This window comes from uncultured Selenomonas sp. (assembly GCA_905372355.1).
Lineage (GTDB): Bacteria > Bacillota > Negativicutes > Selenomonadales > Selenomonadaceae > Selenomonas.
On the sequence record CAJPOT010000006.1, the window covers coordinates 56,012 to 156,971 of the forward strand.

Sequence of the window (100,960 nt, forward strand, 5' to 3'; positions counted from 1 at the left end):
ATTATTCCAGACGAGCCGCATAGGGGAGGCTCGTTTTTGGCATAGGAGGCTCGTTCTTCAAGCAGGGAGGCTCGGTTTTGCAGTGAAGCTTTGATATTGCTGGATTGGAGACAGTAATCACACGTTGCAACGTTAAGGAATATTTTTCTCCCCCCACGCTTTAAGTTCCAACAGAATAGGAATGACCGAGCGGCAGCGATCCGTTAGCTCGTACTCCACTCGCACGGGCATTTCCATATACTGTTTCCGTAGCACCATACCATCGTTCTCCAGTTCGTGAAGGGAGTTTGCCAGCATGGTGTTGGTTATGCCATCAACCTTTCGCTTCAGCTCGTTGTACCGCATAACGCCAACCTCGTCTATGGAGCAAATGATAAGGATTTTCCATTTGCCGCCGAGAATGCCCAATGTCTTCCGTAGTCCGCAAGTTGCTGAGGCTATCCCATTTTCTTTTTCCACGAAATCGTCCTCCAATCTTTTGCTCAGGTTTTTCGTATCTGGTAAATAAAATCTGCGTACTTGATAAGTTTTTTATATCATGTATAATACACTTATCGACAGAAAGTTGCAAGCAGATATGGACAGAGAGTGAGGATGCGAAATGAAAAACTATTCCTTTCAGCCCCAAGGCGTATGCACTCGCCAGATAACCTTTGGCATCGATGATGAGGGTAAGCTCCGCAATGTGCGTTTTGCAGGTGGGTGCCCCGGCAATCTTTTGGCTATCGGCAAACTGGTGGAGGGAGCCGATCCTAAAAATGTGGCAAGCATTCTGAAAGGCAATGATTGCGGAGGGCGCGGCACGTCTTGCGCCGACCAGCTTTCCATTGCACTGACAACAGCCATTGAAAAGGCAAATGTAGCATAAGGGAGAACGATAATATGGTGAATAATTTTGATAACGAGAAATTCCAAGCCACTGCAAAGGCAATTGCAGCCGACCCTCAAACCGGAGTTTTGCCCTTTCACGCAAAACTCGCGTGAAAGGACGGTCTCATGGGCAACGTGAACATCCGTGACTTTGCGCCCTTGACGTTGGATGAGCCGCAGGAACTTGGTGGGATGAACAAAGGGCCCAACCCCGTGGAATATCTTATGACTGGCATTGCCGGATGTTTTTCCATCGGCATCGTCATCGGGGCAAGCCTTGAAGGAGTAACAATTCAGGATTTGAAAACAGAGGTAGACGCCAATCTGGACATGGGAGTGTTCTTTGGTGCCGTACATGGTGGCAGGCATGGCATTGGTGACGTTGCCATAAAATTATATATCAAATCGGATGCATCTAAGGAACAGTTGGATGCGATAGTGCATCATTCCTTGGAGTATTCTCCGGTGCTGAACAGCCTGAATATCACCGTGAAAGCAATTGTTGTACAAGAGTAAAAGGAGAATTTACGTTGCAAAAGATAGCGATTATCTATGACAGTAAGACGGGAACAACTGCAAAAGCTGCGGAATATGTTTCCAAGGGTATCAAAGAAATCTGCGAGGTAAGGACTTTTTCGTTGGCAGATGTGGACACGGATTATGTAAAAACTTGCGATGGAGTTATCTTGGGATCTCCGACATATTTTGCCTCGCTCACTGCCAACATGAAAACATGGATGGAGACGGAGGCTCCCAAGTTGGGTTTAGCCGGGAAACTGGGCGGAGCCTATGCAACGGAGCAGTATATTCACGGCGGCGCAGAAAACGCAATACAAATCATGTTGACTCATGAAATGGTCCTGGGCATGATGGTATACTCGGGAGGAGGTTCTCACGGAACGCCGGTGATACATATCGGACCGGTTGGAATGAGCCAGAATATAGAAGATTTCCGGGACTTGTTTGTGGCCTATGGCAAGCGATTTGCCATGCAGGTAATGTCGATTGCGGGGAAAGACAATTAACAGAGAACGCACTATATCATCAACAATGAAGTGGTAAACTAAAACTGGACACAGAGGGGGTACAAATCAGACGCCGTTTGTAGTATTCTGTACACAGGATAACAAGCGGTGGACAATTTAGCTCTCTGATGCGCACAGGAGGTTGCCACATGAAGTACACGAAAGAGCAAAGATTGGACATAGGCCGTCGGATTTACGACGGCGAACTCACAAGGTATGAAGCAGCAGAAGAATATGAGATCAGCGACGAAACGGCGCGGAATTACATGCGGCAGTACCGAAATGCCAACCGACTCCCTCCGAAACGAGGAACAAAGAGTAACTGCGGTCTTGCCAATATGAAATTCAAGCCGACGCCCGCAGGACTGGAAGACCTCCAATCCATGACGAAAGAAGAGCTGATCGACGCCCTTGTGATGGCTAGGATTACGGAAGCGCGCTTAAAAAAAGGCTATCTGGTGGAAGGAGTTGGTGCGGAAAAGAAGTTCATTCCTATCGGCAAGAAGAATACCAAGTAATCGTGGAGCTTTCTGGGGATTTCCCCATCCAGCTGCTTTGCAAAAAGATGGGCATTCCACGCAGCAGTTTCTACAATTGGAAGAAGAGCGTTGAAAATCCATCGGAACAGAAGAAACAGCTTGCTAAGAGCATCGAGTTGTTTCAGCAATACCATAGCCGCTTTCCTTCTCACGGGTATCGTTGGTTGAATGCCAAGATCAGGTTGGACAAGGGAATCGTCCTTTCCGATCCCTATGCACATAAATGCTGCAAGATTGCTGGAATCAAGAGCGTTTCCAAGCATTACAAGTACAAGAAGCCCGGGGATTCGTTCAAGACGTACCCGAATCTGTTGCTCGCAGGAATCAATATTGCCGGTCCGATGGAATGCGTGGTGAGTGACATGACTGCCTTTTATGTGAGGGGCATCTATTATGAGCTCACGTTGTATATGGATTTATGGAATGATGAGCTGATTGCACATGCGCTTTCGTCCAAGCGCGGCGATCGTATGACCTATCTCAATGGTTTGCGGGATGTCATCGAGTTCAAGAAGCAATATCCGAAACAGGAGCTTGTCCTTCATAGTGACCGAGGCTCTGTATACGCTTCCAAAAGCTACAACGAACTCCTGCCCATGTATAACATCACTAGATCCATGTCTAGAGCCGGCACGCCAACGGACAATGCCGCCATGGAAGCCATCAACGGATGGGTAAAGGCCGAGTTGTTTACAGATTTGCACATCACATCTGCAGACGATGTCCCTGGGCAGGTCGCCGAATATATTCGATTCTTCAACGAAGAGCGTCCCGCATACGCCCTTGGATACCCTACTCCAAAGCAGTATCGGGAACGGTTCGCGCCCAAGCGCGGAAGAGCCGACACTTGATAAGCGGTCATTGTGAATAGATTTCGTAGACATCCAAACCAGCATAAAAATCTCGGTCTTCAACGGTTGTCTAACGCTTCGATAAGGTTTGTCTGACGTTCAGATTTTCATGACTATTTTTGGAATTTTTGTGTCCCGTTTTTGTTGACAAGTGCATATTCAATTGCCCAATCCTTATAATGCTCAAAGGCAAGCAAAAGATCGTCATCAATGCGAAGAGAGTCAAAGGATTCTCCATTCGTATAATAAACCGTGGCCAAACTTTCCTGTATGACCTGATTATCGCCGTCAGCACGCAGGAGATCGTTGATGGTCTGATTGACCGTCGTGCAAAGAAGCCCGAGGCGATTCTCATGTTTCACAGCTTCAAAGGAAGGAATCAGATATTCCGTCGTTCCTTCGATGTGCAGAGGCTTGCAGACATAAATATTCGCCGTAAGCGGATTCATACTGCCGCTCCATAGCCCCAGATAATCCGCAGCCGTATCGTAGGCGAGGATGCAGAGCGCATCCTTCAAGAGATCGCGCAGATAATCGTTGTAGGTGTATATGCTGCTCATCGGACTGTTCCTTTCCGATCCCGCCATTTGTGTCAACGGCTGAAGCCGCGGCTTTCCCCATCCTCGCGAGCCTGACGCTCCTGCGCTTTCTTTAATGATGGAAGCAGCATCTGATTCAGGCGCATGGCGAGGGATTTCTTCATATAGGTTTTGGAAATATCGGTCATTCCTTCTGTCGCGTCAATCAGCGCATCGATGCGCGGTGCAGCGAGCTTGATTCTTGGAACGATCTCCAAAATTGATCGATGCAGGTCATCAGGAGGCGTTTTCAAGATTTCATGGTAGAATACTCTCTTCCCATTCTGGCGATAAATTGAGCAAAGGTTATACTCGTTAGATTTGAGCAAGCTATCATTCGTAAGCAAATGAGCTTTTTCCTCGTCTGATGTCAACGGCGCTAAAGAGGATCCGCAGTCATATACCGGTGCAGGCTTTATTCTGCCCGTTGAATCTTCCAGTAATCCCCAGTTATCCAAATGGCGATCAACATTCCCGATTAAGGCATCAACAACAAACATGTCCCAAAAACGTTTTTTTATGGCGAGCTTGTTCACGGGAAAATCGAAACGCTCAATGATTTCGTAAACATCCTCAAATGTTGTAGTATATGTCTTGTCACTTCCCGTATCGTGATGCCCAATCTTACTGAACTCCAAAAGGCGACTGCCGTCCTGACAAAAATCTTCACAAGCAACGACGATTTTTTCTTTGTTGGTGATGGGTTCGCAATATTTTGCTAAGAATGTATTTTGTGCGGGAATCTGCAAAATTTGAAAGATTTGGCAACCGATATGTTCGGAAAACTGATTGCCAGTGTAGCTGACAAATACCTTCTTGGAACGAGGCAATTCGGGAAATTTTACCATATAGATTTTCCCATCAAAAAGAAGTGTCCTCTTTTTCTCTGAACCACCATAACGATTCGGACGCCATGTGGCATGAGTAAGATCAAACATCTGGTGTCAACTCCTCATAATAGTCGAGGATTTCTTCCCGTTCTTGCGAGGACAGAAAATGCTCCTTTACTGCTTGCTTTGTGTCAGCGTACATACGCCGCCAAGTACTTCGCATGAGAAAAGCATCTCCCGCCTGCATCGCTTCGGCGAAAAGCGTCATGCTTTCTTCCAGATAGTCGACGTAATCCTTCGGATTGTATTTGATTCGCTGCTCCATTTTGCCGCTCCTTTCTTCGCGTAGTTCTCTTTTTCTTATTATACCACAGACAACGAGCAACAAAACAGCAGCATCATTTGAACGGCACGAATCGGGAAGTTGTAAAATAAATTGACGCAAAGTTTCCCCTTGAAAAAAATCTTCATATCGTTGATAATGAGGAAGACACTTTTTAGGAAGCGCTGAATCTGTCCGCAAAGTTTACGCGAAGGATGATTCCCTTATGAAAAAAGAATTTTATGAAGGAATTAAATCTATATTGGCATCCGCCAGAAATAAAGTATATCAAACAGCTAATTTTGCAATGGTGGAAGCATATTGGCAGATTGGAAAATCCATTATTGATGAACAAGACGGTGAAAAAAAGGCGGAATATGGCGTAGGTCTGCTGAAAGAACTTTCCAAACGTATGACGGCAGATTTTGGGAAAGGCTTCACTGTGGCGAATCTGAAGAATATGCGTCAATTTTATTTGACATTTCCAAATGGCTACGCATTGCGTAGCGAATTAAGTTGGACGCATTATCGCTTGCTTATGAGAGTAGAAAATGTAGCAGCACGTCAATTCTACTTAGAAGAGACTGTGAAAGCACAGTGGAGTACGAGACAACTGGAAAGGCAGATTCATACATTTTTTTATGAGCGTTTGCTTTCCAGCAAAAATAGAAATGCCGTTTCAAAAGAAATCCTTGATACAGCACCAGAAAAAATGCCTGAGGATGTTATTCGTGATCCTTATGTACTGGAATTTCTAGGTCTTTCGCCGAATGATGATTTTTATGAAAACGACTTGGAACAAGCACTTATCACCCATCTGCAGAAATTCTTGCTGGAACTTGGAAGAGGTTTTTCTTTTGTAGCAAGACAAAAACGTTTCTCTTTTGATGGACGTCATTTTAGAATTGATTTAGTGTTTTATAATTATATCCTGAAGTGCTTTGTATTGATTGATTTGAAGGTTGGTGATTTAACTCATCAAGATTTAGGTCAAATGCAGATGTATGTGCACTACTATGAGCGTGAATTGATGAACGAAGGGGATAATCCTCCAATCGGCATTGTTCTTTGTGCAGATAAAAGTGATGCAGTTGTGCGATATACTCTTCCGGAGAATGAAGCACAAATTTTTGCGGCCAGATATAAATTATATCTTCCCAGCGAAGAGGAATTGCTTAAAGAGATTCGTCAAGAATATCGAGCATTGGAGTCTGCAAAAACAGATCTTTGTGATTAAAAAACGACGCCTCTTTGGCCGTAGGTGACTTTCGTCAGCAGGCTGATGGGCTAGGCTTCTGTAACCGCAAAGTTTCCCCTTGAAAAAAATCTTCATATCGTTGATAATGAGGAAGACACTTTTTAGGAAGCGCTGAATCTGTCCGCGCTTCTTTTATGTGAAGGGAGAATCATGATGTCTGGACAAGAACCGATCAAGCATACCTGCAGCTTCTGCAAGCGCAAAGTCACGGTGCACGATCAGTACGATATGCCGATCTTTGACCCGAACACGGGATTTGCCATCTGCAAGGACTGCGTCAAGGACATATACAATTTCATCGAGGAGCACGAGGCGGCGAGCGTCGAGAAGGAGAAGCTCGACTTCGCCGGTCAGCTCGACGAGATCCTGAAGAAGAACAAGCCGCATATCATCAAGGCGTATCTCGACGAGTACATCATCAATCAGGACCGCGCGAAGAAGATCCTCTCCGTCGCCGTCTACAACCATTACAAACGCATGAAGTACGGCTACATGAACGAGGACGGCACGGACATCGAGAAGTCGAACGTCATCATGCTCGGCCCCTCGGGCTGCGGCAAGACGGCGCTCCTCTCGCACCTGTCGCGCCTCCTCGATATTCCGTTTGCCGTGACGGACGCGTCGAGCCTCACGGAAGCAGGCTTCGTCGGCGCGGATGTCGAGGTCGCCGTTCGCAACCTCTACTATGCGGCGGAAAAGGACATCGAGAAGGCGGAGCACGGCATCATCTATCTCGACGAGTTCGACAAGATCGCGAGAAAGTCGGGCGCGAACAACTCGATCACCGCCGATCCCGGGCACGAGGGCGTGCAGCAGGCGCTCCTCAAGATGCTCGAAGGCTCTGTCGTCGAGTTCACGGCGCGCGGACAGAGGAAGCACCCCGAAGCGCCGACGATCAAGGTCGATACAAAGAACATTCTCTTCATCGTCGGCGGTGCCTTCGTCGGTATCGAGGACGTCATAGCCAAGCGCATTAAGAAGGACGTAGCGGGCATCGGCTTCGGCGCGGAAGTCGAGGGCAAGGAGAAGGACGCGGCGAAGCGCTTCGACGAGCTCATTCACAAGGTGCGTCCCGAAGACCTCATGCAGTACGGCATCATTCCCGAGATCATCGGCCGTCTGCCCGTCATCTGCACGCTTGAAACGCTCTCCGAGGACGACCTCCTGCGCATTCTGACCGAGCCGAAGGACGCGCCTGTCAAGCAGTACGAAAAGCTGCTCGCGATGGACAATGTCGAGCTGATCTTCGAAGAGGATGCCCTCCGCGCCGTCGCCAAGAAGGCAATCGAGCGAAAGACGGGCGCGAGAAGCCTCAAGGGCATCATCGAGGACACGATGCTCGATGTGATGTTTGAGATCCCCAAGTCCGAAGAAAAGCGCCGCGTGACGATCACGAAGGAATGTCTGGAAGAAGGAAAAGAGCCGAAGATCGAAGTGATTGGATAAAACGATGAGGTTGTTTGTTTTTCCTCGTTGAACTTATCGAGGTTGAGAAATTTAGCCATCTTGAATCGCTTGCACACATATAATGAGTATGCTATACTGAACATGGCAGGAATGAAAGAGCAACTTCCATAACATGTACACGAAAATCCCCCCAAGTCACCACCTTGGGGGGATTTTCTATCCCTTTTTTGCGAGCTGGGATTACGGCTCAGGCTTGTTGCCTTTTTCTCTCTCGTCAAGCCATTTGCTGATATAATTGGCGATTATGCCAGCCAAGACGGAGAGAAGGAATGAAAGAGCAATATCTTCCATAGCATATACACCTCCTTCCTTTGCCAGTCTGGAGGAGGCAACGGACAAAGTATAGCATATCCCTACGCAAAAGAGAAGATGCCGAAAGAGGCGTAAAAAATAAATAAAAATTGCATAGGAAATATGAGAATCAAGCAGGAAAATCCGTCGGGGGGGAATTATATACTCATAGAATATACATTACTCAACAAAGGAGATGTTGTATCATGGGTACGGTTGCAAAAGGTTGTTTAGGAGCAATTTTAGGTCTGATCGCGATCGTCATTATCGGTGTGATGATTGCCTCGTGTGCCGGGGGTTCGAAAGATCAAGGTGGTAAATCGGCGCCTTCTTCGTCATCGAGTGCGAAGCAGGAACAGGCGAGAACTTATGCGGATGCTGACATCAATGTGCTTATTCGGGAAGCGAAGACGAATGCAGCGGCAGCCAACAAGAACTATAAGGGGAAAGATGTAAAGATCGTTGGCGGTATTCTGGAAAATATCGACTCTGATTTAAAATATATAACGATAAATGGAACAGATCGGAATTATTCCTTCCTCCATGTACGTTGCTCTATCAAGTCAAAGAATAAAGAGCTGCAGGATGCCGTCCTCAAGCTGCAAAAAGGACAGGCTGTAACGGTATATGGTCGTATTACTGACGTAGGTGATGTGATGGGATATTATTTGGATCTTGATAAGGTCGAAACAGCCAAATAAAGGATAACATAAGAAAATTCCCCTTGCCATTTCGGCAAGGGGAATTTTCTTATGTTATCCTTAAGGACGGCGCACAATGTCCACAAAGTGGACGTTTATGCGATTTCCGTGCGCTTTTTTGCGCCGCGATACGATTCGGCGAGAATCTGGATCGGGTGGTAGACGACCTGCGGCATGTTATTTTGGACGACGCCGTCCGTGATGTGCATGCGGCAGCTCGGGCAGCTCGTCGCCACGAGGTCTGCGCCCGTCGCCTTGATGTTGTTGCACTTGCGGTCGTTGATCTCACGGCTCATCTCATAGTGCGCCATGCAGAAGGAGCCGCCGGAGCCGCAGCAGCGGTCATGCTCTTTCATCTCAACGAACTCCAAGCCTGGAATGGCCTTCAAGACTTCGCGCGGCTGTTCCGTGATGCCAAGGCCGCGAACCATGTGGCACGGATCGTGCATCGTGACCTTCTTGTTGACCGGCGAGAGGTTGTCGGTGCGGAAGCCTTTCTCGATGAGCAGTTCGCTGATCTCTCGTACCTTCGCCGCCATCTTCTCGGCGCGAGGACGCCATTCGGGATCGTCTTTCAGCCATTCGGGATAGTGCTTCAAGGCTTCGACGCAAGAACCGCAGGCGCCGACGATGTAGTCGACGTCGAGAGCTTCGAAGACGCGGATCGTATTGCGTGCGAGCTGGTTCGCGAGGTCGAAGGCGCCCGATACATGAATCGGCGTGCCGCAGCAGTGCTGCTTGGACGGCAGAACGACCTCGATGTCGTTCGCCTTGAGAACGTCGATGACGGCATCGCCCATGTCCGTGTACATGTAGTTGATCGTGCAGCCCGTGAAGAAGGCGACGCGGAACTTGGGGTTCGCCACCTTGATGACCTCGGGATATTGGCTGCGCAGTGGGCGCGAGGCCAAGGGCGGGGTCGCGCGGTTCGGATCCATGCCCGGCATAGGCAGACGCGACTTCACAGCATTTTTGCCCGGCACTTCCTTGAAGGACATCCAGCCGAACATGCCGCCGAGCTTCAGCGCTGCATCGAAGAGTGGGCGGTTCTGCAGGAGACGGAAGACATTCTTCTTGATCGGGTGCAGGCCGCGCGCCTTGACAGCGGCGTTCCTGCCGCGCAGGATCAGCTCGTCAGCCGCGACGCCGCACGGACAGTTCGCCGCGCAGCTCTTGCAGTTCAGGCACATCGCCATGATGTGGTCAAATTCCGCCGAGATGGGAATCTTGCCCGAAAGATATCCCTGCATCAGAGAGATCTTGCCGCGCGCGACCATCTGCTCTTTTTTCGTCTCGCGGTAGATCGGACAGACGGCTTGGCAGTTGCCGCATTTCATGCAGTTCGCCAACGCGTCCTCGATGTCCGCGAGGAGCGATGTGTCCTGCTTGTTCAGGTCTGCCGCCGTAAACTTTTTCGTTTCTTCAGCCATAGGTCAGCACTCTCCAATCAATTTGCCCGGGTTCAGAATGAGGTTCGGGTCGAGTGCGCGCTTGATCTGGCGCATGGCCTCCATGCCTTCCTTGCCGTGCTGCAGCTCCATCCAGGGCAGCTTGCCGAGGCCGATGCCGTGCTCGCCCGAGAGCGTGCCGCCGAGCTCGACCGCACCGCGGAAGATGTCGTCCATCGCCTCGTGGACGCGCTTCGTCTCCTCCTCGTCGCGCAGGTCGCAGACGATCGTCGGGTGCATGTTGCCGTCGCCTGCATGACCGAACGTGCCGATCGTGACGTTGTGATCCTTTGCCGCCTTCTTGACGATGGCGAGGAATGCCGGAATCTTGCTTCTCGGCACGGTCGCATCTTCGACGAACGTCGTCGGACGCAGCTTCGCAAGGCACGGAAGCGCCATGCGGCGAGCCGTCCAGAGCTGTTCCTTGTGCTTCGCGTCGCGGGCAAGCGTGACCTCGCGTGCGTTGTTTTCCTTCAGAACCTTCATGACCTTGTCCGCCTCGTCCTCGACGACCACAGGATGACCGTCGACCTCGATGAGGAGGATCGCGTCAGCGTCCGTCGGCAGACCGACGTGCATGAAGTCCTCGACCGTGCGGATCGTCGCGTTGTCAAGGATTTCGAGCGTCGCAGGGATGATCTTCGCGGCGATGATGCCCGAGACGGCGCGTCCCGCATCCTCGATCGTATCGAAGATCGCGACCATGCTCTTCGTCTTCTCCGGCGCAGGAACGAGCTTCAAGAGAGCCTTCGTGACGACGCCGAGCGTGCCTTCCGAACCCGTGAAGAGCTTCGTCATGTCGTAGCCCGAGACGTCCTTGACGTTCTTGCCGCCCGTATGCAGCACATCGCCGTTCGCGAGGACGACTTCGAGACCCTGTACATAGTTCTTCGTGATGCCGTATTTCAATCCACGCAGGCCGCCCGAGTTTTCTGCGATCGTGCCGCCGAGGCTCGCCGTCTTGACCGTGCCCGGATCGGGAGGGTAGATGAGGCCGAACTGCGCGATATGTTCGTTGATGTCCTGCACGACGACGCCCGTCTCGACCTCGGCGATGAGGTTTTCGAGATCGACGTCGATGATCTTATTGAAGCGGAGCATCGAGAGGACGATGCCGCCCTTCAAAGGCGCCGTGCCCGCCGAGAGATTTGTGCCGGAGCCGCGCGTGTAGACGGGGATCTTGTGCTCGTTCGCGAACTTCAAGACCTTCGAGACTTCCTCCGTCGTGCCGGGGCTGACGACGACGTCCGGCATGTAGATATGGCCGGGCGTAGCATCATAGGCGTAGGAGTAAAGTTCCTCTTCCTTCGACTGAACATTCTCCGCGCCGACGATTTTCGTCATTTCTTCTACCAGCTGCTGCTTTTCCATTTAGTGTGCACCTCTTTCATGATGGTGTTAGTCATAGATAAAAACTATAGGGAGATAAACCTCCTATAATCTAAGTATCGCACATTTTTCGTATTTGTCAATGGAAAATTGCGACTTTTTTCGATAATTCCGATGGTTTTTCTATGAGAATCCAAGAGGTCAAGCTCAAAGGGAAGAGAGCGATTAGTTTTTTCATATAAGGGCGGCGCATAATATCCATGAAGTGGACTTTTGTGCGTGTAGTTTTCTATGCCACAGGTCGTAATCCCTGTGAATATTGGGCTTGCGGCCTGTCGTACATGTCCCATCGCTGCTTCCTAGAGGAGCGGCGTCATATACATGGGCAGGAGAAAGACATCGTGATCTTTCTGCAGATCTTTCGTATAAATCAGATACTTCTTGGCGATTTGCGCGGAATATTTTTTGCAGAACGCATCCAACGAAGCATGGCTCTTATAGCCGGAGGATTTCACTTCGATCGGGCAGATTTTATTGCCTTGTGCGATGAGAAAATCGACCTCGTAATTCGCTGTTCGCGATGGGTTGGGAAAGGTATGATAGTATAATCCATAGCCGTTGGCCGTCAGCATTTGAGCTGCCATATTCTCATATAGGTATCCGAGATTCGCTGAAAGTTTGTCGCTGAGCAATTTTCGGTAAAGCTCATTCTCGGTGAAGTTTTTGCTTTTGAACATCAGCGTGGTGAAAAGCCCCGTATCGGAAAGGAAAAGCTTGAAACGGGTCAAATCTTTATAGGAAGCCATTTCAGCGGAAGGCAGGCTCGTATGATATGCTGCCAAAACTGCTCGGGAATCGATCAGTTCTGCGATCAGGTTCAGGGAATTTCCAGGGCGCATATGGGGAAGGATATTTGAGACTACATAGCGCGAACTGTTCTTGTTCAGCTGTGCGGGAATTGCGTCGAACAACTGAGACAAACGCCCCGTCGCATCGATTTTATAAAAGTCGTCCTCATAAAGGCGCAAAATATCGCGCTTGACTTGATCGACGGTTTCGAGATCATTGCTTTCCAAGTAGACGGCGACGGCCTGCGGCATTCCGCCGATCAACATGTACAGGCGAAGGAGGCGCATGAGCCGTCGATGTGCGCCGTCCCCTGCGGGCCGCTGTTTCTGCAGTAAAATTTTAAGCGAGGGAATTGTCGCCTGATCGCCCAATGTCCAGAGGAATTCTTCGAAGTCCATCGGATGCATGAGGACGCGCTGCTCTTCACTCGGAATCAGGATATCCTTGACATTTTTTCGAATGGAGATCAAGGAGCCTGTTTCTATATAGTCATAACGGTGGTCTTTAACAAGAGATTTGATTGCTTGTCTGGCAAGGGGAAAGAGCTGCACCTCATCAAAGATGATCAAGGAACTGCGTTCGACAAGGTGAACGCCAGTTAGGAGCTGCAACTGCAGGAAGAAGTAATCGAGGTCAGAAATATCCCGAAACAGATCGCGGATCTCTTGTGAGCAAGTCGAAAAGTCAAGGAGGATATAGCTTTCGTATTCCTGTTTGCCGAATTCCTCGACAACCGTTGACTTGCCGACACGCCGTTGCCCCTCGACAAGCAGAGCAGTACGACCATCCTGCTCCGTTTTCCATTTTTTGATCTTTTCATAGATCTTGCGCTGAAACATAAGGATGCTCCTTTCCAGTGCTCGTCCGTCCGGACTGAACAAGGTGATTGTTCCTGCCTACAGCCGATTTTTTGCTACTACATCAAAATAGACAAATTTATTTTAACAAATCTATGCAAAATAGACAAATTTATTTTATATGTTTCATACAAAATAGACGATTCTCTATTGATCCAGCTGTATGCGAAGACGAATTCGGAAGGTATTCTGTCGAAATCCTAGCTGTGTGCCCCTCATATTTCTGCATTTACAAATGGAGGTGCATGGTATATATTTAAGTCATGAATTTATTGACTTGAGCAAGGAAGCAGTATGAAGGATTCGGAGTTGAAACGTTCCCCCCGCGCGTCATGATGGACAGTAAGTCAAGACGGGCACGCTTGAAGCTATCATGAAACAAGCTGGATTGAAATGAAGAGGAGGTGGTGTCATGCGTCATCATGGCGACAAGATTGCGTACTTTCTCATCGCCTTTGCCGTCTGCCTCATCCTCATGGCGCTGTCGACGTACAAGACAACGCGCATGGCGAACACGATCCTCTACACTTCCGTCGCTATCTCGCTTCTTGCGGAGAACGTCCCGAAGGTCGTGGAGATTCCGCTCCATTACGCATATCCCGTGAAGTGCATCGAGTACTTCATGTTCTTCCTCGCCGTCCTCTGTTTCATCACGGTTCTCCTGCGTCATCTTCATCTGTTTTAGGCAGAAGAGTCGATTCATCCATAAGGCTTTATGGAACAATCTGCTGAGGTATGCTATACTTTATGCGTTGCCGCCCCTAGACATGGCAATGGAAAGGGGGTGTGCTGGTGTCCATAATAACGTTTCTTCTCTCCATCATGACTGGCGTGATTGCCAATCGCATCAGTAAATGGCTCGATGAGAGGGAGCACGACGGCGACGAGCCTAGGGATTAAGCCCACCTGCTATAAGGGAATAGAAAACCCCCCAAGTTGCAGTCTTGGGGGGTTTTCGTGTACTGGTTTTGACCATAATAACGTTTGCCATCTATAGTATAGCATATTCGGTTGTCTGTGTGCAAGAGCACTTGTCAAAGTCAGCTTTGCCGTCCTTTCCCGGGACCGTCTGCGGCTACGGCGACGGCGGTTTCGGCGAAAGTCTTCATATCGTTTTCCATGTGGAGCGCGGCATCGACGAGGCGCATGCCGAGCGAGGCCGCGACGCCGCAGCTTGCAGGAAGGGCGAGCGCGAGATAGTCGGACTGAACGTGCAGGAGGTAAGGCTTGAGCGTGGGCGCGAGGGTTTCGGCGAGGTGCGCGACGCTTTCCGTCGCGGAATCGTCGAGGAGGACAAGGCAGCGGCTCTCAGCAGCGGCGCAGAGGGCGCCGAGGATGGCGGCGGCTTCTCTTTGGAGTGCGGGTGAAAGATTCTGCAGCAGGTTGAGGCTCTCTGTGCCCTCCTTTGCCGGACGGAATGCTTCGTCATAACGTGCAGCCTTCTCGCGTGCCGCCTCGTCCGTCTCCACAGCAAGCGCGAGCCCGAGGAGCGAGCCGTCTGCGGCAAGCTCCCGCGCGATCTTCTGGCCGAAGGCGAAGGCTTCGGCAGGCTTGCTGTCTCGGTCGAGCAGCGCGAGTGTCACGGGCGCTCCGGCGTGCGCGGCAAAGGTGGATATGAGCCGCTTCTGCCGCGCGGAAGGCTCTTTTGCTGCGAAGATGAGCAGCGCTCGCCGCGCACCAAGCGGCGGCCGCGCCTCGCCCGTGACGCCTGCGAGGCGCACGGCCAGTTCTTCGAGCCGTCCGAGGCTGTAGATGGGCTTGGCGAGACTGTCAATGCGCTTTTGGCAGGCGGCCATGGCGATAGTGTCGAGCGCGGGGAACGAAGGCAGAGCGAGGTAGTCGAGCGCATCATCTGCGTCATCGGACATGCTTTTCGACAGGAAGCGATACGGCATCGCCTTCATCTCGTCCTGCGCATCTTTTGCTTGCGCTGCATTCGCCGCAGCGTTTCGCTTCCAAACGTGCTCTCCCTTGCCGTCGCTTGCCGCCGCATCCTCTGCGAAGAGGCTTTTTGCAGCTTCGATCGCAGCATCGAGGAAGTCAGCGACGATGGACGATCCCGTCGCTTCGCCGAGGCGAAAGCGCATGTCCATATAAGGCATGAGGCCGAGCTTCTTGAGAATGGCGGCGTGCGCCGGCTCCGCTGCGAGGTGCGAGGGCAGGAGACAGCCGCAGGCGGCGGGCGCGAGTGCCTCGGCGATCAGTGCCGCCGCGCCCGTGTTGAAGCCGTCGAGGATGACGACGGCTCTTCTTCTTGCCGCACCGAGGATCAGTCCTGCGATGCAGCCAAGCTCGAAGCCGCCGACCTTCTGCAGCACGTCGATGCCGTCGCTCGCATCGGGGCGGTTGACGGCGAGGATTTGGCGCACGACTTCGATCTTCTTTTTCAGGCGTTCGTCGGAGATGTTCGTGCCGCGCCCCGTCGCCTGCTCGGGCGTAAGACGGCACAGGCAGGCGGCGATCGCTGCGCTCGCCGTCGTATTCGATATGCCCATTTCGCCCGGCAGGAAGCAGCGGCAGCCTTCGGCGGTGAAGTCTTCGGCGAGGCGGATGCCAACGGCGAGCGAGCGGAGCGCTTCCTCGCGCGTCATGGCGGCTCCTTTGGCGGAGTTCTTCGTGCCGTGCGCGATCTTGCGGTCGATGAGCGAAGGTAAGGGCGGCAACGGAGCCTTGATGCCGAGGTCGGCGACATGAAGATCACTTCGGGCGAAGTTTGCGAGTGCATTGGCGACCGCGCCCTTGGCGAGCAGGTAGTTCGCCGTCATCTGCGCCGTCGTCTCGGGCGGATAGGCGCTGACCTGCATTTCGGCGACGCCGTGATCGGCGCAGCAGATCAGCGTGCATTTCTTTGGCTTTTCGAGCGCTTTTGCCGCGCTCTTCGTCGCACGCGCATAGCGGTCAAGCAGGGCGGCGAGTGCGCCGAGACCGACGCCTTGCGGCAGTTTTTCCTGCAGGGTGCACTGCATATTCTCGCCTGCTCTATCGTCGGGCGGCTCGATGGCGCGAATGGTATCGTGCACGAGGCCGGCGTCGTCCGTCCGGCGCAGATCGCCTCCTAGGGGGGCGACAGTTCGCTTCATATCGCTGCCTCCTTCGGTACCTGCTTCAAGGAGAGGCCGATGCGGCCGCGCTCTTCGTCGACCTTGATGACCATGACGCTTAATATGTCGCCGACGGATACGACGTCGAGCGGATGTTTGACGCGCTTCTTGCTGAGTTCTGAGATGTGGATGAGCCCCGCCGTCTTGATGCCGATGTCGACGAATACGCCGAAGTCCGTGATGTTGCGCACCGTGCCGCGCATGACGGCGCCTACCTTGATGTCGGAGAGCTTGACGATGGACTGGCGCGTCAGGGGTGCGGGCAAGTCCTCGCGCGGGTCGCGCCCCGGCTTCTTGAGCGCGTCGATGATGTCGCGCATGGTCGGAGCGCCTGCTGCGAGTTCCTTGGCAAGCGTTTCGGCATCGGCGAGGCGGAGCTTTGCGCCGAGCGTATCGAGAGCCTTCTTGTTGCCGAGGTCGTCAAGCGAGAAGCCCAGGCGGTCGAGCAGCTTTTCGGCGAGCGCGTAGGATTCGGGATGGACGGGCGTGTTGTCGAGGGGGCTTTTGCCGCCTGCGATGCGCAAAAAGCCCGCGCACTGCGTGAAGGCGGCAGGGCCAAGGCGCGGCACCTTGAGGAGCTGGCGGCGGCTGGCGAAAACGCCGTTTTCGTCGCGCCAGTCGACGATATTCTTCGCGATCGCCTTCGTGACGCCCGCGATGTGAGAGAGAAGAGCCGCCGAAGCCGTGTTGAGGTTCACGCCGACATGGTTGACGGCGGATTCCACGACGGCGTCGAGTGCGGCGGCAAGCTCCTTTTGGTTCACATCGTGCTGGTACTGGCCGACGCCGATGGCCTGCGGGTCGATCTTCACGAGTTCGGCGAGGGGATCCTGCACGCGCCGCGCGATGGAGACGGCGCCGCGAATCGTCACGTCGTATTCGGGAAGCTCCTCTTTCGCGAGCTTTGAGGCCGAGTAGACGGACGCGCCCGCTTCGTTCGTGATCAGGTAGTGAACGGGCAATTTGTTCTCGCGAATGAGGTTGGCCGTGAATTCTTCCGTTTCGTAGGAAGCCGTGCCGTTGCCGATGGAGATGAGCGTCACGCCGTGCTTTTTGATGAGTGCGAGCACCTTTTTTGCCGCTTCGGCGCGTCGCTCTTCGCTCATCGTAAGGTAGAGAACGCCGTGGTCGACGACTTGCCCCGTGGGACTGACGACGGCCATCTTGCAGCCCGTGCGGTAGCCGGGATCGAGTCCCATGACCGTGTGGCCGGCGAGCGGCGCTTCCAAGAGGAGCTGCTTGAGGTTTGCACCGAAGACATGGATCGCCTGTTTTTCGGCGTTTTCTGTCAGAAGAGCGCGAAGCTCGCGCTCCATGGCGGGGAAGAGCAGACGTTTATAGCCGTCCTCGATCGCTGCCTTCAGCGATTCGCGGAAGATGGAATCGCTCTTTGCCAGCCCGTCGAAGATTTCCGCCGCAAGCTTCTCATGGTCGCATTGGAGCGTGACCTTGAGGCAGCCTTTCTTCTCGCCGCGGTTGATGGCGAGGATGCGATGCGAGGGCAGCGTGCGAAGCGGCTCCTTGTAGTCCTGATACATGAGGAAGGTCTGCGCGTCCTCGGCCTCTTCGTCGAGCGCAGTCACGAGTTCTGCCCGCTGCCAAAGCTCCTTGCGCATCTTCTGGCGCAGCGCAGCGCCCTCGGAAACGGTCTCGGCGACGATGTCCATCGCGCCGGAGAGTGCGTCCTCCGCTGTTTCTACGCCCTTTTCCGCATCGATGAACTGCGCGGCGTATTCTTCCGCCGTGCCGCTTTTCTCTTCCTGTGCGAGAATCGCGAGCGCCAGCGGCTCAAGCCCCTTTTCCCGCGCGACGCCCGCACGCGTGCGCCGCTTCTGCTTGAAGGGCAGGTAGATGTCTTCCAGCTCCTGCATCTTCAGCGCCCGGTCGAGCGCTTCCTTGATCTCGGGCGTGAGCTTTCCCTGCTCCTCGATGCTCTTTTCGATCTCCTGCTGGCGCTTCACGAGATTTCTGAGGCGCGAAAGCTCGCTCTCGACGGAGCGCACCTGCTCTTCGTCGAGTTCGCCCGTCGCCTCCTTGCGGTAGCGCGAGATGAAGGGCACGGTGTTTCCCTCGTCGAGGAGCGCGATCGTCGCCTCCGCCTGCTTCGCTCGGATGCCCAAAGCGCGCGCAATAGCCGCGCCGATGTTTTCTTCTTTCATGGCAATACCTCTTGTCTTTTAGCTTGTAGCATGATATTTTATTGGATTTACTGTTGTTTTAATTTTTCTGTGATTTGTTTAAAAAACTCCGCGTTCCATATATCGAGTGCGGAAGTATTATGGATAAACGGCTCCACGTCCTGTTTCGCCTGTGAAAAATTGATGGCGTCAAAGTGTTCGCGAAGCATTCTTTTTATATCATCCAGTGTACAGGTGTCTTCTTTGCGAATGTAACCGGAATCAATCAACCGTTCGTGCAGATGTGCAAGGTTGACGGCAGCATCGCGGGAAAGGTAGAAAACATAATCGTAGAGGTCTCTGCCCTTGATCCGGTTTCGCCACGCCCTTGCCAGAACGGCATGAATCTTTCCGGCGAATAGGGAAGGCATATCGTATAATTTGATCTCATAGGGGGAAGGCAAAAGACGATATTTGTGCTCGAATGCAGCGTATTTTGGAGGATCTACATCCACCTCGAATTTGATTTTTACAGCTTCCGTTTTCACAACACTTCCTGCAATCTGTTCATTTCCGTAGAACAAGAGCAGGTGTTCTTTTGTATTCCCTTTCAAAAAGGCGGAACGGATATGACTGTCGTTTGCTTTTACTTTTTCTGAAACAGTCATATTTAAACCGAAGGATCTCACTTCCTTTTCCAGAATAGGGAAATACTCTGACAAATCAAAAGCGGGATTTTTTGTTTCTAAGGAAAAGTCCAAATCCTCGGAGAACCGATCAAGTCCATAGAAAATACGCAGCGCCGTTCCCCCGTAAAAAGCAGCTTTTTTGAAAAAACCTGCGCGAGAGAGTCCGCAAAGAACAATCTCCTGCAAGATCTCTTTCATAGCATTTTTTCGATCATATAGATTTTCAACACTATATGCTTGCAGCATTTGTTCCAGTGAAGCGTTCATTTCATAGTCTCCTCAATAACGTACAGAGTTTCCTGATATTTGTTGCATGATATTTGTCACACAACTCGGCGATCGTTTTCAGGTTCATCTTCCGAAGCTCCGATTCATCGATTCGAAGGTCATCAAAAAGCAAGGAGGCAAGTTCTTTTGTATTTTTGGCCGGACGCATAATATATAGTTCATCGCACAATGCCTTTTCGAAGGATGCAATCCGATACCAGTAGTCTCCCTCATGGCGGATCTCAATGTATAGGGGGAATGCTGCAGAGGGGATATCTTGGTAGGTAAAAGTTCCGAAAGGCGTATCATACTTCTTCTTCTTTTTCTTTTCAAAAGTAGCACATGTGATGGTATAGACGGCTTCCGGGATCAATCCGTAATGAGAGAGAGCATATTCGAAGGAAATATAGGACGGACCATAGATGCTCCCGGCCAGAAGATGTGCAGATACATGTTGATTTGTTTCATAAAGACCCTTTCGGATCTGAAAGCATTCTCCTTTTTGAACCATTCGGGACAGTTTCGTTTTTGGGGAAGCATAATCGGATAATTTCGCTAAAAGCATTTCCGTTGTTTTTATCATAATTGCACCTCCCAGTACAATTATATGCAACTAATTGGAGAGAATCAAGTGTTTTGGAAGCATATACGCGCAGAATGCGTGAAAAATCATCCATGTCCTGCTATAATATAATAGAAGAGTTTCTGAATCGTTTAGGAATGAGAAAGGGCGCGTCACATTGGAGAAAATTCACCTGGCGGCGAATTGCATCAAGGGATATCTGCAGCCGCCGTGCCGCGCGTGTGAGGATGTCTGTCCCGTCGGCGCGTTCCGCTGGGGCGTGCCGCATCCCGATCTCTGTATCGACTGCGGCCTTTGCACGGCCGTCTGTCCGGCCGCCGCCGTCGAGACGCGGCTTGATTATGCGGCAAAGCTGACGGCTGTCGTGGCTGCCGATGCGCCAAGCGTGCGCCTCGCATGCGCGAAAAGCGCGCCGGATTCCATGCTTCCGTGCCTCGGCTTTCTCACGCGCGGCATCCTCTGGGCAATCGCCTCGCAGAAGGAAGTGCAACTCGACATAGGCTCTTGCCGCGCGTGTCTGCCTGCCGTCCACGCGCACCTCGCACGCGAGGCTGCCGCCGTCGATGCGGCTCTCGCGGCGGCGGGGCGAGCGCCTCTTCGCTTGCTTGATGCTGCGCCTGCCGCACGCGAGTACAGCCGCCGCGATTTCTTCCGCCGCTTTCGCGATGTGGCGAAGGAGAAGTTCGGGCAGGAAGATGCGGCAGGCGGTGCGGGGGGGAGTGCAGCAGGGGAGCACGACGTTGGGTTTGCCGAGCGTATGGCGTGCGGCACTGCAAGTGCGACGCATGCGGGCACAGCATCGGCAGAGGCGGGTGACGTTTTGCCGCCGGATGCAGCGGGAATGGGGCAAGACTCCATGCCCCCTGCACTCGCCGCGTTCTCCGCTCCCGCCTGGGCATTCGCTCAGGACGCTCAGCCCGCCGCCGTGCACGCCGATCTCGCGCTCTACAGCGGCTGCAATGCCTGCGGCTTCTGTGCCCGCCTGTGTCCGCACGGGGCGCTGCAAGCAAGCGTCGAGGCCGAGGACTTCGTGCTCACCTTCACGCCGCAGCTCTGCACTGCCTGCGGACTCTGCACCGCACGCTGCCCGAAGAGCGCCCTGCGACTCGCCGCCTCCCCCGCCGCCAAGCGCTGGCGTATCCCGCTGCCGCGCTGCGAATCCTGCGGCGCTCCGTTTCAGCCGATTGGCGCGAGCAAGGTCTGCCGCGCGTGCATGGAGGGATGAAGGCAAGGGTTTGACATGCGCATGAGATGTCGCTCCATGGTGGTCAAAAGTCTTCGGCATAAAGGGAAGATTGACTTTTGACACTGCGCCTGAGGTATGGTATTCTAAACGAAATATATGAAATCATCGTGAAGGAGTGTCGGTCTATGAAAAAACGCAACCTGCTCGCTTTGACTGCGGCGCTCGCGCTCAGCAGCAGCGCTGCGTTCGCCGCGTCGTCGGCGCAAGACGCTGCAGCGGAAGCGGCTTCGGCTGCGCCTGTCGCTGTGCAATCTGCTCCTACGCAGTCATATGCGCAACGCACGACTTCATCGAAGGATGAAAAGACAAAAGAGACGGCGGTAACTCCAAGCTACATTGAGGCGCCGGAAGAATTCGAGATTGCTTCCCTTGGGCGTCCGTCGACAGTGCAAAACTATCGGCTTTTCAAAGGGGATACGATGCGCATTTTGCCCATCGGCTTCACGGAAGACATAAAGGTTGAAGAGATTCCAGTTGGTGTCGATGGCTGCGTGCAGCTCCCTTATGTCGGCAGTGTCAAACTGGAAGGCATGACGCTGGATGAGGCGAAGGAAGCGCTTCTGGAAGCCTTCGGTGAGTACATGCGCATCCCCGATATCTCGATTTTCGTCACGACATATGGAAAGCGCAAGGTCTACGTCATGGGTGATGTGACAAAACCCGGCATTCAGGAGATGGACGCTGACAATATGAATGCCTATGCTGCCCTGGCAAGCGCTGGCAGTTGGACGGATCGCGGGCGCAGCACGCGCATCCAGGTGATTCGTGTGCGCGACAATGTGATGTACTACCGTACGCTTAATATGAAAGACTATACGAAGAAGCACGACCTCACGCAGAACGTCGTGCTGGAAGACGGCGACATCGTCTATGTGCCAGCATCGAACGGCATTAAATTTAATGAAGATATCCTGCCGTATATCAACGCTTGGGCAATGTATAAATCGCTGACGGATTGAGTCGTGGATAGGAGAGAAACGGCAATGGAACAAAATGAGGATACGATTGACCTCTCGAAGCTTTTTCATATCATGGCTGCGCGTTGGAAGGTCGTGACAACGATCGTGTTCGCGTGCACGGCGGTGGCGGTAGTGATTGCTTTTGTGTTGCCGAAGGAGTATGAATCTACCACGCTTGTGCAGACGCGTAATACTGGAAAGGTTGATGTTTCTGGTGCTGCCGCAGCGATGGCGATGTTTGGGGTAGGTGGCGGATCTGTATCGTCGCCGACGATGAATTACATTGAACTGATGAAATCACGTACGGTGCTTGAGCCCATTATCGATAGTATGGATTTTGAAAAGGAAAAGAAGCCAGATGCGAAAGCATTCGCAAAAAAGTACCTTGATATTAAAAACACTAAGGGAACGAATCTTATCGAGGTTACTGCACGAGGGAAAGATCCAGAAGAAGCGCAGATGATTTCGCAGACGGTCGTTGACAACTTCCTCCTCATGCAGACAGACATGAACCAGGAAACGCAGTCCTTGCTCGTGAAGTTTCTTGACAAGCGTATTGCGGAAAGTAAGCAGGAGTCGGAAGAGGCAGAGCAGAAGTTGGCAGCCTTCAGTAAGGAGCATAAAATATACAGCCCCGATGAACAGGTCAAGGCAGCGATTGAACAACTGGCTGTTTTTGACAAGGCGATCAGCGAAGCCGAGGTGCAGCAGAAGTCCGCACAAGCAGAATTTGATGCGGCCGAAGCGAAACTTGCGGAACAGAAGATGAGGAGCAGGGCATATAATATTTCTGATAACGCTGTCGTGCAGAAAATCCGAGATCAAATTATTGCGAAGCAGGTGGAACTCGTGGGTCTTGAGCAGCGCTATACCGACAAGCATCCAGACGTGCAGAAGGCGAAGAGCGAATTGCAGCAACTGCAAGGAAGCCTCAATGCGGAGGTTGTCGCGAGTGTCGACTCAAATGCCGCAACGCTCAATCCGACACAGTCAGAGCTTTTGAAAAGTCATGCTTTGGCGGCCGTGAAAGCTTCTGTCGCAGAGGCTGAGGCGAGTAAACTCAAGGAACTTCGCAGCAAAAAGGAAAAAAATATTGGAGATATGCCCAACGATGTTTTGGAATATATGACACTTGAACGTGATGTGAAGATTAAAGGAGAAGTCTATCTGAATCTTGTTAAGCAGAGCGAACAGAGCAAGATTCAAGAGGCGATGGACAGCATGGATATCCAGATTGTCGATCCAGCAAATTTGCCCGATGAGGATAAACCCGTTGCTCCACGAAAGAAATTGATCACGGCAGTCGGTTTCGTGGTCGGTGTACTTCTGTCTATGGGATATGGGTTGCTTCTTTATAGGAGAGATGTATAGATGGTTTTGATTGAGATAGTTTCTGTAAATTTTTAAGATATATATTCAGTCGATATACGGAGTACGAGAGGCTTTCAAGACTGTCTTTAGCGATGGGATCCTCAAAAAGCGTGCTGTGTATATATCTTTACATTACTAGAACTTAACTAGAATCTAGCTGATTAGTCTTTTATAATAAACGGCAAAATCATTTTGTATTTTGCGCTCGCTTTGCGTATTTGCTTGTGAGATTTAGTTTTTGCCGAAAGGAAGCGTAAATTCGTTATGATGTCGTTCATTCATGTGAAGGAAAAGTTTAAACTTATTTTCCTTGACTTTGTTATTTTAAGTGTCATGCCAGTGTTGGCTGTGCTCTTGCGATTTGAGGGTGCTTTACCGGAGTATGAGGCTACAGTCTTGCATGTATGGCTTCTTCCTTCCGCTGTTCTTGGCGTAGGTATTTTTTACCTTTTTGGCATGTATCATCGAATTTGGCATTATGCACGGATTCGGGATCTCAATGCGATTGTCGGAGCGGTCACATTGTCTTCGGCTGGAACATTTCTTCTTCTTTTCTTAGTTGGAAAAGATGTGCCGAAAAGTGTTTTTTTGATTTCATGGATGCTCGTTTTGGGTGGTATAGGTTTGAGTCGTTTGGCGTTTAAGATTAATTTGGATATGCTTTCCAACGCTCAAACAGGACAACGGGCAGTGTTGATTATTGGTGCTGGTGATGCTGGTGCTATGCTTGTGCGAGAAATCGAACAAAACGATGCGGCGAGTGTTCGTATTGTCGGTTTCGCAGATGATGACGTGAAGAAGATAGGCAATCGTTTGTCGGGATTTCCTGTCTTGGGATCGATTGATCAAGTCCCTGAAATCGTTGAGACGCAAAATGTAGAGGAGATTATCATTGCGACGCCTTCAGCAGAAGGTGATGAGATTCGCAGAATTACAGATATATGTCATCGCGTATCCTGTAAAGTCAAAACAATGCCTGGTCTTTATGAAACGATGGAAATGGGCAAGCGAAATATTGGTTTACAGCAGCTTCGTGAAATACGCTTGGAAGATCTCCTGCGGCGCGATCCGATCAAACTGGATTTCGATAAAATTACACATTATATCGCAGGGAAGACGGTTCTGATAACGGGAGCGGGTGGCTCAATCGGATCGGAACTTTCTCGTCAACTCAGTCATGCCGGAGCAAGGGAAATCTTGCTCTTGGGACGTGGGGAAAATAGTATTTATGAAATTTATCAAGAGTTGAAAGTAAAATTTCCAGAGCAATCCTATCGTACCGTTATCGCTAATATCACAGATAAAGCTCGTATGGAAGAGGTGTTTCGCAACTATAAGCCAGAGGTTGTCTTTCATGCAGCGGCGCATAAGCATGTTCCTCTGATGGAGATTCAACCAGTGGAGGCTGTTCAGAATAATGTGTTTGGAACGAAGAATGTAGCGGAGCTTGCAGATGCATATAAAAGTGAGATTTTCGTTCTGATTTCTACGGATAAGGCTGTCAATCCGACAAGCGTAATGGGGGCGACGAAGCGTGCAGCTGAACTCGTTTTGCAGGAAATTAATCAGCATAGCGAAACGAAGTTTGTTGCTGTCCGCTTCGGCAACGTCTTGGGCAGTCGTGGCAGTGTAGTGCCTCTTTTTGAACGCCAGATTGCGTCAGGTGGGCCTGTTACAGTCACAGACCCGGAGATGACACGCTTCTTTATGACTATACCTGAAGCAGTGCAGCTTGTTTTGCAAGCTGGAGGGTTGGCCGAAGGGGGTGAAGTGTTCCTGTTCGATATGGGGAAACCTGTAAAGATCAAAGACATGGCATGCGACTTGATCCGCCTTCATGGACGTATCCCAAATAAGGATATAAAGATCGTTTATACGGGATTACGTCCTGGAGAGAAGTTATACGAAGAGCTTCTGACGAATGAAGAGGGAACGACGAGCACAAAGCACAAGAAGATCTATAGGGCGAAGATTATACCTATGCAAAAAGGTGCTCTTCAGAAAAATTTGGGTGTGTTGAAAAGCACGAGAGACCGACTGACGATACTTAAAACATTAAAATGTATGATTCCTACATACAAAAGCAAGCAATTGGAAGACACTAGAGAAGGAGCATGAATAGCATGAAAGAGAGGAAAATCCCCTTTTCACCGCCGGATATTACGGAGGAGGAAATAGCAGAAGTCTCAAATGCCTTGCGTTCTGGCTGGATTACGACAGGACCGCGCACCAAGCAGTTGGAAAAAGAAGTGGCAGCCTTTTGCGAAAGTTCGAATGGAATGGCGGTGTGTTTGAATTCAGCCACGGCAGCCTTGGAACTTTCCTTGCGCGTCCTTGGTATTGGTGTGGGAGATGAGGTTATTACTTCGGCCTATACCTATACGGCGAGTGCTAGTGTCATTGACCATGTAGGCGCTAAGATTGTTTTGATCGATACGCAGCCCGGTTCATACGAGATGGATTATGACCAGTTGGAACAAGCGATTTCTACGCGGACAAAAGCCATTATTCCAGTGGATTTGGGTGGCGTCCCATGCGATTATGACCGTCTGTTTGGCATTGTGGAACGACAGCGTGAAAAGTTTTTCCCGCGTACGGAGATTCAACGCAAGATTGGGCGTGTGGCGATTGTGGCGGATGGTGCGCATGCATTTGGAGCTTCATACAAGGGGAAGAAGATCGGATCGGTTGCGGACTTTACGTCGTTCTCCTTCCATGCAGTCAAGAATTTTACAACGGCAGAAGGCGGTGCAGCACTTTGGAAGTCGATTCCAGGTGTGGATGATGCAGAGATTTATCATGAATATCAGTTGCTCTCCTTGCACGGACAGAACAAAGATGCGCTTGCCAAAACAAAGCTTGGAGCATGGGAATATGATATTAAGGGCACATACTACAAGTGTAATATGACCGATGTTTTGGCGGCAATTGGTCTCGTGCAAATGAAGCGCTATTCAGGGTTGCTGGTGCGGCGGCGTGAAATTATTGCACAGTACGATAAGGGGCTAAAGGATCTTCCTGTGGAGGTGCTGCCACATTTCACCGACGTTGCACAAGGAAGCGGACATCTATATCTCGTGCGGTTGTTGGATTTTGACGAAAAGAAACGCAATCTGTTTATTGAAAAGATGGCAGAAAAAGGTGTTGCGACAAATGTTCATTATAAGCCGCTTCCAATGCATACGGCATACAAGAATCTTGGCTTTGACGTCACTGCATATCCGAATGCGTACGCACAGTATGCAAATGAAGTCACCCTGCCGTTGCATACTTCTTTGACGGATGAGGATGTGGACTATGTCGTTTCAGTCTTTCGGGAAGTTTATCAAGAGATGAGGATATGATATTAAAAGAGTGGGAAGATCTTCCCGAGGATATGCAGCTTGAAGCAATCCGATCATATTATAATGTGTTGCATCATCGCAAGATTAGTTTATGTGTGCAATTCATAATAGATCGAGTATTGGCGTTCTTATTGTTGATTGTTTTATCGCCGGTATTCCTAATACTGGCGATATGGATAAAATTAGATTCGAATGGTGAAGTTTTTTTCCGACAAGAACGTGTCACACGATATGGGAAGGTATTCCGCATCTATAAGTTTCGGACCATGGTGAAGGACGCGGAGGCGATTGGTTCACAGGTGACGACGTTACATGATAGTCGAATTACAAAAGTGGGGAGGATGATACGTGCTTGCCGTTTGGATGAATTGCCACAATTAATAAATGTCCTTATAGGTGATATGGGGTTTGTCGGTACGCGTCCAGAAGTGAAAAAGTATGTGGATTGTTACACGGATGAAATGAAGGCAACGCTCTTGCTGCCTGCTGGAATTACCAGTGCGGCCAGTATCCAATATAAAGATGAAGATAGGTTGTTGCAAGATGCAAAGGACATAGATTGTGCCTATGTGTATGAGATTCTTCCCCAAAAGATGAAATGGAATCTTGATGCGTTAAAAAAAACAGGGGTGTTGTATAATTTTAAGATGATGTTTCTGACGGTTTGGAAAGTAGGGAGTTAGTATCGTGGATTATGATAAAGAACAACTAAAAGCCATACAGGAAAAAGCGCTAGAAATATTACTATACTTTAAAGAGATATGCGATCAACATGGAATACGTTTCTATGTTGGGAGTGGATGCTGCATTGGCGCTGTTCGGCATCATGGATTTATTCCTTGGGATGATGATATTGATGTGTTCCTGCTTCGGGAAGATTACGAGAGGCTTCCTAAGGTATGGAATTCGTTTGCAGACACGAAACGATATGCCTATTGCAGGACGACCGAAACAGAAAATTATCACGATGCAGGTGCATCGATTCGAGATAATAATACGACTTTCATTAATAAACACTGTGTAAATGATGATATCAATCAAGGTTTGCAAATTGATTTAATCCCCTTGGACCGTCGAGCTGACGGTATGCTTTCGCATAGCAAACAAGTCTTTTGGGCGATGGTGTATTCTCTGTTCAATGCACAGCGTCTGCCAGATAATCAAGGCGGCATGACTCGGCTATTGGCTAAAATTGCGTATGGGATTTTCTCCAATAAGCGTATACGAGATAAAATTTGGCGATATGCAGAACAGAAGATGCTTTTATCTCCGACAGATTCATGGACATATTATACAGAATTAGTGACAGGATTAAAGGGATTGACGCTAAAATATCCGAAAGATTTTTGGGATAAGCCGTGTTATCTTCCGTTTGAGGGGTATCAAATTCCTGTTCCTTCGCGTTATGAGGAATACTTGACAATGGTTTTTGGAGACTATATGAAACTTCCTCCCCAAGAAGATCAAGTACCTAAGCACAATACAGCTTATATCGATTTGAATCATTCATATAAAAATTATCGAGGGATTCATTATTTTCCACAGGGAAAGAATGAAAAAGTGGATAATGTGTTTTTACTTTAGGGGTGTATATATGGGAATGTATAGGGGGGGACAAATGAACATCGCCGTAATCTTTGCTGGCGGCACAGGAAAACGCATGAATACGCGATCGAAGCCGAAACAGTTTCTGGAGATGCATGGGAAGCCTGTTCTTATATATACGTTGGAGCATTTCGAACAACACGATGAAATTGATGGCATAGTCCTTGTTTGTATTGAATCGTGGATTGAGTACGCAAAAGATCTCTTGGTAGACTTTCGTATTCGAAAAGTACTGGAAGTGGTGTCGGGCGGAAATACAGGACAAGAATCTATCTTCCGAGGATTAGATGCTGCACTGAAATATGCGAAAGGTGCAGAGGATATTGTCTTGATTCACGATGGTGTCCGGCCTATGATTGATTCAGATACGATTTCATCATGTCTCGAGAGTGTGCAAAAATATGGAAGTGCCATTACGACGACACCTGCCATAGAGACGATATTCGTTCAACAAGGCGAACATGTGGGAAAGATATTTAATCGTTCGGATTGTGCAATGGCACGTGCCCCTCAATGCTTTTACTTGCAAGATATTTACAAAGCGCATATCAAGGCGCAGCAGGAAAAACGGACAGATTTTATAGACTCCGCAATGTTGATGCAGTATTATGGATTCTCGCTAAATACTGTGACGGGGCCTGTAGAAAATATAAAAATTACGACACCAACGGATTTTTATTTGTTTCGTGCCTTTCTTGACGCGCAAGAGAATATGCAAATTGTAGGATTGTGAGGGTAATGGATAACTTCATCGTATCAAGTTAACGCTAGTGTTGACTTGATACGATGCGTATTTTAATTGCACTGAAGCAGTATAGGGAGAGAGGAATTTCTATGTGGATTGAGAATCATGTATTTCATGAGGATATGGAATATGTCGCAAATGCTTCCTTCCTACCGTGGGGAGATTTGAAAGGAAAGAAAATCCTTATTACTGGAGCTACGGGATTATTAGGCTTTAATCTGATTTCTGCACTTTCCTATGTGGCACTGTATCGGAATATACCAATGCAAATTCTCGCATTGGTGCGCGATGAAAAGAAGGCGACGGAACGTTTTCGGGACCTTCTATCAGCGGGTGCCCCTCTTATCTTCCTTCGTGGCAATCTTGTGGATCTCCCACGAATTACATCCCCTATCGACTATATTGTTCATGGAGCAAGTCCTACGGCAAGTCGTTATTTTGCAGAACATCCAGTAGAGACCATATGTGAAAATTTTACGGGTGCGAGAATGCTTCTGGAACTTGCGCGTGTAAAGAAGTGCACGTCCTTTCTATTTCTCTCAAGTATGGAGATCTACGGTGCGCTTCGTCATAGAGAAAAAGTGAATGAAGAGAACGAAAGCCTTGTCAATACAATGCAGCCGCGTAGTTCTTATCCTGAGGCGAAGCGTATGATAGAGACTCTTTGCTCAGCCTATGCCTCGGAGTATTGCGTTCCAGCAAAGGCTATTCGCCTTGCGCAGACATTTGGTGCGGGGATACGTGATGATGAGAATCGCGTATTTGCACAGTTCATGCGATCGGCTTTGAGGGGAGAAGATATTATCCTCAAAACAAAGGGGGGAACAGAACACTCATATCTTTATACAGCGGATGCAATGACGGCAATATTGCTGGTTCTTCTTTGTGGTGAGAACAGTGAGGCATATAATGTGGCAAATGAAGAGACTTACTGTTCGATTCGTGAAATGGCAGAGTGTGTAGCTAATCTGCCATACATTCGAGAGAAATACGGTTCGTCTGTTCATGTTGTTATTCGTGAAGATGAAACTGGTGCCACTATTTATCCTCCAGAGCTTTATATGAACCTTGATACGAAAAAGATTCAGAATCTCGGTTGGCAACCTCGTTGGGGGCTAAGGGATATGTTTGAGAGAATGATTAAATCTTATTTATGAGTATTTTAACGGTGAGGGAGACTTATGGTAAGTCCATCGAATGTGTTGGTTGTTATAGATGCGGGTGCATATTATTTATTTAAAGATCTCTGTGAAGTGCCAATGATAAATAAATATATTATATCCACACCCACCAGCCCCTTTTTATCTATTGCATATAAGTTGCATACTAACAAGAAAATTGGGGAATATGTATGGCTTCCTTATCGCGATGTATGGTTTCATTATGAAGATATTGAGAGACTTCTGCCTTCTGATGGATATTTGCTTGTAAATAGCATGGCAATGTCATTGCCTACATTATCTTTTTGGAGAAAATTAAAATATAGTCATCCGAAAGTGAAGTTTGTTTTAATTTTAGTAGATTCGATGCATGGGCAGTCGAAACATATGCGAGAAGTAAAAAAGAGAATCCAATTTTTCCCGTGGGATATCATTTTATCCTACGATCAAAATGATTGTGTCGAGTATGGATATCGGTATATAGGTTTCTCTTATTACTCTCATTATGATAATATATGCCCTTCTGCTAGTTCATCCGATCTGTATTATATTTCTTCATTAAAGGGGCGTGAAAATATCTTAAGAGAAATAAGTAAAGCGTGTGATATTAACGGAGTAAACAATCTTTTTAAAATATATAGTATCTGGAAAAATATTGATTATGGTGAGACATTGAGAAAGCCATTACCATATACTACTGTTTTGGCAGATATTTTATCTACAAATTGTATTTTGGAAATTTTACCAGAGGGTCAGCGAGCACAGACGCTTCGATATTTAGAAGCAATTTGTTATAAGAAAAAACTTTTATCGAATAATCCTGATATAAAAAATCTTCCTTTATATGATGAGCGATATATGCATTTTTTTGATCGAATCGAAGATGTTGACTGGGAATGGGTCAAGCGGAAAGAGTCTGTGAACTATAAGAATACTCTTGACATATCTTCTGCTGATTTATTAAATTACTTATTTTAAGCTGACTATAGTTGTATATATTCTATTGAGGGAATCATGAAAAAAACACTAAATGTTTGTTTGATTATCTTTTTTTTATTGTATGCAGTAGGGCAGTTTTCTTCTGATATAAAAATGCTCAGTCGAGTATTTTATCTGCTTTTTATATTTTTATCTGTATTCCTAGTTAGCTTTAGAAAGAAAATATTAGTTCCGATAAAAGTCAATGATATTATCTTTTTTATATATTTGTCTTGGTCGACATTATATGGAATACATAATGGTTTTTATCCATATACCCTTGATGAAATGTTTGCCTTTGCTAGTTTGTGGTTGTCGTGGAAAATCGTCGTATTTTCGTATGAAAATAAATTGCTGTATGTAGCACTCATTCAGAAGTATTTATATTATGTGATGATACTTTGGTTTTCTGTCTATGTATTTACAGGGATTGGTGCTGTTTTAGGTTTTATACCAGACAGTGTCATTATAGCAGCGTTGTCTGAATGGGTAAAAAACAGAGGCCAGTCAATAGAGATGGTTAGCGATATTTTACAAGGAACAACGGGCTTTTTGGGGATGTTACCACGCTTATCGACGGGCTTGAATATAGTTCCGCTGATCATTTTGTTGTTACATAGTTACAAAAACAAGGGTATAAATCCTTTTGTCTGGTTTTTAGGTCTTTTATTTATTTTTATTGATTATGGAAGAGTGGATGTTTTTGTCTTTGTGATGGCTACGATGATTGCTATAATGCCTAGAATTAAAAAAGTATCGAATGTATACTGGGGAAGAATCTTATTGCCGGCTGCGATTGTTGTTGCTATCTTTTCTGTTCTTTTATTTGAAAGTGATGTATCGTATCTCTTTCAAAGCATATTTGTGAATGACCGGACATATGCATCTAATTTGGAACGTATACAACAGTATGATTCCTTGATGGATGGGGTTATAGAAAATCCATTCTGGGGATCTGGTATGGGAGCATATATCGTTAATAATATCAGAAATGAAGTTAATTTCTGGGAATACGAGTTGCAAATTTTAGCTTTTGTGTTTCAACTTGGTATTGTTGGATTTATTCTTATTGTTATAAATTTTATTGGAGACTACATATTGACAGTGTGGAAGTATACGAAAGGATGTCGTATAGGTGTATTTTTGATATATGTCATATGGATAGTTGCTTCGTGTATTCAAGGTGGAATTTTTTTTGACGGGAAAATAATTCTTCCAATTCTATTTTTTATGTCGATAAAATCAGAAGAGGTCAACTGAAAAAATGTTTGTATGAACAGAAGAACAATGTAAAAAATGAGATAGCTAGAAAGGGGCATGAAATCTTGTATCAACCGAAGATTACATTTATTACAGCTACATTTAATTCTGCAAGGACATTGGAGCAAACTATATCCAGCATACTTAATCAAACGTATCAAAATATAGAATATATCATCATAGATGGTGGCTCTACAGATGGGACGCTTGATATTCTCAAAAAATATGGAGATAGAATTCGCTGGATGAGTGAGCGCGATAATGGTATTTGTGATGCGGTAGGAAAAGGGATCGATTTTTCTACGGGGGATTATATTAACATTCTTGGTTCGGATGATTCTCTTTCAGATCCCTGCATTATTGATGCTGTAGTAAAGGAACTTCAAGATAAACCAGATTTCTTATCGTGTAGTAGATATGATGTAGATGAGAAAACGTTATTACAATATCCCTTTTGTAATACGCAGCGGATACGTAATGGGTTGACTTGCATTCCGACAGAAGGTGCATTTATTGGTCGCCATGTCCTAGAAAAATATCCTTTTGATCGGAACCTTAGGCTCATTAGTGATTACAAACTTTCTATACAGTGTCAGATGGATGAAAATATAAGGATTAAGTATAGTGATCTGTATACCGCGTTTTTTTCGACTTCTGGAGTCAGTTCGAATCAAGCTTTGGTTGAGGCTGAGGCTGTTGTAGTATACAAAAAATTGCATGTGAATCCACGAGACTATTATGGACCTGTTCCTCAAGGTGGAGCTTATGTAAAAAAAATTATACATGATAATTTACCATTGTCATTACTAATGTTAATTCTCTTAGTGAAGCAACAAGGATTAAGATATATATTTAAAGTCCTTCCGCTATCTGCATATCGTGCTTATATTCGTTTTAATCATCCAGATGCAGTAGAGCATATATGTAATAATAAGCTATGCAGGTGGTGTCATCGTGGTATATGATATAAAATAGTGTTGGATAAAAGAGGCTATCGGGGGTAAACAATGCGAGTAGCAAATGTATTACGCAACAGCATGTACTCCATGACATTGTATGTCGTGTTGGCTGTCCTCGGCATCTTGATACGGCAGGCGTTTACGCGCCATTTGCCTATAGAACTCTTAGGTCTTGAAGGATTGTTCACCAATGTGATTGCCCTTTTGTCCATTGCGGAACTGGGAATCAGTACTGTGATCAGCTATGGGCTTTATCGGGAAATTGCGAACAAGAACGAAGCTGAAGTCAATATACTGATGAACATCTATCGGTATATCTATCTCTTGATAGGCACGTTGGTTGCCCTGATCGGCATCGTTCTGTTTTTCTTGTTGCCGTGGATTGTGCGAGATGAAAGTATCTCATGGGGTTATGTCCAGTTTGTTTATGTGATTCAGATTTGTACAGTGCTCAGTACGTATTTCCTCGCATATAGACGCACATTGTTTGCGGCGGATCAGAAGGATTATATCTGTGTTCGCATCGATCTCGTCTGTACATTTGCCGCGAATCTTGTGAAGTTCGCTGCGATTGTTGTTTGGCAGAGTTATACGATGTATGCGCTCTCCGCGCTTGGATTCAACATATTGGCGAATCTGATCATCTCGCATCGGCTTGGCAAGGAATATCCATTCCTGCATACGGTCAAGGTCACGATACAGGATTTGCGACAACGAAAATTTTTCGTGGATGTAAAGAATTTCCTGATTCACAAATTATCCTATATTGTATATAGCGGGACGGATGCGATCATTATTTCCTCGATACTGGGACTGCGTACAGCTGGTCTTGTGGCAAATTATGTCCTTCTCTGTGATGGCGTTTACAAACTCTTGTACAAGATGCTGCAGGGAATCATCCCTTCTGTCGCGAACCTAGTTTATACGGATGATAGGGAAAAAAGTTATCGTGTTTATCGTATGCTGGATTTTGCTTACTTTTTGATCGGAGGGTATATCGCTTGCATCTATGTCACTGTGCTTCAACCATTTGTGGCGCTCTTCTTCGGGGCAGAATTCTTGCTTGAGGATGCCTATGTGAAGGCTTTGGCCGTCAATGTTTTTCTTGGCATGCAGTTTGAGAATGCATACAACTTCCGCAGTACGCATGGTGTGTTTGAAAATGATCGCGGCTATATGGTTCTATCTGCTGCAACAAATCTGATTTTATCAGTGATCTTGGCGCATTACCTCGGTGTTGTCGGTGTGATGATCGGCACGATTGCAGGTCTGTGGTTCATCGTCTATGGCCGCGTGCAGTTTGTCTTTCGTGTGATTTTTCGCCGAAGCATGAAGAAATATTGGTGGTGTCATGCGTGGTGGAGCATGGTCGTTCTTTTGGAAATCATGTTGATTAACGAGATATTGAGTGCGTCATTTTTCTCTTCAACGTATACGGGATTATTCGTCAAATGCCTATGTGCAGCATTGCTAATGTTAGGGATGCAGGTTCTTGTATTTCATCGGTGCGAGGAGTTCCGCAGCGTATGTTTGTATGCCGTTGAGGCGAAGGACGTTCTTATGAGTAAGATTCGGGGGAGGAAATTTCAATGAAGAAAGCGTTGATTACAGGGATCACAGGGCAGGACGGTTCGTATCTTACGGAACTCTTGCTGGAAAAAGGCTATGAGGTTCATGGAATCATTCGCAGGCAGAGCAGTCAGAATACGGAGAGAATCGACCATATCTTGAATGATTCGGCGTTTTCCAAGCGTGTTTTCCTGCATTATGGAGATTTGACGGACTCCAGCAATGCACATGCGCTGATTCGGGAAATTCAGCCGGATGAAGTCTATAATCTGGCAGCACAGTCGCATGTAGCCGTATCCTTTGAGGTGCCGGAGTATACGGCGGAGGCGACAGGTGTCGGTACGATTCGTCTGCTTGAGGCAGTACGCCAGAGCGGGCTGCCGATACGCTTTTATCAGGCATCGACTTCAGAACTTTTTGGTGGCTTGCCAGAGACGGCACCTCAGAGCGAGTCAACTCCATTTTATCCGAAGAGTCCTTATGGGGCGGCGAAACTCTACTCTTTCTGGATTACGAAGAACTATCGTGAATCCTATGGGATGTTTGCCTGCAATGGAATCCTCTTCAATCATGAGTCGCCGCGGCGCGGTGAGACTTTTGTGACGCGCAAAATAACGCTTGCAGTCACTCGAATTGCCAAGGGATTGCAGGAGAAGCTGACGCTAGGCAATCTTGAGGCAAAGCGCGACTGGGGCTTTGCGGGAGATTATGTAGAAGGCATGTGGCGCATACTCCAGCAGGATCAGCCCGAGGACTATGTACTTGCGACGAATGAAACGCATACGGTGCGTGAGTTTGTTGAGAAAGCTTTCGCTGAGACGGGCGTTCCGATTCGCTGGGAAGGTGAGGGGAGTAATGAGAAGGGCTATGACGCCAAGACAGGGAAGCTCCTTGTCGATGTGTCAGAGCAATTCTATCGCCCTGCAGAGGTTGAGCTTCTCTGGGGAGATTCGACCAAGGCGGAGCATGAGTTGGGATGGAGACGCAAGGTCGGATTTGACGAACTGGTCAAGATGATGGTTGCAGCGGACTTGGAAAAAATACACGCCTGAAAGGACGGGGATGAGATTGCCGAATGTACGAGATGCATTCTTTTCTGAAGTCTATCAGATGACGGAGAAAGGAGAAGATATTGTCATCGTATCTGCGGATTTAGGTGCGCCGAGTTTGGATGAGTTCCGGCGCAGATTTCCGCATCGCTTTGTTAATGTTGGTATTGCGGAGCAAAACCTTATCGCGGTTGCGTCTGGTCTTGCGCTAAGTGGGAAGCATGTGATTGCTTTCGGGTTGAATCCGTTTCCTGTGACGCGCGCATACGATCAGCTGCGCAACTTCTTGGGTGATCTCAAGATTCCTGTTACGGTTGCGGCATTGAATGCAGGGACGTGTGCGTCAGAATGTGGATATACGCATATGCCGTTCGAAGATTTTGCGATGGTTCGCATGATTCCTTCCATCAAGATGGTAAATCCGTCCGATACCGCCATTGCGAAAGTGGCGGCGCGTGACTTGGTGACGGCTTCGCAGCCGATGTATGTTCGATTTGATAAGTTTCTAATGGAAGAGCATTATCAAGAGCGTGAGGTGGATTTCCAAAAGGGATTTTTTGAGATGCAAGCATCAGAACGATTTGCCGTCATTACGACCGGGAATTTTTCTTCTATGCTGAAAAATAGCATCAACACGATTAAGATTCAGGGCGAATCTCCTAGCCTCTTTGATTGCTATGCGTTCCCTCTGGATACGGATTTGCTGGCAGAACGGTTGAAGCCGTTTTCATGTATAGTGACGCTTGAGGATCAGACGCCTTGCGCGGGGCTGGGTTCCCTGATTATGGAGACTCTTTCTGCATATGGAATAGTCAAACGGATTCGTGCTCTGGGTGTTGAACCGAAGCATTGGGAAGGGCGCATTATGAACCGCAGCGCGATTTATGATGAAATGGGATATGATATAAAATCGCTTGGAAAACGACTGCAAAAGACCTTTGAGGAGATGATGGATAATGACTGAAGCACGCGAATTTGAATCGTTGTATGCATTGTCCTATCAAATGCGGAAACGGTTTTTGGAAATTTTTACGCGATTGGGATTCGGTCATGTGACGAGTGCTTTTTCGGCAACGGAAATCTTAGTAACACTTTACAAAGAAGTTTTGCGTTACCAAGCAGACGATCCAGAATGGGGAGGCAGAGATCGCTTTGTTCTGAGCAAGGGACATGGGGCGGGAATGCTTTTTCCTATCTTCGAGGAGATTGGCTATCTGTCTCCTGAACAGACCGATGATATGATTCGCATTGGAGGCGACTACGAGTATATTCGGAGTCTGTTTCTGCCCGGTTACGATTTTTATGGCGGTTCTCTCGGTCACGGGTTGGGAATGTCGGCAGGATTAGCACTAGGCGCACGTTTGAATCGAGCGGATTGGCATACATATTGCCTCGTTGGCGATGCGGAGTGTTGCGAGGGCTCTATTTGGGAAGCAGCTATGTTTGCCGGTCATCAGGGGCTGAGTAATCTTGTTGTTATTGTGGATCGTAATGCGCTCGGTTGCTCAGATTTTACTGAACATATGCTACGCTTGGAGCCGTTTGTTGAGAAGTGGCGTGCTTGTAACTGGGATGTGCAGGAGGCGGATGGACATACGTATGAAGAGCTTGTCCCTGTGCTGAAAGCGAGTCGTTCGCCCCGCAGATCCAGACCGCTTTGCGTTATTGCTGATACCATCAAGGGGAAAGGGTTGGAGTATCTTTATGACAAGCCTTTGATGCACGGCTATATGCCCAATAAACCCGAGGATATCGAAAAAGCATTTAAGGAATTGAAGAGGTATTAGGGGGATTTGTACGTGGTGGATTATTCGAGGCTGACTAGGAGTTGTTTATGAAGAAGGATAGTAGGATCTACATAGCTGGACATACAGGTCAAATTGGCTATGGCTTGGCAAAAAAATTACAATCGGATGGTTATGAAAATGTAATTTTAAGAACACATGATTCGCTGGATTTGTTGGATCAAAAGAGCGTATGGGATTTTTTTGAAAAAGAAAAACCGGAGTACGTATTTTATTGTGCGGGTACTCTTGGTACTATTGATTATTTTGTACAGGAAAAAGCTGCGGTTATTTACAATAATCTTATGATGCAAGCTAATGTGATTAACTCTGCTGTCAAGAACAATGTAAAAAAATTACTCTATGTAGGCAGTGGGGCTGTTTACGGCAGCCATACTTCTTCACCGTTTCAAGAGACAGCGGCGATAGACTCTATACAACAGGGCGGAATGGAGGCATACGCTGTTGCCAAGATCGCAGGGCTTGAATTGTGCAAACAATATCATGGCATTGCTGGGGGTAAATGTATCTCTGTTTTACCTACGCATGTGTATGGAACGAAGAATATTTCTCGTATCAAGAACACTCTGGTTGAAGAGTTGCTGCAAAAAATGCACCAGGCGAAGCTGGAAGGCGCAAAAGAACTTGCGTTAGATATATGGGGAACGGGGAAGAAGTGTATTCGGCAGTTTATCTATTTGGACGATTTGGTGGATGCGCTTATCTATATAATGGACAACTATGATGAGGTTTTGCCGGTTAATATTGCATCAGAGGAGGCTGTTTCTCTGGATGAATTGGCTCATATCATTCGAGAAATTGTCGGTTATACAGGTACGCTGCATTATCAGGAAGATAAGCCTGAAAAGACGGATGATCGCCTTATGTCGGTAGCATATTTGCGAGAACAGGGTTGGAAACCTCATTATACATTGCGAGAAGGAATCCAATCTTTCTATACATGGTATCTTGATGAACTTCGGGAAAAAGGATAATAGGTGTCGTGAAATAAAATTTTCGGGAGGTAGGCAAGTGGAAATTTCGGATAGGATTTACGTTGCCGGGCATACAGGGATGGTGGGTTCGGCTATTGTGCGCCATCTGCAAAAGAATGGATACCAAAATCTGCTGTTGAGAACGCATCGTGAACTTGATTTGACAGATCAGCAGTCGACAAAGAGTTTTTTTGAGCAGGAGCGCCCTGACTATGTATTTATCGCTGCGGCGAAGGTTGGTGGAATACAGGCAAACAGTACGTTTCCTGCGGATTTTTTGTATGTAAATCTGATGATTAATGCGAATATCATCCATGCAGCGCATGAAGTCGGCGTCAAAAAGCTTTTGGCTTTGGGGAGTTCCTGCATTTATCCGAAATTTGCTGACCAGCCGCTTCGTGAAGAGGCCTTTTTGGATGGCAAGCCCGAGCCTACGAATGAAGGCTATGCTATTGCAAAGATTTCGGCGCTGGAGTTGGTGAAGTTCTTCCATCGTCAGTACGGTGACCCGTTTATCAGTTGTATGCCGACGAATATTTATGGGGAAAATGACAACTTCGATTTGCAGGGTTCACATGTCATCCCTGCGATGATTCGCAAGTTTCATGCGGCAAAAATGGAGGGGGCGGATTCCGTTACTCTTTGGGGGACGGGAAGCCCGAAACGCGAGTTCCTCTATGTGGATGATCTTGCAGATGCGTGTGTCTTTCTTATGGATCATTATGATGAAGAAGGGCATATCAATATAGGCAGCGGCGAAGAAGTTTCCATGAAGGAATTGGCAGAAGAGATTGCGTCTGTTGTAGACTTTCATGGAGAGTTGATATATGATACAGAGAAGCCCGATGGCGCTCCGCGCCGTTTGGTCGATTCTACGCGTATTCATGAACTTGGCTGGCAGCATAAGGTGGCATTACGCGAGGGCGTTGAGCGCTCGTATCAGTATTTTATAGAAACCTTGGCAAAACTGTAACTGCCAAGAATGAGCTAGGGCGTTTAGGTTTTGTTATTGAATATCATTAAATATGAAAGAAAAGGAGTGTTGACATATGGGGAATATACCTAACCTTAATAAAGACGCTTTGGAGCAAGAAATTTATGAGAAGCGTAAAGAAGTACGGTATGATACTCGTGAAATGACATTGGAATTTATTTCGGAAAAGTTTCGGGAAAACTTGGTAGAAGAATCGTTAAAGAATGAGCATATGGGGCTTATTTATATTCCGGAATATCAGAGAGATTTTACATGGGATGAGGTACGCCAATCGAAACTTATTGAATCCATTGTTTTAGGATTACCGCTCCCCTCTCTTTTTATTGCTGAAACAGAAAGTGGAGCATGGGAGATTATTGATGGTTCACAGCGTATTAGAACCATACATGCGTTCTTGAAAAATGAATTATGTTTGCAAGGTCTTGAAAAGCTAGCAGGCCTAAATGGTTATAAATTTGCTGATTTAAAATCAAGTCGACAAAGGAAGTTATATAATACAGCGTTGCGAATTATCGTTTTGGATGAAGAAACGACGGATGAAGTAAAAAAAGATATGTTTGATCGAATTAATAGAGGAAGCGATCTTTTAAAACCCATGGAAAAACGCAAGGGGAGTTATCGTGGACGTTTCAGTGACTTCATATATTCGTATTGTAAAAGTAATAAGAATTTCCGAGAACTACTTAAGATTAATAAGTGGCTAGAAAAAAGACAGGAAAGAGAGGAGTTACTGTTACGATTCTTTGCGCTTTCGGAGGGAGACAAAATAAATATCCCAGGCACAGGGATTGCATCATTCTTGGATAAATACATGGAAAAGAAGAATAAGGAGTGGGCGGATATTGATGAGGGAGAATGGAAAAGAGTACAGGGAGAATATGAAGTAAAAATCAATGAGGTGAATGAGTTTGTAAAAGATCATTTCCCCTATGGATATCGTCATAGACATAACCCAGAGACTAAAAGATCGGTTTTCGAGGCGATTTCTTTGGGCGTATGGAAGGTATTACAATCCAAAAGCACCTTGTCATCAATAACGAAAGACGGCGTGAAAGAAGAACTTGCCTCGGATCAATTTCGAAAAGACACACAAATTGTCTATCAATTACATAAAAAAGAAAAGCTCGAAGGAAGAATCAACTTCATTTATGGATTGTTTGTGAAGAGATAAAGAAGTGAGGCTATGCTGTGATAAACGAGGATTTTCAGGAAAGGAAAAACGAGATTGTAAATATCTTATCATATCTAAAGTATATGGAAAAAGAAAGGAGTACAAACGATAGTATTGAAAAAAACATGGAGGTTGGAGATGTAGATTTTAATAAATTGCAAAAAACAATCAAAGCCTCTATACTTTTGATGCTGTACAATTTAGTGGAGTCTACCCTCACTAATTGTTTGAATGAGATTCATGATGCTATCACGGAATCTACGATACCCTATAACAAGCTGAATAATTCGATACAAACACTGTTTTTAGCATATCATATCGAATCGATGAAAAAAAAAGGAGGGCGCGATGATCAGGCTAGCATCATGCGAGATTTAATCTTTTTATTAAAAGAAGAAGGAAATATCAGTATTACCTATCCAGAACTTAATTCTGTTTATGGCTTGTACAGTGGGAATCTTGACGGAAAAAAGGTTCAAAGTGTACTGCGGCGGTATGGTGTAGAAGTTTCTTTGCATACTCAGCCGCTAGAAACAATCAAGTCTCTGAGAAATAAATTAACACATGGAGAATTGTCTTTTGAAGATGTTGGGAAGGATGCTCACTTGGGACAAATTGATGATTATGTTGATAAAACTATTAAACATATGGAAGATGTTATACGTTGTGTTGAAACTTTTATTCAAGCAAAAGATTATTGTAAGTCGCGATAGGAAAAATTCGTTTGCATATAAGACGAATATTGTCTGAATATAGTTTTCAGTATAATGATTTTAGCAGGAGAGTATGAGCATGGAAAAGATCGGCGTAGGATATGCGTATGTCAGTGATGCTGAGAAGCGTTATGTGAATGAGGCTTTGGATTCTGGGCGGCTTTCGCAAGGAAAGATGGTTCATAAGTTCGAAAAAGAGTTCGCACGACTTCATGACCAAAAGTATGGTGTTGCCTGCAATAGTGGAACGTCTGCCTTGCATGTTTGCTTGGAGGCAATGAAAGAAGTATATGGTTGGGAAGACGGCAGCGAAGTTCTTGTTCCGGCGATTACCTTCATTGCGACATCGAATGCGTGCATTCACGCGGGGCTGAAGCCGGTGTTTGTGGATGTGGATCCGATTTCTTATAACATGGATGCTTCTAAAATGGAAGAACGCATTACGGATCGGACGGTCGCAGCGATTCCGGTGCATACATTCGGACAGCCGTGTGAGATGGATGCAATCATGGCGGTGGCGGAAAAGCATGGTTTGCGTATTTTGGAAGACTGTGCAGAAGCACATTTTGCAACCTACAAGGGGAAAAAAATCGGCAGTTTCGGCGATATGGCAGCATTCAGTACGTATGTTGCTCATACGATCACGACGGGAATCGGCGGTGTCATCACGACGAATAATCTTACGTTGACGGAAATTTCCCGCTCGCTCATCGCACATGGACGTGCCTGCACTTGTGAGACTTGCTTGGCATCTGATCCCAGGCAGGTCTGCAAATTGCGCATGCAGACGGAAATGGATAAACGCTTCATGATGGTTCGTATGGGATACAGCTATCGCATTGGGGAACTGGAAGGCGCGTTGGGGCTTGGTCAGCTGGAAAATCGCGATCATATCATGAACACGCGCAAGGAGAACGCGCATTATCTCAGCGAGGGTTTACAGGGAACAGAGAAGTATCTGCAGCTTCCCGAATATCCGGATTATGTCGATCACTCGTTTATGATGTATCCGATTGTCATAAAGAAAGATGCTCCTTTCACGCGCGATGAGTTTACGCATTTCTTGGAGAAGAACAATATTGAGACTCGTCCGATGCTTCCGCTGCTGAACCAGCCGGTTTATAAAAAGTTGTTTGGTAATATCGAGGGAGAGTACCCTGTTGCTCAGTGGTTGGATCATTATGGTCTTTATGTGGGCTGTCATCATGGATTGAACAGGGAGCAGCTGGATAAGATTGTGGAGACAATTAAAGAGTTTTTGCAGGATAAGGGATAAATAAAATGAAGAATACGGGAAGCCTCTGTGAAGGTTTCCCGTATTTCAGCATATGAAAGCGAGGACAGATATGCAGATTGTCTTACTTTCTGGCGGAGCAGGCAAACGTTTGTGGCCGCTTTCGAATGATCTTTATTCTAAGCAATTTCTTCGTATTTTGAGACGCGAGGATGGGACGCTGGAATCGATGATTCAGCGTGTCTGTCGGCAGGTGCAGGGAGCTGCACCATGTACGCCCATCACTGTTGCGACGGGGCGGGAGCAGGTCTCATTGATTCGCCGTCAGCTTGGTTCTGGTGTGAACATTTCGGTGGAGCCATGCCGGCGCGATACGTTTCCTGCGATAGCGTTGGTCTCCGCCTATTTGCATGAGGTGCGCGGTGTTCCTCTCGATGAGGCTGTGGCGATTTGTCCTGCCGATCCTTATGTCGATGAGGGATATTTTCGTGCCGTTGTGCAGTTACTTCAGGAATCTGAGAGGGAAGGTTCTGCGAATCTCATTTTGATGGGAATCGAGCCGACGTATCCGAGCGAGAAGTATGGCTATATCATGCCTGTTTCGCAAGAGTCGCAGAGTATGGTGCAGTCGTTCAAAGAGAAGCCGGATAAAGAGAAGGCTGCAGAATACATCGAACAGGGCGCTTTGTGGAACAGCGGCATCTTCGCGTTCAAGCTTGGCTATGCGCTTGATAAGGCTCGTGAGTTGCTGGATTATACGGATTACGAGGATCTTTTCAACCGTTATGAGGAGCTTTCCAAGATCAGCTTTGATTATGCTGTGGTCGAGAAAGAGAAAAATATTGCAGTTCAGCGCTACAGTGGCACTTGGATTGACATAGGCACATGGAACACGCTTGCTGAGGTGATGCCAGAGCATATGATTGGGCGTGTCACGATGGATGAGACTTGTAGAAATGCTCATGTCGTGAATACGTTGCCCATACCCATCCTTTGTATGGGACTGAAGGATGTCGTGGTGGCAGCGAGCCCAGAAGGCATCCTCGTTTCGGACAAGGAGCGATCCAGCGCAATGAAACCCTATGCAGAGCGACTTCATACGCCGGTGATGTATACGGAAAAGTCATGGGGCGAGTTTCAGATCGTCGATGCGGAGACGGAAAGTTTGACCATCAAGATTACACTGAGTCCAGGACGTGCACTCACCTACCATCTGCATGAGCGACGTGATGAGACTTGGACGGTGATTGAAGGCCGTGGCTGGGTGAAACTCGACGGCAATGAGTTCGCTGTTGCTGAGGGGCAGACGGTGCGTATTCCTAGGGGGTCTTTTCATACGATACGGGCGGAGACGCTTTTGAAGGTGATGGAGATTCAGACGGGTGAGGATATTGATGCGGAGGATAAGATTGTGTGGGGGGACAAATCTAAGCCTTCGATAATATGAGAAAGATGTACATGGCAAGATCAGCTCTTCAGAAGCATAGGGGTGTTGGTCTCCGATCTTGAACGACAGTTTTTGATAAGTAAGGAATCAAGTCCATATTGTGAATGTTTTGGGAACGATCATTTCTCACAGAGGATTTTCAAAGGAAAGCATATATGGCACGAAATGGTATGGAGTAGACAGATTAATTTTGAATATGCTCTAGTCGAAAAAGGGGAGAGTATCATGTTAACTCAGATACGGGAAGAAGAAATACGGATAGAAGTGCGAAGGATATATGAACAGGCTAAGAAAAATTTGCATTTTAAAGAATTTGCTTTGAGTGAAAGCGCCCTGTCAGATACTATTCCTGGTTATCATGCATCGGAACTCCCTTTTGCTGCTTATGAAGAAGATAAATTTGCGGTGTTGTTTGTTGACATGAGAAAATCAACTCAAAGAGCCGAACGCTTGCGAGGAGAAAAAACTTTTTTGACCATGCATATATATTTGCCGACGGTTATAGCTGTAATTCGGGAGCATCATGGATACCCGATTGATATCATGGGCGATGGTGTAATGGCTTTGTTTGGAGGCAAGTATTCAAAGAGGGCGATTTCTATATGTGTGCAGGATGCTGGGTTATGTGGAGAAAGTTTATTGCAAGTCAGAGAATCTATTATTAATCATATACTGGAAGAAGAAAATATAGAAGCTATTGATTTTGGAGTTGGCATAGACTATGGACGTGTCATTGTAACTAAAATAGGTTTTAAGGATATTTTCGATGTTAAAGCCTTTGGAGACTGTATTAATAAAGCATCTAAATATTCTTCTGTGTTTAATGAGGTGAAAGTAGGAAAACGCATAAAACAGAAGTGGCCTAAAGGAAAAACTGGAAGGATAAGATTTGAAGGAACAGATAAAGATGGATATACAATGCAACGAATATAAGGCAGAAGATCTCATGTAAGGAGTTTTTATGAAGAGACGGAAGAATAAACAAGCTAGTGACCTTTTTATACTCAAGCAAACTTTTTTATCAAATGCGATAGCAGATATTTCATCGTATATTCGCTTGACGGATACAAAAGTCTCAATCGTAATGGGGACTACAGGAGTAATTATCTCTATGGCTGCTTTGTTTCATGATTTGATCTTTACGGCTTATACTAGTGTTGGACAGAATAATGCTCTTGAGATTATTATAGTTGTGCTTACCTTGGGTCTCTTTTTTAGTATTTTGGGAGTCTTTATCTTTGGAATGCGAACTATTCGGGGTCAGAGTTCTGCGTTGGAATATTCCTCGAAATGGTTTTGGAAGCAATCTCCGACAGATTATATTTTTGATATATATAAACGAGATGTTCAACAGATGAATACTCAGGATATTATTGATAATATGGCGGCCGAATTATATAAGCTCAATGATATTTTCCGAAAAAAACTGAAGATGAATCAGAGAACTTTAGACTGTTTTATCTTAAGCATAATTATAGCAACTATTGTTGTTAGTATACTGACGATTTCTGCTTTAAAATAAAGCAATCAAATGGTGTGTTTCTATAGTAGAATCCATGATTCGTTAGAAGGGGATTTGCTATACTCTGTCGTGGTCAAGCGTTTTTGTAACACGAGTGTTCAATCAACTTATGTCGAATATCTCGCTTCGAATGGCGTACGATATCCGTTATAAGAATGCGGTCGTACATGGTTGTATGTGGTATAAGCAAAATGTTCCACAGCGCGGTAGAGAGACTCCTCATCTTGATACTCGTGAAGATAAATTTCCAAACGTCGTAGCAGCCACCGAACACTAAACAGACCCCGATATTCGTCTATGAACCGATAGGCCTCTAATCGATTCTCTTTGCGAAGAATGCCGCCGCTTTTTAGGAAAAAATTTTCTTTTTTCGCTTCTGCAAGTTCTTCGCGCAAGCGGTGATTCTCCTTCATGAGCTCCAGATCATTCTGGGCGGTTGGGTTTTTTGAGACAGCTTTAGTTTACCACAATAGTTTTGTCATCGAGGGACTGCTCATCGAGAAGTATGTGGACGGTGCCTTGGTAGAAGGGAAATAGGCTCTGTACCTTGCCTGCAGGCATGATTCATGCTATACTTTGAATCATGAGAAATGTCTTAGGAGATTGCTGACAAACTGCACGCACGGACAGGAGAACAGCCATGGCGAAGATGATCGATGCGAGGCCTTCCTTTCGCGGGGAAGCGAGAGTCTGGGAGAGTTTGGAGCGGCTGCTGCCGGATTCTGTTGTGGTTTACAATAACCGTGAGGTCAATGGGCGCGAGTTTGATTTTTGCTTGTTGATCGAGGGTGTCGGCATCTTGGTCATCGAGGTCAAGGGGTGGTTGGCGGACAAGGTGCTTGTCGAAGGTGTTGATCGAATTCTCGTGGAGGGGCTTGATGCGCCGCAGAGGTCACCGAAGAAGCAGGCGCGTGCCTATCGTTTTGCCCTGGTGAATAAAATCAGCGAGAAGTATAACAGCAGTCCCTGTGTGTTTGATATGGTCTGCTATCCCTTCATCAGCAAGGCGGAGTATCTTTCTGTGCGTTTGGATGTTGTTTCGGAAGAGACGCTTACGATTTTTAAGGAGGATTTGGAGAGCCGCGAGGCACTGCTTGAGAAAATCCATGGAGCGTATGATTCGCTGCGTCATGTTCCTCATGCGGAGTTTTCGGCGGAGTTTCTTCTGCGGCTGCGGCGGGATTGGGAACCGAATCTGCCGGAGGCTGTCCGACCGACGGAGGCGGCTGCTCAGCCATATTCGCTTCTTTCGATCCATCCGGGTGCGCTTAGGCGAGCTGAGGCGGAGCGAATCGTATCGGAGTATTTCGCAGGAATCAAACGCATTGTCTTTTTGGGCGACCGCACGTCGTATGAGCAGCTTGCCGCCGCTTTCGATGCGGGCTTCAAGCGGCGCAATATTGAGCCGAGTGCGAACGGCTTGCAGATCGGCTATGCGCATGGGCTTGTTGTGGGGACGGATTCTTTTCGCACGTTCAACCTCGAGGTCTATTTCGCCGAGAATCTCATAGAGATTGCGGCGACGGATGTTGTGATCGAGGAGGGGGCGGCGGAGCGGGAGCTTTTAGAGAAGTTGTCGGCTGTTACGCTCTTCAATGCGCAGCAGTATCAGATCGAACATGCACCGGCAAATGCACATATCTTGGTTGAGGCGGGCGCGGGAACAGGAAAGACGTTTTCCATGGTTTCCCGCGTCGCTTTTTTGTGCGGCAAGAAGACGGCTGCTGTGACGAATCTCGCAGAAGAGATTGCGATGGTGACCTTCACCAACGATGCGGCGAACAATATGAAGGCGCGGCTGAAGCAGATGTTCGTCCATTCCTTCGTCTTGACGAAGCAGCCGCGTTTTTTGCTGCTGGTTGAGGAGGTGGATCGTGCTCATATTTCTACGATCCATCGCTTTGCCCTTGACATTTTGCGCGGGGAGGCGCTCTATACGGGTCTGGGGACGAATTTCCGCATTGCATCGGATGCGTATTTGCGCGGGAAAATCTACGACGATTGTTTGAACGATTTTCTCGCAAGGATGGAAGAGGAAAATCCGAATTTTCTGCAGGAGATTCCCGTGCCGCTCTATGAGCTGAAGAAGAAGCTCATGAGCATGGCGGATCGCCTGTTGGCGAAAAGCGTTGACTTAAAGCAGCTCAAGCGGTCGCAAATGGGCGTCGTGGACGATCAGCCGATCCCGTATTTCAACGATTTGATCGAAAAGGTCGTAGTCTTGGCAGAGGAAATCTATGGGCGGGAAATGCATGCCGCCAATGCGCTGGATTTGACCGAATGTCTGATCCTCCTGCAGCAGGTGTTGGATGAGTGCCCGGAAAAGCTCCGCTCGCTCAAGAGCCGATATTTGTTCATCGATGAGTTTCAGGATACGGACGACGTTCAGATTCAGGTCTTCCGCAAGCTGCAAAATAAGGTGGACGCGGACTGCCACTTGTTCGTCGTGGGGGATTTGAAGCAGAGCATTTATCGCTTCCGCGGGGCGAGGCTCAGTGCCTTTAAGCAACTGATGAGCGATGCGCACATGGTCTGGGCATCATATTCGCTCACGCGCAATTATCGAAGCGACCGGCGACTGTTGGAGCGGCTTCATGAAGTCTTTTGCCGCATGGGCAAGCAGCAGTATCTTCCCTATCGTGAGGAGGCTGACCGCCTTTTCGGCAGTGTGGAGACGGGCATTGCCGAAGGGGATTTGTTTGGATCAGTTCCGTGTCCGTCGAGGGCGGCGTTTTTCGATACGGTTATCGATGTTCTGCGTGCGCAGGAGGAGATCGCGGCCTCTCTCATGAAGGAGCGCGAGGAGCGGCGTCAGCAACCGCTTTCCAAGGCCGAGCGCACGATTGCCGTCCTGGTCAGAAGCAATTGGCAGGTAGAGAAGCTGACGGATGCGGCGAAGAAAAGGGGCGTCGAGCTTCACACGAAGTCCGGCGGCGAGCTCTATCAGCTGGAATCGACGCTCGACCTCTACAAGCTGCTGCTCGCTCTGGAAAACAGCGCGAATCCCGTTCATCTGGTCAACTTCATCGAGTCGAATTATACATGGCTGCGGCTCGATTATCAGAAGTATCGCGGCATGGAGTCTGCCGCCTGTCTTGCCGATTTGCGGCGCATTCTGGATGAGTTTTTTACGATTCACATGGAAAAGACGTGGCAAGAGGTTGTCAATGAGGCGCATGCACAGCCGATTCTTTTTGTCCTTCGTCACTTGTACGAAGCGCTGCAGCCATGGAAGAAGTACAGCTCGGAACAGGCCGAGCAAAGGTACTACATGGCGAACTACGAGTATCTGCTCGAACGCATTATTCGATTTTCTCGCGCGGATGCGCTGACGCTCCATCAGATGACGGAGTACTTGAAGGTCTCGATCTTGACCGAGCAGAAGCAGCCGGCGCGCGACATCGACTTTGATGACGAGGGGATTCAGCTCATCTGTACGACGGTGCACAAGGCGAAGGGGCTTGAGTATGGCACGGTCGTGCTGCCCTATACGGATGCGGACATGGGAGGCTTGAGCAAGGGCGGGCTTGATGCACATTATTCCGACGGCAAATTGGCGTATATTGTCTCGTTCGATAACGGGATCGAGGTTCGCAACTCTCACTATGATGAGAACATGGAGACGCGCGAGCAAATTGCCGAGGAATCGCGCATCCTCTATGTCGCCTTGACACGGGCGATTCGAAGCTGCGTGTGGATCTATCGTCCGAACCGCAATGCCGCTGTCACTTGGAGTGATTTGCTGGAGGTATGAGATGTCGATTGTCATATATACGTACAGCGATCCGTACAGATTGAAGGAAGAGCCGTATTGGGACGAGATCAAGGCGTGTCCCTACTTTTGTGCGGCGCAGACGCTGGTGAACGGGCTAAAATATCTGTATCGGGAAGACTTTGTCCAAGGGCGAGTGACCACGGTGAGGAATTTTATTGAGGCGCTTTTCCCCTACTGGCAGAGCACGGCTTGTCGAATCAAGCAGCACGCCGCGATCGACCGTTGGATCGCCGAGTGCGCACTCCCTGCTGCAGGGGCGGAGGAGCAGGCGCAGATGCGGGCGGCGCTCCTCGCAAATCGCGGCGAGGTGCTCGAAAGCATCCGCACGATGGTGGAGCTTGGCATCGACGCCGCAGAGCTTCGCGAGGAGGCGCTTACGCCGGCGCAGAAGATCGTCGTCGAGCTTTTTAGGCTGTCGTCGGCAGAACGCGGGCAGAGCTTCGCCTTTTCGAGCGATGTCGACGAGGCGGAAATGGACGAGGCGCTCTTGCACACGATGCAGGAGGCAGCTCACCAAACGCTTGACTGCAGCCGCATTCCACTGGATCGTATCGTCATTCATGGCGTTCATCAATTTACGCCGATCATGCTGCGCGCGATTGAAGCGGCCGCAAAGCATAAGAAGGTCATTCTGCTTTTCAACTATCAGCAGCAGTATCAAAATATTTATCAGACGTGGATTGATATTTATACGTCGTTCGACTGCCTGATGACGAACTTCGGCGGCGAAGAGTTTCGGCCGATCGGGCAAGATCCGATCAGCCGCGAAGGCAATCTTCTGGCAGACAAGATCGGGCGGCTGGTCGAGGGCGACGCCTCAGCTCCGGTGCAGACTGCGCCCTTTGAAATCCTTGAGTTTGACAATATGACGGAGTTCGCGGGCTACGCCGCCGATGTTTTTGAAAGCGCTGCACGCGTAAATCCTGCGAATCCGCTGGCGATGATGCGCGAGCAGATTTATGCCGCCGACAGCTCTGTCAATGAGATCTTGAAGATCTATTTCCCCGAACAGTTCGGCGAGCGTCAGTTCCTCCACTATCCTCTGGGACGCTTCTTCGTCGCTATAGCGAATATGTGGGATATTGCGTCAAACAAGATGGTGGTTCGTGATGCGCGAGATGTCCGGGAATGTCTTGATGCGGGAATCCTCAAAGAGGAGCATGCGGGACAGCTGTCGACGATCTGGGGCAGGATGGCCGTCTTGTTTGAAGGATGCGCTTCGATCGAGGAGATGCTTTCGCGTTTGCGTCGGCTGCGGAAGAATAAGCGATACATGACGGACGCGGAGAAAAAGGAATACGTGAGCCATCTCACATACTACAATGTCGCCCCCGATGAAATCGACCGGCTCGGAAAAGCGCTGGCGGAGCTGACGGAATTGGCGGCGTATTTCTATGAGGATTTTGAAAGGCAGCCGCATAATTTCAGCAGCTTCTATAAGAAGCTTAAGGCGTATTTGCAGCAGGATGTGCTCGATGCACATGTTTTGGACGAGGAGTTCAACGACATCCTCCGTCGCGTGCTTGTGCGTCTCGATGAGGTCGAGGACATTGAGGAGTCCGCTTCGTTTGCCTGTCTCAAGGCGACGATGTCGATCTACCTCGTGCAGGAAGCGAATCCCGTGCAAAGCGCACAGTGGATCGTGCGCAATTTCGAGCAGATCGACGGCGACATTTTGCGCAGTCTCAACGACAAGACGAACGGCGAGCCGACCATATATCACTTTGCTTGTCTGACGGATGAGGATCTCGCTGCGGCGGGGTGGGCGAAATTTCCGTGGCCGCTGACCGACTCCTTCTTTGAGGCGGCGCAGGATCCTGTCGATTGGAAGCATCAGGTCTATGTGAAGGCGCGCAGCGAGTATAAGAATTACAAACGGTATGCGCTGCTCTACGGGCTGGCGTTCAACCGTGCCGGGTTCAAGCTCAGCTACGTCAGGCGCGCGGGCGACAAGGAGCGTGAGCCGTACTACCTGCTGAAGATTCTCGGAGCGAAGAAACGCACCTTCGAGGACAGCCGCAGACATGCGTGGGTCGAGGACGTGTCGGCGATTCAGACGACGGGCGTACCCTTGAAAAAGTACGATAAGTACGATTACTTCCGTTACAGGATATGCAAATATAAATTTTTGTTGGAGTCGATCATCGAGAGCACGACGGTATATAAGGAGCCGTTCCTGCTGTTGAAATATTTCGAGGTCATACTGGAAAACCAGGCGATGGAGAAACTGGCGGGTCTGGTGCGCAGTGAAACCGCCCTCGTCGAGTGTTTGCATGAAACGTTTGAGGAGCTTAGACCGTACTTCCCCTTTGTTTCCCATATGAACCGCATGGACATTATGCGCAAGGTCAAGGGCCGCATGTCGAACGGCAAGGAGGCGAAGGTTTTTCCGCAGATCACAGCGAAGATGCGGCAGTACATGATGATTCGAGAATTGTTCATCCATAAGAAGCTGACCGATGGAAGAAATTCTCAAAATGATATTCTGCGCGGCAAGTTCGACGAGGTGTCCGACGATAAGATCACCGAGAGCTTGAACGAGGCCGCCCTGCAGAAGAAGTTTTGGAAAAGTCCCCATCTATGGTGCAGATACTGTGCCAATCAGGAGATTTGCACCGCCCATGCGGAGGGATGGAGAAGTGAGGGAATCGCCTATGCTGCAGGAAAAGATGTATGTGAGATGCCCCGCAGATCCGGAAAGTGAAACGGATCCGCGCGTATTCGTGTGCGGTCAGATCACGAAGGTGGATGATTTCAAACATACGGTTACGGTGAAAATTCATGATCCGTTCGGCTGGTCTCTGTTCTTTGAAAACGTGTCCAAGGGATTGATCGAGTGCCCGTTGGATTCGGTGGAGCATTGCGGATTGTTTATCGGCTCGGAAGTCGTATACAAGAGGAAGGTCTGCACGATTCTTTCGGGACAGAAGCTTGACGACGGCTTTTATGCGTACTATGTGCAGACAGCGGCGACTAAGGAAGTGCTTCGCGTGTCGGAAAAGGACATCGTCGTTCCGTTTACGCATGGCAAGGTCAGTCCAGTGAGCCAACTCTTGCACTATGAATTTCAAAATCCCTGTTGGTTCTTCGGTCATGCCGTAGTTTCGCGCAGCATGAATGTTTTGGACAATTCCATCTGCGGCTTTAAGGAGCTGGCGGGGGCGAAGATCTATCTTTTGCCGCATCAGGTCAATACGATCATGCGCTGCCTGCAGGAGCGCCCGTGCAGGTATATGCTCGCCGATGAAGTCGGCATGGGTAAGACGATCGAAGCGCTTTCCATCTTGAAAATCTATATGAAGGATTCTGCTAAAAAGAACGTTTTGCTCCTCGTTCCGGATCCGCTGAAGGAACAATGGAAGACGGAAATGCTGCTGAAGTTCAATATCGGTGTGGGGCTTGGCAAAGATGACAACCGTGTGGTTTTGCAGTCTTTCTCGGAGCTGAAGGAGGCGGATGCCGATGCGGCATGGGATTTCGTCGTCGTAGATGAAGTGCATCGCTGTCTTGCCGACAAGCGCCTTGCGCGGCTCTTGCATGGAATCAGTCGTGCAGCGGAAAATATCTTGCTTCTGAGCGCGACTCCCGTGCAGCAGCGCGAGGAAGAGTATCTCGACTTGCTGCGTCTTCTGTTGCCAAGCAAATACGATGCGTGCGATTTGGAGCACTTTCGCGCTCTCGTGGGCAAGCAGGGGAAGATCATTCAAAAGACGGCCTTGCTTTTGGATGATCTGGGCGACTATGAGGACGAGATTCGGGCGGCGGAAGATGATGGAGAGGATCCGCATGCGCTTGAAGATTGCGAGGAACTGTTCGAGGAAATTTTCGCGGATTTGGAGGCGATTTGCGATGAATTGGGGGACGATAAGCTTTCTCTTCTGTTGAAAAAGGTGGATTTTTCCGCAGAAGATCTCGGCATCTATGCGATGAAGGTCGTCATCTCCTATATCTGCGGCAACTACCAGGTCGAGAGCAACGTCATCCGCAGCCGCCGAAAAATCCTCGAGGAGAGCGACGACGGTACGCGCCTCTTGCCCACGCGCGAATTGCAGGAAGTTTCCTATGCGCTCGACAAGGATCGGAACACCTACGAGGCGATTTGCTATGGGCTCATCACCGAATGGATGACGGAGCAGGCGGCAGACCTCGACGTCGAGGGCGTACTTCGCCCGCTTTTGAGCGCGTTCTTCAGCTCGTCGTGGGCGTTTCGCGCGGAGCTTGAGCGCCTGGAAACGCGTGGGATTGAGCCGGATGGCCGCTTGATGGAACATGCGGCGCAATGGGTAAAAGAGGAGGAGCATATCCTGGCGAATTTGCCGGCGATTCTCGACGATCCGCATACGTATGAAGAGGATTACTGCACGCGCATGGTGTCGGTCATGAATCTTCTCTATGACGAGCTTTACGATCAAAAAATCGTTCTTTTCACCGATGAGCCGGCGACTTTTGCTGCCTATCAAAAGGCGTTGTCCTCTGTGTTTCCTGCAGAAGAGATCAGCTTCTTCGGGAAAGACATGCCTGCAGAAGAGATCGAGCTGCACGCCTATCGCTTTCAGAATGAAGCCGCGTGCCGCATGATGCTTTGCGATTTCACCGGCGGCGAGGGGCGAAATTTCCAATGTGCAGATTACCTCCTTCATATCGATCTTCCGTGGGATGTCAGCCGCATCGAGCAGCGCATCGGGCGTCTGGATCGTTTGGAGCGTGACCCGGCAAGGTCTGTCGTCACGTCCGTCGTCGTTCATACGGAAGAGTCGTTCGAGGCGGCGCTGTTTGATTTTTGGAGCAAGGGACTGAAGGTTTTCACGCAGTCTTTGAGCGGCATGGAAATCATCATGAAGGACATCAACGAGGAGATTGTCTCTGCGGTTCGGAAGGATTTTGCCTACGGTCTTTTTTCTGCCGTACCGAAGATCATTGCATCGGCGGAGCGTATGCGGGAAGCCGTGCGCAAGGAACAGAATTATGATGCCGCCGGCTTCCTGTTTCGCCCGATGTATAAGGAATTGCGGCGCTTGATCGATTATTATGCGCAGAATGAAAACGAGCTTTTCGCCGTGACCATGACGAAGTGGGCGAGTCTGGCAGGCTTTCACGGTTTCGGCGGCGAAGACGGCGTCTTCACCTATCGGGCGGAGTCGTTTTCGCCCAAATCGGCGATGAATTCGCAGCTGATTCCGCCGCGATGGAATGAATACCTGTCCTCGGAGCAGAACCGCTTCCTCCAAAGCGTTCAGGTGACATATGAAAAGAGTCGAGAAATTCGTTCAGAGGAGCGGGCAATCCGCGGCACGTTCAGCCGAAAGCAGGCGATCGAGAACGACTATCTGCACTTCTTCGCTCCCGGCGATGAAATTTTTGACTGCATCGTAAAGAATGCCGTGCATTCCTGCAAGGGGCGCGCCAGCGCTTTTGCCGTGCATGCCGATCTGCATTGGACGGGGCTGGTTTTCACTTGGTCGATGGCGCCCAATGAAGCGCATCTTCTCGCACATGGACTGTCGCCGTATGCTCTGGGAGCTTATCGAAACTACTTGATGTCAAAGCAGGTTGTCGTATCCGTCGACTTGGAAAATCCCGATGATCTTGCCGAAGGCGATGTCGTTCGGGAATACATGCGCATCATTCGCGCGGGATGGAACAAGAAGGAGACGATCCACCTCGGGCAGAGAGGGGGCGGCTGTGGCTATCTCAAGGAGGAAATTGCCGACAAGGCGAATATTGCCTGGTTCAAGCGCAAGTATCCCGAGGAGCGATGGCGGAAAATTGTCCGGCATGGATATAAAGCGGCCTATGAGAAAGCGTTGCATCAGTTCAAGTGCAGATCCAACCTGCGAGGGGTGCGCGAAGAAATGGAGCGCGCGTTGTCCGCCAGGGCGGCGGAACGCGCCTTTTACGGTGCGGATGATGCGGCGATGGAGGCCTTGAAAAAGGAGCAGGAGATCTTGTGGGAGGCCATGAGCAAACCGCGGATTATCCTTGAGTCTGCGGCTTTTGTTTGGATGGTGAAGAAAGGCGATGGAGAAGGCGAAGCTTAATGAAGCTGTTGAGCGGTATTTGAACGGGGCAGGCGATCCGCCGATCTTGGATTTTGCCGATGCGGCGGATGCGCACGAACGTTTTCTGCTCCATGCGGCGAAGCGTCTTTTGAAGAGCTTTGCGCCTGACCGACGGCAGGACGGCATGGAGGATTTTCTGCTGTCTTTGCGAAGCTACCTCCTCACGCTGCAGGGGGGCATCCGCGTGGATGACGTTCCGATTCCCGAGGACAATGCCTATGGGCTTGTGCGGGACGCTTCGGACGGCAAGTGGCATGCCGTCGCGCAGTTTCCCGACTATGTCAATCGCATGTTCGCGGAAACCGTGTTTTTGGCACAGCCGGCATCGCACAGGACGTCCTCCGGCGGCTTTTCCCTTCATACGGATCCGTTGATTCGCAGGCTCACGGGCTTTCGCCGCTTCAAATCCGTGGCGCAGAAGCTTGCCGTATATGGGGCGCTCCATCTGCCAGACGGCTATGCGGCGCTCATATCCCTGCCGACGGGCGGCGGCAAGAGCCTCATCACGCAGACGCTGGCGTATCAAAGGGAGGGCTTGACTATCGTCGTTGTGCCGACGGTGTCTTTGGCGATCGACCAAGTGCGCACGGCGAAAAAGATTGTACAGTCTGCCCATGTCGATGAAGAGATCTTCTTTTACAGCAGCGGCGTCGCCATCGCGCCGATCTTACAGGCGATCGAGAAGAAGACGGCGAAGATGCTCTTCATATCTCCCGAAGCGCTGCTCAAGAATGAGGGTTTCGCCGAGGCGATCAAGAAGGCGAATGCCACGCGCTACTTAAGAAACCTTGTGATCGATGAGGCGCATATCGTCGTCGACTGGGGCGCGTCCTTCCGCGTCGATTATCAGTGTCTGGAATCGTGGCGCAGGATGCTTCTGGAGAGCAATCCCGGCATTCGGACGGTTCTTCTGTCGGCGACGTTTGATGAGCCTTGCTGCACCGTTCTCAAAGACTTTTTTTCTGAAGGCGGCGAGAAATGGCTGGAAATACGCTGTGATGCTTTGCGGCATGAGCCGCGCTATATGCTCATCAAGGCGAAATCGTTTGCCGACAAGCAGCGAAAGATGCTCGAGCTCGTGCAAAAAATGCCGCACCCCATGATCGTCTATACGGCAAGACCTGTTGAGGCGGAAGACGTCGCTGACTTTCTCCGCGCGCATGGGATCCGCAATGTCGAGACCTTCACGGGCGAGACGACGGGCGCTGTGCGAAAGGAACGGATCGATGCCTGGGCGGACGATCAGTTTTCTGTCATGGCGGCGACATCCGCCTTCGGCGTCGGCGTTGACAAGGGCGATGTGCGGACGGTGCTTCATCTGTACGTTCCGCCCAATGCCAATGCCTATTACCAAGAGCTTGGGCGCGGCGGACGCGACGGCTTGCCGTGCCTGAGCATCATGCTGTGCACGGATGATGATGTACAGGCGGCCTTCCAGCGCATTTCCAAGCGGGTCATGACGACGGAGAAGATTGTCGGTCGCTGGAACAGCATGTATAAAAATCCTCATTCGAGGCGCATGAACAATCTCGTCTATCTCGACACGTCGATTTCTCCGCGCTATGCCGACCGTGATGTTTTCGATGATGCTCCGACCTCCGACGCTGATCGGAATTGGAATATCTACGTGCTCTTATTTCTGCGCCGATGCGGACTGATTAAAATCCGTGAGGTGATTCCCGATTCGTCGAAGTATGTATTTGTCGTTGAGATCACGGATGACGCGCTCCGTGCGGAGGAGGAAGAGCAGACGGAGCGGATCGGCGGCTATCGTGAACAGGAGTGGGCGTATTACGTCAAGGCTTTCGGCTCGATGCGAACGGCGATAAAAAATTGCGGGCGCGACTGTTGGTCAGAGATGTTTTACGAGACATACGACAGAGTTTCGGAGTTCTGTGCCGGCTGTGATGCACATGACGAGGTATGCGACGCTGATTTTTTGGACTACCCGCTCAAAGTTCCCGTGCAGCTGCCGACGAAACCATTTGCTGCGGACCAGCTCGCCTTGTTTGCCGGAGCGAAGAGCATCATCACGATTCCGAGGCCAGAGGAGCGGGCGGCTCTCATGGAAGCTCTTTGCCGCTATCGGCTTGCAGCCTATATTTCCTGCGATGACGCCCTGTCGGAGACCGTCTTGGAGAAAATCAACGCGCCGACGCACTTCATGATTCTTTACAAGAAGGATTTGCAGGAGTTGATCAAGAAGAAAGCATACTACTACATTTCCGGCATCATTGCCGTCGAGTACGGCGGCTCCGCGAAGGATGTATGGAACTTGCTGCAATACGTCGCCCAATATCTGAGCGAGCGTCAGGAAATCAGACTCGTCCATATTTTGCAGGAGAATACGTATTTTGAAGGACAGGACAAGTCTTTTGCCGATCTTGTGGACGGCGCTGTACTGCCTGTGAGCGCCATTCTTTAGGAGGTCACATGTTTCGAGAAAAGATGAAGACGCCCGCCATCCCCGAGCGCGTGTACACGCTGTGCAAGATCGTCGAGAAAAAGCCGCTGACAGTGCAAGAGCTGAAAAATAAGATGGAGCCTGATTACCTGCAGCAGTCGACATCGTATTTTGCCGATTACCGAGAGGCGGCGGAGGAGTTGGGACTGATCAGCGTCACGGATCAGAATGTCGAGCTTGCCGCATCCCCTTCGGCCGTGCGCTCGATGGCGGACATGCGGCGATATGTCAACGGCAGGCTGGAAGAGTTTGCTGACGGGCAGTTCTATCGGGTCACGAAGGCCTACTATGCGCGAGGGGCAAACGTGCTGCACGGGGAGCAGAATGTCGCCAATCTTGCGCCTTCGCTCGAAGAAGAGATCGGCCGTCCGCTCGATGCCAAAGCGATGCGTGCATGGCGCTTTTGGATCGTATACCTCGGCTTTGGGTATTTGCATGGGATGTTCCTCGTGCCCAATGCCGATGTTTTTCTGCACGATCTCATGGACGGCACGGATTTTGAAAAGCATCATACGTATTCATTTGGCGAATTTATCGAAAAGATTCTGCCGCGCGCCGGAATCGTCATCGACGCCGATCCGTCGAACCGACAGCTCAGCTACGGCGTTTCCAACGGGCTGCGCACGCTGCACGATGCCGGCGGCATTCGCATGGAGCACATTCTCGATCAGCAGGACATCTGGAGCTTGTACCCGCTGAAGGCGCATGACGTTGAGACTACGGTCACGAACGTCACGATTCTCGAATAGGAGGGCAGGACGTGGATGTAACGATTGCGAGAGAGCGGCTTGCCTCTGTCGTGAAGCCGGACTCGATCACGTATTCCCAAGGTGATTTTTTGGCGACCCATGTTGCCGTCAAACGCCTTCGTCTGATGAATAAGTTCGATATCACACCGTCTGACGGCAAGGAGTACTCTGAAGAGGAAATATACAAGGCGCTTATTCTCAACGAGGAGAACAAGCATCAATTTATCGCTGTATACGGGCAGAGCGGCACGGGGAAATCGCATCTGATTCGTTGGTTTGAAGCCAAGTATCGGCACAACAAGCCCGCGCAGGAGGTCGTGCTCTTCATTCGCAGGAGCGACAACACGCTGAAGGGTACGATCCGGCAGCTCCTGGATATGCCCGAGGTGCAGGAGATTGCCAACAAGGACGCCTATGACCGCTTGCTGAAAGCGGCGGCCTATGAGGATGAGAACAAGCTCAAGGGGCGGCTGTACCATGAAGTTCTGAACGAGGTGGAACACGACGAGGAAGATCGCTCGATTCATCTGAAAAATATCGAGAGGAAGCGTCTGATCGCCTTTTTGAACAACGAGGTGGTGCGCGTGCGCCTGGAAGCGGCGGACGGCCCGATCGAGCGCATTTATTCGAAGATCGCCGAAAATTCCCTCGTGGACAGGGATACGATCGCGCAGTTTACCGCGGAGGATTTCTTCATTTCGGCAGAACTCAGTGATCAGATCGAGCGCGCCGGCGTCGATCCCAAGGCGATGAAGATGGTGCGCGCCTTGATGGCGGATGAGGATGGCAGGGAAGAGGCGGAAAAGGTTGCCGCCTATCTGAACCAGTTTGTCAACGACGTCGTTCAGCGCTGCGCCGGCATTGCCGCCGGCGATTTTCGCGATATTTTCCGCGACATACGCAGGGAATTGTTTCGGCTCGGCAAGAGTCTGACGCTCTTCATCGAAGACGTCACATCCTTTACGGGCGTCGACGATGCGCTGCTCGACGCCCTGATCGTTGAGCATACGGGCATGAACGAGGGGGAGAAGCTCTGCCGCATCTCGTCGATCATCGGCACGACGGGCAACTACCTGCAGCACAACTTCCGCGACAATCATAAGGATCGCATCACGCAGTACGTCTACATTCCGAGCGACGCTTTCGATGAAGCGGGGCTGTTTGAATTCGTCGGACGCTACCTCAACGCGATGTCCGTGCCCGAATCTCGGATCGCCAACTGGCTGGAAAATGCAGCCGAGCCTGCGGACTATCCCGTGCATACGGTGAAAGAGGGAAAGAATTGGGAGTTTGTGTCGATCGAGTTTGACAAGAAGCTGTGCCTCTATCCGTTTACGAAAAACAGCATTCGTTATCTCTATCAGCACGCCTTGAAGCAGAATCAGCAGACGCCGCGCTACATCATCCGCGATGTGATCGAGCCTGTGGTCAATGATATTTTAAGCCATAAGGAAAAATTTCCCAGCATCCAATGGCCGCTTGTGCGGACGAATACGACGCTGAGCTACCGCATCGAGTCGCAGATTCGAGACGAGCAGGAGGCGGCGCGAGTCCTGCGCTTTTTGAGCATTTGGGGAGACGGCACGCCTGATCAATTCACGAAAGACGGCGTCGTCTATCAGGCGGGCGTCCGAAGCGACATCCTCGAAGAGCTTGCCATGCCGCCCCTGCGTCTGTCCGAAGTCGAGGCGCCCAAGACTGCAGCGGCCGCCGCTCCTGCCGCTGCCGCCGCTCACGCATCGGCCGCAGGGAAAAGCCCGGCGGCGAGCCTGGCAGAAACGCCCGTTGAGCCGCCCGTCGTTTCTGTAGGAAGGGTGGAAAAGGTCGAAAGGGCTGTCGCGGTTTTGAGCAAATGGGTCGAAGGACAGGCGATTGACGTTTCCTCAACAGGCGGCACGAGCGGCGCTCTGCGCGCTGCTCGCGACGACATCGCCAAATATTTGCTGTCGGCAATTCCGTGGCAGGCGGAGGGGATTTCCCTCGATCAGATGGGGAAGATCCAGGATTCCAGTGCGCCCCTCGTGGATTTTGAGAATCAAACGAGGGAGCGCACGCAGGGGCTTTATACGATGCCTGCCAGTCGCGAGTCCATGCACATCATCGCGGCCTTTTTGCGTTGGCGTGAATATGGCGGGCAGAGCTGGGCTTATCCTGAGTCAGATTTAGACGCGTACTTCATCACTTCGTGGACTTCGCGCATAAAAAGCGCTCTGCTCAAAGCCGTGCGCGAAAACGCGGATGCAGGCGTCGGCTATATCGAAGCCGCCATCTCCGCTGAAATCTACCGGCAGATTCTCTGCGGCGAGTTTCGCGAGAAGAGCTTGAAGAATTTGACGGCACGCCACTTGCTGGAAGAGAAGCCCGCCAAAACGGAGACGAAAAACCATGTGCAGGAATGGGGTGCGCTCTCTGCGCTGATTTCGCAAAGGGGAGCCGACGAGGTTAATAGGAAAACGGTTCGACAGTATTTTAACATCGCGCAGGGCGACGGCGGTTCCGTGATCGTTCTGGATGAGCCGAATCTGACGCGCACGCTGCGCAAAGTCAAGTCGAACCGGCTCTCTGTGCCGGAGACGGCCTTCGAGATGCAAGATCCCGTCAAGCGCAGGCGCGATGTGTTCGACCATTTGAAAAAGATCGTTGAGCGCGTCGGGAAGGTCGCCGATGCCGAGCAGGAGAAGGCACGGGGCATGATGGAAAAGATTCGCGCCTTTTGGGGGGCGGATGAGCTCGATGACGGCGAGGCGATGGAAGAGGACGATCTTCTGATGCTGGCGGAACGCGTCAAAGCCTTCTACGACGAGGCCAATCGCACACAGTTTTCCGTGGCGTTCTTTTCGACCGATCTGGTGAAGAAAGGGGCAAAGCAGATCGCCAAGGCGCTGAGTGATGTCGGCGGTGCGTTGGAAGAGAAAGATCCGTTGGCGGTGCTCCTGGCGTTTTCGGGCGATCCTCTGACGGACTTGAAGCCTTTGCTCGACCTCTTCGAGCGATTGGAAGCCGACTTCAAAAAAATCGACGCCGAGATGGCAAAGCGGCGGGCGGTGTTGGGCGAAGAAGATTCTGAGGAGCATTCGGCCGCTCGCTATGAGAAGGAACTGCAGAAGCTTGAGGAGAGCCGTTCCTGCTTCACGAAGGAGGCGCAGGCATGATCTTCGATGTGCTCGATCAAAAAATGAAAGATATGAAAGCTCTGCGCCAGAGGGAAGAGCGACGGGCGAACCAAAAGCAGCAGGCGGCTCTCGATCAGAAGTACCGTGCCGTGGTCGAGGAGGCGGAAAGATTTTCTGACTCCTTGGCGTGTGTTCGCGATACGCTGGAATTTCCCGTTTCGGAGGAGCTTCGGACAGACTGCCTGACGCTGCTCGATGAGCTTGAGGCTGCCGTGAGCACCGGGTACGCTGTGCAGGAAAGCGTGGAAAAAGCGAAACGCCGCTATGATGTGCTTCACGGGCAGATGAAAAAGACGTGGACGACGTATTTCCGCAGTTATACGGCGGGTACATGGAACACGCTGCGCGTCATTCGAGGAATCGACGAAGAAAAGACAGATCGCTGTATGGAAGAGATTCAGACAGCGAAAGACTGGTCTGCAGAGACGAAGGTATTCATAGGTTTGAAAGCGGCAATGAAACGTGCCGCTGATTTGATCCAGAGCTTGGAGATGGAAGAGGAGACGGTGGAGTTTCTGACGAAGATGACCTCGGGCAAAGCTACGGCGGCCGATCTCAGCGAGGGAGTCGTGGCCTGGCTTCGCAAGGAAGGACTGGAAAAGAAGATTCGACTGTCGTTTCTTGCCCACTGATGCGCGGCGCTCATTTGCACTTCGCTGATTGACTTTTGCATGGAGAGCTCATATACTCAAAAGATATTGGTTCGTAGGTAAACTACACGCACAAACGTCCACTTCGTGGACAAAAGTGCGCCGCCCTTACAGAAGCCTAGCCAATCGGTCTTCATAGTACAACAGGAGCACGATACGACGATTATGGGAAATGTAACGAAGGAAAATATCGCCTCTATGATGGCGACGATCCAAGACCTCTATATGGCCGATGACATCCCCTGGATGATCGGCTATTCGGGCGGCAAGGACAGCACCGCCGTCGTGCAGCTCGTCTGGCTGGCGCTCGAGGATCTCCCCCCGGAGAAGAGGAAGAAGTCCGTGCATATCATGAATACCGATACCCTCGTCGAATCGCCGGTCGTCTCCAAGTGGGTGGAGAGGTCGCTTGCAGCGATGCGCGAGGCTGCTGCAGCGCGTCAGCTGCCTTTCATTCCGACGCGGCTCGTGCCCGACTACGATCATACATTTTGGGTGAATCTTCTCGGCAGGGGTTACCCATTCCCGCGCATGAAGTATCGTTGGTGCACGGATCGGCTGAAGATCCGTCCCGTGAACGACTTTATCAAGAAGAAGCTTGCTGAGCACGGCGAGATCATTCTCGTCCTGGGAACGCGCAAGACGGAGAGCGCGCGCCGCCATCGCACGATGACGAACCTTGAAAAGAAGCGGGTTCGCGAACTTTTGAGTCCCAATCCGACACTGGCCAATGAGCTGGTGTTTTCTCCGTTGGAAGCATGGTCGAATGATGATGTTTGGATGTTTCTGATGCAGTACAAGAATCCTTGGGGCTATTCCAATCAGGATCTTTTGACCATGTATCGCGGGGCGACGGCGGACAATGAATGTCCTCTGATGCTCGATGAGAGTTTGCCGTCGTGCGGCAAGAGCCGTTTTGGCTGCTGGGTTTGTACCATGGTCGAGAGCGACAAGTCGATGGAAGCGATGATCGCCAACGACGAGGAGAAGGAATGGATGCTGCCGCTGCTGGAATTTCGAAATGAATTCGGCGATCTGGCGCACGATCGCGAGCGCCGCAGCTTTCGGCGCATGCGCGGACACCTGCAAGGCAGTCATGGCCAGCTCTTTCACGGGCCGTACAAAAGGGAGGTTCGCGAACGTTGGCTGCGCCGCCTGTTGGAGATTCAGAAGAAAATTCGAGAAACGGGACCGGAGGAGTTTCACGATCTTGAGCTGATCCACCTCGAAGAACTGCAGGCGATTCGTCGCATCTGGGTTCTGGAAAAGCATGAATTTATCGATTCCGTTCCGACGATTTATGAAGATGTGATGGAAGAGCCGTTCTGCGATTCGACATGGCTGCCCTTGGATAATTTCGCCAAGGACGAGTGGGATGTTTTGGCGGAAGTCTGCACGCGCATGTACGGCGGGGAAGAGCTGGCCTTTGAAATGATGTATACGCTTGTCGATCTCGAGAACCGCGCCTCGGGGATCGGTGCGCGCAAGGGGCTCCTTGAGGCGATGGAGGCCGCGATCGGGCGATCCTTCTACAAGGACGAAGCTGATGCAGTGCGGTATTATACGGAACGCATGAGACGAAAAAAGGAATTGGGCGCAGAATATAACGAAGCGTTTTTGGATGCTGCCTTGCCCGACCGTTCGCAAGACCCTTTGGATATTGAGGATGAAAGCCGATGATAATCAAGAAGCTCACGCTGCAGAATTTCGGCGTCTATGCCGGGGAAAACACCTTCTCTTTTTCGCATACGCGCCCCATCGTCTTGATCGGCGGCATGAACGGCCACGGCAAGACGACTTTTCTCGAAGCGATCCTCCTCGCGCTTTACGGCGCGAATTCCATCGCTTATAAAGAGAGTGCGCACAGAACGTATGGGAAGTACCTGCGCGCCTATGTGAACAAGAGCAGCGGCGAGAAGCGTGCCTCGGTGGAGCTGACATTCCTCATGGACGAGAGCGAGCAGAGTGAATATCGGATTCGCCGTGCCTGGACCGCGGCCAAAGGAGACGGAGAGACGATCACCGTTTGGGAAAATGGCGCGTACAGCGAATTTTTGACGGCAAATTGGGCGATGTTTGTGGAAAACATTCTCCCGTCGGCGCTGGCACGCTTTTTCTTTTTCGACGGGGAAAAAATTGCTGAACTGGCGCTTGATGAAAACAATGTGCAGATGAAGGACTCCGTGCGCTCCATGCTGGGGATCGGCGTTCTCGACGGTTTGAAGGGCGACCTCTCGCGCATCGTGCGGCGCTTGGCGCGCGGTGGAAAAAAGGAAGACGCATCTGCCGGCTTGGAGGATCTGCGGCAGGAAAAAGAGCGCTTGGCGGCGCAGCTGACTGGGCTGGAGGCGGCGGGCGCACGCCTGGAGATGCAGGCAAAAGAGCGGCAGGCGGCGATCGATGAACTGCACCGACAATATGAGATCAAGGGCGGCGCGGCGGCGCAGGAGCGACAGAGCCTCATGCAGCGCTGCGCAGATCTTTTGGCAAAAATCGAGCGCAACAAGGGCGCACTGGCGGAATGCGCCGCCGGAGAATTGCCCTTCGCCTTGGTGCGCGATCTCATCAGCGAGGTCAAGCTGCAGTCGGAGGATGAGCACGATGATTTGATCATGAGGCAGGCGCTCGGCATGATGGAAGAGATGCTTGAAGGATATGCCGCCAAGCACGAAGGCGCACGGCAGGCGAACGCCGATTTCTTGGCGTACGTCCGCGAAGAGACGGAGCGAATGGCGTCGGAACCGCTTTACCAAGTGTCGGATCATGCTCTGTTCCAACTCAATGCGCTGCTCGATCATCTGCTTGCCGAGAGTGTGGAAACGGCGCGGCGGCTGCTGGGCGAAAAAGCGTTGCTGCAGAAAAAACTTGACGAGGCGGAGCGCCATCTCGCTGTGGATCTCGATGAAAAAACTCTTGGCGCGTTGTTCAGCCGCATCAAGGAGGAGGAATCCGCGCTCGTGCAGCTGAAGATCGATCGGACGGCAAAGGAGCAGGAAACGGCTGCTTTGCGCGCGGCGCTTCATGCCGCCGATGCCGAATATCGAAGGCAGGCAGAAGCATATCTGCACGATGCGGAGCTGCGTGACGATCGGCAGCGCATGAGAAAATACGCCAACATGGCTCTGCGGCTCACGGAAGAATTTACCGTCGAGCTGCAGCGGCGAAAGATCGGCGTGCTCGGTGATACCGTCACAGAATGCTACAAGAAGCTGGCGAACAAGAAGAACATGATCGAGCGGATCGTCATGGATGCGGATACCTTGGAACTTGCCTACGTGGACGATCGAGGCGAAAAGGTGGCGAAGGATTCGCTGTCGGCGGGCGAAAAGCAGCTGATGGTGATCGCTGTCCTCTGGGCGTTGGCCATCTGTTCGAAGAAAAAGCTCCCCGTGATCATCGATACGCCGCTCGCGCGTCTCGACTCCATGCATCGGATGTCGCTTGTCACGACATATTTTCCGCAGGCGGGAAGTCAGACGATCATCTTGTCGACAGATGCGGAGATCGATGAAAATTATTACGCGATGCTGAAGGATTCGGTCGGCGATGAATTTACGCTGCACTACGATGAGGCGATGAAGAGCACGACGATTTTGAAAGGATATTTCCGCGACGATGATCATTAAACAAGTGCGCCTTTCTCAACAGGCGAAGGACCAGCTCTCCCGCTTGAAAGGCAAGACGGGCATCAAAAATTGGAATATTCTCTGTCGCTGGGCGCTTCTCTATTCGCTTGCAGAAAAAAACGTGCCCGCGGATCTTCCCCTTGCCGCAGACAGCAATCTGGAAATGTCGTGGTACACGTTCGGCGGTGAATATTACGAGATCTATGAGGCTTTGATCAAGGCGTGGTGCATGCGCATGGAGATCGAGGCGGATGATGAAACGGCGGCGAAGTATTTTCGCCTGCACCTTGAGCGCGGCATCGCATATCTCTCGGGCACGGGCTTCATCAAGAGCATGGATGACTTATTGGCACTGGCGGTGAAGAAATCATGAGCATCTATTTGGACTGGAACGCATCCGCACCGATCGCGTCCGATGTCGTAGAGACGATGATGGAAGTATACCAAAATCAGATCGGCAACGCGGACAGCCGTACGCATGCTTACGGCGAGGCTGTGCGAGCCGTTGTGGAACATGCGAGGAAACAGGTGGCGGCGCTCTTGGGTGTGACTTCTGCCGAGGTGTTCTTCACGAGCGGCGCGACGGAAAGCAGCAATATCGCAATCCAAGGCCTTGCGACATATGCCGAGCAGAGCGGCAAGTGCCATATCATCACGTCCGCCATCGAGCACAAGGCGGTTCTGGAGACGGTGAAGGCGATGGGGCGGCGGGGCTTCGATGTGGACATCGTCGCACCCGAGCCGTCCGGCCGCGTGGCGAAAGAGAAGATCCTGGAAAAGCTGCGAGCGGATACCCTGCTCGTCAGCCTCATGCATGTCAACAACGAAACGGGAGTTATCCAGCCCGTGGAAGAACTGGGCGCGGAGTTGGAAAAGAGGGAGATTCTCTTTCATGTGGATGCTACGCAAAGCTGCGGCAAGCTCGTCGATGAACTGCGGCGGCTGAAATACCGCATGCTCTCTTTCAGCGCGCACAAAATGCGCGGTCCGCAGGGCGTCGGCGTGCTCGTGCTCAAAAAGCGCGATTATAAGCTGCCTCCCGTAAAGGCGATCCTCTACGGCGGCGAGCAGGAACGCGGCATTCGTCCGGGCACGATTCCCGCAGCTCTCGCGGCAGGCTGCGGCAAGGCCTGTGAGCTTGCCGCCATGCGATACAAAGAGGACAGCAGAAAACTGCAGCAGATCAAAGCGATGCTTCTGCAGATGATCGATGAAGCGGGGCTTGCGTACTCAGTCAACGGCGATGCGGAATTCTCTTTGCCGAGTACGCTCAACCTCTCTTTACACGGCATCTCCGCAGAAGCCTTGATGATCGCCGCAAGGGACGACTGCGCCATCTCCAACGGCTCGGCATGCACGTCGAAGAGCTACGCTCCGAGCTACGTTCTGGCCGCCATGGGCGTCTCCGCGGAACAGATCGAAAGCTCCATCCGCCTCAGTTGGGGTGCGGAGACGGATGAAGCATTGCTCAAAACCGAGTTCGCCAAACTGTTGACAGCGGCGAAGGCGCTTGTGCAGTAAGGATAGAGATCGCTTTTGATGCGGAGTAAAGTGTTTGGGAGACGGTATGATGCCCGAAACAAGATCCTGCGCCTGCACGGCGACATGGATCACGTCAGAAGCCAGTCACGGGCATTGATGCGCCGTATCCCGTCATATTGCGCTTCCGGATCTTCATCCATGGTCAGAAGGATCTTCGGATAATGATCGCGAATCAGGCGGAGCGGGCGCAGCTCTCGCTCCAGTGTGGACTCGTCGCGAACCGTAAGAGCAACCTGATAATATACCACTCCCGCTCTGTCCTGTGCCACGAAATCTACTTCAAAAGAATTCACCTTGCCGATGTAGACGTCATATCCACGGCGCAGGAGTTCCAGATACACGATATTTTCCAAGATATGGTCGGCATCCACATCGCGCGTGCCCAGGAGAAGATACCGCAAGCCGATGTCTGCTACATAATACTTTTCCAAAGTCCTCAGATATTGCCTGCCCTTTACATCGTATCGTTTCGCCTGATAAATGACATAGCTTTCTATGAATGACGTCAAATATTTTTCGACCGTCTTGGAATCAATCTTCCTGCCATCTGAAGTCATCGTATCTGCAATCTTTTTCGCGGAAAGCGGACTGCCTATGCTTGAGAACACGAAGCGCAGGACGCTCTTCAGCATCATGACATCCGTGATTCTTTTGCGGTTTACAATATCCTTGACGACGATGGTGTTATATATTCCTTCCAAATAGTCGCGAACTGCATTTGGATCGTCTTTCAGCGCCAGTGCGTAGGGAAACGAGCTGCTTTGCAGATACTCCGTATAGAGAATCCCTCTCTCTGCTGGTTTTCCTGCGCCCACCCAATATTCTTTGAAAGAAAGGGGAAGCATTTCGATCTGGACATACCGCCCGGCAAGCAGGGTAGCGATCTCGCTCGACAGCATGTAGGCGTTCGATCCTGTAATATACAAATCGATATTTTTTTTGATATACAGACTGTCGACGACCTTGGGGAAGTCATGGACATGATGCACTTCGTCCAAGAAGATATACGTCATCTTGCCCGAAGCAAGCCGGCTTTTCAGATATTGATACAGCGCCTTGCGATCCGTGAGATCCTCATAGTCCATATCCTCGAAGTTGATGGCGATGATCTGCTCTTCCTGCACGCCTTGCTTGCGCAGCCAATCTTGATACATTTCCAAAAGAGTAGACTTGCCGCATCGCCGGATTCCTGTCACAACCTTGATGACTTGTTTGTCCTTGAAAGCAATCAATCGCTTCATATATTCTTGACGCTCGATCACGATATTTTCGCCTCCGCTCCTGCTCTTTGCATTATTATACCATAAAGTTTCAAGAACAGATAGTTTTGGGATTGTAATACGAAAACTATCTGTTTTTGTATATTGTGCGCCGCCCTTACAGAAGCCTAGCCAATCGGTCTGCGCCTGTGGCTTGACTTCTTGGGGCTTCATAGTAGAATTATACCAAGTGGATGTCACTCATGCGATTTTGTTTTCCAAAGGGATTGACATTTCAAGGATTACGGTAGATTATTGGTCTGCGAAGTTCGAGTCAGAATCCCATGACCGATGTGGATCGAGTGGTGAAGCTGCTGTGCGGTACTGGAAGGGGAAATTCTTGCTCTGAAGGCGTGTAGGTGGGAAGTCTGGGCAAATAAAATGTGCAGATGGATGCGTTGTTGCGATTTTCCGATAATGACAGTGCGAATGCAGGAAGATGAGGAAATGAATTTATTGGTGATGCTTTAGAGAAAGTGCATCGACGTTTTAAGGAGCGGGATATGGCAACGGAACATCCATTCAACCGCCGCACCTTCCTCAAGCTTGTGGGCGGTGCGGCGGTCATCGTGGGTGGTGGCTTTCTGGCGCAGAGATTCGACGTCCTCGGACGGGCGGCGAAGCGGCTCGATAAGATTGCGAATCCGCAAAGAATCGAGGCGGAGTTCATCCGTCAGATCATCACGCGCGATCCTTCCGTTTCGCGCACGATCATGTGGCAGTCGGAGGCAGTAAAGAGCGCGGCGGCGGTCGAGTGGCGCGAGGTGGATGCGCAGGAGGTGCAGCGCGCGGTGGCGACGAACGAGAATTTCACGGACGACGGGCGCGCGGCGGTGCTGCATGCGGCGGGCATTGAGGGGCTGACGCCGGGGCGGCGCTACGAGTATCGGCTGGTGAACGGCGAGGAGGCGAGCGATTGGCGGTCTTTGAAGACGCCGGCGGAGCGCGATGGCTTCAAGGCGCTGATCTTCCCCGATTCGCAGTCGAGCGATTATTCGGTCTGGCGAGACGTCGCGCAAGGAGCATGGCAGCGCAACCCCGATGCAGGCTTTTTTGTCAACATGGGCGATCTCGTCGATAACGGCGAGGATCATACGCAGTGGGATGCGTGGCTTTCGGCGGTCGTGCTCATGATCGAGCAGATTCCCTTTGCGCCCGTCATGGGAAATCATGAGACATACGACAGGAATTGGCAAGTACGTTTGCCAAAAGCATATTTGCAGGAGTTCGCCGTGCCGGACAACGGCAGCGAGGCGTTTTCGCGCTATTATTATTCGTTCGACTATGGGCCGTGCCATTTCGCTGTGCTCAATACGCAGATGGACGAGACGGCGGATTTCAAGCAGGGGCTTTTGGAGGAGCAGCTCTCGTGGCTGCCCGAGGATATGGAAAAGAGCCGCAAGCAGTGGAAAGTCGCGCTCCTGCACAAGGATGTGCTGCAGTACCGCATTCATCAGCGCCCCGAACGCACGGAGGGATTTTCCGACATAGGCGAAGCGTTCATGCCCGTTTTCGATAAGCTCGGCGTCGATCTCGTCCTTACGGCGCATCTGCACACCTATCGCAATCGCGGTCATATCGAGGCATTCCGCCGCTCGGCGAAAGGACCCGTCTACATTCTGACGGGCGTCGCGGGCGATGTGCGCTACCCGAATCTCTGGATCGACCATGCACTCGATGAGGCAGTCGCGCCGCAGCCCGAGACGGACAATTATCTCGTCTTGGAAGCGAAGGATGCGCAGCTCGCCGTCGAGTGCTTCCTGCCCGACGGCACGAGGATCGACCGCGTGGAAGTGGTGAAATAATTGCCGAGAGCATGTTGCCTGAAAAAGCGGCTAGGAAAGCGGTTTATTCGCCGAATAAATCAGCATGTGTTCCTGTGGCGGTTGCTGAAAGAATGAGCATGTCCTCATGAATTTGGTATATCAGCAGCCAATCCGGTTCGATATGACATTCGCGGAAGTCCTTCAGATTTCCGCCAAGTGCATGATCTCGATACTGCTCCGGCATGTTCGAGCCTTTTTGCAACAATTGCAATGTCTTGATAAGCTTGGAGATGTCTTTGCCTCGCTTTTTCACGCGGCGGACATCTCTTTTCATGCGATTCGTATAGACGATCTCGTACATGCTAATCCTCCAGCATGGATGCTACGGCTTCATCGGCTGAATCGAAGGGACCATGCAAGTTGCGGCGTTGGCGGCTGTCCTCGATGGCTTCTTTCAGATCCGCAGGGAGTCCGGTGTGCAGGCGTGCGATGGGGAAGGGGATTCCCTCATGTGCGATGGCGGCTTTGAGGAAGATCTGTATGGCCGTGGACGTGTCAAGGCCGAGGCTGAAGAACAGCCGATCGGCATCTTCCTTGACGGCATCGTCTACGTTGATTTGAAGAGTCGTCATGATAGTAACATCCTTTCTTTCATTTATCATCTATCATCGTAAACTACACGCACAAACGTCCACTTTGTGGACATTGTGCGTCGCCCTTACAGAAACCTAGCCAATCGGTCTGCGCCCCTTGGGGCTTGACCTCTTGGGGTTTTATCGTAATGCTTGCGAAGGTTCTTTATGTCAATCATACGCGTCTCCTGACGGAAATCTATGTGGATAGAAAAGACTTTTTTATCATTATAGCAAAAAACGTCCTTATGGAAAATCCTCTTGACGAAAGCGGAGGCTTTCCCTATACTTAGAAGAACATGGGGGAGTCCGTTTCGACCTTTGACAATGCGGTGCGGCGGCTCTTTCCCCAAATTACAACATAGACAAAGGATGCGGTTTTCCATGCGGTTTTCCATAGAGGAGAAGAACGAGGGCATGCGGTATGTCGTAGCGGCTTTCGTTTTTTATTTTGCGCTCGTTTCTTTCTATATCAATATCGGCGAGGACATGACGCCGGCCAATTATCTGCCGTGGCTTCTGCCCGTGATCGGCGCGCTCGTGCTCTTCCAGTACGGCGCACGAAAGCGGCTCTTTTCGCTGAATCACGCGCCGCATCTTTTCGCGGGCATCTTGTGGTGCGTGACGTTCCCGCTTCTTTACTCGTGGTCGTACGCTACGCCGTGGTACGTCTCGCTCATACGGCTCGACTTTCTGTGCGGCACGGGAATCTTCCTACTGCTCGCATCTTGGCAGTCGCTGGCGTTTTCATACGGAAAGCTCTCGCGCCCTGTCGCCGCGCTCTTCGCCGCGCTCGACTTCGCGTGCCTTGCGATTCCCTTCGTGCAGATCGTCTACTTCTCGATTTACCAGCATTGTCTTACGCCTGCGTCGCTCATGGCGCTCTATCTGACGAATCCCGACGAGAGCGTCGATTTCCTTGAGGCGATGCTCGGCATCCCCGCTCTGATTGGTATCGTCATCGCCTTTCTCGTCTTCCTGTGGCTCTGCTATCGTGGCAACATGCGCCAAGCGCGTCATCTGGCGGCGCATCCGCTGACGGCGGGCAAGCGGGCGGCTCTCTTCCTGCTCGGCTGCGTTCTCGGCGTCTACATCCCGTTCTTCGTCTTGCCGGAGACGTCGATCGCGTTGAGCTGGAAGGAGGTCTCCGACTACGTCGCCGAGACGCAGGAGTACAGCGCCTACTATGACGAGCGTTTCGCCGGACTCAAGCTCGATACGCCCGAGGACACGCTTGCCGCCAAGGCGCCGGGCACGGTGATCGTCGTCATCGGCGAATCGGCGTCGCGCACGTTCATGAAGGCGTACACGCCGACGTTCCCTTACGATGATACGCCGTGGCTCGCCGCACGCATGGAAGATCCCGATTTCGTCGTCTTCCGCCACGCCTATTCGTGCTGGTCACAGACGGTGCCCGTGCTGCAGCGTGCACTGACGGAGCAGAGCCAGTACAACGACAAGGAATTCTACAACTCGACATCGCTCATCGATGTGGCGAAGAAGGCGGGCTACGATACGTACTGGTTCAGCAACCAGGGGCGCTACGGGCAGTACGACAGCGCCATCACGCTCGTCGCGAAGACGGCGGATCGCGCGGAGTGGGTCGATGACTCGTACCTCTTCACGGAGAAGTACGACGAGAATCTTCTGCAGTATCTGACCGAGATCGACGGCTCGAAGAACAACTTCATCGTGCTGCACATCATGGGTAGCCACATCTACTACAACAACCGCTATCCCGCCTCGTTCGAGCGCTGGATCAATGCGGCGGGCGGCGCAGGAACGAATGCTGAGTCGTATGCGAACAGCATCCTCTACACGGACGACAATTTGCGGCGCATCTTCGAGTACGCGCGGGACAATCTGAACCTGCAGGCGATGGTCTACTTCTCCGATCACGGCGAGGACTTGGTGATTTCGCACAATCCCGACGTGTTCAACTTCCACATGGTGCGCATCCCGATGTTCGTATACATGTCGCCCGCCTGCCAGGCGGCGGAGCCTGCGGTCGCGGAGGCCTTGAGGGGACACGAGAGCCAGTACTTCACGAACGACATGATTTACGACACGGTCGCCGGCATCTTGCACGCGCAGTCGAACCATTACGATGCGACGCAGGACTTTTCTTCGAGCGCCTATCGCTTTACGCGCGACAATCTGACGACGATGCTCGGCCAACACGCGCTGACGGAGGATGTGGAGGAAGGAAAATGATTTTCTTCTCGATGCTGATCTTGGGGGCGCTCATCGGCTTCGTCGGCGCGGGCGGCGCGGGCGTCGTCATCACGCTCCTGACCGTCGGCTTCGGCGTGCCGATCCATACGGCGCTCGGCGTCGCGCTCGCATCGATGCTCTTCACGATGCTCTCGGGCGCCATCAGCCACTTCCGCGAGGGCGAGGTCGTTGTCAAGACGGGTGCGGTGCTCGGCGCGGGCGGCGTCATCGGTGCACTCTTGGGTGCGGAGGTGTCGAACGTGATGCCGTCCGAGGAGCTTGGCTTTCTGACGGCGCTGATGCTGCTCCTGTCGGCATTTACGCTCTACATGAAGGTCTATCGCGCCGAGTTCCTCGACCGCATCTTCCATGTGCGCGGCGAGCTTCTTGCAGGGAAGAGACTCATTGTCTACGGGCTTTCGCTCGGCTTCGTCAACGGCTTTCTGTCGGGTGCGTTCGGCATCGGGGCGGCGGCCTTCATCCAGCTCACGCTGCTCTGCGTCTTCGGCGTGCCGCTCCTGCAGTCGATCGGCACGTGCATGATGGTCATTTTGCCGATTTCGGCGGCAGGCGGGCTCGGCTACATGATGAACGGGCGGCTCGATCTCGACATCTTCGTGCAGACACTCTTTGGGCTGATGATTGGGGCTTTCGTCGGAGCAAAATGCACACACCTCGCGCCGCGCCCCTTATTGAAAGCCGCTATCGTTGGAATGCCGACGATCGGCGGTTTCGTCATGCTGTTCTTCCGTTGAAATACCGCTGTTTTTCCATCGCGTAGGGAAAATAGCGGCTTTTTATTATTTCATCCCCAAACATTCTGGACTAGGGAGAAAAGTCGTGGTATAATAACATCGGAGGGAAAGAAATGAAAGATAGCACAAATTTGCGCGAATGGACGCGTCACGATATAGAAAATTTGGATGAAAATGTCCGTCGTGTGAGCGAGCGCCTGGCGAGCGGCGAGGCAAAGCTGGCAGAGATCGACGAGAAGCTGGCGGAGTTCGATGCACATTTCGCGACGCTCGACCGCCGCTTCGCCGAGCTGAACGCACGCTTCGAGGCGTTCAATGCGCGTTACGAGGCGGCGAGCGGGCAAATTTCGGAACTCGAAAAGGAGACGCAGGAAGCGTGCCGCGTGACGCAGGAGGTGCGCCGCAGTACGGCCTACATCAACGCGCGTCTGGAAGCCTTGGAAATGGCGGCGATGGCGGTAGACCTCGCGCCACGCCGTGAGGTGCTCAAGGTGCTGCAGGTGACAGGCGGCAAGGAAACGATGAATTGATTTCCTGTGGGATTCGAGTGTTCATATGACAGGAAGAGAGACGGAGACTGTGCATAAGTTGGCTTGTGCACAGTCTTTTTATTTGCAAGAAGCATGAAATTATTGACAAAAGCACTTTCTTGCGCTAAAATAAACTTAGTGAGATTGCTTTTTAACGACGATTCATTGTTAGAAAAAAGAATCTAAGAAAGCAGTCTTTGAGGAACGAGGCTTTTCCGCGGGCGGCTCTTGCGTTCGCACTCGGATGTGCCTGTGTGCAAGGAGGAGAACATCATGGTGATGCAGGAAGTGACGACGCTGCTGCGCGAGAAGGGGTTCAAGGTGACGCCGCAGAGGCTTGCTGTTTACGACGTGCTCTGTCATACGAAGGCGCACCCGACGGCGGATATGATCTACGGCGAATTGCAGCCGACGTATCCGACGATGAGCTTGGCGACGGTCTACAAGACGCTCGACATCCTGAGCAAGGTCGGTCTGGTGCAGGTCTTGAACGTCGGCGAGGAGAGCTTCCGCTACGACGCAAACACGACGAGCCATCCGCATATCTGCTGCGTGAGCTGCGGTCGTGTGGACGATGTCTACAAGGCGGATACGGGCGATCTCGTCGAGCAGGTGGAGAACGAGACGGGCTACGCCGTTTCGGGCAAGCAGCTGTATTTCTACGGCATGTGTCCCGCCTGCCGCAAGGCAGCGCATTGAGCATAGGGCAGCCAAAAAGAAAACCGCAGTCACCCTTTCGGGATGGCTGCGGTTTTTCTGTACGAGGGGGCGTTTCATGCGCCGGCTTTGACGCATGGAACGGCTTCTCTTTTTCTCTTCAAAGCTTTTCAACGATCGCTTTCGTGTATTCGTGCGTCGTCGCCGTGCCGCCGAGGTCGGGGGTCAGGCTCTTCGCTTCCTTGAGCGTTGCGTCGACGGCGCGGTGGATGCGGGCGGCTGTCTCGTTGTCGTCGAGGTGTTCGAGCATCATGCAGGCGGACCACAGGAATGCCGTGGGGTTCGCGATGCCTTTGCCCGCGATGTCGGGCGCACTGCCGTGCACGGCTTCGAACATCGCCAAACGATCGCCGATGTTGCTCGACGGCAGGAGGCCGAGGCCGCCGATGAGTCCGCTCGTGAGATCGGATACGATGTCGCCGTAGAGGTTCGGCATGACCAGGATGTCGAAGTTTTCGGGGTGCATGACGAGCATCATGCAGACGGCGTCGACCATCTTGTCGTCGGCTTCGATGGCAGGAAATTCCTTGGCGACTTCGTAGAAGACGGAGCGGAAGAGTCCGTCGGAGAGTTTCATGATGTTTGCCTTGTGGACGCACGTGACCTTCTTTCGCCCATGCGCTTCGGCGTAGCGGAAGGCGGCGCGGCAGATTCGCTCGCTCTTCTCGCGCGTGATGATCTTCGTTGCGTGCATGGTGTTTTCGTCGATTTCTTCCTCGACGCCGACATAGAGGTCTTCCGTGTTCTCGCGGAAGGTGATGAGGTCGACATGCGGGAAGGGCGTCCTGACGGCTTTGTTCGACTTTGCAGGGCGGATGTTCGCATAGAGGTCGTACTTCGTGCGAAGCGTGACGTTGAGTGAACGGAAGCCCTTGCCGACGGGGGTCGTGATGGGGGATTTCAAAAGGACGTGCGTCTTTTCAAAGGAGGCGAGTCCGGCTGTCGGAATCAGTGCGCCGTTTCGCTCGTACTCGGCTTCGCCGACGTTAAAGATTTCGTATGCGAGGTTTGCGCCCGCCTTTTCCAGGATTTCGAGGACGGCGTCCGTGATTTCAGGGCCGATGCCGTCGCCTTTGAATACGGTGATGGTGTTCTTCGTCATTCAGCGTTCCTCCCTCGGCACATAGTCTACCATCGTGCCGACGTACTTGGCGGCGGGGCGCACGATGCGGTTGTCGTAGAGCTTGTGCTCGACGTTGTGCGCGATCCAGCCCGCTGTGCGCGAGAGCACGAAGAGCGGCGTGAAGAGGTCGCGCGGGATGCCGAGGATCTCGTAGGCGAGGCCGCTGTAGAAGTCGATGTTGCTCGACATGCTCACGCCTTTCTTCTCGCTCAGATAGCGTTTGGCGACGCGCTCAAAGCGCACGAAGAAGTCGAATTTTCTTTCGACGCCCTTCTTCGCCGCGAGCCTGCCGATATGATCGCGGATGACTTCGGCACGCGGGTCGGACAGCGTGTAGACGGCATGGCCGATGCCGTAGACGAGTCCCGAGGGGTTGTCGAGCTCCTTGTTCAGCAGACGCTCGATGACGCGCTCGATGGCGGCGTCGTCGGCATCGAGTCCGACAGCCTCGATGACCTTGTCCATCATGTTGGCGACGCGCACGTTGGCGCCGCCGTGGCGCGGGCCTTTCAGCGAGCCGATGGAGCTGGCGATTGCCGAGTAGAGGTCGGTGTCGGTCGAGGAGACGACGACGTTCGTAAAGGTCGAGTTCGTGCCGCCGCCGTGGTCGGCGTGCAAAAGGAGCAGGATGTCCAAGAGACGCGCTTCGTCCGGCGTGAACTTGCCGTCGAGGCGCAGCATGGAAAGGATGTTTTCGGCGGTCGAGAAGCCCTGCTGCGGGTAGTGCAGCACGAGGCTCTCGCGGCCGAAGTAGTGCGTCTTGGCGTTGTAGGTGTAGCACGCGATGGACGGCAGCTTCGCCATGAGATTGACGCCCTTGATGAGCGTCCGATAGACGTCGGTCGCGTCCGGGTCGGGGTCGTAGTTGTAGAGCGCGAGGATCGACTGCTGGAGCTGGTTCATGAGGTTCTTGCCCGGATGGTGCAGCAGGTGTGTTTCGAGGAAGCCTTCGGGCAGTTCGTAGCCTTCCTTGAGGCTCTGACAGTAGCGCCGAAGGTCGTCTTCCGACGGCAGGTAGCCGAAGAGCAGCAGGAAGCACGCTTCTTCGTAGAGATAGGAAGAGCGGGCGGCGGAATTGACGAGATCCATGATGTTGATGCCGCGATAGAACAGCTCGCCGTCGGCGTCGACCTTGTGGCCGACGTCGTCGACCTTGTAGCCGACGACGTCGGCGACGCGCGTCAGGCCGATTAAGACGCCCGTCTTGTCCTCGTTTCTGAGGCCGCGCTTGACGTTGTATTTTTTGAAGAGATCTTTGGCGATTGTCGTGTAGTTCTGCGACTTGCCGTAAAATTGCGCGAGATGGATTGCCTTGTCCATGGCAATGTCCCCTTTCAGATGAACAGCTTGGAATGACCATGCTCACGGAAATGGTCTTTCCGAAAAGCACAAATGCATTATAGCACGCAGTTCAAATATATAAAATGGGTTATTGCTCCTATAATAAAATTTGCATAGAAGTGTTGACGCTTGCGCCGCTTTGTGATAACTTAACGAAAGGAAAGGGCGGGCGCATTCGTCGTTTCCAATGAAAGGAAAAGCAAAGGCGGCTTTGCCGAGGTCTGCGCAATGGCTGCGCATCCTGCGGCGGGGCGGCGGCAAAGGGAGTGTCTTTATGACGGCAAAAGCGTTGACATTGACGGAAAAGATCCTGCACGAACATCTCGTGACGGGCGAGATGAAAAAGGGAGCGCCGATCGGCATACGCATCGACCAGACGCTGACGCAGGATGCGACGGGCACGATGGCGTACCTGCAGCTTGAGGCGATGGGCGTCGATCAGGTCAAGACGGAGCTTTCCGTCAGCTATGTCGATCACAACACCTTGCAGAGCGGCTTCGAGAACGCCGACGATCACAAGTATCTGCAGACGGTCGCGAAGAAGCACGGCGTATTCTTCTCGCGCCCCGGCAACGGCATCTGTCATCAGGTGCACCTTGAGCGATTCGGAAGGCCGGGCGCGACGCTCCTCGGCAGCGATTCGCACACGCCGACGGGCGGCGGCATCGGCATGCTTGCGATCGGCGCGGGCGGCCTCGATGTCGCGTGCGCGATGGCGGGCGAGCCGTTCATGCTGAACATGCCGCGCGTCGTCGAGGTGCGTCTGACGGGCGCTCTTCAAAAGGGCGTGAGTGCCAAGGACGTCATCTTGAAGGTGCTTTCCATGCTCACGGTCAAGGGCGGCGTCGGCAAGGTCATCGAGTATACGGGCGACGGCGTCAAGACGCTTTCCGTGCCCGAGCGCGCGACGATCACGAACATGGGCGCGGAGCTTGGCGCGACGACGTCGGTCTTTCCGAGCGACGAGGTGACGCGCGACTTTTTGCGCCGTGAAGGGCGCGAAGATGTGTTCCGCGCACTCGCTGCCGATGCGGGTGCGGTCTACGATGAGCGCTATGACATCGACCTTGCGGCGCTCGAACCATTGATCGCTTTGCCGCACATGCCCGACGTCGTCAAGACGGTGCGCGAGGTCGCGGGGCAGCCGATCGACCAGGTCGCCATCGGCAGCTGCACGAATTCGTCGTACCGCGACATCATGACGGTGGCGTCCATCTTGGACGGCAAGCGCGTCGCGCCGAACGTCTCGCTCGTCTTGTCGCCCGGCTCGCGTCAGGTGCTCTCCATGGTTGCGGAAGCGGGCGGTCTCGCCAAGATCCTCGCGGCGGGTGCGCGCCTCCTAGAATGCACATGCGGCCCCTGCATCGGCATGGGGCAGTCGCCCGTGACGAATGCGTGGTCGCTGCGCACGTTCAACCGCAATTTCAAGGGCAGGAGCGGCACTCTTTCGGCGAACGTCTGTCTCGTCTCGCCTGAGACGGCAGCGGCAAGTGCCGTCTCAGGCGTCATCACCGACCCGCGCGAGGCCGACTTCGAGCTGCCCGCTGAGCCGCAAGCCTTCCTCGTCGATGACTCGATGGTCTATGCGCCCGAGCGCGAGCATCCCGATAGCGTCGAGGTCGTGCAGGGGCCGAACATCCGCCCGCTGCCCGAGAACACGCCGCTCGCAGCAAGCGTCGAGAAGGAAGTCGTCATTAAGGTCGGCGACAACATCACGACCGACCACATCATGCCGGCGGGCGCGAAGGTTCTGCCGTACCGCTCGAACATCGAGAAGATCTCCGAGTTCGTCTTTCGCGACGTGCAGGAGGGATTCAAGGCGCATTGCCAGAAGGCGGGCGGCGGCGTCATCGTCGCGGGCGAGAACTACGGACAGGGTTCGAGCCGTGAGCACGCGGCGCTTGCGCCGATGTATCTGGGCATCAAGGCGGTTCTGGCCAAGAGTTTTGCACGCATCCACGCGGCGAACCTCGTGAACTTCGGCATCGTGCCGCTGCTCTTCGACGAGGCGGCGGACTACGAGTCGATCGCCGAGGGTGACGTGCTCTTCCTCGACTTCTCCGCGCTCGCGCCGGATGCGCCCGTCCGCGTGGAGAACCGCACGAAGAAGCGGAGCTTCAGCACGCACCACGCGCTCTCGGCACTCGACATCGAGATGCTGAAGGCGGGCGGCAAGCTCAACTATATCAAGAACAAGCAGTAACGCAGAAAAACGTCCAAGAGGTATGAACTCTTGGACGTTTTTGCGTTTAGCATTATTCAATGCGGTATTTTTCAAAAAGGCGTTTTCTTACCGCTTCGTTGTTGGACGCTTCGCGCGCTTCTTCGATTTTCCCTGCTTCAAGGAGCAGGGACATGAGACGCGTGACACGGCTTTCGCCCCGCGCTTCCCCCCGCGCTTCCCCCCGCGCTTCGCCTCGTGCTTCACCTCGTGCTTCACCTCGTGCTTCGCCTTCCTCAGCGGCAGCCTGCAGACTGGAACGATAGTCCATGATCGCCATTTGCCGATTGACGTAACGAAGATACTCGTCCGGATTGCACAGGAAAAGCTTCTCGGCTTCCATCGCTTCTTTGATTGCAGGTTCGCTCATGGCCAATTCCTCCCTTTCCAGATCTGTGAGTTTGTTTGCAAAGTACGCAAGCCAACGTTCCATTTTTGATAATTCGCCGATCTTTTTTTGCGGAGCTTTTATATACTTTGGAATTTCTATAAAATGCAGTTCCATGTCCTTGTTCAGCCGGTCGCCTGTTTTGGGATTGTAAATACTGTACATCGCTACGGGTTCCGGCTGCGGCAAAAGCTCAAATGCAAGGAGGTTGATCGTAATAGCAGGGCGCAGGACGCGATAACCTTCACCTCGCGAAAGAGAAAGAAGGTACAAGCGCGCCCAGTAGAACAACGTGCGGCGCTGCATATCGTTATAATTAATGACCTGTACTTCTACATCGACCAGTTCGCCCGTATCAAGCTCGCAGGCAATGTCCAGACGCGACAGTTTTCCGCCATCGGCGTCAGGCGGCATCTCCGTTTGCCGAAACGTAATCTCACGGATCTCATGCTCCAACGATTCTTGCAGCACGGCATTCAGAAAATCAATGGTGATCTGCTTGCGTTCCTCTTTGCCGAAGATAAATTTGAAAGCAACATCGTTCATCGGATCGAAGCGCTGTTGCTCGAATGCTTGGAAAATCTGTGCTTTCTTTGACATTTTTCCTCCCTTCGTTCAGGTGGGGAGCCAGTTGCTCTTTTTCATATTATAGCATATCTTTTCGGGGCAAGGCAGGGAATTATTTAGCACAGAATATGGTTTGCTTTATCCGGCGCAGCTGAAAAACGAATGGCGAGCAGCAGTTCTAGTCAGTCTCGGCATTTTGTGATATACTGGAAATACGATAGAGAGTCGTGTTGCTGGGAGGAGACTGAGACATGAAATACGACGTCACGATCACGAATATCGGCAGCCTTGCGCCGAATTTCTTGGAGAACAGTTCGAGCATCATCCTGCTTGACGAGGGTGTGCGCCCGAACCTCACGGAGATGGTCGTCGAACATACGGCGGGGGAACTGACGGACGACGTCAAGGTCGGCGATACGCTGACGATGGGGGCGAAGAGGAAGTACAAGGTCGTCTCCGTCGGCGAGGCGGTCAACGAGAACCTTCGAAAAGACGGTCACTGCACGATCGTCATCAACGCCGAAGGCTCGATGCCCGGACAGCTCATCGTCAAGGGCAGCCTGCCGCCGCGCCTCAACTTGGGCGACAAGATCACGATCGAGTGAGAAATATGAAAGGAAATTCCTTTGTCAAGGCTTGCGCCGAGAAAAAGGTTATGCTATGATATGTTCAAAGCAGAAGTTGCCTGAGGTGCACGTGAGCTTTTCATTATGTCTAACCTACAGTTTTCTAAGGGAATCCGGCTAGGCTTGCGGATGCTGGATCGCCTTCGAGCGAATAGCAGAAACAAGACTCAAGATGCCCACCTGCGAGTCGCAGGTTTTAGACATATAAAGCAAACGACATTTTGGACATCTGCTTTGAAAAGGGGTCGCTAGAAGATTTATGGCTGGTGGTCTCTTTTCGCCTTGTGTGGAGTCTGTAAAGCAGCCTTTCCAGTCGGATGCTTTACAGGCTCTATGCTTTTTTGTGTAGCTTAGCGTGAACCCCCAAGGGGTCGAGCCGAAGGTGTAGGATGATTTGCGAGGTTTTGCTAAGGACGATGCACAATGGCCGCGAAGCGGATGTTGGTGCGGGCATCTATTCTTTCTTCGGATTTTTGTCGATGAGCGGCGCTTTGGTGATGATACTTTCACCGAAGCGCTTTTTCAGTGCGTCGATTGCGCCGTAGAGGCGCTCTTTTTTTTCGTCGCGAAAGAGCGACGGTAGGGCGCTTGGCTCGAAGTTCTCGCCCGTGACGCCGAGGAGGCGGATGCCGCTCTTGATGCCGAGCTCGCGGAAGAGGTCGCGTGCCGTCTGGAAGATCGGCTCGTCGTGCGCACTTGCTTCAAAGAGCGTGCGGCTGCGCGTGAAGGTCGTGAAGTCGGCGCGGCGCACCTTGATCTGGATCGTGCGTGCGGCGACGCCTGCGAGGCGCAGCCGCCAGCCGACCTTCTCGGCGAGCGCCAAAAGCTCGCGCTCGGCTTCTTCGGCGCTTTCGAGGTCGCGCTCGAAGGTCACTTCCTTGCCGATGGATTTCGCCTCACGGTCAGGCTCGACGCGCCGCTCGTCGCGTCCGAAGGAAAGTTCCTTCAAGGCGTGCGCCGCGCGTCTGCCAAGGCTGCGTGTGAGCTTCTTCTCGTCGGCCTGCTGTATCTCGCCGATGGTCTTGATGCCCAAAGCGGCGAGCTTTTCCTCCGTGCGCCTGCCGACGCCCCAGAGGCGGCGCACGGGAAGCGGTGCGATGCGTCGGACGGCGTCTTCTGCGCGAATCTCGACGAGTCCGTCGGGCTTTTCGAGGTCGCTCGCGAGCTTGGCGAGGAACTTGTTCGGCGCGATGCCGACGGAGGCGACGAGCGCGGTTTTTTCGCGGATTTCGGCCTTGAGTCTCTGGGCGAGGTCGCGCGGGCTGGGCGCGAGAAGCCCCATGCCCGTGACGTCGAGGAAGGCTTCGTCGATGGAAAGCGGCTCGACGAGCGGCGAGTAGCGCGAGAAGATGGCGAAGATCTCGGCGGAGACGGCGCGATAGAGCGCGTAGTTTCCCTGTACGAAGATGCCGTCGGGGCAGCGGCGGCGCGCTGTCGTCATGGGCATGGCCGAGTGTACGCCGCTTCGGCGCGCCTCGTAGGAGGCGGTCGCGACGACGCCGCGCGAAGAAAGCCCGCCGACGATGACGGGCTTTCCTCTGTATTCGGGGTGCTCACGCTGCTCGATGGCGGCGAAGAAGGCGTCCATATCGACGTGAAGAATCGTGCGCTGCATTTTATTCGCCTCCCTGTGCATTGTGCGGGAAAAGGGAAATCGGAGAGGCTTTTCGGCTTCCCCGATTCATTTTATTGGAAAAGGGCGGTGATTTCCTCCTCCGACAGCTTTGAGAGGAAGTTCTCGCCGGGCTGGATCATCTGGTCGATCAGCGCCTTCTTCTTTTCCTGCAATTCGTAGATCTTTTCTTCGATCGTATCCTTCGTGATGAATTTCAGCACCTGCACGTTGTTTTTCTGGCCGATGCGGTAGACGCGGTCGGTCGCCTGATCTTCGACGGCGGGATTCCACCACGGGTCGTAGTGGATGACCATGTCGGCGCCCGTGAGGTTCAGCCCCGTGCCGCCCGCTTTGAGCGAGATGAGGAAGAGCGGCTCCGCGCCCGCGTTGAAGTCGCGCACGCGGCGCATGCGCTCAAGGGCGGGCGTCGAGCCATCGAGGTAGGCATAGCTGAGATTCATGGCGTCGAGGCGCGCGGCGATGTGGCTGAGCATCGTCGTGAATTGTGAGAAGATGAGGATGCGGTGTCCGGCGGCGACGGCGTCGGCGACGACTTCTTCGAGCATGTCGAGCTTGCCCGAGCCGCCCGTGTAATCTTCGAGGAAGAGCGCAGGATCGCAGGCGATCTGGCGAAGGCGCGTGAGGATCGCGAGGATCTTGATGCGCGATTCACCGAAGCCGTGCGCCTTGAGTTCGGCGGCGAACTCCTTCTTCGCCTGCACGAACCATGCGTGATAGACCTTCCGCTGCTCGTCGGTCATCTCGTTCGTCATCTTGCGCTCGACCTTGTCGGGCAGTTCTTCGAGCACGTCCTTCTTGAGGCGGCGCAGGATGAAAGGCGAGATGTAGCGCAGGAGGTCGGCGCTCGCGTGCGGATCTTTGGCGCGTACGATGGGCGTCTCGAACTGCGATTGGAAATGCTTGCGGCTCTTGAGATAACCGGGCATGAGGAAGTCGAAGATCGACCAGAGTTCGGTCAGGCTGTTCTCGATCGGCGTGCCCGTCAGAGCGAAGGCGGCATCTGCCTGGAGCTTTTTTACCGCCTTTGCCGCCTGGGTCGCAGGGTTCTTGATCTGCTGCGCCTCGTCGAGGAAGATATGGCTGAAATGCTCCTTTTCGTAGAGGTCGATGTCACGGCGCAGCATGTGGTACGTCGTGATGATGACGTCGGCGTCCTTCAGAGCGGGCGAAAGAGCCGCCTCGCGTTCCGCCTTTGTGCCGGCGACGATGGAAGCCTTGAGCTCGGGCGCGAAATTTTCGATCTCTTCGAGCCAGTTGTACATCAAAGATGTCGGCGCGACGACGAGGGCGGGCGGCTTTCCCTCCTCGCGGTGCGCGAGCAAAAAGGCGATGACCTGCAGGGTCTTGCCGAGTCCCATGTCGTCGGCGAGGATGCCGCCCAAGCGATAGGCGGCGAGCGTCGAGAGCCACGAGAAGCCCGTCTGCTGGTAGTCGCGCAGCACGCCCTTGAGGGCGTTGGGCGGCTCGATGTCGGCATCGACGGGGTTCTTGATGTCGCGCACGATGCTCTTGAAACGCTTGCTTCGCGCGAGGCGGATGCTCTTGTCCTCCTTGGCGAGCGCGTCGAGGTAGAGCGCCTGGCGAAGCGGCAGGCGGATGTTCTGCGCGTCGGTCGCCTTCTTGATGCCGGTGCTCTCGATGAAGTCGGCGAGACCTGCGAGCTGCTGGTCGCCGAGCGTCACGAAGGTGCCGTCCTTGAGCCTGTGGTAGACCCTCTTCTCGCGGTACGAGCGCAGCACGCCGATGAGCTCGGCAAAGTCGATATGCGCCGCGTCAAAGGTCACGTCGAGGAGGTTTTCGTCGTTGACCGAGACGCCGATCGTCACGGGAGGCATGCGGCGCACGGGCTTTTCGTGGAAGGCGTCGGCGTAGTAGACGTCGGTGATCTTGGAAAGCTCGGGCAAGGCTTCGTCGAGGAAGAGGAAGCTCTGCGCCTCGTCACTCTGCACGAAGCGGCCATCCTTGGGCAGGAAGTCATAGGTGTCGAAGAAGGCGAAGATCGCCGCCTCGCCCGCCGCATCGCGGATGAGGCGGCGGCCGCTAGGCGCTTCCTGTGGCGCTTTGCCCGCGAGCGGGTTGAACTTCATTTCATCGTAGTGAAATTCGAGACGCGCGGCGATGCCGTCCCCGTAGTAGTCGAGGTAGACGGCGGCGGAAAGCGGCATGATCTCGTAGCGTTCGGCGAAGGCGGGCGCGATCTCGACTTCGGCGACCTTCTCGATCTCGGGCAGGATTGTGCTGAAGAAGGCGGGGATGTCCTGCGCGGAGATGGAGAGCGAGCGCGAGGAGCCGAAGGCTTCGAGCAGCGGGTGCAGGGCGGCGGAGAAGGAGGGCGGTACATGGTAGATCGTATCTTCGACGAGCAGGAAGTGCGCGTCGTCGTCCAGATAGCAGACTTCGTCCGTCATCATCATGAGGCGGCCGCTGCCCGACCTCTCGGCAAGTCCCAATTCGAGGGCGGGCGTTCCCTCGACGATCTCGACGGTGCGCTCCTCGTGCGTGTCCGTCCTCGCTTGAAAGGGAGCATTGGCTTCCTGCATGAGCGAGAGGAAGCGCACGAGTGCGCTCGGCGTGAGCTTGACCGCCTTGCCTTCGAAGATGGTTCCGCTCAAGCGCGCGCCGTATGCGCCGCCGTAGTAGAGGCTGCTCACTTCATCCTTCCAGAGATCGAGCAGGAAGTGCCAGAGCATCGTCGAGATGCCGGGTGCGAAGGCCGCCGTCTGCGGGTCGACGGTCAGCTTCTTGCCGAATTCGATGGGGGTGCCGGCGAGGAAGGAGCGCATGAACTCCTGCATACTGCGCATGACGTAGAGCCGCTCTCGTCCGATGCGAAACTCCAGCCAGCAGTTGGAGCGGCCGTAGTGGCGCTCGAAGAAGAAGTGTGGCTCAAGGAAGATGGGCGCCTCGCGAAGAGCGGCAGGCAGAAGCTTCTTCGGTGCGTTCAGGTGCGCGTGCTTCTTGGCGCGTGCGAAGCAGTCGAAGAGGCGTCCTGTGGGTTTTCGGTACGGCCCGGATGTGGCGGCGCTCTCGCCTTCTTCTTCGAGCTGGCCTGCCTGTATGACCTTCAAGAGTGCGACGACATGTTTGCAGGCGCCGTCGTAGAGGGCGGCAGCGGGGCATGTGCAGTCGTAGGCCTCGATTTTCTCGCCTGTCTTGTCGAGGCGCACGCGCACCTCGTAGGCCTCCGAGCCTTCGACGGTCGCGACGTAGATGGAGGTGCCGGGGCGGCGCAGGAGCTTCGCCACGCGCCCATCCTTGAAGTAGCGGCAGCCCTTGCGGTATGACATATCGTTGGACAGCTCATGTATGGCAGAGTCTTTGAGCAAGACGATCTCTCCTTTGCGCACGGCGCACGTCTACGGTAAGCTACATGCCCTTACAGAAACCTGGCCAATCGGTCTGCGCCCTTTGGGCTTGACCTCTTGGGGTTTCATGGTAATATAGAAAACGAGAATGGTTTATTGAAGAATGGAAGGAAGCCGCCGTATATGCACTGGGGCGGCTTGTCATATCTTTTTATTATAGCAGACGCAATCGCCGCCGTAAACTTTGCCGCAGACTTCTTTGAACGTATGTTCAGCGAGGCAGGAGGAACATCATGGATCTATCCCGCGCACGCATCCTCATCATACGCTTGAGCGCCATCGGCGACGTGCTTCATGCGATGCCCGTCGCGCGGGCGCTTCGCCGTGCGCTGCCTGCGGCGCATATCGCGTGGCTCGCGAGTCCGCCCGCCGACGAACTTCTTGCCGCATGCCCTGAGATCGACGAGCTGCTCGTCTGGGATAGAAGGTCCTTCGACCGCGCCGTGGCGCACGGGCGCTTTCTGGAGGCTTTTCGCCTGCTTCGTGAGGCTCGCGCGCTTCTCGCGCCGCGCCGCTTCGACATCGCGCTTGACGTACAGGATCTCCTCTTGACGGGCATTCTCGCGCGTCTTTCGGGTGCGCCGCGCCGCATTGGCGTGCGCGAGCGTCACGAGGGCGCGGGCTTCCTCATGACGGAGAAGGCGCCGAAGATGGCGGAGCCGCACAAGGTGCGCCGATACCTCGCTTCCCTTGCACCGCTCGGCATCGTGCATGAGGAAACGCGCATCGCGCTTCAGCTTCCTGCTGCGCTCGCGGGATTCGCCGCGCCCTTTTTCGTCGCACGCGCCATCGCGCCCGATCGCCCGATCTTGCTCGTGAGCCTTTGCACGACGTGGCAGAGCAAGGAGTGGCCGCCCGAGCGCTTCTGCGCCGCGCTTGCTGCTCTTCCGGAAGATGTGCAGATCGTCTTTTTAGGAAGCGGCGCCGATCGCCCCGTCATAGATGAAGCGAGGAAGACGCTCCAAGCGTCATGGCGCGGCAAAGCTGTCTCCGTCGCAGGTGAGACGAGCCTCCTTGAGACGGCGGCGCTGATGAAGGAAGCGACGCTCCTCCTGTGCCCCGACACCGGTCCCCTGCACATTGCAGCCGCCGTCGGCCTGCCGACGCTGAGCCTCTGGGGGCCGACGCGTCCGACGATCTACGGCCCTCTGCACGGACGCAACTTCTTCATCGAGTCGCCGTACCCGTGCGCTCCCTGCTGCAAGACGCGTTGTCCCTCGGGCACGAACGCCTGCATGAAGGCGATCGAAGCGCAGGATGTGGCGAAAAGGCTCGGCGAGGTGTTGGAGATGATGCGGCGGGATAAGGTGTGAAGGCGCAAGGCGTTGATTGCCGTTCCCTTGCATGCGAGGTGGATTTTTTATATAATTTTGGAAGAGATTTGGCGTGATGCGGAAAGGAGAATCCTCATGTTGTACAGCCGACTCTATAAAAATGAAGTGCCATGGTCGTTTTATATAACGAAACAATATGATGATCGTGACGGGGGGGACAATCTTGCGATTCGTGTTGAGCGGGGGGACGATGACAATGCTTTTTCCGAGTGGCGGCTTCCCGATGTCGCCTGTGAGAAATCCTTTGGCTTTTCGGAAGATGATTTGCTCGTCATAGAGAAATTTCTTCAGGACAATGAATCCATTATATGGGATGACTGGCGCAAGGAGATGAGGGAACATGCCAAAAGCCCTGCTTGAATATATGGGGTACTGCATCTATTTTTGGATTGGAGACGGAGAAGAGCCAGTTCATGTCCACGTCAGTAAAAAAAGACAGCGGCAAGACGCCACGAAGTTTTGGGTCATGTCTGATTCCGTTGAACTTGCAAGGGATACGGGAAGCGTGGACGCGTGTGATATGAGAGATCTGTTGCGTTATCTGAGGAAAAATCGCGAAACGATTCTTTCTGCATGGTTGCGGGTATTCAAGCGGGCGGAAGTCAAACGATAAGCAAAGAGAATAGATCTGCATGCCGTGTGAGGCATCTTGCGCATAGCGGTGTGAATATGCTGTCTATACGTAGCAAATGTAAGTCGTGTCACCATCGGTACATGAAAAGCCCCCGAGTTGGAGTCGGGGGCTTTTCTCATAAGACAGGGGCTAGTGCCCAGGCTCGTTGCTGTCGTTCCTCCCATCGAGCCGTTTTCTTATGTAATTGGCTATGCCAGCCAGGAGGGAGAGGATAAAGAGACGGCGAAGGAAGAATCGCCGTAATGCTTCTCTTGACAATATTCCTCATAAATCCTATACTAATAGTTATCACGAGCCATTATGATATAACCAATATTTATCAATAAAAAGGGGGAGTTTCTATGGGAGAATTTGGCGGACTCGGGCTCTTTTTCGTCGTGGTGCTTATTTTTCCTTTCCTGGTTCTCGCGCCCACGCGCATCCTGCAGCCGCGCCAGCCGACGCCGGAGAAGCAGAAGCCGTATGAGTGCGGCGTCGATACGGTCGGATCGAGCGATGTGCAGTACCACGTCGGCTACTTCCGCTACGCGCTCGCGTTCCTCCTCTTCGACGTCGAGGCGGTGTTTCTCTATCCGTGGGCGGTGTCGTTCAATCGGCTCGGACTTTTCGCATTTTTGGAAATGTTTGTCTTTCTTGGAATCTTGGCACTTGGTCTTTGGTATGCATGGAGGAAGGGGGATCTCGCATGGAAGTAGTGGACGTCGTTCCTGCCGCGCTCCGGGAGAATGTGATCGTGACTTCGGTCGATGCGATTTTCAAGTGGGCGCGCTCGCGCTCGATCTGGCCGCTGGCCTCGGGGCTTGCGTGCTGCGGCATCGAGATGATGGCGACGGCGGCGGCGCGCTTCGACCTCGCGCGCTTTGGCTACGAGGTCTTCCGCGCCTGTCCACGCCAGGCGGATCTCCTGATCGTCGCGGGCACGCTGTCGTGGAAGATGGCGCCGGCTCTCATCCGTCTCTACGAGGAGATGCCCGAGCCGAAGTACGTCATCGCGATGGGCAACTGCAACCTTAATGGCGGGCCTTTCACAGATACCTACTCGACGGTCAAGTGCCTCGATGAAGTGCTTCCTGTAGACATCTATCTGCCGGGCTGCCCGCCGCGTCCTGAGGCGCTGATCGACGCGATGATGAAGCTGCGCGACAAGATTCAGCATCCCGATCTTGCGAAGCGAGCGGGAGGTGAAGCGCGATGAGGACGCGGTATTTTTCCAAGGAGCGACTGACAAAGATTGTCGAGATCTTCCCCAAAGCGACGTTCGACGCGGAAGCGCAAGAGCCTGCGCTCATCGTCACGGCGGCGGACTTTTCTGCCGTGCTGCGCGCTCTCAAGGAGAGGGAGGGCTTCGACCGCCTCGGCAATCTCACGGCGGTCGACTGGAAAGATCATATCGAGATGGTCTATCATCTCTACAATATGGAAGAGAATGTAAAACTCGAGATGAAAGTCGCGCTCGACAGCGCCGCGCCCGTCATCGAGTCGGCGACATTGCTGTATCCGGGGGCAGAGTTCGAGGAGCGCGAGGTCTACGACCTCATGGGCGTGGAGTTCTTGGGTCATCCCGATCTTCGAAGAATTCTCATGCCCGACAACTATCCCGCGCATCCTCTGCGCAAGGATTTCGTCGCGCCTGTGCCGAAATTGGAGGGAGGAAAGCTCGTATGGCTGGAAAAAGCACCTACATCCTGAACATGGGGCCGCAGCACCCGAGCACGCATGGCGTGCTGCAGGTCGAACTCGAGCTTTCAGGCGAGCGCATCGAGCGCGCGAAGCCGATTGTCGGCTACATCCATCGCGGCATTGAAAAGCTCATGGAGTCACGCACATATGCGCAGAGCCTGCCCTATACGGACAAGCTCGACTACGTTTCGGCGATGAACAACAACCTCGCATGGTGTACGGCGGTGGAGAAGCTCGCGGGCATCCGCGTGCCGCTTCGCGCCGAGTATCTGCGCGTCATCGCGGCGGAATTGAACCGCATCGCGAGTCATCTCGTCTTCATCGGCACGCTTCTCAATGATCTCGGCGCGGCGACGGCCTTCATCTATGCGTTCCGTGACCGCGAGAAGGTGCTCGACCTCTTCGATCTCCTCTGCGGTGCACGCATGTCGACGAGCTACATCCGCTTGGGCGGCGTCTCCTATGATGCGACGGACGAATTCATCAAGAAGACGTTGGAATTTCTCGACTATGTGCCCGAAATGCTCGAAGAATACGACAATCTCATCACGGGCAACGAAATCTTCTATGCGCGCATGAAGGGCGTCTCGCCCATGACGGCGGAGGAGGCGAAGTCCTTGTCGCTGTCGGGTGCGAACCTGCGTGCGACGGGCGTCGCCTACGATATCCGCCGCGTCGAACCGTACTGTGTCTATGACCATCTCGACTTCGAGGTGCCCGTCGGCATGATCGGCGACGATTGGGATCGCTATGAGGTGCGTCTCAAGGAGATGGGCGAGAGCGCGAAGATCATCCGCCAAGCGCTGAAGGATATGCCTGCAGGGGAGTTCAAGAAGAAGGTATCGCCGAATCTTCGCCCGCCGAAAGGATCGGTCTACCACCGCGTCGAGAACACGCGCGGCGAGCTGGGCTTCTACATCGTGAGCGACGGCACGGCGAAGCCTTACCGCGTGCATATCCGCCGGCCGTCCTTCGTGAACTTGCAGGCGCTCGATTCCCTGTGCCGCGGCACGCTGATCGCCGACTCCGTTGTCGTCTATTCGACGCTCGACCCGCTGATGGGCGAGGTCGACTGCTAGGGGGTGCAAAGATGGAAACGGGCATCGTCTATTCCTATATCAACGAACTGCGGCTCTTCCTGACGGGGGCGCTCGGCGACGCTTTCCTCGCCGAGGTCGTCATGACGCTTCTCGGCATCGCCGTCCTTCTTGCAATCGTCATGACGGCGGCTCTCGTATTCACCTTCGGCGAGCGCAAGGTCTGTGCCTTCATCCAGGTGCGCTTTGGGCCGAACCGCGTGGGGCCGGGAGGACTCCTGCAGCCCGTGGCGGACGCCATGAAGCTCCTCAGCAAGGAGGACATCATGCCGGACGGCGCCGACCGCATCGTCTGGAGTCTGTCGCCGATCCTCGTCTTCGTGCCGGCGGCCTTGATTTACGCCTTCTATCCGTTCGATGCGGGCGTCGTCTTCGCCGATGTGAACATCGGGCTGTTCCTCCTGCTCGCCATCTCGGCGCAGGCGGTTCTGCCGTTCTTCATGGGCGGCTTCGCGTCGAACAGCAAGTATGGCCTCATCGGCTCGATGCGTGCCGTCGCGCAGCTTCTGACGTACGAACTGCCGCTCGGCTTCGCGCTCATGGGCGTCGTCATGCTCACGGGCTCTCTCGATATGAGCCGCATCGTCGAGGCGCAGGCGGACTGCTGGTACATCTTCAAACAGCCGCTCGCGTTCCTCATCGTCTTCATCTGCATGATCGCTGAGAGCAATCGTCCGCCGTTCAACATCCTTGAGGGCGAGTCGGAGATCATCGCCGGCCCATTCACGGAGTACAGCGGCATGCGCTGGGCGCTGTTTTTCCTCGCGGAGTTCGCGAATCTCCTTTCCATCGCGATTCTCGTGACGACGCTCTTCTTGGGCGGCTGGCAGGGGCCGGCTTTTCTGCCGGGCATCTTCTGGTTCTTCCTCAAGGCGGTTCTCATGGTCGTCATCTTCCAATGGGTCGGCTGGACGTTCCCGCGCTTTCGCATCGACCATCAGATCGCCTTCGGCTGGAAGCTTCTCCTGCCTGCGGCGATGCTCAACGTCCTCTTGACGGGCGTCGGCATGATGCTCTGGCAGATGTTTTAGGAAGCGTTTCGGCGAAAGGAGTGAGGAACTTTGTGGGGCAAAGGATTGATCAAGGGCCTCGACGTGACATGGGGTCACTTCTGGGGCAAGAAAGAGACCGTTTCCTATCCCGAGGAAAAGATTCCGATGACCGAGCGCTTTCGCGGCGGACATCTGGCGATGGAGACGGAAAAGTGCATCTCGTGCCGCCTATGTGCGACGAGCTGTCCGAACAAGGCGCTCGACCTTCATATCGTGACGGACGAGGCGAAGAAGCGCCACATGGCGGAGTACTGGCATGACATCGGACGCTGCATCTATTGCGGGATATGCGTCGAGGTTTGCCCGACGCAGGCGATTACTTGGAACAAGAATTTTGCGATTGCGACGTACTTCAAGGAGGATTTGAAGTACGATGCGGTGGCGGAAGAAAGGGAGAAAAAGAAGGAGGGGGGCGAGCCGCATGAGTGATTTCCTGAATGCAGGCGCCTTTTATCTCTTGGCGGCCGTCACGCTCGCGGGCGCGCTCGGCGTGGTGCTCGCGAAGAAGCTCGTCCATGCAGCGCTCCTCTTGACCGTCACGTTTATCGGCGTCGCGTGCCTCTACTTCCAACTCGGCGCGGACTTCCTCGGTGCGGCACAGCTCATGATCTATGCGGGCGGCGTCGCCGTGCTCATCGTCTTGGGCGTCATGCTCACGCGCCATGCGCCGGGCGAGGAGACGAGTCCCGACAATGCGCGATGGTTCGCCGCGCCCGTCGCCGCCGCTCTCTTCTTCGCCGTTGTATTCTCTGCCATCTATGTGACGCCGTTCGCGGAGGTCATGGAAGCGCCTGTCGGCAACTCGATTGAAAAGCTTGCCGACCTCATGCTCGGCGAGTATGCGATAACGTTCGAGCTGGCGGCGACGCTCCTTCTGGCGGCTCTCGTCGGCGCGATTGTTTTGGCAAAGGAGGAAGGACAATGAGCGTAGGACTCCTGCATTATCTCATACTGGCGGCAATCCTCTTTTCCATCGGCCTCTTTGGCCTCATCCAAAAGAGAAACCTCATCGTCGTGCTCATGAGCATCGAGCTGATGCTGAACGCGGCGAATCTCAATCTCGTCGCCTTCAACCGCTTCCTGCCGGTCGATGCGCTCGAAGGGCAGCTTCTGGCCATCTTCTCTCTGATGGTCGGTGCGGCGGAAATCGCCGTGGGGCTTGCGCTCGCGTTCCGCATCTACCATGACAGTCATACGATTTCACTCGATGCGCTGCAGCGCATGAAAGGCTAGGGGGTGGCATGATGTTTTCCTCTTTCGCCCTGCACCATGCGTGGCTCATACCGCTCCTGCCGGGAATTGCCTTCGTCCTCGCGGGCTTTCTGCGCGCCCTGGGGCGCCTTGCGGCGGCGCTCGTCGTGGCCGCAATCGCCGCGAGCTTCGCGCTCTCAGGCGGCGTGATCGCCGAGGTTCTCTCCACGCCGATCACGGTCGAAGCGCCGTACGTCGCGAAGACCGTCTGGATGACGGTCGGCAGTCTTGTCCTGGAGATGGGTGTCCTCGTCGATCCCATCACGGCGATGATGCTCTTCGTCGTCACGACGGTATCGCTTTGCGTCGCGATTTACTCGGTCGGCTACATGAAGGACGATCCCGGCATGGGACGCTTCTTCTCGTTCATCTCGCTCTTTGTCGCGTCGATGCTCGGCCTCGTGCTCGCGTCGAACTTCCTGCAGCTCTACGTCTTCTGGGAGGGTGTCGGACTCTGCTCGTACCTTTTGATCGGTTTCTACTATCAGCGCGTATCGGCGCGGGAGGCTGCGAAGAAGGCGTTCATCACGACGCGCGTCGGCGACTTCGGCCTGCTCCTCGGCATCCTGCTTTTGCAGATTCATTTCGGCACGCTCGACTTTCTGAACCTGCGCATGCTCGTGCCGCTTGAGGTCTTGACGCTCGGCACGGTATTCTTGACCGTCGCGGGCTTCCTCCTCTTCATTGGGCCGATTGGAAAATCGGGCCAATTCCCGCTGCACGTCTGGCTGCCCGACGCGATGGAAGGCCCGACGCCCGTCTCCGCCCTCATTCATGCGGCGACGATGGTCGTCGCGGGCGTCTACCTCGTCGCGCGCGCCTACTTCATCTTCGCGGCGTCGCCCTTCCTCATGGATTTGATCGCCTGGGTCGGCGGTTTCACGGCGATCTTCGCCGCGAGCATCGCCTTGACGCAGCGCGAGATCAAGCGCATCCTCGCCTATTCGACGGTCAGCCAGCTCGGCTACATGATGCTCGCGCTCGGCGTCGGCTCGCTGACGGCCTCGATGTTCCATCTCATGACGCACGCCTTCTTCAAGGCGCTCCTGTTCCTCTCGGCGGGCGCCGTCATGCACGCGCTCGCCGACGAGGCGGACATCTTCCGCATGGGCGGGCTTTGGAAGAAGATGCCGTGGACGTTCGCCGTGATGACGATCGGCGTTCTCGCGATCGCGGGTCTGCCGCCTTTCGCGGGCTTCTTCTCGAAGGACGAGATCCTTTTCGCGGCGGCGGAAGTCTCGACGCCGCTCTACGTCCTCGCGACCGTCACAGCTTTCATGACGGCGCTCTATATGGCGCGGCTGCTCTTCGTCGCCTTCCTCGGCGACTGCCGCACGGGCACGGCGTACCACGCGCACGAAGCGGGCTGGTGGATGCGCTTGCCGCTCCTCATCCTCGCGGCGCTCGCCGTCGTCAGCGGCTTTTTGGGGCATGCGTGGGGCTTCGGCTCGTGGGTCTACTTTGGGCACGCGCACGAGGGCGCGATCGATCCGACGGTCGCCGGCATTTCGACCGCTTTGACGCTCCTCGCGCTCGCCATCGCCTACCTCGTCTATGTGAAGAAGGTCGTTTCTGCCGATGCAATCGCAGAACGGCTCGGCATTTTCTACACGCTCAGCTATCACAAATACTACATCGACGAGATTTATGCGGGGCTTCGCAAGGTCTTCGTCGACGGCTGCGGCAGGGTCTTCTACTGGATCGACATCTACATCGTCGATGGGCTGGTGAACCTTCTCGCTCTCTTTGTACGCCTCTTGAGCGGCGTCCTCTCCTTCTTTGAGACGGGGCAGACGCAGTTCTATGCGACGGTCGTCATCGTCGGCGCTGTCCTGCTCGCGCTTCTGGGTGTTTACTGTGCGGGCGGCACAGCTTTCGTGGGAGGTGGCTTCTGATGGACTTTCCCGTTTTGTCGGTCATCCTGCTCACGCCCTTGGCGGCGGCGCTTCTCCTTTGCTTCTTGAACCGCGAGTCGCGCTCCGCCATCCGCATCGTGGCGGCTGCCGCCATGGCGTTTTCGTTCGCGCTTTCCGTTTGGGCGTACTTCGGCTATGACCTCGCGGCGGGCGGCATGCAGTATACGGAGCGCGTGCCGTGGATCACCGATCTCGGCGTTTCCTACGCGCTCGGCGTCGACGGCATCTCCTTGCCGCTGCTCCTCCTGACGGAGCTGATCGGCGTGTCGGCGGTCTTTTCCTCGTGGCATGTCGAGGAGCGCTCGAAGGAGTTCTTCATCCTGCTGCTCATCTTGATCGCAGGCGTCACAGGCACCTTCGTCGCCAACGATCTCTTCATCTTCCTCTTGTGTTACGAGGTCGTCGTCATTCCGATCTACATTCTCGTCATTCTCTTCGGCTCGACGAAGCGCGTGACGAAGGAATACGCGGGCATGAAGCTCACGATCTACCTGCTGCTCGGCTCGGCATTCCTGCTCGTCGGCGTCGTCTGGCTCTACCTCACGGCGTTCCCCGCAGGAAGCCGTACGTTCGACATGCAGATGCTCGCGCTCGCGGCGCAAGGAGGACACTTCAGCCCGGGCTTCCAGATCGGCGCGTTCCTCCTGCTCCTCATCGGCTTCGGCTCGCTGCTTTCCATGTTTCCGTTCCACAGCTGGTCGCCCGACGGCTACGCGGGCGCACCGACGGCGGTGTCGATGATCCATGCGGGTGTTCTGAAGAAGATCGGCGGCTACGGCCTCATCCGCATCGGGCTTCTCGTGCTGCCTTTGGGCGCGAAGTTCTGGGCGCCATTGATCGCGTTCCTCGCGATGTGCAACGTGCTCTACGCCGCTTACATCGCGCTCGTGCAGAAGGATTTGAAGTACGTCGTCGGCTACTCGTCGGTGTCGCACATGGGCTATGTGCTCTTGGGCTTCGCGGCACTGAATGTCGTCAGCGTCTCGGGCGCGGTTGCCAACATGGTGGCGCACGGCGTGATGAGCGCGCTCTTCTTCGCGATGATCGGCTTCATCTATGAAAAGACGCATCTTCGCACGGTTGACGATCTCAAGGGGCTTGCCTGCCAGATGCCGCGCCTTGCGACGGGCTTCATGCTCGCGGGCATGGCGTCCTTGGGACTGCCGGGACTCATCGGCTTCGTGCCGGAGTTCACGATCTTCGTCGGCGTATTTGCCGAGTTCCCGATTCTCGCGGTGCTCGCCATCGCCGGCATCATCTTCACGGCGCTCTATGTGCTGCGGCTTCTCGCCAAGGTGCTCTTCGGCCCGGCGGACAAGAAGTTCGACGCGTACCGCGACATGCGCGGCGCGGAGCTTGTGCCGCTCGTGCTCTTGGGCGTCGCTCTCGTGGGCTTCGGCGTGTTCCCGCATCTCCTCCTGGGGCTGATTTCGACGGGGACGGAGCCTTTGCAGCCAATGCTTGACCAGTTGAGCCGGATCGGCTTCTTTTTAGGGGGGGACTGAGCATGGATTTTTCAGCAATCGGCATGGAGCTTGGTCTTCTTGCGCTCGCCCTGCTCTTCCTGGCGATGGGCGTGCTGCTGCCGAAGAAGGAATCGCGCACGAGTCTCGCGGCGATCTCGGTCGTCGCGCTTCTCGCGCTCTTCGCCTACGGCTTTTCCTTTTATCGGGGCGGCGAGGCGGCATCCTTCTACGCGGGGCTTTACGTCGTGGACAATTACGCCGTCTTCTTCAAGCAGCTCTTCATTTTGAGCGCAGCGCTCGTCGTGCTCTTTTCGAGCGACTATGTCGAAAGGCTTCTGCGCTCTCGTGCGGAGTTCTATGCGATCCTCGTCTTCGCCGTGCTCGGCATGTGCGTCATGGCTTCGGCGAACGACTTCCTCACGCTCTACATCGGGCTGGAGCTTATGACGATCTCCTTCTATGTGTTCGTCGGACTCCGCCAGCGCGATGCGCTTTCGAGCGAGGCGGCGATCAAGTACCTCGTCTTGGGCGCGGCGGCGTCCGCGATCCTCTTCTTCGGCGTCAGCCTCATCTACGGCGCGGCGGGCAGCCTGCGCTTTGCGGCGGTCGTGAGCAGCCCGCAGCTCTTCACGCCGCTCGGCATCGTCGGCATGGCGCTCGTTTTTGCCGGCATCTTCTTCAAGCTGTCGATGATACCGTTCCACATGTGGGCGCCCGACGTCTACGAGGGAGCGCCCGCGCCTGTCGCCGCGCTCCTCGCCATGGGGTCGAAGGCGGCGGCTTTCGCCGTTCTCCTGCGCCTTGTCTTGGCGGTATTCCCGCCGTTGGGCGGCATGTGGCTCTCGCTTTTGGCCATTCTTGCTGCCGTCTCGATGGTCGGCGGCAACGTCATGGCGATCGTGCAGGACGATGTGAAGCGCATGCTCGCATATTCTTCCATCGCGCAGGTCGGCTACATGCTCGTCGGCGTCGTCGCGGCGGATGCGGCGGGCATGAAGGCGCTGCTCTTCTACCTCGCGCTCTACGCCTTTGCGAACATCGGCGCTTTCGCCGTGCTGACCGCCGTCGAGGCGCAGCGCGGCAAGCCCGACATGGCGAACGTCGCGGGACTCGCGAGAACTGCGCCCGTCCTCGCCGCCGTCATGACGATTTCGCTGCTCTCGATGGCGGGCATCCCGCCGACGGCGGGCTTCGCCGGGAAGCTCTACCTCTTCACGGCGGTCGTCGATCAGGGCGGCCTGTGGCTCGCCTTCGTCGGCTTCATCATGTCGATGATCTCTGTCTACTACTACCTGCTCGTCGTCAAGGCGATGTACCTCGGCGAAGGCCCGAAAGAACCCGTAAAGATCTCGGGCGCACTTCGCGCCTGCGTCCTCGTGAGCGTTGCCCTGACGCTCGCCCTCGGCGTCTATCCCGAGCCTTTGGCGAACCTCACGAACTTCGTGGCGGCGACGTTCTTTTGACGGATGGGAGAAAACAGCCCTGCGGCTTGTGCCGCAGGGCTGTTTTGCTGGGGGGCGTGCCTTCCGCGCACGCTGTCACGCACACGGTTGACAGCAATGCGTTTCCATGCTATACTTTGTTACAGTGAAGGAAGAAATTCTCGGGAAAATGCCATGAGTTTTAGATTTTTCCCGTGGACAAAAGTTTCCTTGATATTACAGGGTTTGCGGACGTTTTCAGCCGATTTTGGCGACAAAAAAATCCCGCGAGGTTGCGGCGATTTGCCAAAAAGAGCGATCCGTTTAGAAAACCCGCTTCTGGGTTCAGCTGTCCCAAGGGCTGTGAGGGACGGTATTGCATGCAATCCATACCGCTTGCGGTATTGAAACCAGCCAATACTTTGGGCAACTGCGTTAAGAAATGCAAATTGCATGCAATCCATACCGCTTGCGGTATTGAAACTGAGTTTGTCCTCGGAAACGGAATCGATCTTTTTCATTGCATGCAATCCATACCGCTTGCGGTATTGAAAAAGGACAGATTCGTGCAGAATCCCTAAGAGGATGAAAATAAGCCCTGCGGCAGAGCCGCAGGGCTTATTTTGTTATGGGTCACTGTCCGTATTTTGGGGTGCAGTCCACTTCAGCCAGTCGGGTTCTTCGTGGTCGAGATACTTGTCTGAAAGCGTGAGTATCTGGTAGATCAGCTTGAAGTTTGCTTTGTCAAACACGTTGGCTAACCAGAGCCGCATACTTCGCACGCTCGTCAGCCGGAATCTGCAGCACATCCATCGCCTTTTCCACGGAAAAATTCATGCTGTGCATCACGTTGCGGATGGAGGTGGTCAAGCCTTCCTGTCGTCCTTCCTGCCGTCCTTCCTGTCGTCCTTCCTGCCTTCCATCCGCTCTAGCCTCCTCAGCGCGAATCTCTAAGGCGCGTTCCTGATTCCAAGCAAAATTCAACATATCGAAGACCTCCTCCTGCTTCTGACGAAAATAATCCTCCAGATAATTATGTGCGATACAGTATCGCACAGACTCGCTTATAGCAGTTTCAAGCGCACTTCCGCTCTTGAGCCTTTCTCTCACCTTGGCGACGAAAACGCTGTAGCTTTTGAGCGCATGGCTTTTTTCCAGGATCGGACGATTCGGTTTGTCATTGATATTGAGGACTTTGACTGCAAGATCTATGTCTCCCCTGTAGTCATCAAAAGCATCTGACAGGTGCAGCGTCCATAGATCTGGCATTTCCACCTCACCGTTGTAGAATACATAAAACTTCGGTGCAGGCAAGGGGATCAATCTTTTCCGATAGACCGCATCGGCATCCACATAGCGACGATAGATTTCTGCCAGATACATGAGCATTCTCAATGGCATGTTCGCGTTGATCGTGCTTTGATGCTCGGTCAGGAGAACATGCTGACTGCCGACGATGAAACCTACGTCATTCTTGATGCCTGAGAAAAGCGTTTCATTGATCGTGGCGAGTGTTATATCGCTGGCTGTCGTTTTAATCCCAAGAAGCGCCTCATAGATTTCCGGCAGTCTGTCTGCGTTGTTGAAGATGTCGCGAAAAAGAGAATCCCTGTATGCGCGCTGCGGTTTCCTCATCGAACTGCCCCCTTTATCATATTATACTATAAGCCGCGCCATCCGGACAAGGAGTGCTGGTGGTTTCGGCTGCATCATCCTGCGCATCGAAGCGCTCTCGACGCCCTCATGTACACGGTTGACAGCGGACATATTTCCATGCTATACTCTGTTACAGTGAAAGAAGAAATTCTCGGGAAAATGCCATGAGTTTTAGATTTTTCCCGTGGACAAAAGTTT

Annotated in this window: 88 protein-coding genes, 1 other RNA gene and 1 CRISPR repeat array; of the genes, 67 read left to right on the plus strand and 22 right to left on the minus strand. The window is 52.5% G+C overall.

All coding sequences use genetic code 11. The annotated features are described in order from the left end of the window. Nucleotides 1–132: 132 nt before the first annotated feature. Complete coding sequence (locus QZ177_RS05415; protein WP_294175842.1) at nt 133–459, minus strand: helix-turn-helix domain-containing protein; 327 nt, start codon at nt 457–459, stop codon at nt 133–135. 142 nt (nt 460–601) lie between these two features. On the opposite strand from QZ177_RS05415, the gene QZ177_RS05420 reads away from it, so the two are divergent. The 5 genes from QZ177_RS05420 to QZ177_RS05440 all read left to right on the plus strand — a co-directional run bounded on the left by QZ177_RS05420 (nt 602) and on the right by QZ177_RS05440 (nt 3,285). Beyond that, entirely contained in the window at nt 602–868 is a 267-nt protein-coding gene (locus tag QZ177_RS05420) for a TIGR03905 family TSCPD domain-containing protein (protein ID WP_294175843.1), read from the plus strand. Between the two features lie 128 nt (nt 869–996). After that, entirely contained in the window at nt 997–1,386 is a 390-nt protein-coding gene (locus tag QZ177_RS05425; protein WP_294175844.1) for an OsmC family protein, read from the plus strand. Nucleotides 1,387–1,400: 14 nt separating this feature from the next. After that, nucleotides 1,401–1,895, plus strand: a complete 495-nt coding sequence (locus tag QZ177_RS05430) for a flavodoxin family protein (RefSeq protein WP_294175845.1) — start codon at nt 1,401–1,403, stop codon at nt 1,893–1,895. A 149-nt stretch (nt 1,896–2,044) separates the two neighbouring features. Next, the gene (locus tag QZ177_RS05435) at nt 2,045–2,413 is read left to right on the plus strand and encodes a hypothetical protein (RefSeq protein ID WP_294175846.1); all 369 of its coding nucleotides are present in this window, start codon (nt 2,045–2,047) and stop codon (nt 2,411–2,413) included. 2 nt (nt 2,414–2,415) lie between these two features. Next, entirely contained in the window at nt 2,416–3,285 is an 870-nt protein-coding gene (locus QZ177_RS05440) for an IS3 family transposase (protein WP_294175847.1), read from the plus strand. A gap of 113 nt (nt 3,286–3,398) precedes the next feature. Here the strand turns inward: QZ177_RS05440 and QZ177_RS05445 are convergent, their stop codons facing one another. The 3 genes from QZ177_RS05445 to QZ177_RS05455 are packed head-to-tail and all read right to left on the minus strand — an operon-like array spanning nt 3,399 to nt 5,018. Further along, on the minus strand, nt 3,399–3,845 hold the full coding sequence (locus QZ177_RS05445) for a hypothetical protein (RefSeq protein ID WP_294175848.1): 447 nt from the start codon (nt 3,843–3,845) through the stop codon (nt 3,399–3,401). A 32-nt stretch (nt 3,846–3,877) separates the two neighbouring features. Beyond that, nucleotides 3,878–4,801, minus strand: a complete 924-nt coding sequence (locus QZ177_RS05450; RefSeq protein ID WP_294175849.1) for a HipA domain-containing protein — start codon at nt 4,799–4,801, stop codon at nt 3,878–3,880. Beyond that, nucleotides 4,794–5,018, minus strand: coding sequence for a hypothetical protein (locus tag QZ177_RS05455; RefSeq protein WP_006192588.1), 225 nt, complete (start codon nt 5,016–5,018; stop codon nt 4,794–4,796). Before QZ177_RS05455 ends, QZ177_RS05450 begins: the two co-directional genes overlap by 8 nt. Before the next feature lie 223 nt (nt 5,019–5,241). On the opposite strand from QZ177_RS05455, the gene QZ177_RS05460 reads away from it, so the two are divergent. Then, a complete protein-coding gene (locus QZ177_RS05460) occupies nt 5,242–6,252 on the plus strand; it encodes a PDDEXK nuclease domain-containing protein (protein WP_294175850.1) in 1,011 nt (336 codons plus the stop codon). A 174-nt stretch (nt 6,253–6,426) separates the two neighbouring features. Continuing rightward, a complete protein-coding gene (clpX, locus tag QZ177_RS05465; RefSeq protein WP_294175962.1) occupies nt 6,427–7,719 on the plus strand; it encodes an ATP-dependent Clp protease ATP-binding subunit ClpX in 1,293 nt (430 codons plus the stop codon). 201 nt (nt 7,720–7,920) lie between these two features. Here clpX and QZ177_RS05470 read toward each other — a convergent pair whose 3' ends face one another. Then, the gene (locus tag QZ177_RS05470) at nt 7,921–8,031 is read right to left on the minus strand and encodes a nitrate reductase (RefSeq protein WP_294175852.1); all 111 of its coding nucleotides are present in this window, start codon (nt 8,029–8,031) and stop codon (nt 7,921–7,923) included. Between the two features lie 206 nt (nt 8,032–8,237). Here QZ177_RS05470 and QZ177_RS05475 point away from each other — a divergent pair, with 206 nt between their 5' ends. Then, nucleotides 8,238–8,732: a hypothetical protein gene (locus QZ177_RS05475; RefSeq protein WP_294175853.1), complete on the plus strand. Its 495-nt coding sequence runs from the start codon at nt 8,238–8,240 to the stop codon at nt 8,730–8,732. A 95-nt stretch (nt 8,733–8,827) separates the two neighbouring features. On the opposite strand, the gene QZ177_RS05480 is transcribed toward QZ177_RS05475, so the two are convergent. The 3 genes from QZ177_RS05480 to QZ177_RS05490 form a co-directional block, all read right to left on the minus strand. Continuing rightward, nucleotides 8,828–10,162 carry a (Fe-S)-binding protein gene (locus tag QZ177_RS05480; protein WP_009645254.1) on the minus strand — a complete coding sequence of 445 codons (1,335 nt, stop codon included), beginning with the start codon at nt 10,160–10,162 and terminating at the stop codon, nt 8,828–8,830. Between the two features lie 3 nt (nt 10,163–10,165). After that, a complete protein-coding gene (locus QZ177_RS05485) occupies nt 10,166–11,551 on the minus strand; it encodes an FAD-linked oxidase C-terminal domain-containing protein (protein WP_294175855.1) in 1,386 nt (461 codons plus the stop codon). A 317-nt stretch (nt 11,552–11,868) separates the two neighbouring features. After that, nucleotides 11,869–13,197 carry an AAA family ATPase gene (locus QZ177_RS05490; RefSeq protein WP_294175857.1) on the minus strand — a complete coding sequence of 443 codons (1,329 nt, stop codon included), beginning with the start codon at nt 13,195–13,197 and terminating at the stop codon, nt 11,869–11,871. A 430-nt stretch (nt 13,198–13,627) separates the two neighbouring features. Between QZ177_RS05490 and QZ177_RS05495 the strand changes: the two genes are divergently transcribed. Together QZ177_RS05495 and QZ177_RS05500 are read left to right on the plus strand one after the other, a co-directional pair. Then, on the plus strand, nt 13,628–13,900 hold the full coding sequence (locus tag QZ177_RS05495; protein ID WP_009645262.1) for a hypothetical protein: 273 nt from the start codon (nt 13,628–13,630) through the stop codon (nt 13,898–13,900). Nucleotides 13,901–14,007: 107 nt separating this feature from the next. Continuing rightward, entirely contained in the window at nt 14,008–14,115 is a 108-nt protein-coding gene (locus tag QZ177_RS05500) for a nitrate reductase (protein ID WP_294175866.1), read from the plus strand. Nucleotides 14,116–14,255: 140 nt separating this feature from the next. On the opposite strand, the gene cobT is transcribed toward QZ177_RS05500, so the two are convergent. Genes cobT through QZ177_RS05520 form a run of 4 tightly spaced genes read right to left on the minus strand, consistent with a single transcriptional unit; the run spans nt 14,256 to nt 19,972 of the window. After that, the gene (gene cobT / locus QZ177_RS05505; protein WP_294175868.1) at nt 14,256–16,295 is read right to left on the minus strand and encodes a nicotinate-nucleotide--dimethylbenzimidazole phosphoribosyltransferase; all 2,040 of its coding nucleotides are present in this window, start codon (nt 16,293–16,295) and stop codon (nt 14,256–14,258) included. After that, entirely contained in the window at nt 16,292–18,475 is a 2,184-nt protein-coding gene (locus QZ177_RS05510; RefSeq protein ID WP_294175870.1) for a Tex family protein, read from the minus strand. The genes cobT and QZ177_RS05510 overlap by 4 nt, the downstream gene beginning before the upstream one ends. Before the next feature lie 47 nt (nt 18,476–18,522). Continuing rightward, nucleotides 18,523–19,389, minus strand: coding sequence for a nucleotidyl transferase AbiEii/AbiGii toxin family protein (locus tag QZ177_RS05515; protein ID WP_294175873.1), 867 nt, complete (start codon nt 19,387–19,389; stop codon nt 18,523–18,525). Between the two features lies 1 nt (nt 19,390). Further along, a complete protein-coding gene (locus QZ177_RS05520) occupies nt 19,391–19,972 on the minus strand; it encodes a hypothetical protein (RefSeq protein WP_294175875.1) in 582 nt (193 codons plus the stop codon). A 157-nt stretch (nt 19,973–20,129) separates the two neighbouring features. On the opposite strand from QZ177_RS05520, the gene QZ177_RS05525 reads away from it, so the two are divergent. From QZ177_RS05525 to QZ177_RS05640, 24 genes are all read left to right on the plus strand, one after another. Next, the gene (locus QZ177_RS05525) at nt 20,130–21,197 is read left to right on the plus strand and encodes a 4Fe-4S binding protein (RefSeq protein ID WP_294175877.1); all 1,068 of its coding nucleotides are present in this window, start codon (nt 20,130–20,132) and stop codon (nt 21,195–21,197) included. A 146-nt stretch (nt 21,198–21,343) separates the two neighbouring features. Beyond that, nucleotides 21,344–22,177 (plus strand): polysaccharide biosynthesis/export family protein, encoded by an 834-nt coding sequence (locus QZ177_RS05530; protein WP_294175879.1) that lies wholly within the window; start codon nt 21,344–21,346, stop codon nt 22,175–22,177. 24 nt (nt 22,178–22,201) lie between these two features. Further along, complete coding sequence (locus QZ177_RS05535) at nt 22,202–23,548, plus strand: GumC family protein (RefSeq protein ID WP_294175881.1); 1,347 nt, start codon at nt 22,202–22,204, stop codon at nt 23,546–23,548. A gap of 264 nt (nt 23,549–23,812) precedes the next feature. After that, nucleotides 23,813–25,666 carry a nucleoside-diphosphate sugar epimerase/dehydratase gene (locus tag QZ177_RS05540; RefSeq protein ID WP_294175883.1) on the plus strand — a complete coding sequence of 618 codons (1,854 nt, stop codon included), beginning with the start codon at nt 23,813–23,815 and terminating at the stop codon, nt 25,664–25,666. Nucleotides 25,667–25,671: 5 nt separating this feature from the next. Then, nucleotides 25,672–26,892, plus strand: coding sequence for a DegT/DnrJ/EryC1/StrS family aminotransferase (locus tag QZ177_RS05545; protein ID WP_294175885.1), 1,221 nt, complete (start codon nt 25,672–25,674; stop codon nt 26,890–26,892). Continuing rightward, nucleotides 26,889–27,575, plus strand: coding sequence for a sugar transferase (locus QZ177_RS05550; RefSeq protein WP_265070661.1), 687 nt, complete (start codon nt 26,889–26,891; stop codon nt 27,573–27,575). Before QZ177_RS05545 ends, QZ177_RS05550 begins: the two co-directional genes overlap by 4 nt. A gap of 4 nt (nt 27,576–27,579) precedes the next feature. Further along, nucleotides 27,580–28,476: a LicD family protein gene (locus QZ177_RS05555; protein ID WP_294175886.1), complete on the plus strand. Its 897-nt coding sequence runs from the start codon at nt 27,580–27,582 to the stop codon at nt 28,474–28,476. Between the two features lie 34 nt (nt 28,477–28,510). Further along, on the plus strand, nt 28,511–29,230 hold the full coding sequence (locus tag QZ177_RS05560; RefSeq protein ID WP_265070663.1) for an IspD/TarI family cytidylyltransferase: 720 nt from the start codon (nt 28,511–28,513) through the stop codon (nt 29,228–29,230). Between the two features lie 101 nt (nt 29,231–29,331). After that, complete coding sequence (locus QZ177_RS05565) at nt 29,332–30,399, plus strand: NAD-dependent epimerase/dehydratase family protein (RefSeq protein ID WP_294175887.1); 1,068 nt, start codon at nt 29,332–29,334, stop codon at nt 30,397–30,399. Between the two features lie 24 nt (nt 30,400–30,423). Beyond that, a complete protein-coding gene (locus QZ177_RS05570) occupies nt 30,424–31,380 on the plus strand; it encodes a hypothetical protein (protein WP_294175888.1) in 957 nt (318 codons plus the stop codon). 36 nt (nt 31,381–31,416) lie between these two features. Beyond that, complete coding sequence (locus QZ177_RS05575; protein ID WP_294175889.1) at nt 31,417–32,640, plus strand: hypothetical protein; 1,224 nt, start codon at nt 31,417–31,419, stop codon at nt 32,638–32,640. Between the two features lie 65 nt (nt 32,641–32,705). After that, entirely contained in the window at nt 32,706–33,605 is a 900-nt protein-coding gene (locus QZ177_RS05580; RefSeq protein ID WP_294175890.1) for a glycosyltransferase family 2 protein, read from the plus strand. Nucleotides 33,606–33,647: 42 nt separating this feature from the next. Further along, complete coding sequence (locus QZ177_RS05585) at nt 33,648–35,192, plus strand: hypothetical protein (RefSeq protein ID WP_294175891.1); 1,545 nt, start codon at nt 33,648–33,650, stop codon at nt 35,190–35,192. Further along, nucleotides 35,189–36,220, plus strand: coding sequence for a GDP-mannose 4,6-dehydratase (gmd, locus tag QZ177_RS05590; protein WP_294175892.1), 1,032 nt, complete (start codon nt 35,189–35,191; stop codon nt 36,218–36,220). The genes QZ177_RS05585 and gmd overlap by 4 nt, the downstream gene beginning before the upstream one ends. Before the next feature lie 16 nt (nt 36,221–36,236). Then, the gene (locus tag QZ177_RS05595) at nt 36,237–37,181 is read left to right on the plus strand and encodes a hypothetical protein (protein ID WP_294175893.1); all 945 of its coding nucleotides are present in this window, start codon (nt 36,237–36,239) and stop codon (nt 37,179–37,181) included. Beyond that, the gene (locus QZ177_RS05600) at nt 37,174–38,004 is read left to right on the plus strand and encodes a transketolase (protein ID WP_294175894.1); all 831 of its coding nucleotides are present in this window, start codon (nt 37,174–37,176) and stop codon (nt 38,002–38,004) included. The genes QZ177_RS05595 and QZ177_RS05600 overlap by 8 nt, the downstream gene beginning before the upstream one ends. 47 nt (nt 38,005–38,051) lie before the next feature. Continuing rightward, nucleotides 38,052–38,996 carry an NAD-dependent epimerase/dehydratase family protein gene (locus tag QZ177_RS05605; protein ID WP_294175896.1) on the plus strand — a complete coding sequence of 315 codons (945 nt, stop codon included), beginning with the start codon at nt 38,052–38,054 and terminating at the stop codon, nt 38,994–38,996. Between the two features lie 37 nt (nt 38,997–39,033). Beyond that, nucleotides 39,034–39,969, plus strand: coding sequence for a GDP-L-fucose synthase (locus QZ177_RS05610; RefSeq protein WP_294175897.1), 936 nt, complete (start codon nt 39,034–39,036; stop codon nt 39,967–39,969). A gap of 76 nt (nt 39,970–40,045) precedes the next feature. Beyond that, complete coding sequence (locus tag QZ177_RS05615) at nt 40,046–41,161, plus strand: DUF262 domain-containing protein (RefSeq protein ID WP_294175899.1); 1,116 nt, start codon at nt 40,046–40,048, stop codon at nt 41,159–41,161. 17 nt (nt 41,162–41,178) lie between these two features. Next, nucleotides 41,179–41,874, plus strand: coding sequence for an MAE_28990/MAE_18760 family HEPN-like nuclease (locus tag QZ177_RS05620; RefSeq protein ID WP_294175901.1), 696 nt, complete (start codon nt 41,179–41,181; stop codon nt 41,872–41,874). Between the two features lie 79 nt (nt 41,875–41,953). Continuing rightward, on the plus strand, nt 41,954–43,150 hold the full coding sequence (locus tag QZ177_RS05625; protein ID WP_294175903.1) for a DegT/DnrJ/EryC1/StrS family aminotransferase: 1,197 nt from the start codon (nt 41,954–41,956) through the stop codon (nt 43,148–43,150). A gap of 70 nt (nt 43,151–43,220) precedes the next feature. Continuing rightward, complete coding sequence (locus QZ177_RS05630; protein ID WP_294175905.1) at nt 43,221–44,555, plus strand: sugar phosphate nucleotidyltransferase; 1,335 nt, start codon at nt 43,221–43,223, stop codon at nt 44,553–44,555. Nucleotides 44,556–44,780: 225 nt separating this feature from the next. After that, the gene (locus QZ177_RS05635) at nt 44,781–45,488 is read left to right on the plus strand and encodes an adenylate/guanylate cyclase domain-containing protein (protein WP_294175908.1); all 708 of its coding nucleotides are present in this window, start codon (nt 44,781–44,783) and stop codon (nt 45,486–45,488) included. A 28-nt stretch (nt 45,489–45,516) separates the two neighbouring features. Then, a complete protein-coding gene (locus tag QZ177_RS05640; RefSeq protein WP_294175910.1) occupies nt 45,517–46,077 on the plus strand; it encodes a hypothetical protein in 561 nt (186 codons plus the stop codon). A gap of 107 nt (nt 46,078–46,184) precedes the next feature. Here the strand turns inward: QZ177_RS05640 and QZ177_RS05645 are convergent, their stop codons facing one another. Then, nucleotides 46,185–46,472, minus strand: a complete 288-nt coding sequence (locus QZ177_RS05645) for a hypothetical protein (protein WP_294175912.1) — start codon at nt 46,470–46,472, stop codon at nt 46,185–46,187. 245 nt (nt 46,473–46,717) lie between these two features. Between QZ177_RS05645 and QZ177_RS05650 the strand changes: the two genes are divergently transcribed. The 11 genes from QZ177_RS05650 (at nt 46,718) to QZ177_RS05700 (ending at nt 68,094) form a co-directional block, all read left to right on the plus strand. Further along, nucleotides 46,718–49,831, plus strand: a complete 3,114-nt coding sequence (locus tag QZ177_RS05650) for a UvrD-helicase domain-containing protein (RefSeq protein ID WP_294175914.1) — start codon at nt 46,718–46,720, stop codon at nt 49,829–49,831. A 1-nt stretch (nt 49,832) separates the two neighbouring features. Next, nucleotides 49,833–52,556: a hypothetical protein gene (locus QZ177_RS05655; protein WP_294175915.1), complete on the plus strand. Its 2,724-nt coding sequence runs from the start codon at nt 49,833–49,835 to the stop codon at nt 52,554–52,556. Further along, nucleotides 52,507–55,890 (plus strand): SNF2-related protein, encoded by a 3,384-nt coding sequence (locus tag QZ177_RS05660; RefSeq protein WP_294175917.1) that lies wholly within the window; start codon nt 52,507–52,509, stop codon nt 55,888–55,890. The genes QZ177_RS05655 and QZ177_RS05660 overlap by 50 nt, the downstream gene beginning before the upstream one ends. Continuing rightward, nucleotides 55,871–58,336, plus strand: coding sequence for a DEAD/DEAH box helicase (locus QZ177_RS05665; RefSeq protein ID WP_294175920.1), 2,466 nt, complete (start codon nt 55,871–55,873; stop codon nt 58,334–58,336). The genes QZ177_RS05660 and QZ177_RS05665 overlap by 20 nt, the downstream gene beginning before the upstream one ends. An 8-nt stretch (nt 58,337–58,344) precedes the next feature. Next, nucleotides 58,345–59,124 carry a hypothetical protein gene (locus QZ177_RS05670; RefSeq protein ID WP_294175922.1) on the plus strand — a complete coding sequence of 260 codons (780 nt, stop codon included), beginning with the start codon at nt 58,345–58,347 and terminating at the stop codon, nt 59,122–59,124. A gap of 11 nt (nt 59,125–59,135) precedes the next feature. After that, nucleotides 59,136–62,276, plus strand: coding sequence for an ATP-binding protein (locus QZ177_RS05675; RefSeq protein ID WP_294175924.1), 3,141 nt, complete (start codon nt 59,136–59,138; stop codon nt 62,274–62,276). Further along, complete coding sequence (locus QZ177_RS05680; protein ID WP_294175925.1) at nt 62,273–62,929, plus strand: hypothetical protein; 657 nt, start codon at nt 62,273–62,275, stop codon at nt 62,927–62,929. Before QZ177_RS05675 ends, QZ177_RS05680 begins: the two co-directional genes overlap by 4 nt. Before the next feature lie 183 nt (nt 62,930–63,112). Continuing rightward, nucleotides 63,113–64,627 carry a DNA phosphorothioation system sulfurtransferase DndC gene (dndC, locus tag QZ177_RS05685; RefSeq protein WP_294175927.1) on the plus strand — a complete coding sequence of 505 codons (1,515 nt, stop codon included), beginning with the start codon at nt 63,113–63,115 and terminating at the stop codon, nt 64,625–64,627. Further along, on the plus strand, nt 64,624–66,573 hold the full coding sequence (gene dndD / locus QZ177_RS05690; RefSeq protein WP_294175928.1) for a DNA sulfur modification protein DndD: 1,950 nt from the start codon (nt 64,624–64,626) through the stop codon (nt 66,571–66,573). Before dndC ends, dndD begins: the two co-directional genes overlap by 4 nt. Then, nucleotides 66,563–66,946, plus strand: coding sequence for a DNA sulfur modification protein DndE (dndE, locus tag QZ177_RS05695; RefSeq protein ID WP_009645245.1), 384 nt, complete (start codon nt 66,563–66,565; stop codon nt 66,944–66,946). The genes dndD and dndE overlap by 11 nt, the downstream gene beginning before the upstream one ends. Next, complete coding sequence (locus QZ177_RS05700) at nt 66,943–68,094, plus strand: cysteine desulfurase family protein (RefSeq protein ID WP_294175929.1); 1,152 nt, start codon at nt 66,943–66,945, stop codon at nt 68,092–68,094. The genes dndE and QZ177_RS05700 overlap by 4 nt, the downstream gene beginning before the upstream one ends. A gap of 89 nt (nt 68,095–68,183) precedes the next feature. On the opposite strand, the gene QZ177_RS05705 is transcribed toward QZ177_RS05700, so the two are convergent. Continuing rightward, nucleotides 68,184–69,377 carry an ATP-binding protein gene (locus tag QZ177_RS05705; RefSeq protein ID WP_294175930.1) on the minus strand — a complete coding sequence of 398 codons (1,194 nt, stop codon included), beginning with the start codon at nt 69,375–69,377 and terminating at the stop codon, nt 68,184–68,186. 500 nt (nt 69,378–69,877) lie between these two features. On the opposite strand from QZ177_RS05705, the gene QZ177_RS05710 reads away from it, so the two are divergent. Continuing rightward, nucleotides 69,878–71,179 (plus strand): metallophosphoesterase family protein, encoded by a 1,302-nt coding sequence (locus tag QZ177_RS05710; RefSeq protein WP_294175931.1) that lies wholly within the window; start codon nt 69,878–69,880, stop codon nt 71,177–71,179. A gap of 43 nt (nt 71,180–71,222) precedes the next feature. Here the strand turns inward: QZ177_RS05710 and QZ177_RS05715 are convergent, their stop codons facing one another. Then, complete coding sequence (locus QZ177_RS05715; RefSeq protein ID WP_009645333.1) at nt 71,223–71,501, minus strand: type II toxin-antitoxin system YafQ family toxin; 279 nt, start codon at nt 71,499–71,501, stop codon at nt 71,223–71,225. A 1-nt stretch (nt 71,502) separates the two neighbouring features. After that, the gene (locus tag QZ177_RS05720; protein ID WP_009645354.1) at nt 71,503–71,772 is read right to left on the minus strand and encodes a type II toxin-antitoxin system RelB/DinJ family antitoxin; all 270 of its coding nucleotides are present in this window, start codon (nt 71,770–71,772) and stop codon (nt 71,503–71,505) included. Nucleotides 71,773–72,156: 384 nt separating this feature from the next. Here QZ177_RS05720 and QZ177_RS05725 point away from each other — a divergent pair, with 384 nt between their 5' ends. The 4 genes from QZ177_RS05725 (at nt 72,157) to QZ177_RS05740 (ending at nt 75,970) form a co-directional block, all read left to right on the plus strand. Beyond that, nucleotides 72,157–73,986 (plus strand): phosphoethanolamine transferase, encoded by a 1,830-nt coding sequence (locus QZ177_RS05725; protein ID WP_294175932.1) that lies wholly within the window; start codon nt 72,157–72,159, stop codon nt 73,984–73,986. Next, nucleotides 73,983–74,741: a sulfite exporter TauE/SafE family protein gene (locus QZ177_RS05730; protein ID WP_294175933.1), complete on the plus strand. Its 759-nt coding sequence runs from the start codon at nt 73,983–73,985 to the stop codon at nt 74,739–74,741. The genes QZ177_RS05725 and QZ177_RS05730 overlap by 4 nt, the downstream gene beginning before the upstream one ends. A 113-nt stretch (nt 74,742–74,854) precedes the next feature. Then, a complete protein-coding gene (locus QZ177_RS05735) occupies nt 74,855–75,271 on the plus strand; it encodes a hypothetical protein (RefSeq protein ID WP_294175934.1) in 417 nt (138 codons plus the stop codon). A gap of 273 nt (nt 75,272–75,544) precedes the next feature. Further along, the gene (locus QZ177_RS05740; RefSeq protein WP_009645384.1) at nt 75,545–75,970 is read left to right on the plus strand and encodes a Fur family transcriptional regulator; all 426 of its coding nucleotides are present in this window, start codon (nt 75,545–75,547) and stop codon (nt 75,968–75,970) included. Between the two features lie 118 nt (nt 75,971–76,088). Here the strand turns inward: QZ177_RS05740 and QZ177_RS05745 are convergent, their stop codons facing one another. Beyond that, nucleotides 76,089–77,090, minus strand: a complete 1,002-nt coding sequence (locus QZ177_RS05745; protein WP_294175935.1) for an isocitrate/isopropylmalate family dehydrogenase — start codon at nt 77,088–77,090, stop codon at nt 76,089–76,091. Then, a complete protein-coding gene (locus QZ177_RS05750; protein WP_294175936.1) occupies nt 77,091–78,431 on the minus strand; it encodes a citrate synthase in 1,341 nt (446 codons plus the stop codon). 295 nt (nt 78,432–78,726) lie between these two features. Here QZ177_RS05750 and QZ177_RS05755 point away from each other — a divergent pair, with 295 nt between their 5' ends. Further along, the gene (locus QZ177_RS05755; protein WP_294175937.1) at nt 78,727–80,655 is read left to right on the plus strand and encodes an aconitate hydratase; all 1,929 of its coding nucleotides are present in this window, start codon (nt 78,727–78,729) and stop codon (nt 80,653–80,655) included. A 52-nt stretch (nt 80,656–80,707) separates the two neighbouring features. On the opposite strand, the gene QZ177_RS05760 is transcribed toward QZ177_RS05755, so the two are convergent. Then, a complete protein-coding gene (locus QZ177_RS05760) occupies nt 80,708–81,661 on the minus strand; it encodes an Rpn family recombination-promoting nuclease/putative transposase (protein ID WP_294175938.1) in 954 nt (317 codons plus the stop codon). Between the two features lie 218 nt (nt 81,662–81,879). Between QZ177_RS05760 and QZ177_RS05765 the strand changes: the two genes are divergently transcribed. Together QZ177_RS05765 and ssrS are read left to right on the plus strand one after the other, a co-directional pair. Further along, nucleotides 81,880–82,233 carry a PTS glucitol/sorbitol transporter subunit IIA gene (locus QZ177_RS05765; RefSeq protein WP_009645371.1) on the plus strand — a complete coding sequence of 118 codons (354 nt, stop codon included), beginning with the start codon at nt 81,880–81,882 and terminating at the stop codon, nt 82,231–82,233. Nucleotides 82,234–82,307: 74 nt separating this feature from the next. Beyond that, nucleotides 82,308–82,486: non-coding RNA, 6S RNA (ssrS, locus tag QZ177_RS05770), on the plus strand. A 222-nt stretch (nt 82,487–82,708) separates the two neighbouring features. On the opposite strand, the gene QZ177_RS05775 is transcribed toward ssrS, so the two are convergent. Together QZ177_RS05775 and QZ177_RS05780 are read right to left on the minus strand one after the other, a co-directional pair. Continuing rightward, the gene (locus QZ177_RS05775; protein WP_294175939.1) at nt 82,709–83,869 is read right to left on the minus strand and encodes a DNA polymerase IV; all 1,161 of its coding nucleotides are present in this window, start codon (nt 83,867–83,869) and stop codon (nt 82,709–82,711) included. Between the two features lie 71 nt (nt 83,870–83,940). Continuing rightward, entirely contained in the window at nt 83,941–87,216 is a 3,276-nt protein-coding gene (locus tag QZ177_RS05780) for a DEAD/DEAH box helicase (RefSeq protein ID WP_294175940.1), read from the minus strand. 272 nt (nt 87,217–87,488) lie between these two features. On the opposite strand from QZ177_RS05780, the gene QZ177_RS05785 reads away from it, so the two are divergent. The 14 genes from QZ177_RS05785 (at nt 87,489) to QZ177_RS05850 (ending at nt 99,148) form a co-directional block, all read left to right on the plus strand. Further along, nucleotides 87,489–88,568: a glycosyltransferase family 9 protein gene (locus QZ177_RS05785; RefSeq protein WP_294175941.1), complete on the plus strand. Its 1,080-nt coding sequence runs from the start codon at nt 87,489–87,491 to the stop codon at nt 88,566–88,568. Nucleotides 88,569–88,664: 96 nt separating this feature from the next. Further along, a complete protein-coding gene (locus tag QZ177_RS05790; protein ID WP_294175942.1) occupies nt 88,665–88,949 on the plus strand; it encodes a hypothetical protein in 285 nt (94 codons plus the stop codon). Beyond that, complete coding sequence (locus QZ177_RS05795; RefSeq protein ID WP_265070706.1) at nt 88,930–89,202, plus strand: DUF4160 domain-containing protein; 273 nt, start codon at nt 88,930–88,932, stop codon at nt 89,200–89,202. The genes QZ177_RS05790 and QZ177_RS05795 overlap by 20 nt, the downstream gene beginning before the upstream one ends. 362 nt (nt 89,203–89,564) lie before the next feature. Beyond that, nucleotides 89,565–89,918, plus strand: a complete 354-nt coding sequence (locus QZ177_RS05800; protein ID WP_294175944.1) for an NADH-quinone oxidoreductase subunit A — start codon at nt 89,565–89,567, stop codon at nt 89,916–89,918. Continuing rightward, nucleotides 89,909–90,418, plus strand: a complete 510-nt coding sequence (locus tag QZ177_RS05805; RefSeq protein ID WP_265070707.1) for an NADH-quinone oxidoreductase subunit B — start codon at nt 89,909–89,911, stop codon at nt 90,416–90,418. The genes QZ177_RS05800 and QZ177_RS05805 overlap by 10 nt, the downstream gene beginning before the upstream one ends. Then, nucleotides 90,415–90,912, plus strand: coding sequence for an NADH-quinone oxidoreductase subunit C (locus QZ177_RS05810; RefSeq protein WP_294175946.1), 498 nt, complete (start codon nt 90,415–90,417; stop codon nt 90,910–90,912). Before QZ177_RS05805 ends, QZ177_RS05810 begins: the two co-directional genes overlap by 4 nt. Beyond that, nucleotides 90,885–91,982 (plus strand): NADH-quinone oxidoreductase subunit D, encoded by a 1,098-nt coding sequence (locus QZ177_RS05815; RefSeq protein ID WP_294175948.1) that lies wholly within the window; start codon nt 90,885–90,887, stop codon nt 91,980–91,982. Before QZ177_RS05810 ends, QZ177_RS05815 begins: the two co-directional genes overlap by 28 nt. Nucleotides 91,983–91,993: 11 nt before the next feature. Continuing rightward, nucleotides 91,994–93,031, plus strand: coding sequence for an NADH-quinone oxidoreductase subunit NuoH (gene nuoH, locus QZ177_RS05820; protein WP_009645390.1), 1,038 nt, complete (start codon nt 91,994–91,996; stop codon nt 93,029–93,031). A 30-nt stretch (nt 93,032–93,061) separates the two neighbouring features. Next, complete coding sequence (locus tag QZ177_RS05825; RefSeq protein WP_009645311.1) at nt 93,062–93,481, plus strand: 4Fe-4S dicluster domain-containing protein; 420 nt, start codon at nt 93,062–93,064, stop codon at nt 93,479–93,481. Further along, nucleotides 93,474–93,977, plus strand: a complete 504-nt coding sequence (locus QZ177_RS05830; RefSeq protein WP_009645280.1) for an NADH-quinone oxidoreductase subunit J — start codon at nt 93,474–93,476, stop codon at nt 93,975–93,977. The genes QZ177_RS05825 and QZ177_RS05830 overlap by 8 nt, the downstream gene beginning before the upstream one ends. Continuing rightward, entirely contained in the window at nt 93,974–94,285 is a 312-nt protein-coding gene (gene nuoK, locus QZ177_RS05835; RefSeq protein ID WP_009645291.1) for an NADH-quinone oxidoreductase subunit NuoK, read from the plus strand. Before QZ177_RS05830 ends, nuoK begins: the two co-directional genes overlap by 4 nt. An 11-nt stretch (nt 94,286–94,296) precedes the next feature. Then, nucleotides 94,297–96,198, plus strand: coding sequence for an NADH-quinone oxidoreductase subunit L (gene nuoL / locus QZ177_RS05840; RefSeq protein ID WP_294175964.1), 1,902 nt, complete (start codon nt 94,297–94,299; stop codon nt 96,196–96,198). Continuing rightward, nucleotides 96,198–97,724 (plus strand): NADH-quinone oxidoreductase subunit M, encoded by a 1,527-nt coding sequence (locus QZ177_RS05845; RefSeq protein ID WP_264918000.1) that lies wholly within the window; start codon nt 96,198–96,200, stop codon nt 97,722–97,724. The genes nuoL and QZ177_RS05845 overlap by 1 nt, the downstream gene beginning before the upstream one ends. A 2-nt stretch (nt 97,725–97,726) precedes the next feature. Beyond that, the gene (locus tag QZ177_RS05850; RefSeq protein ID WP_265070710.1) at nt 97,727–99,148 is read left to right on the plus strand and encodes an NADH-quinone oxidoreductase subunit N; all 1,422 of its coding nucleotides are present in this window, start codon (nt 97,727–97,729) and stop codon (nt 99,146–99,148) included. 333 nt (nt 99,149–99,481) lie between these two features. Then, nucleotides 99,482–99,661: direct repeats of the CRISPR family, unit length 35 nt; unit sequence ATTGCATGCAATCCATACCGCTTGCGGTATTGAAA. A 189-nt stretch (nt 99,662–99,850) separates the two neighbouring features. Here the strand turns inward: QZ177_RS05850 and QZ177_RS05855 are convergent. Continuing rightward, nucleotides 99,851–100,741 (minus strand): Rpn family recombination-promoting nuclease/putative transposase, encoded by an 891-nt coding sequence (locus tag QZ177_RS05855; protein WP_294175956.1) that lies wholly within the window; start codon nt 100,739–100,741, stop codon nt 99,851–99,853. Between the last annotated feature and the right edge of the window lie 219 nt (nt 100,742–100,960).

Coding starts and splice junctions, on each gene's coding strand:
- QZ177_RS05515 (WP_294175873.1), bottom strand. CDS start 19,389: ATGAACGCTTCACTGGAACAAATGCTGCAAGCATATAGTGTTGAAAAT.
- QZ177_RS05420 (WP_294175843.1), top strand. CDS start 602: ATGAAAAACTATTCCTTTCAGCCCCAAGGCGTATGCACTCGCCAGATA.
- QZ177_RS05490 (WP_294175857.1), bottom strand. CDS start 13,197: ATGTTTCAGCGCAAGATCTATGAAAAGATCAAAAAATGGAAAACGGAG.
- QZ177_RS05735 (WP_294175934.1), top strand. CDS start 74,855: ATGAAAGATAGCACAAATTTGCGCGAATGGACGCGTCACGATATAGAA.
- QZ177_RS05750 (WP_294175936.1), bottom strand. CDS start 78,431: ATGGACAAGGCAATCCATCTCGCGCAATTTTACGGCAAGTCGCAGAAC.
- QZ177_RS05445 (WP_294175848.1), bottom strand. CDS start 3,845: ATGAGCAGCATATACACCTACAACGATTATCTGCGCGATCTCTTGAAG.
- QZ177_RS05655 (WP_294175915.1), top strand. CDS start 49,833: ATGTCGATTGTCATATATACGTACAGCGATCCGTACAGATTGAAGGAA.
- QZ177_RS05475 (WP_294175853.1), top strand. CDS start 8,238: ATGGGTACGGTTGCAAAAGGTTGTTTAGGAGCAATTTTAGGTCTGATC.
- QZ177_RS05725 (WP_294175932.1), top strand. CDS start 72,157: ATGCGGTTTTCCATAGAGGAGAAGAACGAGGGCATGCGGTATGTCGTA.
- QZ177_RS05605 (WP_294175896.1), top strand. CDS start 38,052: ATGAAGAAGGATAGTAGGATCTACATAGCTGGACATACAGGTCAAATT.
- QZ177_RS05630 (WP_294175905.1), top strand. CDS start 43,221: ATGCAGATTGTCTTACTTTCTGGCGGAGCAGGCAAACGTTTGTGGCCG.
- QZ177_RS05450 (WP_294175849.1), bottom strand. CDS start 4,801: ATGTTTGATCTTACTCATGCCACATGGCGTCCGAATCGTTATGGTGGT.
- QZ177_RS05800 (WP_294175944.1), top strand. CDS start 89,565: ATGGGAGAATTTGGCGGACTCGGGCTCTTTTTCGTCGTGGTGCTTATT.
- QZ177_RS05700 (WP_294175929.1), top strand. CDS start 66,943: ATGAGCATCTATTTGGACTGGAACGCATCCGCACCGATCGCGTCCGAT.
- QZ177_RS05715 (WP_009645333.1), bottom strand. CDS start 71,501: ATGTACGAGATCGTCTATACGAATCGCATGAAAAGAGATGTCCGCCGC.
- QZ177_RS05575 (WP_294175889.1), top strand. CDS start 31,417: ATGAAAAAAACACTAAATGTTTGTTTGATTATCTTTTTTTTATTGTAT.
- QZ177_RS05710 (WP_294175931.1), top strand. CDS start 69,878: ATGGCAACGGAACATCCATTCAACCGCCGCACCTTCCTCAAGCTTGTG.
- QZ177_RS05850 (WP_265070710.1), top strand. CDS start 97,727: ATGGATTTTTCAGCAATCGGCATGGAGCTTGGTCTTCTTGCGCTCGCC.
- dndE (WP_009645245.1), top strand. CDS start 66,563: ATGATCATTAAACAAGTGCGCCTTTCTCAACAGGCGAAGGACCAGCTC.
- QZ177_RS05755 (WP_294175937.1), top strand. CDS start 78,727: ATGACGGCAAAAGCGTTGACATTGACGGAAAAGATCCTGCACGAACAT.
- dndC (WP_294175927.1), top strand. CDS start 63,113: ATGGGAAATGTAACGAAGGAAAATATCGCCTCTATGATGGCGACGATC.
- QZ177_RS05810 (WP_294175946.1), top strand. CDS start 90,415: ATGAGGACGCGGTATTTTTCCAAGGAGCGACTGACAAAGATTGTCGAG.
- QZ177_RS05805 (WP_265070707.1), top strand. CDS start 89,909: ATGGAAGTAGTGGACGTCGTTCCTGCCGCGCTCCGGGAGAATGTGATC.
- QZ177_RS05670 (WP_294175922.1), top strand. CDS start 58,345: ATGTTTCGAGAAAAGATGAAGACGCCCGCCATCCCCGAGCGCGTGTAC.
- QZ177_RS05510 (WP_294175870.1), bottom strand. CDS start 18,475: ATGAAAGAAGAAAACATCGGCGCGGCTATTGCGCGCGCTTTGGGCATC.
- QZ177_RS05425 (WP_294175844.1), top strand. CDS start 997: ATGGGCAACGTGAACATCCGTGACTTTGCGCCCTTGACGTTGGATGAG.
- QZ177_RS05470 (WP_294175852.1), bottom strand. CDS start 8,031: ATGGAAGATATTGCTCTTTCATTCCTTCTCTCCGTCTTGGCTGGCATA.
- QZ177_RS05855 (WP_294175956.1), bottom strand. CDS start 100,741: ATGAGGAAACCGCAGCGCGCATACAGGGATTCTCTTTTTCGCGACATC.
- QZ177_RS05665 (WP_294175920.1), top strand. CDS start 55,871: ATGGAGAAGGCGAAGCTTAATGAAGCTGTTGAGCGGTATTTGAACGGG.
- QZ177_RS05615 (WP_294175899.1), top strand. CDS start 40,046: ATGGGGAATATACCTAACCTTAATAAAGACGCTTTGGAGCAAGAAATT.
- dndD (WP_294175928.1), top strand. CDS start 64,624: ATGATAATCAAGAAGCTCACGCTGCAGAATTTCGGCGTCTATGCCGGG.
- QZ177_RS05550 (WP_265070661.1), top strand. CDS start 26,889: ATGATATTAAAAGAGTGGGAAGATCTTCCCGAGGATATGCAGCTTGAA.
- QZ177_RS05765 (WP_009645371.1), top strand. CDS start 81,880: ATGAAATACGACGTCACGATCACGAATATCGGCAGCCTTGCGCCGAAT.
- QZ177_RS05545 (WP_294175885.1), top strand. CDS start 25,672: ATGAAAGAGAGGAAAATCCCCTTTTCACCGCCGGATATTACGGAGGAG.
- QZ177_RS05740 (WP_009645384.1), top strand. CDS start 75,545: ATGGTGATGCAGGAAGTGACGACGCTGCTGCGCGAGAAGGGGTTCAAG.
- QZ177_RS05775 (WP_294175939.1), bottom strand. CDS start 83,869: ATGCAGCGCACGATTCTTCACGTCGATATGGACGCCTTCTTCGCCGCC.
- QZ177_RS05520 (WP_294175875.1), bottom strand. CDS start 19,972: ATGATAAAAACAACGGAAATGCTTTTAGCGAAATTATCCGATTATGCT.
- QZ177_RS05565 (WP_294175887.1), top strand. CDS start 29,332: ATGTGGATTGAGAATCATGTATTTCATGAGGATATGGAATATGTCGCA.
- QZ177_RS05680 (WP_294175925.1), top strand. CDS start 62,273: ATGATCTTCGATGTGCTCGATCAAAAAATGAAAGATATGAAAGCTCTG.
- QZ177_RS05815 (WP_294175948.1), top strand. CDS start 90,885: ATGGCTGGAAAAAGCACCTACATCCTGAACATGGGGCCGCAGCACCCG.
- QZ177_RS05635 (WP_294175908.1), top strand. CDS start 44,781: ATGTTAACTCAGATACGGGAAGAAGAAATACGGATAGAAGTGCGAAGG.
- QZ177_RS05730 (WP_294175933.1), top strand. CDS start 73,983: ATGATTTTCTTCTCGATGCTGATCTTGGGGGCGCTCATCGGCTTCGTC.
- gmd (WP_294175892.1), top strand. CDS start 35,189: ATGAAGAAAGCGTTGATTACAGGGATCACAGGGCAGGACGGTTCGTAT.
- QZ177_RS05480 (WP_009645254.1), bottom strand. CDS start 10,162: ATGGCTGAAGAAACGAAAAAGTTTACGGCGGCAGACCTGAACAAGCAG.
- QZ177_RS05585 (WP_294175891.1), top strand. CDS start 33,648: ATGCGAGTAGCAAATGTATTACGCAACAGCATGTACTCCATGACATTG.
- QZ177_RS05535 (WP_294175881.1), top strand. CDS start 22,202: ATGGAACAAAATGAGGATACGATTGACCTCTCGAAGCTTTTTCATATC.
- QZ177_RS05455 (WP_006192588.1), bottom strand. CDS start 5,018: ATGGAGCAGCGAATCAAATACAATCCGAAGGATTACGTCGACTATCTG.
- QZ177_RS05570 (WP_294175888.1), top strand. CDS start 30,424: ATGGTAAGTCCATCGAATGTGTTGGTTGTTATAGATGCGGGTGCATAT.
- QZ177_RS05600 (WP_294175894.1), top strand. CDS start 37,174: ATGACTGAAGCACGCGAATTTGAATCGTTGTATGCATTGTCCTATCAA.
- clpX (WP_294175962.1), top strand. CDS start 6,427: ATGTCTGGACAAGAACCGATCAAGCATACCTGCAGCTTCTGCAAGCGC.
- QZ177_RS05560 (WP_265070663.1), top strand. CDS start 28,511: ATGAACATCGCCGTAATCTTTGCTGGCGGCACAGGAAAACGCATGAAT.
- QZ177_RS05795 (WP_265070706.1), top strand. CDS start 88,930: ATGCCAAAAGCCCTGCTTGAATATATGGGGTACTGCATCTATTTTTGG.
- QZ177_RS05625 (WP_294175903.1), top strand. CDS start 41,954: ATGGAAAAGATCGGCGTAGGATATGCGTATGTCAGTGATGCTGAGAAG.
- QZ177_RS05650 (WP_294175914.1), top strand. CDS start 46,718: ATGGCGAAGATGATCGATGCGAGGCCTTCCTTTCGCGGGGAAGCGAGA.
- nuoL (WP_294175964.1), top strand. CDS start 94,297: ATGTTTTCCTCTTTCGCCCTGCACCATGCGTGGCTCATACCGCTCCTG.
- QZ177_RS05720 (WP_009645354.1), bottom strand. CDS start 71,772: ATGACGACTCTTCAAATCAACGTAGACGATGCCGTCAAGGAAGATGCC.
- QZ177_RS05640 (WP_294175910.1), top strand. CDS start 45,517: ATGAAGAGACGGAAGAATAAACAAGCTAGTGACCTTTTTATACTCAAG.
- QZ177_RS05435 (WP_294175846.1), top strand. CDS start 2,045: ATGAAGTACACGAAAGAGCAAAGATTGGACATAGGCCGTCGGATTTAC.
- nuoK (WP_009645291.1), top strand. CDS start 93,974: ATGAGCGTAGGACTCCTGCATTATCTCATACTGGCGGCAATCCTCTTT.
- QZ177_RS05460 (WP_294175850.1), top strand. CDS start 5,242: ATGAAAAAAGAATTTTATGAAGGAATTAAATCTATATTGGCATCCGCC.
- QZ177_RS05845 (WP_264918000.1), top strand. CDS start 96,198: ATGGACTTTCCCGTTTTGTCGGTCATCCTGCTCACGCCCTTGGCGGCG.
- QZ177_RS05830 (WP_009645280.1), top strand. CDS start 93,474: ATGAGTGATTTCCTGAATGCAGGCGCCTTTTATCTCTTGGCGGCCGTC.
- QZ177_RS05760 (WP_294175938.1), bottom strand. CDS start 81,661: ATGTCAAAGAAAGCACAGATTTTCCAAGCATTCGAGCAACAGCGCTTC.
- QZ177_RS05660 (WP_294175917.1), top strand. CDS start 52,507: ATGCTGCAGGAAAAGATGTATGTGAGATGCCCCGCAGATCCGGAAAGT.
- QZ177_RS05495 (WP_009645262.1), top strand. CDS start 13,628: ATGCGTCATCATGGCGACAAGATTGCGTACTTTCTCATCGCCTTTGCC.
- QZ177_RS05485 (WP_294175855.1), bottom strand. CDS start 11,551: ATGGAAAAGCAGCAGCTGGTAGAAGAAATGACGAAAATCGTCGGCGCG.
- cobT (WP_294175868.1), bottom strand. CDS start 16,295: ATGAAGCGAACTGTCGCCCCCCTAGGAGGCGATCTGCGCCGGACGGAC.
- nuoH (WP_009645390.1), top strand. CDS start 91,994: ATGGAAACGGGCATCGTCTATTCCTATATCAACGAACTGCGGCTCTTC.
- QZ177_RS05530 (WP_294175879.1), top strand. CDS start 21,344: ATGAAAAAACGCAACCTGCTCGCTTTGACTGCGGCGCTCGCGCTCAGC.
- QZ177_RS05785 (WP_294175941.1), top strand. CDS start 87,489: ATGGATCTATCCCGCGCACGCATCCTCATCATACGCTTGAGCGCCATC.
- QZ177_RS05540 (WP_294175883.1), top strand. CDS start 23,813: ATGATGTCGTTCATTCATGTGAAGGAAAAGTTTAAACTTATTTTCCTT.
- QZ177_RS05745 (WP_294175935.1), bottom strand. CDS start 77,090: ATGACGAAGAACACCATCACCGTATTCAAAGGCGACGGCATCGGCCCT.
- QZ177_RS05790 (WP_294175942.1), top strand. CDS start 88,665: ATGTTGTACAGCCGACTCTATAAAAATGAAGTGCCATGGTCGTTTTAT.